Raw genomic sequence first — 112,768 nt, forward strand, 5'->3', positions numbered from 1 at the left:
TCCGATTTCCTCGGTGCTTTCCGGGGTTCCGCTTCCGCGTTTCCCTTTCCGGCGGTTCCGACTCTATCAGATCCTTTCGGGCCTGATTCCCGGTCGGCGGGCCATGTCGTTAAGCCCTGGGCTTTCGCCTGTCGGCCTTTCGACATTCACTACGTTAACCGATTCCCCCGCTCGATTCATAATCGGGCTCCGCGGTTCGGAATTCAGACATGCGGACATGACGAATTCGACCCCGCTGAGGGGTGATCGTAGGTAGTGGGTTGGCCGCTTCCGGCTGCAGGCGATCGCCGTACCCGGTTCAAGCGGCTCGGACTACATTACGCACCTTCCAAGGTCGAGTCAACTTCGACGGCGCCGCGGTACGTGGGCCCGGTAGGGGCTCACCGTCGGGTCGTCGGTGACCCAGTAGCGCCAGGGGTGGACGGCTCCCTCGCCGGAGACTCCGGCGCGCGGGCCGTTGCTCACCTGCCCGGAGGGCACGGGAGTGCCGGTGAGGATCCGCAGCGGGGTGTCGCCGGCGGCGCAGGCGTCCGTACCGTTGAGTGCGCGGTCGACGCCGAAGGCCGTGGCCAGGCGGGCCGGACCTTTGGCGAGTTCCTTGTCGTTACGGGCCGAGAGGCGGCGGCTGCGAGCCGGCTCTGCGCCCTCGATGATCTCGCCGGCGCGGAGGAACCGGCGCTCGCGCGTCCCTCGGGGCCGCACACGAGGTTCATGCAGAACCACATGCCGTCGCTTCAGGCGGTCCGCCCGGGCCGACAAGTCAAGGAGGCTCCGCATGGCACGCGAAGAACTGACTCGACTCACCGGCAACGGCACGTGTGGAGAGGACGACTGCCCGAACGTCTACCGCACCGCTTCCGGCTCCATCGTGGTTCAGGGCGATGTGTCCGACGCCTTCACGCCCCCGCAGGGGGAAGGGTTCGTCGAGATCCCCGAAAGCGTTCTTCGGGAGGCCGTTCGTGCTCTTGGACGGTGACGAGTGGCGGGCGATGCTCCGGGGCTTCCAGTCGGAAGCGTGGCGACTGGAGACCCTGCCCCAGTACCTCGTACCGCAGGAGGCGGAAGAGTTCGAAGCCTTCCGGGCAGGCAACCGCGTCGCCCCGCACGCCTACTCGTCCGCGTACACGGAAGACCTGAAGCGTTTGCGCGGAGAGGGGAAGAGCAAGGGGCGAGTGCACGTCCTGACTCGGCCGCTCTCCGAGTACCTGCGCTTCGAGCTCTCCCGGTACTACACCCCGCACCTGCTCGCCGGGGAGGACATCCGCATCCTTGACGTGACCGAGCGAGAGAACCCGTTGCCGGATGTCGAGGACTTCTGGATGTTCGACTGCTCGACGGTCGTCCTGATGCACTACGAGAGCGACGGCACGCAGATCAGCGTCGCTGCCGTCGCGTAGTTCGAGAACGCGGATCCAGGCGCTTTCGCCTTCGCGGTAGAAGATCCACCGGTAGGCGGTCGGCTCGGCCTCGAACTGGGCGCGGGTCTCTGCTTCCCCGGCGCTGAGCCGGGCCACCGCAGTCAGGAACTCCTCGGGCGCATTGCTGATGTAGGACGCGGTGAGCTCGACCTTCGCCCGGTGATCTTCAACGGAGCAGTCGGCCCACCCGGATCCCGCCAACGTCCAGGTGATGCGCATGCCGGATGTCACGGCTGCTCCCCGGTGAGGAAGTTCCGGACGTCGGCCGCCAGGGTAGCCATCTGCTCGCCGGCCTCCAGCCAGGTGGTCACCGAGGCGCCCCAGACGCCAGCGGCCTGTGGCCACGGCCGCACGGCCCAGGTCAGCCCGACGTAGCCGCCGGATCGGAAGACGGCCGACACCGTCAGGTCTCGGTCGTCGGTCTGCCGGCTTCGTTCGCCGTCCCATCCCCGGTGGTCGGCAGCGAGATCTTCCAGAAACGTGATGAGATCGCTGTCCCAGATCCAGGCGACGACCTCGTTGACGCGAGCAGTCAGGCCCGGGGCCCGTAGCTCGACGGCATAGTGCACGGAGTCCGCATCGAAGCTGAACCGGTCGCAGAACGTCACGCCCACAGAGGAGGTGCCCGGGCAGCGGATGGTCACGCTGGGCTTGTCGTCGTGATAGCCGTCCGGGGATGTCACGCGCGGAACGCTAGGTCAGTCCTGCCTTGATCGTCATCCGGATTCGACGCTGACCAGGTTGGGCAACCGTAGGTGACTGGAGGCAGCGGCGGTTCGGGGGGACCAAGACTGGGCCACCTTCAGCGAGACGCATCATCACCCGTCCGGCCCGAGTCGGCGCGCGTCGGCGGTCACCGGACCGGCAAGGAACGCGTCACACGCCACGCTCGCGAGCGATCACCCGCCGCCTGTCCAACTTTTCCGCGCCGACTCACCGGCGAGCCGTGAGCAAGGCGCACAGCGGCTCAGGCTCCGGTGGACGGTTTGGCTCTGGGGCTCAGCCGGTACGCCGAGACCGTTGGATCACCGGCGAGGTAGAACCGGTGTTGCCAGTCGTGTGCCTTGCTCACGCCTACCCGAGGACCAACCCGGATGAGCGCGGCAGGTACAGGCTCACCCTCGGACAACACGACCGAGGTACCTGTCAGGAGGTCCGCACCGTTGTGCTCCGCCGTGATGCCGAGTGCCTGGCAGAAGTTCCCGGGACCTCGGGCAAGGCGTGGACTCTCGACCTTCTCCCCTCGCCGCTTGCGTGCCAGGTCTTCCCCCTCGATGACCCTGCCTGCCCGGATGAGGACAGCCGAGGCGATGCCGTTCGTCCCGGTGACGACGTTGGCGCACCAGTGGAGACCGTGGGACCGGTAGACATACAGGTGTCCTGCGGGTCCGAACATGACGGCGTTACGGGGTGTCCGGCCTCGGTAGGCATGGGAAGCCGGGTCAGCGGTACCGGAGTACGCCTCGGTCTCCGTGATGGCGATGCTCACGGTCCCCTCGGGGGTCTTGCAGGTGAGGACGCTCCCGAGCAGCCTGGGGGCGACCTCTTCGGCAGGATGGACGAGGACGTCGACGTTCATGCCGACCGCCTTGACATGCCATAGGTGAAGTAGACGTACACATGGCCGGGCGCACCGAACAGCACGTCGTTGCGGGCGGTGCGGCCGCGGTAGGCGTGGGAGCCGGGGTCGTTCTGACCGTCGTAGGCCTCGACCTCGGTGAGGCGGAGGGCGATCGGACCGTCCGGGGTGGTGCGGACCAGGATCCGGCCGAGGAGGTCGGGGGCGACCTCGAGGACGGGGCGGTCGAAGAACTCTCTGGGCAGGGGCGTACGGTCGGGGGTCGCGATCATGCCGTCCGAGCGTACTGGAGACGGACGGCTCCGCGGGGTGGTCAGCGGGCTCCGTGGTTGCCAGGGTGTGGAACACGGAACCGGCCACGGCCGGATCGCGTTGTTAGGGATCAAGGGTCCATACGTACGACTCGACGCAGGACGACGGATCAGGTGTGGCCCACGGGGGTCGCCTGGAGAGGGAGAGACATGGCGTTCAAGAAGCTGCTGGCGAGCCTGGGTGCCGGCGGGGCCTCGGTCGAGACGGTGCTGCACGAGGTCAACGTGGTTCCGGGCGGTGTCGTCCAGGGCGAGGTGCGGATCCAGGGCGGGTCCGTGAACCAGCAGATCGAGGGTCTGTCGGTCGGGCTGCAGGCCAAGGTCGAGGTGGAAAACGGCGACCAGGAGTACAAGCAGGACATCGAGTTCACCAAGTCGAGCCTGGGTGGTGCCTTCGAGCTCCAGGCGGGTGCGGTGCACGCGGTGCAGTTCGGGCTGGAGATCCCGTGGGAGACGCCGATCACGATGATCGACGGGCAGCCGCTGCGCGGGATGAACATCGGGGTGAGCACCGAGCTGGCGATCGCGCGGGCCGTGGACTCCAGTGACCTGGACCCGGTCAACGTGCACCCGCTGCCGGCGCAGAAGGCGATCCTGGACGCGTTCATCCAGCTGGGCTTCCGCTTCAAGAACGCGGACATGGAGCGCGGCCACATCCGGGGCACCCGGCAGAAGCTGCCGTTCTACCAGGAGATCGAGTTCTTCCCGCCGCAGCAGTACCGGGGGCTGCACCAGGTCGAGCTGAGCTTCGTGGCCGACGAGCAGGCCATGGACGTCGTGCTGGAGATGGACAAGAAGCCGGGTCTGTTCAGCGAGGGCAGCGACACGTTCCGCTCCTTCAAGGTGGGGCTGAACGACTACCAGGGGACCGATTGGACGGCATACCTCAACCAGTGGCTGTCGGAGGTCGGTAGCAAGCGCAACTGGTTCTAGGCTCGGTTCTCACTGAACACAATCGATCAGGAGGTACCGAGGTGACCGAGCTCAAGCGGCGGCCGCTCCCCCACGACTTCCATCCGCCCGTGCCGTCGTTCGCGGTGTCGAGCGAGGACGTGCGGGAGGGGGCGACGCTCAAGGACGCTCAGGTCCACGCGGCCGGCAACACCTCGCCGCACCTGCGGTGGGAGGGGTTCCCGCCGGAGACCAAGAGCTTCGCCGTGACCTGCTACGACCCCGATGCCCCGACGGGCAGCGGGTTCTGGCACTGGGTGGTGTTCGACATCCCGGCCACGGTGACCGAGCTGCCGGCCGGTGCGGGGAGCGGCACGTTCGAAGGGTTGCCCGAGGGCGCGGTCCACGCGCGCAACGACTACGGCGGCAAGGACTTCGGCGGTGCCGCGCCGCCGCCCGGGGACGGGCCGCACCGGTATGTGTTCACGGTGTACGCCGTGGACCAGGAGAAGCTCGGTCCGGACGCGGACGCGTCTCCCGCCGTGGTGGGCTTCAACCTGCGGTTCCACACGCTGGCGCGTGCCCAGCTGATCGGTGAGTACGAGGTGCCCGCGGAGTCCTGAGCGGTCTCCCGCGCGGCCTCGAGCGTTCACGGAACGTTTGCCCGCCCCTGGTCTTGGAATTGATCAGGGGCGGGCATTTTTGTTGCCGGGGGTCGCGGGGGTCACCTCCCGCAGGAGCAGCGGATATTGCGTTGTCCATCTCGGCGTGCCCGGCCAGAGTTGATCCCAGCCCGCCGAGGGGTGGGCCGGTGCACACGGGAGGTGGGCTGGTATGCGGGACACGCTGGTACTGAACGCGAGCTTCGAGCCGTTGTCGACGGTGACGCTGAACCGAGCCGTCGTTCTGGTGCTTCAGGACAAGGCCGTCGTCGAGCAGGCCCACCCCGAACTGCGGATGCGGGGAGCCGCGGTCGACATACCGGCGCCCCGGGTGATCAGGCTCTGCCAGTACGTGAGGGTGCCGTTCCGAAGACAAGCGCCGTGGTCGAGGCGGGGTGTCCTGGTGCGGGACCGGCACCGGTGCGCGTACTGCGGGCGGCGGGCGACGACCGTGGACCACGTGGTGCCGCGGTCGCACGGTGGGCAGGACACGTGGCTGAACACGGTGGCGTCGTGCGCGGAGGACAACCACCGGAAGGCGAACCGGACGCCCGAGCAGGCGGGGATGCCGCTGTTGCGGCGGCCGTTCGAGCCCACGCCGGCCGATGCGATGCTGCTGGCGCTGGGCGCCGAGGACTTCGAGGCGTTGCCCGAGTGGCTGACGCTGGATGCGGCGTGAGGACTTCGCCGTAGGGGTGTGGGTCGCTGTGCGGCTGCGGGTGCGCAGGGGCTTGTCGCGCAGTTCCCCGCGCCCCTGAAAGGGTGCGGGGAACGTGTGCTGACAGGGTGGCCCTGGTGTGGCTCCTAGTCGATGGAGGGCTTTTCCCGGCGTTCCTGGGAGGGGACGTTGGCGGTTCCCGAGGGGCTGTTGCCGCCGCCCATCGCGCCGAAGTTGCCCATCGCGCCGGAGAGTCCCTTGAGGGCGTCACCGATCTCGCTGGGGACGATCCAGAGCTTGTTGGCGTCGCCCTCGGCGATCTTGGGGAGCATCTGGAGGTACTGGTAGGAGAGGAGCTTCTGGTCGGGGTCTCCGGCGTGGATGGCCTCGAAGACCGTACGGACCGCCTGGGCCTCACCCTCGGCGCGCAGGGCCGCCGCCTTGGCCTCGCCTTCGGCGCGCAGGATCTGGGACTGCTTCTCGCCCTCGGCGCGCAGGATCTCGGACTGTCGGACACCCTCGGCCTGGAGGATCGCGGCGCGCTTGTCGCGGTCGGCGCGCATCTGCTTCTCCATCGAGTCCTGGATGGAGGTGGGCGGTTCGATGGCTTTGAGCTCGACGCGGTTGACGCGGATGCCCCACTTTCCGGTGGCCTCGTCGAGGACGCCGCGCAGGGCCGCGTTGATCTCCTCCCGGGAGGTGAGGGTGCGCTCCAGGTCCATGCCGCCGATGATGTTGCGGAGCGTGGTGACGGTGAGCTGTTCGATGGCCTGGATGTAGCTGGCGACCTCGTAGGTGGCGGCGCGGGCGTCGGTCACCTGGTAGTAGATGACGGTGTCGATGTTGACGACCAGGTTGTCCTGGGTGATCACCGGCTGCGGCGGGAACGGGACGACCTGTTCGCGCAGGTCGATGCGGTTGCGGATGGTGTCGATGAACGGGACGACGATGTTGAGGCCCGCGTTGAGTGTCCGCGTGTAGCGGCCGAAGCGCTCGACGATGGCGGCGCTGGCCTGTGGGATGACTTGGATCGTCTTGATCAGGGCGATGAAGACCAGCACCACCAGGATGATCAGGACGATGATGATCGGTTGCATCGTCGGTTCCCCGAACCCTTCTTAGCCTCGGCGCCTGCGGCAGCTCTCGTGCCTGCGGAAGATCTCGTTGTTGAAGATCTTGCTGGTCGAGTCTGACAGACCATCGGTGCAACTGGGGGGTTGTTCGCCCCAGTTGTGTCGTGCCCGGTCACATGATGATGGCCGTGGCCCCCTCGATGTCCACGACGTCCACTTCCTGACCTACTTCATAGGCACGACCGGCGTCGAGTGCGCGTGCCGACCAGACCTCGCCGGCCAGCTTGATCCGGCCACCGGATCCGTCGACGCGCTCCAGGACGACGGCCTGTTTCCCTTTCAGGGCGTCCACGCCGGTGGCGAGTCGGGGCCGCCCGGTGCGGTGTCTGTTCGCGATGGGCCGTACGACGGCGATGAGGGCGGTCGAGACGACGGCGAAGACCACGACCTGGGCGACGGCACCGCCGCCGAAGATGCCGGAGACCACTGCCGCGGCGACGGCGCCCACCGCGAGCATGCCGAGTTCGGGCATCGCGGTGACCACGAGCCCGATGCCGAGTACCGCCGCGCCGATGAGCCACCACAGCCATGCGTCGATGTCCACGTGGTCATGGTAGGACCGCACACCCGGTCGCCGACAGGGCGCCGATCAGTTTGAACGCGCCGTGCGGCTCCGGGTCTTGGGCTGCGGGAGGGGTCAGGACATCGGGAGGCCCTGCGCGGTGAAGCGGTCGCCGACCTGTTCGACGACGAGCGGGAGGCCGAAGCAGAGGGAGAGGTTGCGGGAGGTGAGTTCGAGCTCCAGCGGGCCGGCGGCGAGGACCCTGCCCTGGCGGATCATCAGGACGTGGGTGAAGCCCGGGGCGATCTCCTCGACGTGGTGGGTGACCATGATCATGGAGGGGGCGATCGGGTCGCGGGCGAGCCGGCCGAGACGGCGTACCAGGTCCTCGCGGCCGCCGAGGTCGAGTCCGGCGGCGGGCTCGTCGAGGAGCAGCAGTTCGGGGTCGGTCATCAGGGCGCGGGCGATGAGGGTGCGCTTGCGCTCGCCCTCGGAGAGGGTGCCGAACCTGCGGTCCAGGTACTCGGACATGCCGAGGCGGTCGAGGAAGGCGCGGGCGCGCTGCTCGTCGATGTCCTCGTACTGCTCCTGCCAGCCGGCGGTCATGCCGTAGGCGGCGGTGAGCACGGTCTGCAGGACGGTCTGCTTCCTGGGCAGCTTGTCGGCCATGGCGATGCCGGCCACGCCGATGCGGGGGCGCAGCTCGAAGACGTCGGTGCCGGGCCTGCCGAGGGTCTCGCCGAGGATGCTGACGGTGCCCTTGCTGGGGTGGAGGTAGCTGGACGCGATGTTGAGGAGGGTGGTCTTGCCGGCGCCGTTGGGGCCGAGGATGACCCAGCGCTCGCCCTCCTTCACCGACCAGGAGACCTGGTCCACCAGAGCCCGGCCCTCACGGACCACGGATACGTCCTGAAGCTCCAGAACATCGCTCATGAGCGCGTTGTCTCCCCTTGCAGTGTGGCCGGTCTCGGCTGTCGCGTACGCCTGTGGGTCGGTCCGCCGCACCCGTGGGCGCAGCCCATCATGAAATCTACGCCACTGGTCGACCCGGACATTCCTCCGGTCCGGTTCTTGGGCTCTGTCTAGGGTGTACGCATGCTCTCGGAACCTCGCTCTGGACGCCTTGCCGCTTGGGGAAACGCCCTTCTTGCCGGACTTGTCTCGCCGGATGACGCCGTGCTCGCGATCGTCGGGGAGGACGCGGTGCACCGGGTGGAGGGGTTGCCGGGTGAGGCGGCGCCGGTGGGACTCACGCTGGCGCTGGGGCGGCTGCGGGCGCTGGGGGTGAGCGGGCTGCGGGTGGCGCTGCCGGCGCCGGGGCATCCGCTGGGGCTGAGCGGGCCGCCGGAGTTCAACGCGCGGGCGCTGGAGGCGGAGGAGGCGGTGGTCTGTTCCGGGGCCGCGTTCGGGCTGGTGCCGGAGGTGTCCGAGGCCGGGCCCGCGGGTGATGTGCACGTGGAGGTGGTGTGGCACTGCCTGCCGGTGCGGGAGGCGCCGCCGGCGGATGTGCCGTCGCTCGGGGAGGCGGAGCGGGAGTTGGCGGAGGCGCTGCGGGAGGCGACGGAGGTGCTGACGCGGCTGGATGTGGCCGGGTCGGGGCCGGTGGCCGAGGCGGCGATCGACGCGTACCGGGCGCGGGCCTCGGGGTCGCGGGGGCGGGAGGTGCTGGCGCCGGGGTATCCGCCTCGGGCGGTGCGGGTGCTGGAGCTGGCGCAGCGGGTGGGGGCGTTGGTGTCGCTGGCGGGGGCGGGTGGGCACGGGGGTGCGGTGAGCGCGTCGGAGATGGTGGCGCGGGCCGGTGCGTTGCGGCCCGTCGAGCGGACGGCTCGGCGGGCGCAGGTGGCCGCGTACAACTCCGTGGTGGAGGAGCGGGGGGTGGGGTGAGGGCCACCGGGTTGTGCAACCCGGTGCTTTGCAGGTGCCCTACGTTGGTGTGGGGCGGGGGCTGGTCACGCGGCCCGGCGTTTACGGGGTGCCGCTGCGCCCACCCGTGCCGCCCAGCGGCACGACTGCCCGCAGCTACGGCGGTGCGGCTGCCCGCGGCTGCGTAGCGCTGAGCCCCGGTCGTCCGGGTGGGGGGCCGGGCGGCCGGGGCTCGGCGGGTGGCGTCAGTGGTTGACGGCGGTGTTGCCGAAGGCCGGGTTCAGCAGGCCGATGACGTTGACGCTGTTGCCGGACACGTTGACCGGGACGTCGACCGGCACCTGGACGACATTGCCGGAGACGACGCCCGGGGAGCCCACGGCCGTGCCGTCGGCGTGGCTGCCGTCGGTGGCGGAGGCCATCCCCGTACCGGCCGCGAGCAGACCGCCGGCCACCATCGTCACGGCCGCTGCCTTCTTCAGGTTCTTCACTTTCCGAGCCCTCCTTGCGATGACCGCGGCAGGCGCCGCGGCGTGCACTGGAGAACGGCCGGCGCCGACCATGGATACGGCCATCCGAGGGACATTCCCCCTACGGTATGAATCTCGGATCGGAGGGGAACCTTCCGGCCGGTCCGAGGCGTCACGGGTCAGCCGCTCAGACCATGGCGTACGGCCCACAGGGCGGCCTGCGTGCGGTCCGCCAGGTCGAGTTTCATCAGGATGTTCGAGACGTGGGTCTTCACGGTCTTCTCGGACAGCACCAGGGCACGGGCGATCTCCCGGTTGGCGCGGCCGTCCGCTATGAGCCCGAGCACCTCGCGCTCCCGTTCGGTGAGGGAGCCCGCGCGCCCCGTGCCCGGTCCGGTCTCCTCCTGGGACAGCAGCGCGCCGGCCACCTCCGCCTGGAGCAGGACGTGTCCGGCGTGCACGGAGCGGATGGCTCCGGCGAGCGCGTCGGGGTCGACGTCCTTGTACACGTACCCGGCGGCGCCCGCGCGGAGGGCGGGAACGACCGTGCGCTGCTCGGTGAAGCTGGTGACGATCAGCACGCGCGCGGGGTGGTCCAGTTCACGGAGCCGGCGCAGCGCGTCCACGCCGTCCATGCCGGGCATCTTGACGTCCATGAGGATGACGTCGGGCCCCAGCTCCCCCGCCAGGGCGACCCCTTCCGCGCCGTCCGCGGCCTCGCCGACGACCTCGATGTCGTCCTGCACCTCGAGGAAGGTGCGCAGCCCCCGGCGTACCACCTGGTGATCGTCGACCAGCAGCACCTTGATTGCGTCAGCCACCGGGGACCTCCATCTCGATCGTGGTGCCCTTGCCGGGCGCCGATTCCACGGTCAGCCTGCCGCCGACCCCGCTCGCGCGGTCCCGCATGGAGACCAGGCCCAGATGGCGGCCCGCGTGGCGGACGGCCCGCGGGTCGAAGCCGCCGCCGTCGTCGCTGACCCGCAGGACCGCTCCGCCGCCGCGGCGGTCCAGGGTGACGTCGACGTGGTCGCCGCCGGAGTGCCGCAGCGCGTTGTGCAGGGCCTCCTGGGCGACGCGCAGCACCGCCTCCTCCTGGGCTGCGGGCAGGGCGCGTACGCCGTGGCCGGTGAAGGTCACGCGGGCCGTGTGGGCACGGTCGAGGACCTGGATCTGGGTGCGCAGGGTGGCGACGAGGCCGTCCTCGTCGAGGGCCGCGGGGCGCAGTTCGACGACCGCCGCGCGCAGTTCGTCGGCGGCCTCGGCGGCCAGGGCGGCGACCTGCTGGAGTTCGCCCTTGGCGCGGGAGGGGTCGCGGTCGACGAGGCGGGCGGCGGCCTGGGCGGTGAGCCGCAGGGAGAAGAGTTTCTGGCTGACGGCGTCGTGGAGTTCGTGGGCGAGCCGGGAGCGTTCCTCGGCGATGGTCAGTTCGCGGCTGCGTTCGTAGAGCCGGGCGTTGGTGAGGGCGATGGCGGCGTGCTGGGCGAGGATGCCGAGCAGTTCCTCGTCGTCCTCGGTGAAGCCGCAGGTGCCCTCGGGCTTGGGGCACCTCTTGTTGGCCAGGAACAGGGCGCCGAGGACCTCGTCGCCGTCGCGGATGGGCAGGCCGAGGAAGTCGGCCAGTTCGGGGTGGGCGCTGGGCCAGCCCTCGAAGCGGGGGTCCCGGCGCACGTCGGCGAGGCGCTGCGGGGCGGCCTCGTCGAGCATCGCGGCGAGGATGCCGTGCCGGCGCGGGAGGGGGCCGATGGCCTTCCACTGGTCGTCGCTGACACCGTCGACCACGAACTGGGCGAAGCCGCCGTGGTCGTCGGGCACGCCGAGCGCGGCGTACTGCGCGTCGAGGAGTTCGCGGGCCGAGGCGACGATCGTCTTGAGGACGTCGCGCACCTCGAGGTGCCTGCTCATGGCCAGCAACGCGGAGCTCACCGCGGCGAGGCCGGACCGGGGGCCGTGGCTCATGTCCTCACGGTACCGGCGGGCGGTGACAGCGGGATCGGGCGTGTGGCGGCCGTCGGGCGGGCCGCGGGACCTAGGTCGAAGGTCCCCGTCCCGGTCGGGGCGTAGGACCGCGGGACCGGGGTCGGTGGCGTAGGGCGAAGGGCCCCGGGGTGTTGCGTCCCGGGCCCGAGGCGGCGTGGCAGGCCGGTCCCTAGGTTGAGGGCACGCCGGTCGAGTGGCGTGCGAGGACGAGACGAGGGGACGGTTGCCATGCCGGTCGCGATTATCACGGGGGCTTCGAAGGGGCTCGGGGAAGCGCTCGCCCGGGGGCTGGCGGAGCGTGGCTGGGATCTGGTGCTGGACGCGCGGGACCCGGTTCCGCTGGCGGAGGCGGCGGGGCTGGTGTCGGCGCACGGCACGCGCGTGACGGCGCTGCCGGGGGACGTCACGGACGCGGCGCACCGCGCGGAGCTGGTGGCGGCGGCATGGCGGCTGGGCGGGGTGGACCTGGTGGTGCACAACGCGAGCGCGCTGGGCGCCGAGCCGCTGGTCCCGCTGGAGGAGCTGCCGCTGGACGGGCTGCGGCGGGCGCTGGAGGTGAACCTGGTGGCGGCGCTGGGCCTGGTGCAGGAGGCGCTGCCGCTGCTCAGGTCGGCGGCGGCCGGGGCGGTGCTGGTGGTCAGCTCGGACGCCGCCGCGGAGGCGTATCCGACGTGGGGCGGGTACGGGGCGTCCAAGGCGGCCCTGGACCAGCTGGCGGCGGTGCTGGCGGTGGAGGAGCCGGGGCTGCGGGTGTGGTCGGTCGATCCCGGCGACATGGCGACGGACCTGTACGCGGCGGCCGTACCGGACGACGACGATCCGCGTCCTGAGCCGGCCGGTGTGGTGCCCGCCTTCCTGCGGCTGCTGGACGAGCGGCCGGCGAGCGGTCGCTACGGCGCCCCGGCGCTGCTGGAGGAGCGGCGATGACCGTGGCCATAAAGGTGCCGGAGGAGCTGTCCGCGCGGGTGCCGGTGGAGCAGCGGGGACCGGGGCTCGAGCGGGACTCGGTGCGGCTGCTGGTGTCACGGGGCACGGCGGTGTCGCACCACGCCTTCGTGGAGCTGCCGCGGCTGCTGCGGGCCGGGGACCTGCTGGTGGTGAACACCTCGCCGACGCTGGCGGCGGCGGTCGGGGGGTGGATCGGGCGGACGCGCGTGGTGGTGCACTTCTCCACGCGCGGGGACGACGGCCGGTGGGCGGTCGAGCCGCGGGAGCCGGACGGGCGCGGCACCACGCGCCCGCGCGCGGGCGCGCACGCGGGTACAGAGGTGCGGCTGGCCGGGGGTGCGCGGCTGGTGCTGGAGGAACCGCTGAGTGCGGGCGGGGAGCGGCTGTGGTGGGCGCGTGCGTCGCGGGACGTGCTCGAAGTGCTGCGGGAGCACGGGCGGGCCATCCGGTACGCGTACACGGAGCGGGACCAGCCGCTGTCGGCGTACCAGACGGTGTTCGCGCTGCCGTCGCCGGACGGTGCGGGGAGTGCGGAGATGCCGAGCGCGGGGCGTCCGTTCACCGCGCGGATGGTGGCGGAGCTGGTGAGCCGGGGGGTGCAGTTCGCCCCGGTCACGCTGCACACGGGAGTGGCGTCGGCGGAGGCGCACGAGCCGCCGTATCCGGAGCGGTTCGCGGTGCCGGAGGCGTCGGCGCGGCTGATCGGGGCGGTGCGGGCGGGGGGCGGCCGGGTGATCGCGGTGGGGACGACGGCCGTACGGGCGGTGGAGTCGGCGGCCGGTGCGGACGGCGTGGTGCGGGCCCGCGCGGGGTGGACCGACCTGGTGGTGACCCCTGAGCGCGGGGTGCGGGTGGTGGACGGGCTGCTGACCGGGCTGCACGAGCCGGAGGCCTCGCACCTGCTGATGCTGGAGGCGGTCGCGGGGCGGGCGGCGATCGGCCGGGGGTACGAGGAGGCGCTGCGCGGGCGCTATCTGTGGCACGAGTTCGGTGATGTGCACCTGGTTCTGCCGGAGTGACCGGACCTCGTCACACAGAGCATTGCTTCAGCAACCTTTGGTAAGGGTGAGGGGTGGCCGGTGTGAGGCCGGGCATAGGGCGCACGTCACGTACGAAGGGGATTAGGAGAGACATGGCACCCGCATGAGCGGGATGTATGGCCCCTTCTGCCCCGGTTTACCCCTCCCTGATCCACTACCCGGCTTCGTACGTCACACCTTTGCCCCGCCATTTTGCGGCCGCTAAGAATGGCTGCGTCGCTCAGCGCCGTGGGTATCTCCCCGCGGCGTTTGTGCCGAAAGCACCCTGTCCCCGCCGGACATTGAGCGACCTCCGCGCCATTCGAAGAGGTCCATCCCGCATGTCCAAGAACATCCTCACCCGTGGTCATAGTCGTGCCCTGACCCGTCACCACAAGCTCGCCGTCGCCGGTGTCGCGGCCCTCGGCGCCGCCGCCATCGGTTTCTCGGCCGTCCCGAGCAACGCGTCCACGGCCACCACGGCCGAGGTCGTCGCCCCCACGGCGAAGGTCGCGTACAGCACCGAGCCGATCCAGGGCGTCAAGGCGAGCGTCACCGACCAGGTCGCCGGTTCCAGCGTCAAGGTCGAGCAGATCGCGGCGAAGAAGGAGGCCGCGGCCCAGGCCACCGCCGAGAAGAAGGCCGCCGCTGCCGCCGCGGAGGCCAAGGCGGAGAAGGCCCGCCAGGCCGAGGAGGCCGCGAGCCGCGCCGCCGAGCGCGCCGAGCACGCCGAGGTGAAGCAGGCCGCCCCGCGGAAGAGCTACAGCGACAACCTGGACGGCTGGATCCGCGAGTCCCTGGCGATCATGAAGAAGCACGGCATCCCGGGCTCCTACGAAGGCATCCACCGCAACGTCATACGGGAGTCCTCCGGCAACCCGAAGGCGATCAACCTCTGGGACGTCAACGCCCAGAACGGCATCCCGTCCAAGGGCCTGCTGCAGGTGATCCCGCCGACCTTCGAGGCCTACCACGTCCCGGGCACCCCGAAGGACATCTACGACCCGGTCGCCAACATCACCGCCGCCTGCAACTACGCGGCCGACAAGTACGGCACCATGGACAACGTCGACAGCGCGTACTGAGGTCGGCGCGGACCTCTTCTCGCGAACCGAAAGACGCCGAAGGGCGGCACCCTCCTGACGGGGTGCCGCCCTTCGGGTCCGTACGGCGCGGACTACTTGCGCATGACCTCGGGCTCGTGGCGGCGCAGGAAGCGGGCCACGAAGAAGCCGCAGATCACGCCGAGGGCGAGCAGTGCGCCCATGTCCATCGCCCAGGCGCCGACCGTGTGCTCCCACAGCGGGTCGGTGTCGCCGGCCGTCTCCGGCGGGCTGATCCTGTTGAAGTCCAGCGTGGCGCCCGAGGCGGCGACCGCCCAGCGCGACGGCATCAGGAACGAGAACTGGTTGACGCCGATCGAGCCGTGCAGGGTGAACAGGCAGCCGGTGAAGACGACCTGGATGATCGCGAACATCACCAGCAGCGGCATGGTCTTCTCTGCGGTCTTCACCAGCGCGGAGATGATCAGACCGAACATCATCGAGGTGAAGCCGAGCGCCATGATCGGCACGGAGAGCTCCAGCAGTGTGAGGCTCCCGAAGACCAGGCCCTCCTCCGGGATCTCCCGGCTGGAGAAGCCGATCACGCCGACCAGCAGGCCCTGCAGCACGGTGATCATGCCGAGCACGAACACCTTGGACATCAGGTACGCCGAGCGGGACAGGCCGGTGGCGCGCTCCCGCTCGTAGATGACCCGTTCCTTGATCAGCTCACGCACGGAGTTCGCCGCGCCCGCGAAACAGGCACCCACCGCGAGTATCAGCAGGACCGTGGTCGCCGTGCCGTTCGGGATGATCCGGCCGGTCTGCGGGTTGGGCGGGTTGGGCAGCAGGCCCTTGTCCGCGTCGATGAGCAGGCTGACCGCGCCCAGGACGGCCGGCAGGATCACCATCAGGGCGAGGAAGCCCTTGTCGGAGACGATCACCGAGACGTAGCGGCGCACCAGGGTCACGAACTGTGACATCCAGCCCTGTGGCTTCGGTGGCCGCATCGCCTGCATCGGCGGTACCTGTACGGACTGCGGTGCGACCGCGTCGATGTCCGCGGCGTACATCTGGTAGTGCTGCGAGCCCTTCCAGCGGCCTGCCCAGTCGTAGTCGCGGTAGTTCTCGAAGGCGGAGAAGACGTCGGCCCAGGTGTCGTAGCCGAAGAAGTTCAGCGCCTCGTCGGGCGGGCCGAAGTAGGCGACGGAGCCGCCGGGCGCCATCACCAGGAGCTTGTCGCAGATCGCCAGCTCGGCCACCGAGTGCGTGACGACCAGGACGGTGCGGCCGTCGTCGGCGAGGCCGCGCAGGAGCTGCATGACGTCGCGGTCCATGCCCGGGTCGAGGCCGGAGGTGGGCTCGTCCAGGAAGATCAGGGACGGCTTGGTGAGCAGCTCCAGGGCGACGGAGACGCGCTTGCGCTGGCCGCCGGACAGGGACGTGACCTTCTTGTCCTTGTGGATGTCCAGCTTGAGCTCGCGCAGCACCTCGTCGATGCGGGACTCGCGCTCGGCGGCCGTGGTGTCGGCGGGGAAGCGGAGCTTGGCCGCGTACTTGAGGGCCTTCTTGACGGTCAGCTCCTTGTGCAGGATGTCGTCCTGCGGGACCAGACCGATGCGCTGGCGCAGCTCGGCGAACTGCTTGTAGAGGTTCCGGTTGTCGTAGAGGACCTCGCCCTGGTTGGCCGGGCGGTAGCCGGTGAGGGCCTTGAGCAGGGTCGACTTGCCGGAGCCGGACGGGCCGATGACCGCGATCAGCGACTTCTCGGGGACGCCGAAGGAGACGTCCTTGAGGATCTGCTTGCCGCCGTCGACGGTGACCGTCAGGTGGCGGGCGGAGAAGGACACCTCACCGGTGTCGACGAACTCCTCGAGCCGGTCGCCGACGATCCGGAACGTCGAGTGGCCGACGCCCACGATGTCGGTGGGGCCGAGCAGTTGGGCGCCGCCCTTGGCGATCGGCTGGCCGTTGACGTACGTGCCGTTGTGCGAGCCGAGGTCGCGGATCTCCATGCGGCCGTCGGGCGTCGAGTGGAACTCGGCGTGGTTGCGGGAGACCTGGAGGTCGGAGACGACCAGGTCGTTCTCCAGGGCGCGGCCGATGCGCATCACGCGGCCGAGGGAGAACTGGTGGAACGTGGTGGGGCTGCGGTCTCCGTAGACCGGCGGCGCGCCCGCGCCGCCGCCCGGGCCGCCCTGCTGCTGCGGGATGTGCGGCGCGGACTGCTGCGGCGCCGGCTGGTGCGGCTGCTGCCAGCCGGGCTGCTGGGCGGGGGGCTGCTGCTGTTGCGGCGCCTGCTGGGACCAGCCGGCGTTCGCGCCCTGGGCGGCGTACGGCTGCTGCGGCTGGGCCTGGGGCGTGGCGGCCGGGGCCGCGGCGCCCGCACCTGCGCCCGCACCTGCGCCGGACAGCGTCACACGCGGGCCGTCGTTCGCGTTGCCCAGGTTCAGCGCCGTGTCGGAGCTGAACTCCAGGTGGTGGATCCGCTGCCCCTGCACGAACGTGCCGTTGGTGCTGCCGTGGTCCTCGATGACCCAACTGCGCCCGTTGAAGCTGATCGTGGCGTGACGCCAGGAGACCCTGGCGTCGTCCAGCACGACGTCCCCCTGCGGATCGCGTCCGAGGGTGTAAGCCCTGGACGGATCGAGCGTCCAGGTCCGTCCGTTTGATTCCAGTACGAGTTCCGGCACTCCATGCCCCACTGAGTTGTCCCCCGAATTTCCCCCGTCGCAGGGAGTCTAGGGATGGCGAACATCGGGGGGAACTATTTCAGGCCCGGCCCCCTGACCGAAAGTCGGGCCTTGTCACGAGCGCGCACCAAGGTGTTCACCGGCTTTCGTCGGCGGGGTTGAAATCGGCCCGGAGAGTGGTAAACCACGCGAGGGGGACATGTGCGGCCGTCACGCCGCGTCGCGGATCGGGGGGTCTGCCATGAGTGCTGCCACGGGTGTCGGAGCGGCGGAGCACGGTACGCGCGTGCCGTGGGGCGACGTGGTGATGTCCGCGGTCGCCGCGGTGAGCTGGGCGCTGATCGGGATGGCGGGGACGGCGGCGCTCGGGCTGCACCTGCTGGACGCGGACGCGGCCGGTTCGCTGGGGCCGACGACCGCCGCGGTGGTGGCTCTGGGGGCGGGCGGTTCGGTCACGCCGTCCGGTGACGTGTCCGCCTTCGGGCTGTCGGGTGCGGAGGCCGGTACGGCCGTGGAGGTCACGCCGCTGGGCGTGAGTCTGGTGGGTGCGCTGCTGCTGTCGTACTTCTTTCTGCGGTCCCTGCGGGCGGCGGGAGTTGTGGTCTCCGGAACCGAACTCCTCGCGCGTGCGGGCGCGGTGGTCGCGCTGTTCGTGGCGATGACGGGCGGGCTGGTCTGGGCGGGGCACGACGTCGTCACCATCGACGGGGGATCGCTGGGCCTCGACGGCCTGCCGGGGGTGGGTGGCGGCGGGGTCGAGATCCCGGGGCTGGGCGATGTCGGGGGGCTGCTGCCGGACCGGGTGGGTGATCTCGTCGACGCGCAGGCGGCGGTGGGGTTCACCGTCGACACGGCGCCGACGCTGCTCGGGGGGTTCGGCTGGGCGGCCGGCGTCCTGCTCGTCGCGTTGCTGGCGTCCCGCCGCACTCCCCTGCCGCGTGGCTGGGACGCCGTGCACCGTGTCGTACGGCCGGCGGTGTCCGCCCTCGTCACGGTGCTCCTGGTGGCGGTGGCGGCGGGGCTCGCGGCGGCCGGGTACGCGGCGATCGGCGACGACCGTCCCCGGCGGATCGTGGGGGCGGCGTTGCTGGGGGCGCCGAACGGGGTGTGGACCGGGGTACCGCTCGGCCTGTTCGTGCCGTGGGACGGGCGGGCGAGCGGGGCGCTGCTCGGGGTGCTGCCGCACCCCGTGGACGATCTGCTGCGGGCCGGGGCGGACCGGTCCGTCACGCTGGGGCGGCTGGCGGAGCTCGACGGGCGGGTGTGGCTGCTGGCGGTGGCCGCCGCGCTGATGATGCTGCTGGCGGGGGTGCTGGCGGGGGTACGGACGCCGGTGGGGACGGCGCCTGTGGGACCGGCCGGCTTCGCTGGACGGTGCGCGCTGCGGCTGGGGGCCGTCACGGCGCCGACTCTGCCGTTGCTGGCCTGGCTGACGGAGGTGTCGGCGAACGCCTCGCTGTCCGTGCTGGGCTTCGACGCGTTCGGCGCCGGCATCGAACTGCGCGGCCGGCTCGGCACGGCGCTTCTGCTGGGCGCGGTGTGGGGCGCGGGCGCGGGCGCGGTGGGCGCGCTGCTGGCCTGGGCGAGCGGGGCGGCGGGGGTGCGGGCGGCACCGTTGGCACGGGGTGCCATCAAGGCGGCCGGGGAGTGGCGGGCGGCGTCGGCCGTCGGGGGCCCGGGCGGAGGGACGGCCGCCGGGCCCTACGAGCCGGGGACCCCTTACCGCCCACCGAACCCGGACACCAATCCGTATCTGCGGGTGTCACGGGAGACGTGGGCGTCCCGCGCGTCAGGGGAACCGCACGAGTCACGGGAGCGGGGGCCGTGGGGGACGCGCGGAGTGCGGAGCCCCGAAGACACGCCTCGGGGGGCCGGGGGCCCACCGGGCGCCGCTGGACCGGCCGGGCCCGGACCGCAGGAACGACGGGCACCGTGGAGGCAGGGACCCCCGGGATCGCGGGAACGGGGGCCAGAGGAGGCGCACGGAGCGCGGAGGCCTGAGGACGCGCCGGGAGAGGCCCGGGAACCGTCGGCCGGTGGGAGTACCGGGGCGCCCGAGGACGGCGCCGGGAGCGGCGACATCCACGGGGCGCCCACCATGATCCGGCCGCCCGGGCGTGGGCCCCGGCGAGGGGCCGGGGAGCGGGGCGGGAGCGAAGACGGAGGTGGCAGGCGGTCGCTGTGGCCGGACGAGGGGCCTCCGCCTCCGCCGCCTCCCCCGGCCCCGCGGAAGCCGCCGCCACGACAGCCGGACGGGCGGGAGGCCGACGGGCGATGAGCCCGCGCCGCAGGAGGCGGCCACGCCGGTGACCGGGCGGGTAGGAGGCGGCCCCGCGGGACACGGACGGGTGGGAGAAAGGGCGGGTGACCTGCGGGAGGTCTCCGGTGCGCCATGTGCGGGACACCGGTGCGACAGACAGTGTTCGCTGTCCGGCTGGCGGACCTCGGAGGCGCGGGGCACTGGGTGCCGGATACGGTGGAAACACCATGAGCGCATCGCAGACCACCGACGTTCCCACCCTCCTTGTCAAGATCTTCGGCAAGGACCGGCCGGGCATCACGGCCGGCCTCTTCGACACCCTCGCCGCCTACTCGGTCGACGTGGTCGACATCGAGCAGGTCGTCACCCGTGGCCGCATCGTGCTCTGCGCGCTCGTGACCCAGCCGCCCAAGGGGCTGGAAGGGGATCTGCGGGCGACCGTCCACAGCTGGGCGGAGTCGATGAAGATGCAGGCGGAGATCATCTCCGGCAAGGGCGACAACCGTCCGCGCGGACTCGGCCGCTCCCTGGCCACCGTGCTGGGGCACCCCCTCACCTCGGAGGCCACGGCGGCGATCGCCGCGCGGATCACCAAGGCCGGCGGCAACATCGACCGCATCTTCCGGCTCGCCAAGTACCCGGTCACCGCTGTGGAGTTCGCGGTGTCCGGCGTGGAGACGGAACCACTGCGGACCGCGCTGGTGACCGACGCCGCCAGGCTCGGGGTCGACGTCGCCGTGGTCGGGGCGGGGCTGTACCGGCGGGCGCAGCGCCTGGTCGTCATGGACGTGGACTCCACCCTCATCCAGGACGAGGTGATCGAACTCTTCGCCGCGCACGCAGGCTGCGAGGACCAGGTCGCCGAGGTGACGGCCGCCGCGATGCGCGGGGAGCTGGACTTCGAACAGTCACTGCACGCGCGCGTGGCGCTGCTGGAGGGGCTGGACGCCTCCGTGGTGGACAAGGTCCGCAGCGAGGTGCGGCTGACGCCGGGCGCCCGCACCCTGATCCGTACGCTGAAGCGCCTCGGCTACCAAGTCGGTGTGGTCTCGGGCGGGTTCACCCAGGTCACGGATGATCTGAAGGAGCGACTGGGGCTGGACTTCGCCCAGGCCAACACCCTGGAGATCGTCGACGGGAAGCTGACGGGCAAAGTCATCGGCGAGATCGTGGACCGGGCGGGCAAGGCCCGGCTGCTGCGCCGGTTCGCCGCAGAGGCGGGCGTGCCGCTGTCGCAGACGGTGGCGATCGGTGACGGTGCGAACGATCTCGACATGCTGAACGCGGCGGGGCTCGGTGTCGCCTTCAACGCCAAGCCGGTGGTGCGCGAGGCCGCGCACACGGCGGTGAACTTCCCCTTCCTGGACACGGTCCTGTACCTGCTCGGCGTCACCCGCGAAGAGGTCGAGGCGGCGGACACGCTCGACGTGGGCTGAGCCGCCCCGGACCGGACACGGAGACGGGCGGGCCCGGCACCGACGGGCGTCGGGTGCCGGGCCCCTGCCGTGCCGGGTGTCACTCGGTGGGCGCCCAGTAGTCGACCAGCGTGCCGACGCCGGGTTCGAGGGTCTTCCAGGAGCCGGTGAAGGACAGGACTGCGAAGGCGGCGGCCGGGTAGCCGAGCCGGCTCATGCGCTCGCGGGCGTCGCCCTCCGCCGCGCCGGCCAGGATGTCGGCGAGTCCCTGGACGCCCGGGTTGTGGCCGACCAGGAGGACGTTCTGCGCGTCGTCGGGGGTTTCGTTGAGCAGGGCGATCAGCTCGCCGGGCGAGGCATCGTAGATCCGCTCCTCGTAGACGGTCTTCGGCCGCTCGGGAAACTCGTGGACCGCGAGCTTCCAGGTCTCACGGGTCCGGACCGCGGTGGAGCACAGGGCCAGGTCGAAGGCGATGCCGGTGTCGGCGAGCTTGCGCCCGGCGACGGCGGCGTCCATGCGGCCCCGCTCGGCGAGTGGGCGCTCATGGTCGGAGACCGGGGGCCAGTCTGCTTTCGCATGCCGGAAAAGGACAATCCTGCGGGGTTCTGCGACGCTCATGTGACCCAGCTTCGCATGAAACAGGCCATGGGGCGCAGGGAGTTGACCGGCGCTTCCGGGGGTGTTCAGCGGGCTATGAGCTGCTGCGCGCGCTCGACGAGGTGGGTGAGCGCGGGATCGCCGACGGCCGCGTGGGCGTCGGCGGGGTTGAGGACCAGGGTGAGCAGGGCGACGAAGGCGAGGGTGGGCAGGGCCAGGGCCCACCACGGCAGCCGGGTGGCGACGGCGCCCCGGGGAGCCGGGTGGGGCTGGGTGTGCGTGCGCGCCGACATGGGGCCTCCGCTCTTCGAGTGGTCCGTGGCCCGCGTCTCGCGGCCACATCTCGAAGGTACGGATTCCCGGGGGCCCGGCCCATCCGGTGACCCACCCACTTGACCCTGAGCCTGGCCCCCTAAGGGATGGGGGGGCCAGCACCACCATGGGGCGTCACGGGGCGAGGATTGTCGCGATCACGCCGATGACGATGAAGATGGCGAAGAACGCGCCGAAGACGAGCAGCATCTTCTTCTGGCCGTTCTGCGGGTTCGGGTCGAGGACTGGCATACGGCAAGTCTCGCACCTCGGTCGCCTGCGGCGGGCTTCGGGGGCGGGTGGCCTGGCGGCCGTGGCCTCCGGCGTCACGGCTTCGTCGGCCGGTTCGCCGGGGTGGCTTCCGGCCGTGGAGGGGCCGTTCGTTTCGCCCCCTCCGCCCCTTCCCTCCCCGTCCCTGGGGGCTCCGCCCCCAGACCCCCTTTGCGCAGCTCCCCGCGCCCCTGTGGCCCGGCCCCGTGCCTCTAAGGGGCCGTCGCCTCGTCCTCCACCGTGCGGTCGCGGCCTGCCAGGACGCCCACGATCATCTGGGGGATCATCAGGCCGGCCATCAGGGCGATCGGCAGCCCCCAGCCGCCGCTGTGCTGGTAGAGGACGCCCACCAGGAGCGGGCCGGGGATGGAGATCAGATAGCCGGTGCTCTGGGCGAAGGCCGACAGCTGGGCCACGCCCGCGCCGGTCCTGGCGCGCATCCCGACCATGGTGAGCGCCAGCGGGAAGGCGCAGTTCGCTATGCCCAGCAGCACCGCCCAGGCCCAGGCACCGGCGGCCGGCGCGAGGTACAGGCCCGCATAGCCGACGAGGCCGCTGACGCCCAGCGCGAGCACGATCGGGCCCTGGTGGGGCAGCCGGGTGGCGAGGCGCGGGATGACGAAGGCCAGGGGTACGCCCATCACCATGGTGACCGCGAGGAGCAGCCCGGCCGTGCCGGCGGGGACGCCCGCGTCCCGGAAGATCTGCGCCATCCAGCCCATGGTGATGTAGGCGGCGGTGGCCTGGAGCCCGAAGAAGACGGCCAGCGCCCAGGCGGTGCGGCTGCGGGTGATGCGCAGCCGCACCGGCGCCTCGGCGGGCACGTCCCGTCCGGCACGCGCCCCGTCGTGCTCCGGCTCCCGGGCTCGTACGAAGGGGATCCACGGCAGTACGGCGGCTGCCGCCAGGGCCGCCCACAGGGCGAGGCCCGAGCGCCAGTTCCCGCCCAGCGCGTCGGTCAGCGGCACGGTCACGGCCGCCGCCGTGGCGGTGCCCAGGGCGAGGGCCATGGAGTACAGGCCGGTCATGGAGCCGACCCGGTCGGGGAACCAGCGCTTGACGATGACCGGCATCAGGACGTTGCTGACGGCGATGCCCATCAGCGCCAGCGCGCTGGTGGCCAGGAACGCCGCCGTGCCGCCCACGTACGGGCGTATCAGCAGGCCGGCGCCGATGGCGACCATGCCGGCGCAGACCACCGCGCCCGCGCCGAACCGGCGGGCCAGCCGCGGCGCGGTGACGCCGAAGACGGCGAAGCACAGCGGGGGCACGGAGGTGAGCAGTCCGGCCACGCTCCCGCTCATGCCGAGCCCGTCGCGGACCTCCTCCAGCAGCGCGCCCAGGCTGGTGATGGCGGGGCGGAGGTTGAGCGCGGCCAGCACGATGCCGACGACGAGCAGTCGCGTCCGCCATGTGCGCGTGGCCTCTGCCCCGGGGACGGTCCGGGCTCCGGACGCGGCCGGTGTGCGTACGGTCGTGGACGTGATCGTCCGGTTCTCCTCGCTAGCCATGAAGCCCATCATAGAATCATGGGATGATTGGTTGTCCATGCCGAGGCCGCCGTGCGGCGTCCCTGTCGTGCGAAGGTGTGTCATGCCGTTGAGCCATCCCCGTCGTTCGGCCCTGTCCGAGCAGGTCATCGCCGCCCTGCGGGCCCAGATCACCTCGGGCGAGTGGCCGGTCGGCGCGCGCATCCCCACCGAGCCGGAACTGGTGGAGCAGCTGGGGGTGGCCCGCAACACGGTCCGCGAGGCCGTCCGCGCGCTGGCGCACAACGGGCTCCTGGACATCCGGCAGGGCTCGGGCACGTACGTGGTGGCCACGAGCGAGCTGGCGGGCGTGATGCACCGCCGTTTCGCCGACGCCGACCCCCGGCACATCGCCGAGCTGCGTTCGACCCTGGAGTCGGCGGCGGCGCGGCTGGCCGCCGAGCGGCGCACGGAGAAGGACCTCAAGCAGATCGACACCCTGCTGCTGCGCCGGGAGGAGGCCTGGGAGTCGGGTGAGGCGGAGGCGTTCGTGGCGGCGGACGCCACGTTCCACCTGGCGGTCGTGGCCGCCTCGCACAACGACGTGATGACCGCGATGTACGCGGATCTGAGCGAGGTGCTGCGGGACTGGCTGCGCGGCGACGTGGGCGAGGGCATGACCCCGGAGGCGCACATGGACCACGGCCGGCTGGTGGACGCGATCCGCGCGGGGGACGCGGCGACGGCGGCCGAGGAGGCCGCCGCCTACCCGTTCGTGTGCCGTCCGTGGCTGTCCGGTCCGCCCTCCGCCGGCTGACGCGCGCCGGGGGTGACAGCGCGAGGGCCCGCACCCCCGTACGAGATGCGGGCCCTCGCGAGGCGTCCGGTCAGGCGCCGATGGCGTGCAGACCGCCGTCCACGTGGACGATCTCGCCCGTGGTCTTCGGGAACCAGTCGCTCAGCAGGGCGACGACGCCCCGGCCGGCCGGCTCGGGGTCCTTCAGGTCCCACTCCAGCGGGGCGCGGGTGTCCCACACCGAGGCCAGCTCGCCGAAGCCCGGGATGGACTTGGCGGCCATGGAGCCGATCGGGCCCGCGGAGATCAGGTTGCAGCGGATGTTCTGCTTGCCCAGGTCACGGGCCATGTAACGGCTGGTGGCCTCCAGGGCGGCCTTGGCGGGGCCCATCCAGTCGTACTGCGGCCAGGCGTACTGCGCGTCGAAGGTGAGGCCGACGACCGAGCCGCCGTTCTGCATCAGCGGCAGGCAGGCCATGGTCAGCGACTTCAGGGAGTACGCCGAGACGTGCATGGCGGTGGCGACCGACTCGAACGGCGTGTTCAGGAAGTTGCCGCCGAGCGCGTCCTGCGGCGCGAAGCCGATGGAGTGCACGACGCCGTCGAGGCCGCCCAGTTCCTCGCCGACCACGTCGGCCAGCCGGCCCAGGTGCTCGTCGTTGGTGACGTCGAGCTCGATGACCTTGGTGGGCTTGGGGAGCTTCTTGGCGATGCGCTCGGTCAGGGTGGGCCGCGGGAACGCGGTCAGGATGATCTCGGCGCCCTGCTCCTGGGCCAGCTTGGCCGTGTGGAAGGCGATGGAGGACTCCATCAGCACACCGGTGATCAGGACGCGCTTGCCCTCGAGAATTCCGCTCATGTCGTTCAGTGACCCATTCCCAGTCCGCCGTCAACGGGAATGACGGCTCCAGTGATGTACGAGGCGTCGTCCGAGGCGAGGAACCGCACCGCCGCGGCGATCTCCTCCGGCTGCGCGTACCGGCCGAGCGGCACCTGCGACACGATGTTCGCCCGCTGGTCGTCGGTGAGCACCTTGGTCATGTCGGTGTCGACGAAGCCGGGCGCGACGACGTTGAAGGTGATGTTGCGCGACCCCAGCTCACGGGCGAGGGAGCGCGCGAAGCCGACCAGGCCGGCCTTGGAGGCGGCGTAGTTCGCCTGCCCCGCGGAGCCGAGCAGTCCGACCACCGAGGAGATCAGCACGACGCGGCCCTTCTTGGCGCGCAGCATGCCGCGGTTGGCGCGCTTGACGACCCGGAAGGTGCCGGTGAGGTTGGTGTCGACGACCGAGGTGAAGTCCTCCTCGGACATGCGCATCAGGAGCTGGTCCTTGGTGACACCGGCGTTGGCCACGAGCACCTCGACGGGGCCGTGCGCCTCCTCGATCTCCTTGTAGGCCTGCTCCACCTGCTCGGGGTCGGTGATGTCGCACCGGACGGCGAGGAAGCCGGCCGGCGGCTCCCCCGAGCGGTATGTGATGGCGACCTTGTCGCCGGCGTCGGCGAACGCGCGGGCGATGGCGAGGCCGATGCCCCGGTTGCCTCCGGTGACGAGAACCGAGCGGCTCAACGGATCACCCTTTCGATAGCGGTCTGGTGCACCGCCCGGACACCTGGATGACAGGCGGCTACCCCGAAAACCTATCGGTCCCGGTCCCGCCCGGGACATCGGGGCACCGACAGTGGCTCCCGTGGCCTCCTGTCGGGTTCCTACAGTTCGTGGCCCCGGTCAGTCCGTCATACCGGGTGCGTGGGTTGACAGCCCTTCGGCGCGAGCGGTCTCGAGCATCCCGCGGTCGTAGGTCACCAGGGCGGTCAGGTCCTCCCGCAGGGAAAGGCACTCGCCACGTGAAGCGCGTCCAGCGTCCTCAGGCGCCCGGCCGGCGGAGCCGCCGTGGCGAAGACCGCGCTGGGGTTGCAGGAGAACTCGCGGACGGAAATGGTGCTCATACCGCGCTCCCCTCACAGCAGGCAGGTTGTGCGTACATATCCCTGAGAGTACGTACATCTGTCCCGCCGTGGTCGCTTTCACGGGGGTGCCGCCACCACGTGCGGTGTCGACCGACTCGGCCAGTGCCTCGATGTCCGCGGCCAGGTTCCTCCAACCGCGACGAGGAAGCCGGTACTGCCGCCCGTCCTCGCGCTTCGGTTTTTTCGGCGAAGTCCGGGGAGCGGGACATGGTTCACTGCCTCCGACGGTCACGACAGGCAAGCGTCCGAAGGGATCTCCCCAACCGTGCCCCATGAAATCGATCAGTCGTTTCTGGCATTGCCCCTGCGTGCCCTCGCCGACGCCGCGCTCGCACGCGCGCGGGCGCTCGGGGCGGAGCACGCGGACTTCCGCCTGGAGCGGGTGCGCAACGCGTCCTGGCGGTTCCGGGACGCCAAGCCGGCGGGGTCGTCGGACACCACCGACCTCGGCTACGCGGTGCGCGTGGTGCACGGCGGGACCTGGGGGTTCGCGTCCGGGGTGGACCTGACCCTGGACGCCGCCGCCAAGGTCGCCTCGCAGGCGGTGGCGATGGCGAAGCTGTCCGCTCAGGTGATCCGGGCGGCGGGGTCGGACGAGCGGGTGGAGCTGGCCGACGAGCCGGTGCACGCCGAGAAGACCTGGGTGTCGTCGTACGAGCTCGATCCGTTCGCCGTGCCCGACGAGGAGAAGGCCGGGCTGCTGGCCGAGTGGAGCGCGCGGCTGCTGGCGGCGAACGGGGTGGACCACGTCGACGCCTCGCTGCTCACCGTGCACGAGAACAAGTTCTACGCCGACACCGCCGGGACCGTGACCACGCAGCAGCGGGTGCGGCTGCACCCGGTGTTCACGGCCGTGTCCGTCGACGGCTCCAGCGGTGAGTTCGACTCCATGCGGACCCTCGCGCCGCCCGCCGGCCGGGGCTGGGAGTACCTGACGGGCACCGGCTGGGACTGGGACGACGAGCTGGGACGGATTCCGGAGCTGCTCGCCGAGAAGATGCGGGCGCCGAGCGTCGAGGCGGGGCTGTACGACCTGGTGGTGGACCCGTCCAACCTGTGGCTGACCATCCACGAGTCCATCGGGCACGCCACCGAGCTGGACCGGGCGCTCGGCTACGAGGCGGCCTACGCCGGGACCTCGTTCGCCACCTTCGATCTGCTGGGCAAGCTGAGGTACGGCTCCGAGCTGATGAACGTCACCGGTGACCGCACGGCCGAGCACGGGCTCGCCACCATCGGCTACGACGACGAGGGCGTCGAGGCGCAGTCCTGGGACCTGGTGAAGGACGGCACGCTGGTCGGCTACCAGCTCGACCGGCGGATCGCGAGGCTGACCGGGTTCGAGCGGTCCAACGGGTGCGCGTTCGCGGACTCCCCCGGCCATGTGCCGGTGCAGCGCATGGCCAATGTGTCGCTGAAACCTGATCCGGCCGGGATGTCGACGGAGGACCTGATCGGGGGCGTGGACCGGGGCATCTACGTCGTCGGTGACCGGTCGTGGTCGATCGACATGCAGCGGTACAACTTCCAGTTCACCGGGCAGCGCTTCTACCGGATCGAGAACGGACGGCTCGCGGGGCAGTTGCGGGACGTCGCCTACCAGGCCACGACCACCGACTTCTGGGGCTCCATGGCGGCGGTCGGCGGTCCGCAGACGTACGTCCTGGGCGGTGCCTTCAACTGTGGCAAGGCCCAGCCGGGGCAGGTCGCGGCGGTCTCGCACGGCTGCCCGTCCGCCCTCTTCAAGGGAGTCAACATCCTCAACACGACCCAGGAGGCCGGGCGATGAGCGCACGCACCAGTAAGCCGTACGAGATCGTCGAGCGCGCCCTCGAACTGTCCCGGGCCGACGGCTGTGTCGTGATCGCCGACGAGGAGTCCACCGCCAATCTGCGCTGGGCGGGCAACGCGCTCACCACGAACGGTGTCACGCGCGGGCGCACGCTCACCGTGATCGCCACGGTGGACGGGGCGCGGGGCACGGCCTCCGGGGTGGTGTCCCGGTCCGCGGTGACCGTGGACGAGCTGGAGCCGCTGGTGCGGGCCGCCGAGGCCGCCGCGCGGGGCGCGGGTCCGGCCGAGGACGCGCAGCCGCTGGTCACGGGGGTGGCCCCGTCGCCCGAGTTCACCGAGGCGCCCGCCGAGACCTCCTCCGCCGTGTTCGCCGACTTCGCGCCGGCGCTGGGCGAGGCGTTCGCACGCGCGCGTGCCGGCGGCCGGGAGCTGTACGGCTTCGCCAACCACGAGATGGTCTCCAGCTACCTCGGCACGTCGACGGGGCTGCGGCTGCGGCACGACCAGCCGAACGGGACCCTGGAGCTGAACGCCAAGTCGCCGGACCGTACGCGGTCGGCGTGGGCGGGGCGCTCCACGCGGGACTTCAAGGACGTCGACCCCGCGGCGCTCGACGCGGAGCTGGCCGTACGGCTGGGCTGGGCCGAGCGGCGCCTGGAGCTGCCCGCGGGCCGGTACGAGACGCTGCTGCCGCCGACCGCGGTGGCGGACCTGCTGATCTACCAGCTCTGGTCGGCGTCGGGGCGGGACGCGGCCGAGGGGCGCACGGTGTTCTCCAAGCCGGGCGGCGGCACCCGGGTCGGCGAGCGGCTGGCCGAGCTGCCGCTGACCCTGCGCAGCGACCCGGACGAGCCGGGCCTGGAGTCGGCGCCGTTCGTGATCGCGCACTCCTCCGGCGGCGACCAGTCGGTGTTCGACAACGGGCTGCCGCTGTCGGCGACGGAGTGGATCCGCGAGGGCGAGCTGAGGCATCTGACCACCAGCCGGCACGGCGCGGGCCTGACCGGGCTGCCGACGGCGCCCGCGATCGACAACCTGATCCTGGACGGGGGCGACGACCGCTCCCTGGAGGAGATGGTCGCGGCCACCGAGCGGGGGCTGCTGCTGACCTGCCTGTGGTACATCCGCGAGGTCGACCCGGCGACGCTGCTGCTCACCGGGCTGACCCGGGACGGTGTCTACCTCGTCGAGAACGGTGAGGTCACCGGTGAGGTGAACAACTTCCGGTTCAACGAGTCGCCGGTGGACCTGCTGGGCCGGGCGGCGGAGGCGGGGCGTACGGAGAAGACGCTGCCCAGGGAGTGGGGCGACTGGTTCACCAGGGCCGCGATGCCGGCGCTGCGCGTCCCCGATTTCAATATGAGCTCTGTCAGCCAGGGCGTATAACCTCGTAGGCGTTCCCCGGTCGGCCGTCGTCCGACCGGCCGAAGATCATCAAGGAGACACGAGAACCGTGACGGACATCGTCGACGAGCTGAAGTGGCGCGGGCTGTTCGCCCAGTCCACCGACGAGGACGCTTTGCGCAAGGCGCTCGCGGACGGTCCCGTCACGTTCTATTGCGGTTTCGACCCGACCGCGCCGTCGCTGCACGTGGGGCATCTGGTGCAGGTGCTCACCCTGCGCCGGCTCCAGCAGGCCGGTCACCGGCCGCTGGCGCTGGTCGGCGGGGCCACGGGCCAGATCGGCGACCCGCGGCCGACGGCCGAGCGCACGCTGAACTCGCCGGAGACGGTCGCGGGCTGGGTCGAGCGGCTGCGCGGCCAGATCGAGCCGTTCCTGACCTTCGAGGGCGAGAACGCGGCCACGATGGTCAACAACCTCGACTGGACGCAGAACCTCTCCGCGATCGAGTTCCTGCGGGACATCGGCAAGCACTTCCGCGTCAACAAGATGCTGACCAAGGACTCGGTCGCCCGGCGCCTCGAGTCCTCCGAGGGCATCAGCTACACGGAGTTCAGCTACCAGCTGCTCCAGGCGATGGACTTCCTCCAGCTCTACCGGCGCTACGGCTGCACGATGCAGCAGGGCGGCAGCGACCAGTGGGGCAACCTCACGGCCGGTCTCGACCTGCTGCACCGGCTGGAGCCGGAGGCGTCCGTCCACGCCTACGCCACGCCGCTGATGACGAAGGCGGACGGCACCAAGTTCGGCAAGACCGAGGGCGGCGCCGTCTGGCTCGACCCGGAGATGACGACACCGTACGCGTTCTACCAGTTCTGGCTGAACGTGGACGACCGGGACATCTCGGGCTACATGCGGATCCTGTCCTTCAGGTCCCGCGAGGAGCTGGAGGAGCTGGAGCGGCAGACGGAGGAGCGTCCGCAGGCCCGTGCCGCGCAGCGCGCGCTGGCGGAGGAGCTGACGACGCTGGTGCACGGCGCCGACCAGACGGCCGCCGTGATCGCCGCGTCCAGGGCCCTCTTCGGGCAGGGCGAGCTGACCGAGCTGGACGACCGCACGCTGGCGGCGGCGCTCTCCGAGGTGCCGCACGTCAAGGTGGCCGAGCTGGGTCAGGTGGTCGACCTGTTCGCCGAGGTCGGTCTGGTGCCGAGCAAGTCGGCCGCGCGGCGCACGGTGAAGGAGGGCGGCGCCTACGTGAACAACGTCAAGGTCACCGCCGAGGACGCCGTCCCCGCGAAGGAGGACCTGCTGCACGGGCGCTGGCTGGTGCTGCGCCGGGGCAAGAAGAACCTGGCCGCGGTGGAGGTCACGGCCGGCTGAGCCGACGGACTGGTGCGGGGCGGTTTCCGGCGTGTGCCGGAGACCGCCCCTTCGTCGTACGCCGGAAACCGCCTCGTCGTACGCCGTCGTCGCACGCCGTCATCGCCGTACGCCGTCATCGCCGCCGTACGTGCCGGGTCAGACCCGTTGCCGCTGGTGCTTCCTGCGCTGCATCGCGGTGTACAGCATCTCCGCGAGCAGGACGACGACGATCGCCGCGCCCAGCTGGAAGATGTGCCGGCCCCAGTCGATGCCCCGTGTCTCCTCGATCCCGAAGCCCCGCGCGATGGCGTTGCCCACGACGGCGCCGATCATTCCGCAGATGGTGGCCAGCCACAGCGGGATGTGCTGCTTGCCGGGGATCACCGCCTTGGCGATCAGGCCGAGCACGAATCCCACGATGATCGCCCACAACCAGCCCATGGCTGCCTCCTCGTACGGCTTGACGCGAGCATTACGGCCAGTGTCGGCCGAGACGCGGTACGCCGCATGTCGGGCATGCCGTACGCGCTACGGCGCAGACGGTGCGCCACGGGGCGGGGCGACCCGCTCTCGTGACCCGGCCGGGCGCGGCGTAACGTGGACATGTCCGGACCCGGTGTCACGGAACGGGGCGGCGGCCGGTCAGGTACGGGAAGGTCCGATGCGGGCGGATGGTGGAATGTGATGCGGAAGCAGCATGGCGGTGGCAGCGCCCAGGTGTTCCGGATCACCGGTGCCCGGACGGGCCTCCAGGAGGACGTACGGGGGCGGCAGCGCCGGTATGTGATCTCGATGGCCGTCCGTACGGTCTCGGTCATCCTCGCGGCGACGCTGTGGAACGTGGAGCGGCACGTCGCGATCGTGGCGCTGGTGCTCGGGGCGGTCCTGCCGTACATCGCGGTGGTGATCGCCAACGCCGGGCGCGAGAACGCGCCGTCCCTGCCGTCGACCTTCGTGACGATGCCGATGAAGCCGATGATCGCGCCGTCGCGGACGAATGACGGTTCCGCGGAATCCGATGCGGAAGATGTGGCGTCACAGGCGGTGCCGGGCGCACGAACGGAGCGGCCCGAGGGGTCGTGAAGACCGGGGCGTGAGCGCGGACCGCGGCAAGCGGAAGGCGCTTACCCGCCAAGCTCAGGAAAAGCTCAGATCAATCATGTTGTTCCGGTGCCGGGGGCGGGGTGACCCGTGACATACTTCGTACGCGCTCCGCATCCCCCGTCGGAGCGACGGACCGACGCCGGGCAGCTCCCCCCGTGGCTGCTCGGCGTCGCCTTTTCCGGGCGGGTTAGGGTCGGTGGTGTGATGCTCCCCGATCCCGAGACACCGATCTGTTCCGCCAAGGGTTGCCGCGCCGCCGCCGTGTGGGTGCTCGCCTGGAACAACCCCAAGCTGCACACGCCGGAGCGCCGCAAGACCTGGCTCTCCTGCGAGGAGCACCGCGAGCATCTGTCGCAGTTCCTCGGGGTGCGCGGATTCCTGAAGGACGTCGTCCGGTTCGAGGAGTGGGAGGCTCCGGAAGGGGCCTAGCGCTCTCGGCCGCCGATGGTGTCCTCTCAGCCCTCGATGGTGTCCTCTCAGCCCCCGATCGCGGACATGGGGCGGTCCGGCTGGACGAAGGCCGGGTCGTCCAGGCCCGCTCCCGCCTTCTTGCCCCACATCGCCAGCTTCCAGATGCGGGCGATCTCCTCGTCGGGGGCGCCGGAGCGCAGGGCCGCGCGGAGGTCGGTCTCCTCGGTGGCGAACAGGCAGGTGCGTATCTGTCCGTCGGCCGTCAGGCGGGTGCGGTCGCAGGCCGCGCAGAAGGGGCGGGTGACGGAGGCGATGACGCCGACGCGGTGCGGGCCGCCGTCGACCAGCCAGCGCTCGGCCGGTGCGGAACCGCGCGCCTCGTCGCCCTCGGGGGTCAGCTCGAAGCGGGTGCGCAGGGAGGCCAGGATGTCCCCGGCGGTGATCATGCCCTCGCGCTTCCAGCCGTGCTGGGCGTCGAGCGGCATCTGCTCGATGAAGCGCAGCTCGTAGTCGTGCTCCACGGCCCAGGCGAGGAGGTCGGGGGCCTCGTCGTCGTTGAGCCCCGGCATCAGGACCGAATTGACCTTCACCGGGGTCAGGCCGGCCTCGCGGGCCGCGTGGAGGCCGTCGAGGACGTCCTGGTGGCGGTCGCGGCGGGTGAGGGTCTTGAAGACGTCCGGGCGGAGCGTGTCCAGGGAGACGTTGACCCGGTCCAGGCCCGCCTCCTTCAGGGCGGGCGCGATACGGCGGAGCCCGATACCGTTGGTGGTGAGGGACGTCTGCGGGCGGGGTTCCAGGGCGGCGACGCGCTCGACGATGCCGGCCAGGCCGGGGCGGAGCAGCGGCTCACCGCCGGTGAAGCGGACCTCCTCGATGCCGAGGGAGGTGACGGCGATGCCGACGAGGCGGACGATCTCGCCGTCGGTGAGCAGATCGGACTTGGCCAGCCATTGCAGGCCCTCCTCGGGCATGCAGTAGGTGCAGCGCAGATTGCAGCGGTCGGTGAGCGAGACCCTCAGATCAGTGGCCACTCGGCCGTAGGTGTCGATGAGCACGTGGGCCCCCTCCCTCGACGCGGATCACTCGTGCCCGGCTGCCTCCGAGCCTACGTGACGCCACCGACAACCTCGGCGACCGGATGTGACGAGATGCGGGACGGCCGCGTCGTGGGGACCTCCAGGGGTCTCTACGACGCGGCCGCGCGGTGCTGCGGATCAGTGGGCGCCGGTGCCGGTCAGGGACCGGACCTCCAGCTCCGCGTACTTCTTGACGTCGGGCTCCTCCTTCGACAGGACGGTGCCGAGCCAGCCCATCGCGAAACCGAACGGGATGGAGATGATGCCCGGGTTCTTCAGCGGGAACCAGGCGAAGTCGACGTCGGGGAACATCGCCTTGGGGTCGCCGGACACCACGGGCGAGAACAGCACCAGGCCGACGGCGACGATCAGACCGCCGTAGATCGACCACAGTGCGCCCTGGGTGGTGAACCGCTTCCAGAACAGGCTGTAGAGGATGGTCGGCAGGTTGGCGGAGGCGGCGACCGCGAAGGCCAGCGCGACCAGGCCGGCCACGTTCAGGTCGCGGGCGAGGGCGCCGAGCGCGATGGAGACGACGCCGATGGCTACGGTCGCCCAGCGGGCCGCCCGCATCTCCTCCTTCTCGGTGGCCTGCCCCTTGCGGATGACGTTGGCGTAGATGTCGTGCGCGAAGGAGGACGACGAGGCCAGGGTCAGTCCGGCGACCACGGCGAGGATCGTCGCGAAGGCGACCGCCGAGATGGTGGCGAGCAGGATCGCGCCCCAGGCCGAGTCGACGCCGCCCAGGTGCAGCGCGAGCAGCGGGGCCGCCGTGTTGCCGGACGGGTTGGAGGCGATGATCTCGTCCTGGGAGATCAGCGCGGCGGCGCCGAAGCCGAGGGCGATGGTCATCAGGTAGAAACCGCCGATGATGCCGATGGCCCAGTTCACGGACTTCCGGGCGGCCTTGGCGTTGGGCACCGTGTAGAAGCGGATCAGGATGTGCGGCAGACCGGCGGTGCCGAGCACCAGGGCGATGCCGAGGGAGATGAAGTCCAGCTTGGTGGTGCCGTCGGCGCCGTACTGCAGGCCGGGCTCGAGGAAGGCGTCGCCCTTGCCGCTGTTCTCGGCGGCGCTGCCCAGCAGGTCGGAGATGTTGAAGTTGAACTTCAGCAGCACCAGGAACGTGATGAGGAGCGTGCCGCCGATGAGCAGCACGGCCTTGACCATCTGGACCCAGGTGGTGCCCTTCATGCCGCCGATGGAGACGTACACGATCATCAGGAGGCCGACGAGCGCGACGATGAGGATCTTGCCGGCGTCGGAGGTGATGCCGAGCAGCAGCGAGACGAGGACGCCCGCGCCCGCCATCTGGGCCAGCAGGTAGAAGATCGACACGACGATGGTGGAGGTGCCGGCGGCGGTGCGCACCGGGCGCTGGCGCATGCGGTAGGCGAGGACGTCGCCCATGGTGTAGCGGCCGGAGTTGCGCAGCGGCTCGGCGACCAGCAGCAGGGCCACCAGCCAGGCGACCAGGAAGCCGATGGAGTACAGGAAGCCGTCGTAGCCGAAGAGGGCGATGGCGCCCGCGATGCCGAGGAAGGACGCGGCCGACATGTAGTCGCCGGAGACCGCGAGTCCGTTCTGGAAGGCGCTGAACTGGCGTCCGCCCGCGTAGAAGTCGGCGGCGTCCTTGGTCTGCCGACCCGCCCAGACGGTGATGCCGAGGGTGGCGAGGACGAACAGCGCGAACAGGGTGATGATGAGTCCGCGGTGTTCGCTGGCCTCGTTCGCGGCGAGGGTGACATGGGTGATCGCGGGGCTCATGCGCCGCCCTCCATACGGGTCTTGATGGCCTCGGCCTTGGGGTCGAGCTCGGCGGCGGCGTGCCGGGAGTACCACCACGCGATGAGGAACGTGGTGACGAACTGCAGGACGCCGAAGACGAGGGCGACGTTGATGTTGCCGAACAGCTTGGTGCCCATGAAGTCGCCCGCGTAGTTGGAGAGCAGGACGTACAGCAGGTACCAGACGATGAACGCGATGGTCAGCGGGAAGGCGAAGGAGCGGTAGGAGCGGCGCAGTTCACCGAACTCAGCGCTCTCCTGCACCTCGGTGAACTCCTCCGGGGTGGGGAGTTTGTGTTGTTCCTTCGAGGGGGGCGGTGCTTCGGCGGCCACGGGGTCTCCTCGCGGTGCGGTTCGGTTCGGGCGGGGACGAAAGGCGAGTGTCCTCGCGCTTCCTGCCCAAGGGCACGGCGCCACGCGAGGACCGGTTCAACTCTCCGCCGTTCTTTTCCTCTGGCGTTTTCCGAAGACGTTGCCGGCAAAACATTGCTGACCAGCGAGAGCGCGGGATAGCTTCACCCTGCACCACCCCGTCATGTACCTGCCCGAGCACCACCCGTGTCTCGGGCCGGTTTCGTTTCCGGATGATGTGGAGAACCCATGGCTCATCTGCGTTCCAGACGCCGGCTCGCCCTCGCCGTGCCCGTCGTGCTGTCCCTGACCGCCTCGCTCGGTTTCCTGCCGGCGGCGGCCTCGGCGGCCCCCCGGGCGGTTTCGGCCGAGCAGGCGACGGACGCTCCCGCCCTGGCGTACGTCGTCAACACCAAGGCGGACCGCCGCACGATCGCGTCGGTGGAGCGGGCGATCGCCGCGGCCGGCGGAAAGGTCGTGGTCACGTACGACAGGATCGGCGTGATCGTCGTCCACTCGGCGAACCCCGACTTCGGTAAGGAGATCCGCGCGGCGCGCGGGGTCCAGTCGGCCGGCGCCACCCGCACCGCGCCGCTGACCGCGGCCGGGACGACGGACGAGGGCGCCGCCGACTTCGTGACCGCCGCCGAGGCCGCGCGGACGGAGGCCGCCTCCGCGCGGACCCCCGGCAGCGAGCCGCTCGAGGCCGACCAGTGGGACCTGCGGGCGATCGGCGCCGACAAGGCCGCGAAGATCGACGACGGCAGCCGGGGGGTGACCGTCGCCGTGATCGACACCGGCGTCGACGACACCCACCCGGACCTCGCCCCGAACTTCTCCGCCGCCCAGTCGGCCAACTGCGTCGGCGGCAAGGCGGACACCAGCGAGGGCGCCTGGCGGCCGTACACGGCCGACGACTACCACGGCACCCATGTGGCCGGTGAGATCGCCGCGGCCCGCAACGGCGTCGGCGTCGCCGGTGTCGCCCCCGGCGTCAAGGTGGCCGGCATCAAGGTCAGCGACCCGGACAACGGCCTGTTCTACCCGGAGAACGTCGTCTGCGCGTTCGTGTTCGCCGCCGACCACGGCGTGGAGATCACGAACAACAGCTACTACGTCGACCCGTGGCTCTACAACTGCGTGGACGACCCGGACCAGAGGGCGATCGTCGACGCGGTCAACCGCGCCCAGCTGTACGCGCAGAAGAAGGGCACGCTGCACCTCGCCTCGGCCGGCAACTCCAACCACGACCTGGCCTCCGACGCGATCGTCGACGACTCCAGCCCCGACGACTCCACGCCGGTGACGCGCACCATCGACCCGAGCGAGTGCTTCGACGTGCCGACCCAGCTCCCGGGCATCGTCACCGTCAGCGCGACGGGCGTGCAGAACCTCAAGTCGTACTACTCCACGTACGGCAAGGGCGTCGTCGACGTCGCCGCGCCGGGCGGCGACCGCCGCTACCAGCTTCCGGACACGCCGTCGAAGGACGGCCGCATCCTGTCCACCATGCCGAACGGCGAGTACGCCTGGCTGCAGGGCACCTCGATGGCCTCCCCGCACGCCGCCGGTGTCGCCGCGCTGCTGAAGTCCAAGCACCCGTGGGCCTCCCCCGCCCGGCTGCAGGCGCTGCTGAAGGCCCAGGCGAACAACCCGGGCTGCCCCGAGACCTACGACCAGGACGGCGACGGCGCGCAGGACGCGACCTGCGAGGGCGGCCGCCGGGTCAACGGCTTCTACGGCTTCGGCATCGTCGACGCGCTGCGCGCCGTCAAGTGACCCGTTCCTCACCGCGCTTCCCACCTGCCCGTCCGACCGCACCCGTGAACGAACTGGAGACTTCATGACCGCGTCCCACCCGCGTCACCGCCGCGCGCTCGCCATCCCGGCCGGGATGGCCATGGCGACGGCACTCGCCTTCCTGCCGAACACCGCGGCCACGGCCGCCCCGGCCGCCGAGCAGCCGGCCGCGGCCTCCGCCGACGCGACCCCGCTCAGCTACGTGGTCAACGTCAAGGGCGGGCACGGCACGTCGGCGCACGTGAAGAAGGCGATCGGCAAGGCCGGCGGGACGATCGTGACGTCGTACGACACGATCGGCGTCATCGTCGTCCACTCCTCGGACGCCGACTTCGCGAAGACCATCCGCACGGTGCGCGGAGTGCAGTCGGCCGGTGCCACCCGCACCGCGCCGCTGCCGTCGGCGGCCACCACGGACACGGTCACCCCGAAGGCGCTCAGCGCCTCCGAGATCGCCCGGGCCGAGTCGGCGGCGGCCGAGGGCCAGGACCCGCTCCAGGGCCTGCAGTGGGACCTGCCCGCCATCAAGGCGGACCAGGCGCACGAGAAGTCCCTGGGCAGCTCCGAGGTGACCGTCGCCGTCATCGACACCGGTGTGGACGACACCCACCCGGACATCGCGCCCAACTTCGACCGGGCCGCGTCGGTCGACTGCGTGTCGGGCAAGCCGGACACCAGCGACGGCGCCTGGCGGCCGGGCGCGCAGGAGAGCCCGCACGGCACCCATGTCGCCGGTGAGATCGCCGCCGCGAAGAACGGCGTCGGCATGACCGGTGTCGCGCCGGGCGTGAAGGTGTCGGGCATCAAGGTGTCCAACCCGGACGGCTTCTTCTACACCGAGGCCGTGGTCTGCGGCTTCGTGTGGGCGGCCGAGCACGGGGTCGACGTCACCAACAACAGCTATTACACCGACCCCTGGTACTTCAACTGCACGAACGACCCGGACCAGAAGGCGCTCGTCGAGGCCGTCACCCGGGCGTCGAAGTACGCGGAGCGCAAGGGCGCGGTGAACGTGGCCGCGGCCGGCAACGAGAACTACGACCTCGCGGCCGACGAGATCACCGACCCGGTCTCCCCGAACGACTCCACCCCCTCGGAGCGGGTGATCGACCCGGACGAGTGCCTCGACATCCCGACCCAGCTCCCGGGCGTGGTGACGGTCGCGGCGACCGGCGCGAAGGGCCTGAAGTCGTCGTTCTCCAACTACGGCCTGGGTGTCGTCGACATCGCCGCGCCCGGCGGCGACTCGACGAGGTACCAGACGCCGGAGCCGCCCGCCACCAGCGGTCTGATCCTGGGCACGCTGCCCGGCGGGTCGTGGGGCTACATGGCGGGTACGTCGATGGCGTCCCCGCACGTCGCGGGCGTCGCCGCGCTGATCAAGTCGACGCACCCGCACGCCTCGCCGGCGCTGGTCAAGGCCCTGCTGTACGCGGAGGCCGACGCGACCGCGTGCACGGACCCGTACGACATCGACGGTGACGGCAAGGTCGACGCGGTGTGCGAGGGCCCGAAGAACCGCAACGGCTTCTACGGCTGGGGCACGGCCGACGCGCTGGACGCGGTGACGCGGTAGTCGTCACTCCCGCGGGAGCCGTGTGAGGTGAGAGGGGCCGGGCGATCACGCCCGGCCCCTCTCACGGCATAGTGCGGCCATGACTGATCTCGCGTCCGCATGGTCCGCCCTGGGCGGCGATCCCGCCCTCCTCCCGCGCGTGTCGGCCGTCGAACGGCCCGGTGTGCTGGACGCCCGGCTGCCGGTACGGGAACTGGCGCGCGCCTGTGTGGGCGCGTGCGCGCTGGCCGCCGCCGAGCTGGGGGCGCGGCGGGCGGGCGGCGGCGAGGTGCCGGCGGTGCGGGTGGACGACGGGGCGGTGGCCACGGCGTTCGTCAGCGAGCGGCATCTGCGGGTCGACGGGCGGACCCCGGAGACGTTCGCGCCGCTGTCGCGGTTCTGGCGCACGGCCGACGGGTGGGTGCGCACGCACGCCAACTATCCGCACCACCGGGCCCGGCTGTCGGCCGCGCTGGGCGTGCCGGAGGACCCCGAGGCGGTGGCGACGGCACTCGCGGAGCGCTCCGCGCGGGAGGTCGAGGAGGCGGTGTACGCGGCCGGGGGGCTCGCCGTCGCCCTGCGGACGCCCGGGGAGTGGGCGGCGCACGAGCAGGGCGCGGAGGTCGCCGAGCGCCCCCTGGTGGAGCGCGAGCGGCTGGATTCGGCCCCCGCGCGGGTGTTCGCTCCGGTGGGCCGGGACCCGCTGCTGCCCGCGGCGGGGCTGCGGGTCCTGGACCTCACGCGGGTGATCGCGGGGCCGGTCGCCACCCGTACGCTCGCGCTGCTGGGCGCGGACGTGCTGCGCGTGGACGCGCCGGGGCTGCCCGAGATCGCCGACCAGCACGCCGACACGGGGTTCGGGAAGCGGTCGGCGCTGCTGGATCTCTCGGCCGGCCGGGAGGTGTTCGAGGAGTTGCTCGCGTCGGCGGACGTGGTGGTGACGGGGTACCGGCCGGGGGCCCTGGACCGTTTCGGGCTGACACCCCGGGCGCTGGCGGAGCGGCGGCCGGGAGTGGTGGTGGCGCAGTTGTCGGCGTGGGGGGCGTACGGGCCGTGGGGGGACCGGCGGGGGTTCGACAGTCTGGTGCAGGTGGCGACGGGGATCGCGGCGGTCGAAGGGTCCTCGGAGGGGCGGCCGGGGGTGCTGCCGGCGCAGGCGCTCGACCATGGCACGGGGTACTTGTTGGCGGCGGGGGTGCTGCGGGCGCTCAGTGAGCAGGTGGAGGGGGGTGGGAGCAGGGTTGTGCGGGTGGCGTTGGCGCGGACGGCGGGGTGGTTGCTGGAGGGGCCCCGAAGCGGCGGGGCTTCCGTCGATGTGCCTGTGGCTCAGTGGCTCGCGGAGCGGGACGGTCCGCTGGGGAGGCTGCGGTACGCCCTGTCGCCGGTGGTGTTCGAGGGCGGGCCGCGTGACTGGGCGCGGGCGCCGGGGCGTTGGGGAGCCGACTCGGCCCGGTGGGTTTGAGGTACCGCGCGGGGTTTCACTTGTCGGCGTCGGCAGGGTGCCGCCGCGCCCACCCGTGCCGCCCCAGCGGCACGACTGCCCGTAGCTGGGGGGTGGGCGTCGGCCCAGCTGCGCGACTGTCCGCAGTTGGGGAGTGGGCGCCGGCCCAGCGGTACGACTACTCACAGTCGGGGGCGCGGACTTGCCCGCTTCTGTGGGGCCTTGTGAAGATCCTGGGGTGAGTCTGATGAGAACCGGGGCCGGGGTGGACAGTGCGCGAAGGAGCGGGCGGGGGCGGACCGTCGCCGTGCTCGTGCTGGTGGCGCTCGGGGCGGTGATACCGCTGTTCGGGCCCTCGGCCGCGTTGCGGGGAACCGGGGAGGCCGATGTGCCCGGTACCGGGGGGATCGGCCTGCTACGGGCGGTGTTGTTCGCGGCGTTGTCCATATCCGTCGGCGAGTTGTTCGTGCGGCGGCTGGCGCGCTCCGTGCCCGGTGCTCCGCCCGCCGCGCCCCGCGGTTGGTCGACCGCGGCGAACTCCGCCGGCTTCGTGGCCGCCCTCGGACTGGCCTCCGTGGTGGCCACCGGCAACCTGGTGCCCGACGGCCTCGCCGACATCGACGTCGGCGGTCTCTACGACTCCAGAGACGGCAAACTCGCCCTCCTGGAGGTCAACGCCTTCCTCGCGGCGGCCCTGTGCGCGGCGTCCGGCCGTCCCGGCACCCAGGTGTGGCCGCTGGCCGCGGTGATGGTCGCGGAGGCGCTGCGCGCGCATCCGACGACCGAGTACAGCCCGCTCGTCGGCTCCGGGCTGACCCTGGTACACCTGGTCTGCGCGTCGCTCTGGACGGGCGGCCTGCTGCACGCGCTGCGCACCCTGCGGCGGTGGCGGGGAGCGGAGGCGGGCGCCGCGCTGCTGGGGCGCTACGCGCGCGTGGCGGCCGTTCTGCTCGCCGGCACCGCCGCGACGGGCGTGTGCAGTTCGCTGCGCCGGATGCCGCCGGGAACGATCCTGGAGCAGCTGACGGACACGGCGTACGGGCGGGTCCTGCTCGCCAAGGTGATCCTGATGGCCGGGGTCGCCGTCCTCGCCCTGTGGGCCCGGATCCGGCTGGCCCGCGCGGAGGATCCGCTGACCGCCTGCTCCCCCGCGCGGGCGGAGGTGTACGCGCTCGGCGTGGTGATCGCGGTGTCGGGGCTGCTGACGGCGCTTCCGGTGCCGATCCGCTGGTGAACGGGCATGCGCGCCCCGTACGGACATTCCCGTCGACCGGGTGCGCGGGCCGCGCGGAGGGGCCTGACGGACGGCGGTGTCGGTCCCGGCCCGTATCCTCGTGAACCATGCTCGATGACCTCACGACCGCAGCCTCCTCCCCCACCGTGTGGCCGGCCGCGTATCCGCAGGGGTACGCGGTCGTCGACGTGGAGACCACGGGGCTGGCCCGGGACGACCGCATCATCTCCGCGGCCGTCTACCGGCTGGACGCGCGCGGCGAGGTCGAGGACCACTGGTACACGGTGGTCAATCCGGAGCGGGACCCGGGCCCGGTGTGGATACACGGCCTGACGAGCGACGTGCTGGAGGGGGCGCCCCTCTTCCAGGACATCGCCGCGGAGTTCGCGGCCCGGCTGGAGGGACGGGTGCTGGTCGCGCACAACGCGGTCTTCGACTGGCAGATGATCGCCCGGGAGTACGCCCGCGCGCGCAGCGAGGCGCCGGTGAAGCAGCGGCTGTGCACCATCGCCCTCTCCAAGGAGCTGAGGCTTCCGCTGCCCAACCACAAGCTGGAGTCGCTCGCCGCGCACTTCGGTGTCGTACAGGAGCGGGCGCACCACGCGCTGGACGACGCGCGGGTGCTGGCGGAGGCGTTCCGGCCCAGTCTGCGGGCCGCGGCGGCGGGCGGCGTACGGCTGCCGCTGCACGAGTGCCTGCCGCTGACCGAGTGGACGGACCGTCCCCGTACCGGGCAGCAGGCGAGTCCCGGCGGTTACCGGCCGACCGGTTGGCGCCCGTCCCGCAAGCGGCCCGCGTGCCCGTACCCCAACCCTGGGCGGTACGAGCCGGGCGGGCGGCTCAAGCAGGGCATGCGGGTGGCGTTCTCCGGGGACACCTCGGTCGAGCGGGAGCTGCTGGAGGACCGCGCGACGGAGGCGGGCCTGCATGTCGCCGGCAGCCTGTCCCGGCTCACCAGCCTCCTCGTCACCAACGACCCGGACTCGGGCACGTCCAAGGTGGTCAAGGCCCGGCAGTACGGCACCCCGGTCGTCGACGAGGCCGCGTTCGGCCAGCTCCTCGGGGACGTCGAAGCCGCGCCGGAAGGCTGACCGGGGCGCCGGGCACGACCGTACGGACGGGTGATCGGCGGGCGACTCGCCCGCCGCCCGCTCGCCCGCGCCGGGCCGACGGCCCACCCTGTGACCCATGGCGACATGCGAAGTCTGCGGCAACAGTTACGGAATGACCTTCGAGGTGCACGCGCAGGGCGCGGTGCACGTCTTCGACTGCTTCTCCTGTGCGATCCACCGCATGGCCCCGATCTGCGAGCACTGCCGGGTGCAGATCATCGGCCAGGGCGTCGAGGCCGACGGTCACTGGTACTGCGGCGCCCACTGCGCCCGCGCGGAGGGAAAGGCGGGGATCGTCGACCGGGTCTGAATGGACGTACCCGCCTCAAAGCACCCCTCGGCCGAGTTGTACGGTCGTGGGGTGTACCGCTTCTTGTTGTCCCGCCAATGGGTGATCATCACACTGGTCGCCCTGCTCCTCATCCCCACGATGATCTGGCTGGGCTTCTGGCAGATGGACCGCTACGGGGAGCGCGACGCCCGCAACCGGCTGGTCGCCGACGCGCTGGCCGCCGATCCGGTGCCGGTGGAGCGGCTGGCCGCGCCGGGGGACGCCGTGACCCGCGCGGAGCGGTACCGCACCGTGACCGCCAGGGGGCACTTCGACACCGATGACGAGGTCGTCGTCCGCCGGCGTACCAACGCCGACGACCGGGTCGGCTTCCACGTCCTGACCCCCTTCGTCCTCGACGACGGAAAGGTCCTGCTGGTCAACCGGGGCTGGATCCCCTCGGAGGCGGGTCGGACCACGTTCCCCGAGGTTCCCGCGCCGCCGCGCGGCGAGGTCACGATCAAGGGCCGGCTGATGCCCGACGAGACGACCGAGGCGAGCGGCATCAAGGACCTCGAGGGGCTGCCGGACCGGCAGATCATGCTGATCAACAGCGAGCGGGAGGCGGAGCGTCTCGGTGTCCAGGTGCTCGGCGGCTATGTGGCGCAGACGGCGCCCGAGCCGAAGGACGGCACCCCGGAGCGGCTCGGGGACCCCGGCAAGGAGAACTCCGCGCTGAACTACGCGTACGCCATCCAGTGGTGGCTGTTCGCGGCGGCCGTGCCGGTCGGCTGGCTCGTCCTGGTCCGCCGCGAGGCCCGGGAGCGGACCCGCGCGGCGGCCGGTGCGGCGGACGCCGAGGAGACGGAACCGGCGGCGGTGTAGCGGACCCCACCGGGGACACGCGCCGTAGCCGGGAACGATCGGTCCGTGCTGTGACCTGCGCTCCTTTCCCGGTTCGGCGCGGCGGCGGCCGACGGTCCGTCACTCCCCCGGCTTCGGCCCTGATTGCCGCCCCCGATGGCCGGGAACCCGCACCCCGTGCACCGTATCGAGGACTACGCGCTCATCGGCGACGAACAGACCGCTGCCCTGGTGGGCGCGGACGGCTCGGTCGACTGGCTCTGCCTGCCCCGCTTCGACTCGGCGGCCTGCTTCGCGCGGCTGCTCGGGGACGAGGACAACGGGCACTGGCGCATCGCCCCCGCCGGCGCGGACCGGTGCGCCCGCCGCTCGTACCGCGAGGACACGCTCGTCCTGGACACCGAGTGGGAGACCCCCGAGGGGGCGGTGCTGGTCACCGACCTGATGCCGCAGCGCCACCGCGCGCCGGACCTGGTGCGGATCGTGCAGGGCGTACGGGGTGAGGTGACCGTGCGCAGCACGCTGCGGCTGCGCTTCGACTACGGCTCGGTCGTGCCGTGGGTGCGCAAGGAGGACGGCCACCGGGTGGCGGTGGCCGGGCCGGACTCGGCGTGGCTGCGCAGCGTCCCGGAGGTGAAGACCTGGGGCGAGGACCGGTGCACCGTCTCGGAGTTCACGGTGCGGGAGGGCGAGCGGGTCGCGTTCGTGCTCACCTGGCACCCCTCCCACGAGCCGCGGCCCCCACTGGTCGACCCCTACTCCTCGCTGCGGCACAGCGTCAAGGACTGGCGCGCCTGGGCGTCCCGGTGCCGTTACGACGGCCCGCACCGGGACGCGGTCGTCCGGTCGCTGATCACCCTCAAGTCGCTCACCTACCGCCCCACCGGCGGCGTCGTCGCCGCGCCCACCACCTCGCTGCCGGAGGAACCGGGCGGGGTGCGCAACTGGGACTACCGCTTCTGCTGGCTGCGCGACTCCACACTGACCCTGAACGCGCTGCTGGCCGCCGGGTACCAGGACGAGGCGGAGGCCTGGCGCAACTGGCTGCTCCGCGCGGTCGCGGGCGACCCGGCGGACCTGCAGATCATGTACGGGCTCGCGGGCGAGCGGCGGCTGCCGGAGTTCGAACTGCCGTGGCTGTCCGGTTTCGGCGGCGCCGTGCCCGTACGGATCGGCAACGACGCCGTGAACCAGCTCCAGCTGGACGTGTACGGCGAGGTCATGGACTCCCTGGCGCTGGCGCGGAGTTCGGGGCTGTCCCCGCAGCCGGACGTGTGGGCGTTGCAGTCGGTGCTGATGGACTTCCTGCGCACGGCGTGGCGGCAGCCGGACGAGGGGCTGTGGGAGGTGCGCGGCGGCCGGCGCCACTTCGTGCACTCCAAGGTGATGGTGTGGGTGGCCGCCGACCGCGCGGTGCGCACGCTGGAGGAGCACCCGGACTTCCACGGGGACCTGGACGGCTGGCGGGAGCTGCGCGACGAGGTGCACCGGGAGGTGTGCGAGAAGGGGTACGACCCCGCGCGGAACACGTTCACGCAGTCGTACGGCTCGCGCGAACTCGACGCCGCGCTGCTGCTGATCCCCCGGGTGGGTTTCCTGCCGCCCGACGACCCCCGGGTGCTCGGCACCATCGAGGCGGTCCGCGCGGAGCTGGGGCAGGACGGGTTCGTACGCCGCTACACGCCGGACGCGACGGCCGTCGACGGGCTGCCCGGCGGGGAGGGCACGTTCCTGGTCTGTTCGTTCTGGCTCGCGGACGCCCTGCACATGACCGGCAGGACGAAGGAGGCGCGCGCGCTGTTCGAGCGGCTGCTGGGACTCGCCAACGACGTGGGTCTGCTGGCGGAGGAGTACGACCCGGCGGGCGGGCGGCTGCTGGGCAACTTCCCGCAGGCGTTCAGCCACATCGGCCTGGTGAACACCGCCCTCACCCTGTTCGGGGACGAGGGGGCAGGATAGGGCCATGGATCTTGGACTGAAGGACCGGGTGTACGTCGTCACCGGGGCGACCCGCGGACTGGGCAACGCCTCCGCGCGGGAGCTCGTCGCCGACGGCGCGAAGGTGGTCGTCACGGGGCGGGAGGAGGAGTCCGTCGCCGAGGCGGCGTCCGCGCTGGGGCCGGACGCGGTCGGGGTGGCCGTCGACAACGCCGACCCCGAGGCGCCGGCACGGCTGATCGCCACCGCGCGGGAGCGGTTCGGGCGCTTCGACGGCATCCTCGTCAGCGTGGGCGGGCCGCCGCCGGGGTTCGTCGCCGACACCACCGACGAGCAGTGGCGGGCGGCGTTCGAGTCGGTGTTCCTGGGTGCGGTGCGGATGGCGCGGGCGGCCGCGACGGAGCTGGGTGAGGGGGGTGTCATCGGGTTCGTGCTGTCGGGGTCGGTGCACGAGCCGATTCCCGGGCTGACCATTTCCAACGGGCTGCGGCCGGGACTGGCCGGGTTCGCGAAGTCGCTGGCGGACGAGTTGGGGCCGCGGGGGATCCGGGTGGTGGGGCTGCTGCCGGGGCGTATCGACACGGACCGGGTGCGGGAGCTGGACTCGTTGTCGGCAGATCCGGAGGCCACGCGGCGGGCCGCGGAGTCTCGGATTCCGTTGCGGCGGTACGGGACGCCGGGGGAATTCGGCCGTACGGCCGCGTTCCTGCTGTCGCCGGCGGCGTCGTATCTGTCCGGGGTGATGGTGCCGGTGGACGGCGGGGTGCGGCACGGGTTCTGACGGCCGGTTCGGTGGGTGCGGCGACGCTGGTGCGCTGTGCCGGCCGCCTTGCTGGTGCACTGTGCCGGTGCGCTGTGCCGGTGCGCTGTGCCGGTGCGCTGTGCCGGTGCGCTGTGCCGGTGCTGGGCGGGGGTGGGTCGCACTGCCCGGCGTTTGCGGGGTGCCTCCCCCGGAGGGGGTACCCCCAGCCCACCCTCCCCCCGCTCTCGACTCCGCTCGAGCGGGGGGAGGCACGCCTGCCCGCGGCTGTGCGGGGACGCGGTCAGGTCACTCGTTCCGGGGGGTGTTTCACGGCTTGCAGGCGGGCCTCCGTGGGGAGGGTGGGGTGGCCTGTGGAGGTCCGGGCGTGGGTGAGGGGGCCCTTCGCCAGGGCGCGCAGGGCGGTCGCCGGGTCGATGTGGGGGTGCAGGTGGAGGAGTACGCGGGTCCTGGGGGCGTTCCTGTGGCCGGTGAGGAGGACATGGGCCCGGTCCACGCCGTCCAGGTGGCTCGCCTCCTCGGCGAGGGCCTGTTCCAGGGCCCTTCCGCGCAGTGACGCGCCCTCGTCGTCGCCGGTGTCGAGCAGCACCTCGGCCGGTCGCCGCCGGCGCAGCACCGCGAGCAGCCACCACAGGGAGAGCAGCACCAGGACGGCGAGCACGGCGATGACGACCGGCCACCACCAGCCGTCGTCCCGCCACCGGGTCCGCTCGGCCTCGTCGAGCAGCACGTCGTGCCGCCCGTCGTGCGGCCACCAGGAGGGCGCCGGCGCCCCCAGCCCGATCGCCAGCACGGACCCGCCGAGGACGAGCAGCACCAGCCCCGTGATCCCGAGCAGCACCCGGTTGGCGCCCTTGAGCATCCCTACCGCCCCTTCCGGCCGGGCCGCCGTACGCGCAGCGACAGCGAGGGCGGCCGGGCCAGGCCGAGCCCCGCCACGGCGTCGTCGAGCGTCGCGGTCAGGTCGGCCCGTACGTCGTCCAGTTCACGGAAGTGCGACACCGCGCGGACGTCCGCGCGGGCGCGTTTCACCCTGACCCGCACCGACCGTACGCCGGCCACCTCCAGGGCCCGGTCCCGCAGCACCGTCGCGGCGGCGTCCCGGTGCAGTGCCGCGCGGACGTCGGGATCCACGGGGCGCATCGGCAGCAGGGCGCGCAGACCGGGTGTCAGGGCGAGCAGCAGCAGCCAGAGTCCGAGGGCGCCGGCGACCCCGGCGCCGGTCAGCACCCAGATGTCGTCCAGGGGCCGTTCGGCGAGTTGCCGGGCCAGTTCCCGGCGCCAGCCCGGTGCGGCACGGTGGGCCCGCACCGCGACGACGTCGTACAGGAACGCGCCCGTGACCACCAGGGCCGACAGCGCGACCAGGCCCGCGGGGACCCGGCGGGCCGACCAGAAGCGCCGGTGGACGCCGGAGCCGCCGGGTACCTCCGCGGACGGCGGGTCCTTCTCCAGGACCGTGTCCTCGGGTCCGCTCATCACGTCCTCACCCGGTCCGCTTCCGGCACGGCCGTCAGGTGCAGCCGTTCGACCAGGACGACGACCTCCGGTACGTGCATCCCCGCCAGGGCGCGCACCCGGTCGACCACCTGGCGCCGCACCCGCGCGCACCGGCCGCCGATGTCACCGGGGTAGCCGAGTTCGATGTGCACCCGGACCCGGGCGGCCTCGTGGCGCACCACCACCGTGGCGTGCGGCGGGGCGGCGCCCGGCGGCAGGGGGCCGGCCGCCTCGCGGGCCGCCTGTGAGGCGATCTTCGCGACCACCCGGTCGGCGATCCTGGTCGCCCCGCGCTCACCCGGCGCGACGGCGGCCGGGCCCCGGCCGGGCTCGACGACCGTGCTCACCGCCGTCACCGCCGCCGTTCGTCACGGGAGCGGAAGAAGTCACCGAGTTCCAGGTCTCCCTCGAGGAACCGCCCGACGACGAACCCGACGGCGCCCAGGGCCGCCACCAGCAGAAACGCCCCGAATCCGCCGAAGTATCCGGCGAAGCCCAACGCCATGCCGGCGATCATGCCGACCACGGCCATGTTCATGGTGTGCTCCTCCGCTCACCGAGCCTCACTGAAGGCGGGTCTCCGGCTCCTCGTCCTCCTCCTCGGGCAGCTTCACGTCGCTCACCGCGATGTTGACCTCGACCACCTCCAGTCCGGTCATCCGCTCGACCGCCGCGATGACGTTCTCCCGTACGGCCCTGGCGACGTCGGCGATGGACACGCCGTAGTCGACGACGATCTCCAGGTCGAGCGCGGTCTGCAACTCGCCGACCTCGGCCTTCACGCCGCGCGTCGCCGACTTCGAACCGCCGGGCACCCGGTCGCGTACGGCGCCGAAGGTCCGTGACAGGCCGCTGCCCATGGCGTGCACGCCGAGCACGTCCCGCGCGGCCAGCCCCGCGATCTTCTCGACGACACCGTCGGCGATGGTGGTGCGGCCACGGGTCGCCGGGTCACCGCCGCCGCGCCGGGTTCCCTGGCCCTTGCGGGGAGTGGTCTCCAAGAGGTTCTTCTCCGGGTCGGGGGCCCGCACCGACCCTCCCTCGGTCATGTCGGTCATCGCCGCACATCCCTTCGATCGTCCTCCATCGACCACCGTATGCGCGGTTGTCCGATCCCGCGCCTGAGATGCGTCAGGCTGGAGGAATGACGGTGGACCGGTTGACGCAGGTGGTACGGCAACAGGTGGGGCTGGGCAGGATCCTGGTCCTGGGAGGGCCGCGCGACGGCACGTGGATCGCGGAGCGGGCGGCGGAGGCGGTGCTGCGGCGCGCGGTGGTACGGGACGCGCCGGGCGTACGCCTGGACGGTGTACGGATCGGGCTCGCCGATCCGGAGGGGGTGACGGGCGAGCCGGTCGTGCCGCCCCCGCCGGGGGCGGTGCCGCCGGGGCCGCTGCGGCTGACCGTCGAGTTCGCGGCCACTGCGGCGCGGCCGGTGCCGGTGACCGCGTCGCTTCTGCGGGAGGTGTTGGCGGAAGTGGTGGTGGAGCGGGTCGGGTTGGCCGTCGGGGAGGTGGATCTGCGGGTGGTGGAGTTGTTGGATGCGGAGCCCGTGCCGGGGGCTGGGCCGGGGGCTGTGCCGGGGCGGGAGGCGGGGTCCGAGCCGTCGATGGACGACGACTCCGAGGTGGGGCGTGTCGCTGCGGCGGCGCTTGCGGTGGCGGGGGTGAGTCGGCTGACGGGGGTGCTGGGGCGGCCGGTTCACCTGACCGAGCACCGGGGGGACACCGGCCTGTCTCGTCGCCACGCGCGCGTGGACCTTGCGGTCGCGGCGGACGCCCGTCCGCTGGAGGTGGCCCGGAGGGTCCGTTCGGCGGTGACCGAATCGCTGCCGGATCGTCCCACCGTGGCTGTACTGATCACGGCGGTCGACTGACCCTCGGGAGGTCGCGCGGCCCGGCGCCTTGCGGGGTGCCCGGCGCGAGTGTGGGCCGGGGGGTGTTCGCGCGACCCGGCGCTTACGGGGTGCCTCTCCCCCAGAGGGGGTACCCCCAGCCCACCCGTGCCGCTGGGGGCACCTCCCAGGCCCTTGGGGCACTGGGGAGGCACGACTGCCCGCGGGAGCGCGGCATGCGGGTGCCGCGGGAGCGTCGGGGCGGGGTTATTCGCCCAGGCCGGCCAGGTCGCGCAGGCGGCGGGACTGGGCGGCTCGTTCGGCGGCGCGCTGGTCGTCGTAGGTGCGGGTCCGGGCGCCTCGGAGCAGGGCCTTGGTTTCGATGACCGCGTCGCGGGGGGCGGCCAGCAGGGCCGCGGCGAGGTCCTGGACCGCCGCATCCAGGTCGGCCGCGGGGACGGCGAGGTTGGCCAGGCCGGTGTTCACGGACTCCTCTGCGGTGACGAAGCGCCCGGTCGCGCAGATCTCCAGCGCGCGGGCGTAGCCGACGAGGCCGACCAGCGGATGCGTACCGGTCAGGTCGGGGACGAGACCGAGGCTGGTCTCCCGCATGGCGAACTGCACGTCGTCCGCGACGACGCGCAGGTCACAGGCGAGGGCGAGCTGGAACCCGGCCCCGATGGCGTGTCCCTGGACGGCCGCGATCGACACGATGTCGCTGCGCCGCCACCAGGTGAACGCCTCCTGGTACTCGGCGATGGTCGCGTCCAGCGTGGCGTCGTCGCGACGCGCCAGGTCGATGAACGACGGCTCGCCCTCGATCCCCTCGGGCGTGAACATCTGCCGGTCGAGCCCGGCGGAGAAGGACTTGCCCTCCCCGCGCAGCACCACGACCCGGACGGAGCCGGGCAGCAGCCTGCCCGCCTCGGTCAGCGCCCGCCACAGAGCGGGGCTCTGCGCGTTGCGCTTGGCCGGGTTGGTCAGCGTCACCGTGGCGATCGCGTCGTCGACGGTGAGCCGTACGCCGTCCTTGTCGAGTACGGGACCGAGGTCCTGGGCGGACGAAGCCATGGGGCGCCTCCGATGGGTGCGGTCAACCTAAGTGACTGCACAGTAACCACCCGGCCGGTCAGTCGGCCGGCCGGGTGGTCACCATCGGGTTCCCGGGACGCCCGGGGTCAGGCCGAAGGGGCCCTTTTGCCCCGGGTCGCCCCGCCACGCCCTCGCAGCGTGACGCCCGATTCGCTGAGCATGCGGTGCACGAAGCCATACGAGCGGCCGGTCTCCTCGGCCAATGCCCGGATGCTCGCACCGGCGTCGTACTTCTTCTTCAGGTCTGCCGCGAGCTTGTCGCGCGCGGCGCCGGTCACCCGGCTGCCCTTCTTCAGAGTCTCGGCCACCCGTGCCTCCTCATGGGAAGTGCGCTCTGGTCTCCTCATGATCACCCCTCCGGGCCCTCATGGCCACCCATTCGGCAAGGTCGATGAGACAAGGTTGTGACGACGGGAGCGCATCCCCACATACGGAATGAGAGATTCCGGGATGTGCCGGCGGTACCTCCGAACGGGTTCCTCCGTGAAGTGCCAGGTCAGAAAGGTGCGACGGCCGAGCCCCGGTTCACCGGGAGCTCGGCCGCGAAATCCGTGTAGGACACACCTCGGGATGAGGAGATCTCACACGAATGATGGATCACCGATGGGCCGAATGATCCATACTCAGGGGATCACACCTTCGATCAACCCCGGCTGACGTCTCTCAGGCGAGGGCGACCAGATCCGCGTAGTCGGCGCCCCACAGGTCCTCGACGCCGTCCGGCAGCAGGATGATCCGCTCCGGCTGGAGCGCCTCGACGGCACCCTCGTCGTGCGTGACGAGGACGACCGCGCCCTTGTACGTGCGCAGCGCGCCGAGGATCTCCTCGCGGCTGGCCGGGTCGAGGTTGTTGGTCGGCTCGTCGAGGAGCAGCACGTTGGCCGAGGAGACCACGAGCGTCGCCAGCGCGAGACGGGTCTTCTCACCGCCGGAGAGGACACCGGCCGGCTTGTCGACGTCGTCGCCGGAGAACAGGAACGAGCCGAGCGTCTTGCGGACGTCGACGAGGTCGAGGTCGGGGGCGGCGGAGCGCATGTTCTCCAGGACCGTGCGCTCCGGGTCGAGGGTCTCGTGCTCCTGCGCGTAGTAGCCGAGCTTGAGGCCGTGGCCCTCGATGACCCGGCCGGTGTCGGGCTTCTCGGCACCGCCGAGGAGGCGGAGCAGGGTGGTCTTGCCCGCGCCGTTGAGGCCGAGGATGACGACGCGGGAGCCCTTGTCGATGGCCAGGTCGACGTCGGTGAAGATCTCCAGCGAGCCGTAGGACTTCGACAGTCCCTCCGCCATGAGCGGGGTCTTGCCGCACGGGGACGGCTCGGGGAAGCGCAGCTTGGCGACCTTGTCGGACTTCCGCTCGGCCTCCAGGCCGGAGAGCAGCTTGTCCGCCCTGCGGGCCATGTTCTGCGCGGCGACGGTCTTGGTGGCCTTGGCGCGCATCTTGTCGGCCTGCGAGTGCAGCGCCGCGGCCTTCTTCTCGGCGTTCTGCCGCTCGCGCTTGCGGCGCTTCTCGTCGGCCTCGCGCTGCTGCTGGTAGAGCTTCCAGCCCATGTTGTAGACGTCGATCTGGGCACGGTTGGCGTCCAGGTAGAACACCTTGTTGACGACCGTCTCGACCAGGTCGACGTCGTGGGAGATCACGATGAAGCCGCCGCGGTAGGTCTTGAGGTAGTCGCGCAGCCAGACGATCGAGTCGGCGTCGAGGTGGTTGGTCGGCTCGTCGAGGAGCAGGGTGTCCGCGTCGGAGAACAGGATGCGGGCGAGCTCGACGCGGCGGCGCTGACCGCCGGAGAGGGTGTGCAGGGGCTGGCCGAGCACGCGGTCGGGCAGGTTCAGCGCGGCGGCGATGGTGGCGGCCTCGGCCTCGGCGGCGTACCCGCCCTTGGTGAGGAACTCGGTCTCCTGGCGCTCGTACTGCTTGAGCGCCTTCTCGCGGGTGGCGCCCTGGCCATTGGCGATGCGCTGCTCGTTCTCGCGCATCTTGCGGATCAGTACGTCGAGGCCGCGGGCGGAGAGGATGCGGTCGCGGGCGAGGACGTCGAGGTCGCCGGTGCGGGGGTCCTGGGGCAGGTAGCCGACCTCGCCGGAGCGGGTGACGGCACCGCCTGCGGGGATGCCCTCGCCGGCGAGGACCTTGGTGAGGGTGGTCTTGCCCGCACCGTTGCGGCCGACGAGGCCGATGCGGTCGCCCTTGGCGACGCGGAAGGTGGCGTTTTCGATGAGGACGCGGGCACCGGCGCGCAGCTCGATGCCGGAGGCGGAGATCACGGACAGACTCCAGGGCAGGTGTGGGTGGCGGTGGACGGCTGAGGGCGTTCCCGCCGTCTAATGCGCGAGGAGAATGGCCATGCGAGCCATTCTAACGGGGCCGTGCAACCACTTTTCCTGGGCGCGGATGCGCCCTGCGGGGGCCGGTGCCGTTGTGCGCGCACGCGCGGCGGTCCCGCGCGGGGCGACGGCATGGTGATGCCGGGCACAAGGGGGCCCGGCCGGGGTGCACGTCGTCGTGGACGACGGCCGACGCACACCACGGGGCGCGGGGCCTGATGCCCCGGGGGCGGCGGCTGGAGCCTCGGCGCGTACGCGCCCTGGACGGCGGTCCGAAGCCCGGCATCCCGGTCCCGTCACCGGGCGGGCCCTGACGGGTGGCAGGAGCCGGGCGCACGCGTCCGGAGTCCGGATCCGCCGCCGGGCGCACCCGGCCGGGCCGCCGGGCGGCGGGCGCGTGCCCGAGGGCAAGGTCCGGTGCGCGGGGCGGCGGGCCCGGTGTCAGCCGCCCGTGTGGACCTGGAAGGCGGCGCGGCGGACCGCCTTGGCCAGGGCCGGGTCGGGGTGGGCGGCGGCCAGGGCGACCAGGACCTGGACGGTGCGCGGGTGACCGACGGCGCGCACCTCGGTGAGCAGCGCGGGGACGGTCGGCTGGACCGCGGACTCCAGGTGGCGGACCAGCAGCGGGGCCTCGCCGTGGTCGGCGACGGCGGCCGCGGTGTCCACCCACAGCCAGGTGGCCTCCTCGCGGGTGAGGACCTCGTGGGCGTCCTCGGGGTCGGCACCGTCGTGCTCGGCGAGCCACAGCAGGGCGTACGGCCGCAGCGTCGGCTCGTCGAGCACGGTGCGGACCTCGGGCTCGGCGGGGGCGCCGACCACGCGCAGCGCCTCGAAGGCGAGGCCGCGCAGCAGGGCGTCCTCGCCCCGGGCCGCCTCGATCAGCTCCGTGACGGCGCTGCCGACCGGCCGGGCGGCGAGCCAGGCGCGGTATTCGGCGCGGGCCGCGTTGGGACGCAACTGGGCGCAGCCGCGCAGCATGTCCTCGGCGCCCTGCTCGATGTTCCCGGCGGGGCTCTGCGCGGCGACGCAGATCTGCTCCAGTTTGACCCACACCGCCCAGCTCCCGAGCGGGGTGAGCGTGGCCTGCCCGTCGCCGTAGGTGAGGGCGCCGACGGAGGCGAGGGCACGCAGCGCCCAGTCGAGCAGCGGCTCGAGCGGGGCGTCGGCGTCGGCGGGCACGGCGGGCGCGGGCCGGGGCCGCTGGAGCGGCACCCTGGGTCTGAGCCCGGTCCCGGGCCCGGACCGGGCCCCGGCGGCTCCGGAGGTGTGGGCCCGCGGTGCGTCCGGCCGGGCCGCTTCGGTCCGCGACGCCTCGGGAGCGGACGCGTCCGGCCACGGCGCAGGGGACTCCGGCGCGCCGGGACGGTCCGCGTCGGCCCCGGAGGCCTCGGGCTGCGGAACGTAGTCGACCTCGCAGCGTTCCGTGCGGAGTTCCGTCACCCGCTGCTGGAGCAGGTCGAGGAGCTGGGGCACGGGGACCGGGCCGGCGGAGAGCTGGAGGAAGGAGAGGACCTGCGGCATGGCCGTGACGACCTCGGCGACGGCGGCGGCCTCGTACTCCTCGGGTTCCGGGTAGGCGAGCGACCAGGCGTCGCAGAGGGCGACCCAGCCGCGCAGCACGGCGCTGTCGTCGCGGTTCCAGGCGCGCAGCCGCCAGCCGGGGCGGGCGGTGTCGCCGTGCACCTCGATGAGGCCGGCCAGCCTGGCGGTGTCCCAGTCGGCGCGGACCTGATCGGGGGTCAGGTCCAGGTCGCGGGCCGCCCGTTCGGCGGTCGCGTCGGAGAGGGTGGCCTTGCCGTCGGTGGTGGCGCTGTCCCCGCCGGGGCCGAGGGCGGCGTCGGCCCAGCGGGCGACGCGGGCCGCGGCGGCCAGACCGGAGCGTGCCATTCTGGCCAGCTCCGCGGGGGCCGGTGTGCCCTCCGGGGGGCGTGGCGCGGGGCGGCGCGAGCGCCGCTGGTTCATCGCGGTGGGGGCGGCGGCCAGGGGTCGCGGGCGGACGATTCGGAGCCTGGAGTCGCGCGGGATACGGGACGTCACGAGTGCAGTCTTCCTGTTGACGGTCCGAAAACCCAAACGGAATGCCGACGGCGGCGCCGGGAGGGCCGGCTTCCCGTCCCCGGACGCGGTCGGGGGAGGGATTCAGGCCACTGGTACGGCCCTAAACGGAATCTTCGGAACCGGCTGTCCGGCGCTCCCTCCGCGCGGTCACATCAGGGGGGTGAGGAAGCGCCGCAGCGCCTCTTCGTAGGCCTCCGGGTCGGCGTTCCACATCACGCCGTGCGGGGCGCCCCTGACGGTGTGCAGGGTGGTGGTGTCGGGGTGGTCGGCGGCGAGGCGGCGGGAGAACCGCCAGGGCGCCACCGTGTCGTCGGGTCCGTGGAAGATCCGCGTGGGGATCGCGATCCGGTCCAGGTGGAGGGCGCCGGGCCCGCGGTCGCCGTACAGGCCGGTGCGGCCCTGGGCGGCGCGGACCGCGAGCGGCAGCAGCGCGCCCGGGGTGTGCCGGGCCGCGGCGAGGGCCCGCAGGGTCGCCTCCCAGCTGAGCACCGGGGAGTCCAGGACGAGACCGGCGACGCGTGCGCGCACCTCGGAGCGGGCGGCAACGCGCAGCGCCATGGTGGCGCCGGTGGACCAGCCGTACAGGACGACCCGCCGGGCGCCGGAGTCCACGGCGTGGTGGAGCACCGCGTCGAGATCGCGCCACTCGGTCTCGCCGAGGTGGTTGAGGCCGTCCGGGGAGCGCGGCGCGCCGGGGTCGCCCCGGTAGGCGGGGGCGAGCACCGGGAAGCGGTGGCGGTGCAGGAACTCCATGAGGTTCATGGTGTGTTCCCGGGTGGTGCCGAGGCCGTGGACGGCGATCACCCAGGTGTCCCGGGCGCCCGGTACGAACCATGCGGGCAGGGGGCCGAGTTCGCCGGGAACGTCGAGGTCGGTGTGGTCCAGGCCGAGGGCGCCGCCCGGGTCGCCGACGTACAGGTTCGGGGTGAGCCTGGCCCGGTCGCCGGGCTCCGGGGCGCCGTACGTGACGCGTTCGAGGCGGCGCAGGACGGTGTCGGCGGTGTCCGGGGCGTCGGGCAGTACGGGGCCGACGACCGCGTGGAAGCCGTCGCCGGTGAGACCGTGGCGTCCGGGGCGGAGTGCGGCGAAGTCCCTGGTGAGGGTGATCCGGCCGGCGGCGGTGGCGTGGACGGTGAGCCCGGGTTCGGTGGGCAGGGGGCCGCCGGGGGGCATTCTGAGCGCGGCGTCGCTGGCGAGCCGGCCGGCGGCCACCGCGGTGGCTGCGGCCCCTATCACGGCGGTGACGGCCGCGGCCGTCGCTCTGGCAGTGCGCACGTTCTCCAGTGTCATGGGGGGACGGGTACCCGGCCAGCGGGCGCCGCACAGCCGGGTTGCGCCCGTGGCTTCTCCGTCCGTGGGGCGCCGCCATCGCGGGGGTGGGGTTTTTCGCCCCCGCCGCCCCTTCCCTCCCCCACTCTCGGCTTCGCTCGAGCGGGGGACCCCCATCGTCCCCAGGGGCTGCGCCCCCGGACCCCTTGTCCTCAAACGCCGGACGGGCTGGAAGTGCCGGACGGGCTCGATTGCCCGTAGCCCCGCATGCGGTCCCCCGCCTCCGTCAGTTGCTCCGGGGTCAGCAGGTGGGGGGACAGGCCCGGGACCGATGACGCGGTCAGCCAGAGGCGGCACATCCATTCCAGTTGGGCCGTGCGGTCGTAGGCCTGGGTGAGGGTCGTGCCGTAGGTCACGGTGCCGTGGTTCCGGAGGAGGCAGCCGGTGCGGCCGTCGAGGGCGCGGAGCATGTGCCCGGCCAGTTCGTCCGTGCCGTACGTCGCGTAGCGGGCGACCCGGACGGGCCCGCCGAGCGCCGCCGCCATGTAGTGGATCAGCGGCAGCTCGTCGACGAGCGTGGAGACGGCCGTGGCGTGCACGGCGTGCGTGTGCACGACGGCGCGCGCGCCGGTGGTGCGGTAGACGGCCAGGTGCATGGGCAGCTCGCTGGTGGGGACGAGCGTGCCGAGGACCTGCCGGCCGGTGAGGTCGACGCCGGTCACGTCGTCCGGCGTCAGCCGGTCGTACGGCACTCCCGACGGTGTGACGAGGACGGTCTCGCCGACCCGTACCGAGACGTTGCCGGAGGTGCCGACGACGAGTCCGTCGGCGACGGTCCGGCGCGCGGCCCCGACGAGTTCCGCCCAGGCGCGCGCCTCCTCCTCGCGCACGCTCCGGGTGTCTTCCGCTTCCCGTCCCTCCCCTGGCCGCTCAGTCATGCCGCGATCCTGCCAGGCGGCCATCCGGCGGAGGGTCCACCCCCTCTTACGGTCACCGTGATGCCCATTCCAGTTCATCTTCCGTTCACTCTGGTTACCTACGGTCGACCAGCCAATGACCTCGAACGATTGCCTGGGTAAATGGAAAGCTTCTCGCTGATCCTCGCGATTGTGGTGGTGACCGCACTCGCGTTCGATTTCACGAACGGTTTCCACGACACCGCGAACGCGATGGCAACGACCATTTCGACCGGTGCGCTCAAGCCCAAGGTCGCGGTGGCCATGTCCGCCGTGCTGAACCTTGTGGGCGCTTTTCTCTCGGTGGAGGTCGCCAACACGATCTCCAAAGGACTCGTCGACGAGTCCGGCATCCGTCCCGAGGTCATCTTCGCCGCGTTGGTCGGCGCGATCCTCTGGAACCTCCTGACCTGGCTGGTCGGTCTGCCGTCCAGTTCCTCGCACGCCCTCATGGGCGGTCTGATCGGTGCCGCCGTCGCCTCCGCCGGCCTCGACGCGGTCCACGGCGACGTCCTCGTCACCAAGGTCCTGCTCCCGGCGATCGCCGCCCCGCTGGTGGCCGGCGTCGCCGCGATGTTCGCCACCCGGCTGAGCTACCGCCTGGGCGGGAAGACCCCTAGCAAGGCCTCCGAGAAGGGCTACCGCGCCGGGCAGATCGCCTCCGCCGGCCTGGTCTCCCTGGCCCACGGCACCAACGACGCCCAGAAGACGATGGGCATCATCACCCTCGCCCTGGTCGCCGGCGGCGCCGTCTCCCCCGACTCCGACCCGCCGCTGTGGGTCATCCTCTCCGCGGGCATCGCCATCGCGATGGGCACCTACCTCGGCGGCTGGCGCATCATCCGCACCATGGGCAAGGGCCTGACCGACCTCCAGCCGCAGCAGGGCTTCGCCGCCCAGACCAGTGCCGCGACGGTCATCCTGGCCTCCTCGCACCTCGGCTTCTCGCTCTCCACCACGCATTCCGTTTCCGGTTCCGTGATGGGCGCGGGCCTGGGCCGCAAGGGCGGTGTCGTCCGCTGGTCGACGGCCACCCGGATGTTCGTCGCCTGGGGTCTGACCCTGCCGGCGGCGGCCCTGGTCGCTGCGCTCGCCGAGTGGGTCTGCGGCTTCGGCGACTGGGGCACCACCCTCGTGGCCGTCTTCCTGGTCGCCTCCAGCGCCGCCATCTGGAAGATCTCCCGGCGCGAGGTCGTCGACCACACCAACGTCAACGAGCACGACGAGGCGCCGGACGAGGAGCCGTCCGGCGTGGTGACGCAGGCGATGGCCGCGGTGACCCCGCCCCCGGCGGGCATCGTGACCGACGGCCTCTCGGCCACCATCCCGGCGCCGGCCCCCACCGACCCGGCGGCCCAGGCGGCCCCGCCGGCCGCGACCACCGTCTGACCGCGACCCGGTAGCCCCGGCACGAAGGAAGAAGAGCACCATGAAGATCGACTGGGCGGCCCTCGGTTCCGTCTTCGGCGTCAGCCTCGTGGTCACCGTGGCCCTGGTGGGCCTGTTCACCCTCGGCATCAACGGCCTGTCCCGCCGCGAGCGGGCCGCCGCCCAGGGCCAGTCCGCGGCCCTGGCGGTCACCGGCGCCTACGCCTGCTTCGCGGCGTGCGCGGCGGCGGTGGGGTACGGCATCTACCTGATCATGGCTCGATCATCGGCGTCACCCCATCCCGGGGGTTGTGCGGGAGCCTCGGCTCCCGCACCGCCCGCTCGTGCGCGCGCACTTCCGCGCCCCCGTGCGCGGGTTCCCCCACCGGAGCCTCTCTGTGGGCCTCAGCACACTTCAGCCTCGCAGGTCAACGGCAAGTTGACGGCCCTTCCGGGGCCGTGGTGGACTGCCCCAGCCACTACGGCGGCAGGAGAGGAAGCCGGTGCGATTCCGGCGCGGTCCCGCCACTGTCACCGGGGTAGACACCCCGGGAGCCAGGAACTCTCGCCGCCGGTCTCGTCGAACCAGGGCGTGGACACCCTGAGTGAGGACATAACGCCATGCGCGGCTGCCTGCCGAGGTCGACCAGCGACACACCGCCCCGCTCCGGGGCCACTCCCGCCGGATCCGTCACCGGCTGACCCCATGGGTGCCGATCGCGTGTTCGCGTACGGCGCCGCCGCCGGCCTCCTCGGCGACCTGCTGTTCGGCGATCCCCGCCGAGGGCATCCGGTCGCCGCTTTCGGGCGGGCCGCGGCTGCCGTGGAACGGGTGCTGTGGCGGGACGACCGGGGCCGGGGCGCGGTGCACACCGCCGTGTGCGTCGGCGGGACCGTCGCGCTGGGCGCCCTCGCCTCCCGCCGCGTACGCTCCTCCCCCGCCGCCTCCACGGCCCTGACCGCCGTCGCCACCTGGGCCGTCGTCGGCGGGACCTCGCTGGCCCGGGAGGCCCGCGCCATCGGGCGGGCGCTGGAGGCCGGGGACGTCGAGGCGGCCCGGGCGCGGCTGCCCCACCTGTGCGGCCGGGACCCGCAGGCGCTGGACGCCGACGGGATCGCCCGCGCGGTGGTCGAGTCCGTCGCCGAGAACACCTCCGACGCCGTGGTGGGCGCGCTGGTGTGGGGTGCCGTCGCCGGGGTGCCGGGCCTCCTCGGGTTCCGGGCCGTCAACACGCTGGACGCGATGGTCGGCCACAAGTCCCCCCGCCACCTCCGCTACGGCTGGGCCTCCGCCCGCCTCGACGACGTCGCCGGCTGGCCGGGGGCGCGGCTGACCGCCGTACTCGCCGCGCTCGCGGGACCGGACCCGCGCGGGGCCGTACGGGCGTGGCGCGCGGACGCGGCGAAGCACCCGAGCCCCAACGCCGGGCCCGTCGAGGCGTCCTTCGCGGGCGCGCTCGGCGTACGGCTCGGCGGGACCCTCTCCTACGGCGGGCGGGTCGAGCACCGGCCCGTGCTCAACGGCGGCGGGCGTGCCGTGGCCGTGTCCGACATCGACCGGGCGGTACGGCTCTCGCGGCGGGTCGGCTGGCTCGCGCTCGGAGCCGGCGCCGCCGCGCGGAGCGTCATGAAGGGACGTGCATCGTGAGCGGTGGAGGGCTGCTGGTCGCCGGGACCACCTCGGACGCCGGCAAGAGCGTGGTGACCGCCGGGATCTGCCGGTGGCTGGTGCGGCAGGGTGTGAAGGTCGCGCCGTTCAAGGCGCAGAACATGTCGCTGAACTCGTTCGTGACCCGGGAGGGCGCCGAAATCGGGCGGGCGCAGGCCATGCAGGCCCAGGCCTGCCGCATCGAGCCGACCGCGCTGATGAACCCGGTGCTGCTCAAGCCGGGCGGCGAGCGGTCCAGCCAGGTGGTGCTGCTGGGCAGACCGGTCGGGGAGATGAGCGCCCGCGGGTACCACGGCGGGCGGCAGCAGCGACTCCTCGGCACCGTGCTGGACTGTCTGGAGCGGTTGCGGGGCACGTATGACGCGGTGATCTGTGAGGGGGCCGGCAGCCCGGCCGAGATCAATCTGCGGCGCACCGACATCGTGAACATGGGGATCGCCCGGGGTGCGGGGCTTCCGGTCCTCGTGGTGGGCGACATCGACCGGGGCGGCGTCTTCGCATCGTTCTTCGGCACCGTCGCGCTGCTCTCCCCCGAGGACCAGGGGCTGGTCGCCGGGTTCCTGGTGAACAAGTTCCGGGGCGACGTGTCGCTCCTGGAACCCGGTCTGGACATGCTGCACGGTCTGACCGGGCGGCGGACGTACGGCGTGCTGCCCTTCCGGCACGGGCTCGGCATCGACGAGGAGGACGGGCTGCGGGTCTCGCTGCGTGGTGCCGTACGGGAGTCGGCCGTCGCCGCTCCGGTCGGCGAGGACGTGCTGCGGGTCGCCGTGTGCGCGGTGCCGCTGATGTCCAACTTCACCGACGTGGACGCGCTCGCCGCCGAACCGGGCGTCGTGGTGCGGTTCGTGGACCGTCCCGAGGAGCTGGCCGACGCCGACCTCGTGGTGGTGCCGGGGACGCGCGGCACCGTACGGGCGCTGGAGTGGCTGCGGGAGCGCGGGCTGGCGGACGCGCTGAAGCGGCGGGCCGCCGAGGGACGGTCCGTGCTGGGGATCTGCGGCGGCTTCCAGGTGCTCGGGGAGCACATCGAGGACGACGTCGAGAGCCGGCGGGGACGGGTCGACGGGCTCGGCGTGCTGCCCGTACGGGTGCGGTTCGCCCGCGAGAAGACCCTCACCCGGCCCGCGGGGGAAGCCCTCGGGGAGCCCGTCGAGGGGTACGAGATCCATCACGGGGTCGCCGAAGTCCTCGGAGGGGACACCTTCCTGGACGGCTGCCGGGTCGGGCAGACCTGGGGCACGCACTGGCACGGCTCGCTGGAGTCGGACGGTTTCCGGCGGGCCTTCCTGCGCGAGGTGGCCGCCGCCGCGGGCCGCCGCTTCGTGCCGGCCCCCGACACCTCGTTCGCCGCGCTGCGCGAGGAGCAGCTCGACCGGCTCGGCGACCTGATCGAACAGCACGCGGACACGGACGCGCTGTGGCGGCTCATCGAGTCCGGCGCGCCGCAAGGACTGCCTTTCATTCCACCGGGAGCGCCCGCATGAGCACTGTGTTGTTGTTGTCGACCGCCGACACGGACCTGCTGGCGGCCCGTGCCTCCGGCGCCTCCTACCGGATCGGCAACCCGACCCGCGTGGACGTGGCTGACGAGCTGCCCGCGCTGCTGGACGGGGCGGACCTCGCCGTCGTACGGCTGCTGGGCGGCAAGCGCGCCTGGGAGGACGGGCTCGCGGCGCTGAAGGCGTCCGGCGTCCCGACCGTGCTGCTCGGCGGGGAGACCGTGCCGGACGCCGAGCTCATGGCCGAGTCGACGGTGCCGGCCGGCGTGGTCGCGGAGGCACTGCGGTACCTCGTCGAGGGCGGCCCGGACAACCTCACCGAGCTGGCCCGGTTCCTGTCGGACACCGTGCTGCTGACCGGCGAGGGGTTCGAACAGCCGCGCACGATGCCGGAGTACGGCCTCCACGGCTCCCGGGACCTCGTGGACGGCCGCCCGACGGTCGGCGTGCTCTTCTACCGCGCCCACGAACTGAGCGGCAACACCGCCTTCGTGGACACACTGTGCGACGCGATCGAGGCGCGGGGCGCCAACGCCCTCCCCGTCTACTGCGGTTCGCTGCGCGGCGCCGACCCTGAGCTGTACGCCCTGCTGGCGAAGGCCGACACCCTCGTCGCCACCGTGCTCGCGGCGGGCGGCACGCACGCCTCGCAGGCGTCGGCGGGCGGTGACGAGGAGGCCTGGGACATCGGGGCGCTCGCCGACCTGAACGTGCCGGTGCTGCAGGGCCTGTGCCTGACGTCGTCGCGCGCCGCGTGGGAGGAGTCCGACGCCGCCCTGTCCCCCATGGACGCGGCGATGCAGGTCGCCATCCCGGAGTTCGACGGCCGGCTGATCACGGTCCCGTTCTCCTTCAAGGAGCAGGGCCCCGACGACGTCCCGGTGTACGTCGCCGACCCGGAGCGGGCCGCGCGGGTGGCCGGGATCGCCGTACGGCACGCCCGGCTGCGGCACAAGCCGAACGCCGAGAAGAAGCTCGCGCTCGTCTTCACCGCGTACCCGACGAAGCACTCGCGCGTCGGCAACGCGGTGGGGCTCGACACGCCGGCCTCGGCGGTACGGGTGCTGGACGCGCTGCGGGAGGCGGGATACGCGGTCGACGGATACCCCTCCGGCGGCGACGAGTTGATCCACCGGCTCATCGAGGCCGGCGGTCACGACGTCGAGTGGCTGACCGAGGAGCAACTGGCCGCCGCGCCCGCACGGGTGCCGTTGGCGGACTACCGGGCCTGGTTCGAGAAGCTCGATCCGGACCTCAAGGAGGCCATGACGGAGGCGTGGGGCGAGCCGCCGGGGTCGCTGTACGTCGACGGGGAGGACATCGTCCTCGCCTCGCTGCGGTTCGGGAACGTCGTCGTGATGATCCAGCCGCCGCGCGGCTTCGGGGAGAACCCGATCGCGATCTACCACGACCCCGACATGCCGCCCTCCCACCACTACATGGCGGCCTACCGCTGGCTGGAGGCTGCGACATCCGAGGGGGGCTTCGGCGCCGACGCCGTCGTGCACATGGGCAAGCACGGCACGATGGAGTGGCTGCCGGGCAAGGGACTGGGGCTGAGCGCCGGGTGCGCGCCGGACGCGGTGCTGGGCGAGCTGCCGCTGATCTACCCGTTCATCGTCAACGACCCCGGCGAGGGCACCCAGGCCAAGCGGCGCGGGCACGCGACGGTGGTCGACCACCTGGTGCCGCCGATGGCGCGGGCCGACACCTACGGCGACCTGGCGAAGCTGGAGCAGCTCCTCGACGAGTACGCGCTGGTCTCCGACCTGGACCCGACGAAGGCACCGGCGGTCCGCGCGCAGATCTGGACGCTGGTGAAGGCCGCCGAGCTCCACCACGACCTGCACGTGGACGACCAGCCGGACGACGACGACTTCGACGAGTTCGTCATGCACATCGACGGCTATCTGTGCGAGATCAAGGACGTGCAGATCCGCGACGGCCTGCACATCCTCGGCGGCGGCCCGGTCGGCGAGCCGCGCGTGAACCTGGTGCTCGCGGTGCTGCGCGCCTCGCAGGTGTGGGGCGGGCAGGCGAACGCCCTGCCGGGGCTGCGGGCGGCGCTGGCCGCGCACTTCGGGCTGGTGGAGAAGGAGTTGCTGGCCGAGCCGGGAGCTCCGGTGAAGGCGCCGGTGGAGCTGACGGACCTGGTGGACGGCCCGGCGCGTACCGGCGCCGACGCGATCGACCTGCTGGAGCAGCTCTGCCGGCGGATCGCGGAGGGCATGGAGGAGCGCGGCTGGGCGGCCGACGCGGTCCCCGCGCTGGTGCGCGAGGCGCTGGGCACGGAACTGCCCGACGCGGTGGCCGTGGTGCGGTTCGCGTGCGAGGAGGTCGTGCCCCGGCTGGCCCGGACGACGGACGAGATCGGGCACATCCTGCGGGCGCTGGACGGCGGTTACGTCCCGGCGGGGCCCTCGGGATCACCCACGCGCGGGCTGGTCAACGTCCTGCCGACCGGGCGGAACTTCTACTCCGTCGACCCCAAGGCGATTCCGTCCAGGCTGAGTTGGGAGGTCGGACAGTCGCTCGCCGACTCGCTGGTGCAGCGGTATCTGCAGGACACGGGTGAGTATCCGAAGTCCGTCGGTCTGACGGTGTGGGGCACGTCGGCGATGCGCACCCAGGGCGACGACATCGCCGAGATCCTGGCGCTCCTCGGCTGCCGTCCGGTGTGGGACGACGCGTCGCGGCGGGTGACCGGGTTCGAGGTGGTCGGCCTCGAGGAGCTGGGCCGGCCGCGCATCGACGTCACGGTCCGCATCTCCGGGTTCTTCCGGGACGCGTTCCCGCACGTGGTGGGGCTGATCGACGACGCGGTGCGAGCGGTGGCGGAGCTGGACGAACCGGCCGACCGGAACTACGTACGGGCCCACGTGGACGAGGACACCGCCGAGCACGGCGACCGGCGGCGGGCCACGGCCCGCGTCTTCGGCTCGAAGCCGGGGGCGTACGGGGCGGGGCTGCTGCCGCTGATCGACGCGCGGAACTGGCGCTCCGACGCGGACCTCGCCGAGGTGTACGCGGTCTGGGGCGGCTACGCCTACGGGCGCGGGCTCGACGGGCGGGCGGCGCGCGGGGACATGGAGACGGCGTTCCGGCGGATCGCGGTGGCGGCGAAGAACGTCGACACCCGCGAACACGACCTCGTCGACGCGGACGACTACTTCCAGTACCACGGCGGGATGGTCGCCATGGTGCGGCACCTGACGGGGTCGAGTCCGGAGGCGTACGTCGGTGACTCGGCCACCCCGGACCAGGTGAAGACCCGGACGCTGGGCGAGGAGACGCACCGGGTGTTCCGCGCCCGCGTGGTCAACCCGCGCTGGATGGCGGCGATGCGCCGGCACGGCTACAAGGGCGCCTTCGAGATGGCGGCGACCGTCGACTACCTCTTCGGCTACGACGCCACGGCCGGGGTCGTGGACGACTGGATGTACGAGAAGCTCAGCGCGGAGTACGTCTTCGACGCGCAGAACCGGGACTTCATGAAGAAGTCCAACCCCTGGGCGCTGCGCGGCATCACCGAGCGGCTGCTGGAGGCCGCCGACCGCGGACTGTGGGCCGAGCCCGACGCGGACACGCTGGAGCGGCTGCGCGCCACCTACCTGGAACTCGAAGGCGATCTGGAGGGCGACGACCAGTGACCACCCCCTTTCCGTTCACGGCCGTCGTCGGCCAGGACGATCTACGGCTGGCCCTGCTCCTCAACGCGGTGAGTCCCGCGGTCGGTGGAGTACTCGTCCGGGGCGAGAAGGGCACCGCCAAGTCCACAGCCGTCAGGGCGCTTTCGGCACTGCTGCCCGAGGTCGCCGTGGTGCCCGGGTGCCGGTTCTCCTGTGACCCCGCCTCCCCCGACCCCGCCTGCCCGGACGGGCCGCACGAGAGCGGCGGCGGTGCCGCGCGGCCCGCGCGGATGGTCGAACTGCCCGTCGGTGCCTCCGAGGACCGGCTGGTCGGCGCGCTCGACATCGAGCGGGCGCTGAGTGAGGGCGTCAAGGCGTTCGAGCCGGGACTGCTCGCCGACGCGCACCGGGGGATCCTTTACGTCGACGAGGTCAATCTTCTCCACGACCACCTGGTCGACCTGCTGCTGGACGCGGCGGCGATGGGTGCCTCGTACGTCGAGCGCGAGGGTGTCTCCGTACGGCACGCGGCGCGGTTCCTGCTGGTCGGGACCATGAATCCCGAGGAGGGCGAGCTGCGACCGCAGCTCCTCGACCGCTTCGGGCTGACCGTCGAGGTGGCCGCCTCGCGCGAACCCGACCAGCGGGTGGAGGTCGTACGGCGGCGGCTCGCGTACGACGACGACCCCGCCGCCTTCGCCGCGCGGTGGGCCGACGAGGAGGCCGCCGTACGGGCGCGGATCGTGGCGGCGCGGGAGCTGTTGCCGAAGGTGCGGCTCGGGGACGGGGCGCTGCGGCAGATCGCGGCGACGTGCGCCGCTTTCGAAGTCGACGGCATGCGGGCCGACATCGTGATGGCGCGTACGGCGACCGCGCTGGCCGCCTGGGCGGGGCGGACGGACGTGCTCGCCGAGGACGTGCGGCAGGCTGCGCTGCTGGCGCTGCCGCACCGGCGGCGACGGAATCCGTTCGACGCGCCCGGTCTGGACGAGGACAAGCTCGACGAGACGCTGGAGGAGTTCGGGGGCGACGACGATCCCGACACCGATCCGGACGGGCCCGACGGGGGTGGCGGGCAGCCTCCCGCGGAGGGTCCGGAGAGTCCGGAGGGCGGTGGTGACGCGGAGGCGCCGGCCGAGGCCGGGGAAGCCGGGCAGGCCGAGCAGCCCGCGGGGGCCGGCTCCGGTGAGCGGTCCCCGGTGGGTGCCGGCGAGCCGTTCCGTACCAAGGTGCTGAGCGTGCCCGGGATCGGTGAGGGTGCCGCCGGGCGGCGGTCGCGGGCGCGGACCGAGCACGGGCGGACGACGGGGGCGCGACGGCCGAACGGTGCGCTGACCAAGTTGCACCTGGCCGCCACTGTCCAGGCTGCTGCGCCGCATCAGCGGGCACGGGGGCGGTCCGGGCCGGGGCTGGTGGTGCGGCGGGACGATCTGCGGCAGGCCACGCGCGAGGGGCGGGAGTCGAACCTCGTGCTGTTCGTCGTCGACGCCTCCGGGTCCATGGCCGCGCGGCAGCGGATGAGTGCCGTGAAGGGTGCCGTGGTGTCGCTGCTGCTCGACGCCTACCAGCGGCGGGACAAGGTGGGTCTGGTGACCTTCCGGGGGTCGGCGGCCGATGTGGCGCTGCCGCCGACGTCGTCGGTGGACGCGGCTGCGGCGCGGCTGGAGTCGCTGCCGACCGGTGGGCGGACCCCGCTGGCGGCGGGGCTGCTCAAGGCGCACGACGTGCTGCGGGTGGAGCGGTTGCGGGACCCGGCGCGGCGGGCGCTGGTCGTGGTGGTGACCGACGGGCGGGCGACGGGTGGCCCGGAGCCGGTCGCGCTGGCCTCGCGTGCGGCGCGGTTGTTCGCCGCCGACGGGGTCGCCTCCGTGGTCGTGGACTGTGAGTCGGGGCCGGTGCGGCTGGGGCTCGCCGGGCGGCTGGCCGGTGAGCTGGGCGGCAGTGCCGTGACGCTGGACGAGTTGCGGGCCGACTCGATCGCCGGGCTGGTCAGGGATGTGCAGGGGACGTCGAGGAGGGCCGCGTAATGCCGAAGGGACAGCCGAGTGTCGTACCCGATGACGGGCTGACGACGCGGCAGCGGCGTAACCGTCCGCTGGTCGTCGTGCACACGGGTGTGGGGAAGGGCAAGTCCACCGCTGCTTTCGGGCTCGCCCTGCGGGCCTGGAACCAGGGGTGGCCGATCGGGGTGTTCCAGTTCGTCAAGTCGGCGAAGTGGAAGGTCGGCGAGGAGAACGCGCTGCGCGTGCTCGGTGCCTCCGGTGAGGGCGGGACCGTCGACTGGCACAAGATGGGCGAGGGCTGGTCCTGGGTCCAGCGCGACGCGCAGATGGACAACGAGGAGAAGGCCCGCGAGGGCTGGGAGCAGGTCAAGCGGGACCTCGCCGCCGAGACGTACAGGCTGTACGTGCTCGACGAGTTCGCCTACCCGATGCACTGGGGGTGGGTGGACACCGACGAGGTCGTGTCCGTGCTGCGGGAGCGGCCGGGGACGCAGCACGTGGTGATCACGGGGCGGAACGCGCCGGAGAAGCTCGTCGGGTTCGCCGACCTCGTGACCGACATGTCCAAGGTGAAGCACCCCATGGATGCCGGGCAGAAGGGGCAGAGGGGCATCGAGTGGTGAGCTCTGTTCCCCGGTTGGTGATTGCCGCGCCCTCGTCGGGGAGCGGCAAGACCACCGTCGCCACGGGGTTGATGGCCGCGCTGTCCGCGCGGGGGTTCGCCGTGTCTCCGCACAAGGTGGGGCCCGACTACATCGATCCCGGGTACCACTCGCTGGCCACCGGGCGGGTGGGGCGGAACCTCGACGCGTATCTGTGCGGGCCGGAGCTGGTGGCTCCGCTGTTCGCGCATGGTGCGGACGGGTGTGACATCGCCGTCGTCGAGGGGGTGATGGGGCTGTACGACGGGGCCGCGGGGGAAGGGGAGCTGGCGTCCACCGCGCAGGTGGCGAAGCTGCTCCGGGCGCCGGTCGTGCTGGTCGTCGACGCGTCGTCGCAGTCGCGGTCCGTGGCGGCGCTGGTGCACGGGTTCGTGAGCTGGGATCCGGAGGTGCGGGTCGGGGGCGTGATCCTGAACAAGGTGGCCTCGGACCGGCACGAGGGGTTGTTGCGGGAGGCGCTGGACTCCGTCGGGGTGCCGGTGCTGGGGGTTCTGCGGCGGGCCGCTCAGGTGGAGACGCCGTCTCGGCATCTGGGGCTGGTGCCGGTTGCCGAGCGGGGCTCTGTGGCTGTCGAGGCTGTTTCGGCGATGGCCGCGCAGGTGGCCGGCGGGTGTGATCTGTCGGCGTTGGTCGCGTTGGCGCGGAGTGCGGGGCCGTTGGCGGGTGCGGGGTGGGATGCGGGTGAGGTCTTGGTTTCCTCGCCCCCGCCGCCCCTTCCCTCCCCCACTCTCGGCTTCGCTCGAGCGGGGGGACCCCCAGACGGGCTAATCGTGGCTGTTGCCGGTGGGGCTGCGTTCACGTTTTCCTATGCCGAGCATGGCGAGTTGCTCTCCGCCGCCGGGGCCGAGGTCGTCACCTTTGATCCGTTGCGGGACGAGGAGCTGCCCGAGGGGACTGCCGGGCTGGTCATCGGTGGGGGTTTCCCCGAGGTGTACGCCGCCGAGTTGTCCGCCAACGAACAGCTCAGGAAGGCCGTCGCCGCCCTCGCGGAGCGTGGCGCTCCCGTCGCGGCCGAGTGTGCGGGGCTGCTGTATCTGTGCCGGGAGCTGGACGGGCTGCCCATGTGCGGGGTGCTGGACGCCTCCGCGCGGATGTCGGAGCGGCTGACGCTGGGGTACCGGGACGCCGTGGCCGTGAGCGACAGCGCGCTGGTCGGCGCCGGTACGCGGATGCGGGGGCACGAGTTCCACCGGACCGTCGTCGAGCCGGAGGCGGGGGACGCCCCCGCCTGGGGGATGCGGGCGCCCGAGCGGCGTGTCGAGGGTTTTGTACAGCGCGGTGTGCACGCGAGCTATCTGCACACGCACTGGGCGTCCGAGCCCGGTGTCGCCCGTCGGTTCGTGGAGAGGTGCCGCACGTCATGAGCAGCAGGCTGATCGGGGTCGGGGTCGGGCCCGGGGATCCGGAGCTGGTGACCGTCAAGGGGGTCAACGCGCTGCGGGCCGCGGACGTCGTCGTCGTACCGGTGCTGGACAGCGGCGAGCGGGGGCGGGCCGAGGCGACCGTGCTGCACTACGTGCCCGCCGAGAAGGTCGTCCGGGTGGTGTTCGCGCTGAACGAGCGGACCGACCGGGCGCGGCGCGAGGCGGCCTGGGACGCCGCCGGTGAGCGGGTCGCCGGGCTGCTGCGGGAGCACGGGTCCGTCGCCTTCGCGACCATCGGGGACCCCAATGTGTACTCGACGTTCACGTATCTCGCCCAGACCGTCGTGGAGCTGGTGCCGGACACCGCCGTCGAGACCGTTCCGGGGATCACCGCCATGCAGGACCTCGCGGCGCGTTCCGGGGCCGTGCTGACCGAGGGGACCGAGCCGCTCACGCTGGTTCCGGTGACCGCGGGGGCCGCCGTGCTCAAGGACGCGCTGGCCGGGCCCGGGACCGTCGTCGCGTACAAGTTCGGGCGGCAGGCCGGTGAGGTCGCCGAGGCGCTGCGGGAGACCGGGCGGATCGGGGACGCGGTGTGGGGGTCGGCGCTCGGGCTGCCGGAGGAGTCGGTGCGGCCCGCCGCCGAGCTGGACGGGGCGCCGCTGCCGTATCTGTCGACGCTCATCGCGCCGCCGCGGCGGGACGGCGGGCGGGGCGGCAAGCTGTGAGCCGGGCCGGGTCGTCCTCAGTGCGCGGCACCCACCACCAGCCAGACGAACAGCGCGCCCGCGATCGTGCACAGCAGGGTGGAGCGGGCCGGGTGTTCGTGGTGGGCCTCGGGCAGGATCTCGGCCGCCGCGAGGTAGAGCAGGGCGCCGCCGAACAGGCCCAGGTAGCCGCCGAGCAGCGGTTCGGGGATGGTGAGGAACAGCGTGGACGCAGCGCCGACGACCGGTGCCGCCGCGTCCGCGAACAGCATCGTCAGCGCGCGGCGGCGGGCGTTCCCGTAGACGCGCGTGAGGGTGTAGGTGTTGAAGCCGTCCGCGAAGTCGTGGGCGACCACGGCCACCGCGACGGCGGCGCCCATGCCGCCGCCGACCTGGAAGGCCGCGCCGATCGCCACGCCGTCCATGGCGCTGTGGCCGACCATCGCTGTGGCTGCCGTGAGGCCCACCTCGGGCGTGCGGCCGTTCCGCTCCTCGGCGCCGTGCGCGGCCTGCCGGTGGGCCAGCAGGCGTTCCACCAGGTGGGCCAGCAGGAAGCCGGCGACGAAGAGCAGCAGGGCCGCGGGGACGCCGTACACCTCGGTGCCGGCCGCCTCCAGGGACTCCGGGAGGAGTTCGAGGCCGACGACGCCGAGCATCAGGCCGCCGGCCAGGCCCAGCACCAGGTGACGGCGGTCGGTCACGCGGTGTGCCGACCAGCCGCCGGCCAGCGTCATCAGGAACGCGCCGAGCGCGACGAGGACCGCCATGTGTTCTTCGTATCCGATCGGCGCCCGTTCGCGCACGCGTGACAGCCGCTCACCACCCACCGTCTTTGACCATTCGCCAGAGAGGACCGATTTCCATGGCCGACGCCCCCACCGGCAAGGTGACCTTCGTCGGGGCCGGGCCCGGCGCCGCCGATCTGCTGACGTTCCGTGCCGCGCGGGCCATCGCCGAGGCCGATGTCGTGATCTGGGCCGCCAGCCTGGTGCAGGAGGAGGTCCTCCGGCACGCGCGGGAGGGCGCGGAGATCCTCGACTCGGCGACGATGTCCCTGGAGGACGTCGTGGCCGTCTACGAGCGGGCCCGCGCGGACGGGCTGAGGGTCGCGAGGATCCATTCCGGCGACCCGGCGCTGTGGGGCGGCACCCAGGAGCAGGTCGACCGGTGCGCGGAGCTCGGCATCGCGACGGAGATCGTGCCCGGGGTGTCGTCCTTCTCGGCCGTCGCGGCGCTCGCGCAGCGGGAGCTGACCATTCCCGAGGTGGCGCAGTCCGTCGTGCTGACCCGGCTCGGCGGCGGCAAGACGCCGATGCCGCCGGGTGAGGAGGTCCGCGAGTTCGCGCGGCACGGCACCACCATGGCGGTCTTCCTGTCGGCCGCCCGCAGCGGGCAGCTGGTGCGGGAGCTGCTGGAGGGCGGCTATCCGACGTCCACGCCGGTCGTCGTCGCGTACCAGGCGACCTGGCCGGAGGAGCTGGTCGTGAAGTGCACGATCGGCACGCTGGAGGAGACGGTCAAGGAGCACAAGCTGTGGAAGCACACGCTGTTCCTGGTCGGTCCGGCGCTCGCCGCGCACGGCACCCGCTCGCACCTGTACCACCCGGGTCACTTCCACGGTTTCCGCAAGGCCGATCCGGAGGCGCGCCGGGCGTTGCGTTCGCGGGGTGCGAGCACGTGATCACCGTCGTCGGGATGGGGGCCGGGGCGACGGTCGACGCCGAGGTGACGGCGGGGGCGGAACTGGTCGTCGGCGGGCGGCGGCACCTGGACGCCGTACGGCTGCCGGAGGGGGCCGAGCGGGTCGTGCTCGGGCCGCTGGCGCCCGCGCTCGACACCGTGGAGAAGTACCTCGCCGAGGAACGGCCGGTCGTGGTGCTGGCCTCCGGCGACCCCGGGTTCTTCGGGATCGTGCGGGCGCTGGCCGAGCGGTTCGGGCCGGAGCGGCTCGATGTGCGCCCCGGTGTGTCCTCCGTCGCCGCCGCGTTCGCGCGGGCCGGGCTGACGTGGGACGACGCCGTGGTGGTGAGCGCGCACGGGCGGGATCCGCGGACGGCGGTGAATCTGTGCCGGGCGCATCCGAAGGTCGCCGTGCTGACGGGTCCCGGGGCGGGTCCGGCCGAGCTGGGGGCCGCGCTGCGGGACACCGCGCGGGTGCTGGTCGTCGCCTCCGCGCTGGGTTCCGCCGAGGAGCGGGTGGAGCGGGTGACGCCCGCCGAGGCCGCCGTGCGGGACTGGGGTGCGGCGGTGAGCGTGGTGCTGTGCCTGGACGAGGCGCGGGCCCTCGGGCCCGTGCGCACCATCGCGGGCGGGGCGGGGCGGCCCGCCGGCTGGGCGCTGGACGAGGCGGGGTTCGACCACCGCGACTCCATGATCACCAAGTTCGAGGTGCGGGCCCTGGCCCTGGCCCGGCTCGGGCCGCGCCCCGGTGAGCTGGTGTGGGACGTCGGCGCGGGGTCGGGGTCCGTGGCCGTGGAGTGCGCGCGGCTCGGGGCCGCCGTCACCGCCGTCGAGAAGGCGGCGGACGGGGTGGAGCGGGTCCGCGCCAACGCCGCCGCGCACGGGGTCGACGTGCGCGTGGTGCACGGGGCGGCACCGGACGTGCTGGCCGGTCTCGACGAGGACCCCGACGCGGTGTTCGTCGGCGGGGGCGGGCGGGAGCTGCCGGCCGTCGTCACGGCGTGCGCGCGGCGGGCCCGGCGGACCGTGGTGATCGCCATGGCGGCCCTCGACCGGGTTCCGGCGGCCCGTGCGGCGCTGACGGACGCCGGTTTCTCCTGCGACGGCGTGCTGGTGCAGTCGTCGCGGCTCGCGCCGCTGCCCGGGGACGTGACCCGGCTCGCGGCGACCAATCCCGTTTTCCTGCTGTGGGGCGTCAGGCTCCCGGCGCACAAAGAAGGAGTCGACGAGTGATCGGCCTCATCTCCGCCACCGCCGCCGGAGCGGCCGCGCGGGACCGGCTGGCCGCCGTGTGGCCGGACCGTACGCGCGTGTACGAGGGTCCCGTGCCGGACGCCGTACGGGCCGCGTTCGCCGAGTGCGAGCAGCTCGTGTGCTTCCTGGCCACGGGGGCCGTGGTGCGGCTGGTGGCACCGCTGCTGGACGACAAGGCGAGCGACCCGGGTGTGGTCTGTGTCGACGAGGGCGGACGGTTCGCGGTGTCGCTGGTCGGCGGGCACGGCGGCGGGGCGAACGAGCTGGCCCGCGCGGTCGGCGAGGTGCTGGGCGCCGAACCGGTGGTGACGACGGCGACCGACGCGGCCGGTCTGCCGGGCCTGGACACCCTCGGTCTGCCGGTGGAGGGGAACGTCGCCGCCGTGTCGCGGGCCCTGCTGGACGGTGAGGCGGTGGCGTTGCGCGCCGAGGTGGCCTGGCCGCTGCCGCCGTTGCCGGTCGCGGACGAGGGGTCGTACACGATCCGGGTCACGGACCGGCTGGTCGAGCCGGGCGAGCGGGAGGCGGTGCTGCGGCCGCCGACCCTCGTCGTCGGCGTCGGGGCCTCGAAGGGCGCTCCCGTGGACGAGGTGCTCGGCCTGGTCGAGGACGCCCTGCGCGGGGCCGGGCTGTCGGCGGCGTCGCTCGCCGGGCTGGCCACCGTGGACGCCAAGGCCGGCGAGCCCGGCATCGTGGAGGCGGCCCGGCGGCTCGGGGTGCCCCTGGTGACGTACGCGGCCGAGGAGCTGGCGCGGGTCGAGGTGCCCAACCCGTCGGACGCGCCGCTCGCCGCCGTCGGCACACCCTCGGTCGCGGAGGCCGCCGCGCTGGTGGGCGGGGGCGAACTCCTCGTGCCGAAGCGGAAGTCGGCGGCGCGGCCCGCGATGGCGACCTGTGCCGTCGTACGGCGGCCGGGGCGCGGGCGGCTCGCGGTGGTGGGGCTGGGGCCGGGTGCCCGGGACCTGCTCACCCCGCGGGCGAAGGCCGAACTGCGGCGCGCCTCCGTGCTGGTGGGGCTCGACCAGTACGTCGACCAGATCCGCGATCTGCTGCGGCCGGGCACACGGGTGCTGGAGTCGGGGCTCGGGGCGGAGGAGGAGCGGGCCCGCACGGCCGTCGCCGAGGCCCGGCGCGGGCGGGCGGTCGCGCTGATCGGCAGCGGGGACGCCGGGGTGTACGCCATGGCTTCCCCGGCGCTCGCGGAGGCGTCCGACGACATCGACGTGGTCGGGGTGCCCGGTGTGACGGCGGCGCTGGCGGCCGGGGCGGTCCTGGGGGCGCCGCTGGGCCACGACCACGTGTCGATCAGCCTGTCCGACCTGCACACGCCGTGGGAGGTCATCGAGCGGCGGGTGCGGGCGGCGGCCGAGGCGGACCTCGTGGTGACGTTCTACAACCCGCGCAGCCGGGGCCGTGACTGGCAGCTCCCGAAGGCGCTCGCGATCCTCGCGGAGCACCGGGAGCCGGCCACGCCGGTCGGGGTGGTGCGCAACGCGTCCCGCGCGGACGAGTCGAGCCGGCTGACCACGCTGGCCGGACTGGACCCGGCGACGGTCGACATGATGACGGTCGTGACCGTGGGCAACACGGCGACCCGTGAGATCGCGGGGCGCATGGTCACCCCGCGCGGCTACCGCTGGCAGGAGGAGGCACGGTGAACCGCGTGGTGCACCCCATCGAGCAGGAGTCCTTCCGGCGGCTGCGGGCCCGCCTCGACACCTCGCACTTCCCGCCGCTGACCCGGGCGGTGGTGGAGCGGGTCGTCCACTCCGCGGCCGACCTGGAGTACGCGTCCGACCTCGTCATGGACGAGGGCGAGTTGACGAAGGCGCACGCCGCGCTGCACGCCGGGGCACCGGTCGTGACGGACGTGGAGATGGTCGCGGCCGGGATCACCCGGCGGGAGACCGTGTGCCGGCTGAAGGACGCGAGGTCCGGGCCGGGGCTGACGCGTTCGGCGCACGCCGTGCGGCTGGCGTACGAGGAGGTCGGGCCCGGCGCCCTGTGGGTGATCGGCTGTGCGCCGACCGCCCTGGAGGAACTGCTGACCCTGGACGCCTCCCCCGCGCTCGTCATCGGGCTGCCCGTCGGTTTCGTCGGGGCGGCCGAGTCCAAGGCCGCGTTGCGGGAGAGCGGGCTGCCCGCCGTGAGCAACGTGTCCGAGAAGGGCGGGTCGGCGGTCGCCGCCGCCGCGCTCAACGCCCTGCTGTACCACCCGATCTCACCTGAGGAGAACCTGTGACCACCCCGCCGCCCGCCCTGCTCATCGCCGGCCACGGCACCCGGGACGACGCCGGAGCGGAGGCGTTCCGCGACTTCGTGCGGGAGCTGGGGCTCCGCCACCCCGAACTGCCCGTCGCGGGCGGCTTCATCGAGCTGTCCCCGCCGCCGCTGGGCGAGGCCGTCGCCGAGCTGGTGGAGCAGGGGGCGCGGCGGTTCGCCGCCGTGCCGCTGATGCTGGTGTCCGCCGGGCACGCCAAGGGGGACATCCCGGCGGCGCTGGCCCGCGAGAAGGAACGGCACCCCGGGATCTCGTACACCTACGGCCGTCCGCTGGGCCCGCACCCCGCGCTGCTGAGCGTGCTGGAGCGGCGGCTGGCGGAGGCGATCGATCCGTCCTGGGATCCGGCCGAGGTGACGGTGCTGCTGGTGGGGCGCGGGTCGACGGACCCGGACGCCAACGCCGAGGTGTTCAAGGCGGCGCGGCTGCTGTGGGAGGGGCGCGGGTACGCCGGTGTGGAGACGGCGTTCGTGTCGCTGGCGGCGCCGGACGTGCCGGCCGGGCTGGAGCGCTGTGCACGGCTGGGGGCGCGCAGGGTCGTGGTGCTGCCGTACTTCCTGTTCACCGGGATCCTGCCGGACCGGGTGCGGCAGCAGACCGAAGAGTGGGCGGTGGCGCACCCGGGGACGGAGGTGCGGTCGGCGGACGTCATCGGGCCCGAGCCGGAGCTGCTGGATCTGGTGTGGGAGCGGTACGAGGAAGCCGTGCGGGGTGACCTGCGGATGAACTGCGACTCGTGCGTGTACCGGATCGCGCTGCCGGGCTTCGAGGGCAAGGTGGGGCAGCCGCAGCAGCCGCACTTCCACCCGGACGACGACGGCCACCACCATCACGGGCACGGCCACGCGCACTCCCATGCGCACTGAGCCGGCGGCCGGCGGGCACGATCTGCGGCACCACGGGGACGCCGAGGTCCGCGACGACGGCCGTGCGCTGGTCGATCTCGCGGTGAACGTCCGCGCGGACACGCCTCCGGGGTGGCTGCGGGAGCACATCGCCGGGTCGCTGTCGGGGCTGGCCGCCTACCCGGACGGGCGGGCCGCGCGGGCGGCGGTGGCGGCGCGGCACGGGCTGCCGGTGGAGCGGGTGCTGCTGACGGCCGGGGCGGCGGAGGCGTTCGTACTGCTGGCGCGGGCGCTGGAGGTGCGCCGTCCGGTGGTGGTGCATCCGCAGTTCACGGAGCCGGAGGCGGCGCTGCGGGACGCCGGGCACACGGTGGACCGGGTGCTGCTGCGGGAGGCGGACGGGTTCCGGCTGGACCCGGCGGCGGTGCCGGAGGACGCGGACCTGGTGGTGATCGGCAACCCGACGAACCCGACGTCGGTGCTGCACCCGGCCGGGGCGGTCGCCCGGCTCGCCCGGCCGGGGCGGACGCTGGTGGTGGACGAGGCGTTCATGGACGCGGTGCCGGGCGAGCGCGAGGCGCTGGCCGGGCGGACGGACGTGCCCGGTCTCGTCGTCCTGCGCAGTCTCACCAAGACGTGGGGGTTGGCGGGGCTGCGGATCGGTTACGTCCTGGCGGCCCCGGAGACCGTCGCGGAACTGGAGCGGGCGCAGCCGTTGTGGCCGGTGTCCACGCCGGCGCTGGCGGCGGCGGAGGCGTGCGTGGGGGCGCGGGCCCTCGCGGAGGCGGCCGACGCGGCCCGTCGTGTCGCGGTGGACCGTGCTCATCTGGTCGCGGGGCTGCGGGGGTTCGCCGGCCGCGGTCTGCGGGTCGTGGAACCCGCGGAGGGGCCCTTCGTCCTGGTCCGGCTGCCGCATGCGGCGACGGTACGGCGGCGGCTGCGGGCGCTCGGTTACGCGGTGCGGCGCGGGGACACGTTTCCGGGGCTGGATGAGGAGTGGCTGCGGGTGGCGGTGCGGGGGCGGGGGACGGTGGACGGGTTCCTGGGCGCGCTGAGCTGCGCGCTGGGCACAGTTTGATGCGCCCCCGCCGCCCCTTCCCTTCCCGACCTGGGGCTCCGCCCCAGACCCCGCTCCTCGAACGCCGGAGGGGCTGATTTCTGCCGGACGGGCTGAAAAGACAGCCTCTCCGGCGTTCGAGGAGCGGGGGTCCGGGGGCAGCGCCCCGGGGTGGGACGGGTAAGGGCGGCGGGGGCGAGGAAACCCTCGGTTTCCCCGCCGCGCCGTCACCCGACCACGCGCCCGTTCAGGATCACCCGGCGCGGATCCGTCAGCACGCGCAGGTCCGCGCGCGGGTCGGAGGCGTAGACCACCAGGTCGGCCGGGGCACCCTCCTCCAGGCCCGGGCGGCCCAGCCACTCCCGGGCGGCCCAGGTCCCGGCGGCCAGCGCCTCGACGGGCGGAATGCCGGCCTTGGCCAGCTCCGCGACCTCGTCGGCCGCCAGGCCGTGCGGGAGGGTACCGCCGGCGTCCGTACCGACGAACACGGGGATGCCGGCGTCGTACGCGGAGCGCACGGTGTCGTAGCGGCGTGCGTGGAGCCGGCGCATATGGGCCGACCAGCGGGGGAACCGGGACTCGCCGCCGTCGGCGAGCGCGGGGAAGGTGGCGATGTTGACGAGGGTCGGGACGATCGCGACGCCCCGTTCGGCGAAGAGCGGGATGGTGTCGTCGGTCAGGCCCGTCGCGTGCTCGACGCAGTCGATGCCGGCCTCGACCAGGTCCCGCAGGGAGTCCTCGGCGAAGCAGTGCGCGGTGACGCGGGCGCCCAGCCGGTGCGCCTCGGCGATCGCCGCCTCGACCGCGCCGCGCGGCCAGCAGGCCGACAGGTCGCCCAGGTCGCGGTCGATCCAGTCGCCCACCAGCTTCACCCAGCCGTCGCCGCGCCGCGCCTCCTGGGCGACGTACGCGACGAGGTCGTCGGGCTCGACCTCCCAGGCGTAGCCCCGGATGTAGCGGCGGGTGCGGGCGATGTGCCGGCCGGCCCGGATGATCTTCGGGAGGTCGTCGCGGTCGTCGGTCCAGCGGGTGTCGGAGGGTGAGCCCGCGTCGCGCAGCAGCAGGGCGCCGGCGTCGCGGTCGGTGAGCGCCTGCTTCTCGGCGACGTCCTCGGGGACCGCGCCGTGCCGGTCGAGGCCCACGTGGCAGTGGGCGTCGACGAGGCCGGGCAGTACCCAGCCGTCGACGGTGCGGACGTCGCGGGCGCCGGCGGGACGGTCGTAGGAGATCCGCCCGCCGACGACCCACAGTTCGTCGCGGACCTCGTCCGGGCCGACGAGGATCCGCCCCTTCACGTGCAGCACCGCGCGTTCGCTCATGTACCGCACCCTAATGACCCGCTACCCGGACTTGCCCACCTGGTCGGAGGTCTCCTCCTCGACGTCCGCCATGGCGGGGTCGAGGAGGCGGGAGAGGAAGTGGCGGGTGCGTTCGTGGCGGGGGTGTCCGATGACCTGCTCGGGGGTGCCGTCCTCGACGATCACTCCGCCGTCCATGAAGACGACCCGGTCGGCGACCTCGCGGGCGAAGGTCATCTCGTGGGTGACGACCATCATCGTCATGCCCTCGTTCGCGAGCATCCGCATGACCGCGAGGACGTCGCCGACCAGTTCGGGGTCGAGCGCCGAGGTCGGCTCGTCGAACAGCATCACCTCGGGGCCCATGGCCAGCGCGCGGGCGATGGCGACGCGCTGCTGCTGGCCGCCGGAGAGGGAGGACGGGTAGGCGTCCGCCTTCTCGGCGAGGCCCACGCGCCCCAGGTTCTCCGCGGCGACCTTCGCCGCCTCCGCCTTGCCCCTGCGCAGCACCCTGCGCTGCGGCAGCGTGAGGTTCTCCGTCACCGTGAGGTGCGGGAAGAGGTTGAACTGCTGGAAGACCATGCCGATGCGGCGGCGTACGGCGTCGATGTCGACGTCCGGGTCGGTGAGTTCCGTCCCGCCGACGAAGACCTGCCCCTTGCTGGGCTCCTCCAGGAGGTTCACGCACCGCAGCAGGGTCGACTTGCCCGACCCGGACGGGCCGATGACGCAGACGACCTCGCCCTGGCCGATCTCCAGGTCGATGCCGCGCAGCACCTGGTTGTCGCCGAAGGACTTGTGCAGACCGCTGACGCGGATCTCCGGTCGGCTCGGGGTCATTTCACGGCCTCCTGGGCCTTGGCCTCCATACGGCGCACGACGAAGCCGAGCGGGATGGTGATCAGCAGGTAGCACAGGCCGGCCACCAGGATCGGCGTGGAGTTGGCGGTCGTGCTGGCCAGGTCGCGGCCGTACTTGGACAGTTCGCGCTCCTCCAGGGTGACGCCGAGGAACAGCACCAGCGAGGAGTCCTTGAACAGCAGGACGAGTTCGTTGGTGAGCGGCGGGAGGATGATGCGGAAGGCCTGCGGGATGATGATGGAGACCATGGCCCGGGCGGGCGAGAAGCCCAGCGAACGGGCCGCCTCCATCTGCCCCTTGGGCACGGCCTGGATGCCGGCCCGGATCGTCTCCGCCATGTACGCGGCGGCCACCAGGCCGAGTGCGAGGGCGACCTTGCCGTAGGTGCCGCCGATGATCTCCGTGCCGGGGAAGGCGAGCGGCACGGCGACGCCGATGAAGATGAAGATCAGCAGGGCGGGCAGGCCGCGGAAGATCTCGATGTAGACGCCGGCCAGCCAGCGGTACGGGCCGACGGACGACAGTCGCATCAGCGCGATCACCATGCCGAGGGCGAGCCCGACGGCGAAGCCGGTCACCGTGTACAGCACGGTGTTCTTCAGCGCCAGCGTGATGACGTCCGGGAACATCTGCCGCGCGATGTCCTGCTGCGCGAACTGGTTCTGCAGCCGGTCCCAGTCGGCCGCGAACGCGAAGGCGATCACGGCCGCGACGAAGACGACGTACTGGATGCCGCGCGACAGACCGCGCTTCTGGCGTCGCGTCAGGCCCTTCTTCTTCGGCTGGAGTTGCTGCTTCTCCGTGTCGGCCATGGGATCAGGAAGCGGCCGGCGAGGCGGCGGACTCGTCGTACGGGCCGATCCACTGCTCGTACAGCTTCTTGTACGTACCGTCGGCCTTGGCGTCCGCGAGCGCCTTGTTCACGGCCTCGCGCAGCGCGGTGTTGCCCTTCTTCACCGTGAAGCCGTACTCCTCGCCGGTGTCGATCTGCTCGGCGACCGTGAAGGCGTCGGCGTTGGCCTTGTCCTTCAGCCAGCCCTGGACGACGGGGTAGTCGATGACGACGGCCTTGACCTGGCCGGTGCGCAGGCCGTTGAGAACGGCGTCGGAGGACTCGAAGGAGACCGGGTCGAAGCCCTGCCCCTTGACGTAGTCCTCGCCGGTGGTCTGCGCCTGCGCGCCGAGCTTGATGTTCTTCGACTTCACGTCGGCGAGGGAGGTGACCCCGCTGTCCTTGTCGACGAGGACGGCCTGGGTGGCGTTGAAGTACGGGTCGGAGAAGTCGACGTTCTTCTTCCGCTCCTCGGTGATGGTCATGCCGGCCGCGGCCAGGTCGCACTCGCCGGAGTTGAGGAAGGCGCCGGTCTTGAAGTTCTCGAAGGGCGTGTCGAGGATCTCCTGCTTCACGCCCAGGTCCTCGGCGACCAGGTCGATCAGCGCGACGTCGAAGCCCTGCACCTTGCCGTCGATCTCCGACTGGAAGGGCGGGTACGGGAGGTGGGTGCAGGTGGTGAGCTGCCCCGCCTTGACGAGCTCGACCCCGCCGGCGGCGGTCTTCGAGCCGCTGCCTCCGTCGTCGCTGGAGGTGCAGGCGGACAGGAGAACCAGCCCGGCCGTCGCGGTGGTGGCGGCCAGCACACGGGTCCGGCGGCCGAAGAGCGTCTTCACGGGAGCCTCCTGTCAGGGAACTGTGAGTTCCGATTATAAGGAGAGGTTTGAGGGCCTCAAACCAAACCGATGGCCGTGGGGGCGTCCGGCCTGAGAACCCTGTGGCCGGTCCGCACCCCGGGCGAAGGTTTACCCTCGACTTCGTCGTACGTACCCGCACAGTCGTGAAGTGAAGAGAGCACCGCCGTGACCCACCTCCTCCTCGATCTGCCCCTGCTGGGCGCCGCGCGCTTCGCCTCGATCGAGGACCGGGTGGCACGGCTGCTGGGCACCGGGCAGGACGTCGTGATCATGCAGGGTGAGGCCCTGCTGCCGCTGGAGGGCGCGATCCGCGCGACGGCCGGTCCCGGCACGACCGCGCTGAACGTCATCACCGGCCCCTACGGGCAGACCTTCGGCGACTGGCTGCGGGACTGCGGCGCCACCGTGATCGATCTGGCGGTGCCGTTCCACACGGCGGTGACGGCCGAGCAGGTCCGGGCCGCCTTCGCGGAGCACCCGGAGATCGACTTCGTGTCCCTGGTGCACGCGGAGGCGGCGACCGGGAACACCAACCCGGTCGCGGAGATCGGCGAGGTGGTGCGGGCGCACGGGGCGCTGTTCTACCTGGACGCGGTGGCGTCGATCGGGGCGGAGCCGGTGCTGCCGGACGCGTGGGGCGTGGACCTGTGCGTGATCGGGGCGCAGAAGGCGATGGGCGGCCCGGCCGGGGTCTCGGCGGTGTCGGTGAGCGAGCGGGCGTGGGCGCGGATGGCGGCGAACCCGCGGGCGCCGCGCCGCTCGTACCTGTCGCTGCTGGACTGGAAGGAACGCTGGATCGACGGCGGCCGCAAGGCGCTGCTGCACGCTCCGGCGCAGCTGGAGATGCTGGCGCTCGAGGCGTGCGTGGAGCGGATCGAGGCGGCGGGGCTGGACGCGGTGATGGCGCGGCACGCGGCCGCCGCGGCGGCGACGCGGGCGGGCGCGGTCGCGCTGGGCGGAGGTCTTGAGCCGTACGTGCGCGACGCGGCGGAGGCGGCGCCGGTCGCCACGACCCTGCGGGCCCCGTCCGGCACGGTGGCGTCGGAGCTGGTCGCCCGCGCCCTGGCCGCCGACCCGGCCCTTCCGTTGGCCGCCGGCGGGGGCGCGCTCGCCAAGGAGATGATCCGGGTCAACCACTACGGTCCCGAGGCGACGCCGGGTGCGGTGCGGGCGTGTCTGACGGGGCTGGGGAGCGCGCTGGCGGAGGCGGGTGTGGTCGTGGACCTGCCGGCGGCGCTGAGCGCGGCCGAGAAGGCCTGGCGCTGAGCCCGGGGCGGGGGTCCGGTTCCTCGTCCCCGAACGCCGGACGGACTGACGGAGAACACTGATTCCGGAATTATTCAGCGGCATTCTTTCGCTTATTTTTCGGTTATTCCGCGGAGCAACTTCCCGTCTTCTCCTGCCCGCTTTCCTCACCCCTAAACGCCACGATTTCATGAACGGGAAGCAAGGCGTTTCGGACGTCGCACAGGTGTGACCGGTTCCACAGCGCGCACGATTCATCCCTTATCCACCAGGACAAACAGAGTATTTCGACGGGCTTTCGCGCGGACCCACCCGCCCGCGCGATAACACAGATCAAGCGCGCACGTAACCCCGCCGGACGATGCATTTTTGAATTTACCTGGGTAAGTTCAATTCGTATGACTGCCGCACAAGCAGACCTGCAAATCGACCGCCCCACCGTGGCGGACGGAGCCGTGCTGTGGCGGATAGCCAGGGACTCGAAGGTCCTCGACCTGAACTCGTCGTACAGCTATCTGCTGTGGTGCCGTGACTTCGCCGCCACCTCGGCCGTCGCCCGCGACGAGCACGGAGAGCCGATCGGCTTCGTCAGCGGATACCTGCGGCCGGACAGCCCGCGCACCCTGCTCGTCTGGCAGGTCGCGGTCGACGCGTCGTACCGCGGCCGCGGCCTCGCCGCGGCGATGCTCGACGCACTGGCCGCCCGGACCGCCGAAGAGCACGCGGTGGACACCGTGGAGACCACCATCGCCCCGGGGAACACCGCCTCCGAGCGCCTGTTCACCGCGTTCGCGGAGCGTCACGGCGCCCTGCTGGAGCGCGAGGTGCTGTTCGACACCGGCCAGTTCCCCGACGGGCCGCACGACCCCGAGGTGCTGTACCGCATCGGGCCGCTCACGCGCTGACCGCGCGGCCCGGCCCCCCGGCCTTCCGACTTCTTCCGACTCCCTCTGACCTCCCACGCCACCGAGGAGCGATTCGTCGTGACCATCACCCAGCCCGACCTCAGTGTCTTCGAGACCCTCGAGTCCGAGGTACGCAGCTACTGCCGCGGCTGGCCCGCCGTCTTCGACCGTGCGCACGGCAGCCGCATGTACGACGAGGACGGCCACGAGTACCTCGACTTCTTCGCCGGAGCCGGCTCACTCAACTACGGGCACAACAACCCCGTGCTGAAACGGGCCCTGATCGACTACCTGGAGCGGGACGGCGTCACGCACGGCCTCGACATGTCGACGACGGCCAAGCGCGCCTTCCTGGAGTCCTTCCAGAACTACGTCCTGCGCCCGCGCGACCTGCCGTACAAGGTCATGTTCCCGGGCCCGACGGGCACCAACGCCGTGGAGTCCGCGCTGAAGCTGGCCCGGAAGGTGAAGGGGCGCGAGGCGATCGTGTCGTTCACCAACGCCTTCCACGGCATGTCGCTGGGCTCGCTCGCCGTGACCGGCAACGCCTTCAAGCGGGCCGGCGCCGGCATCCCGCTGGTGCACGGCACGCCGATGCCGTTCGACAACTACTTCGACGGCAAGGTCGAGGACTTCCTGTGGTTCGAGCGGCTCCTGGAGGACCAGGGGTCCGGCCTCAACAAGCCCGCCGCCGTGATCGTCGAGACCGTGCAGGGCGAGGGCGGCATCAACGTCGCCCGGCCCGAGTGGCTGCGCGCCCTGGCCGAGCTGTGCGAACGCCAGGACATGCTGCTGATCGTCGACGACATCCAGATGGGCTGCGGCCGTACCGGCGCCTTCTTCTCCTTCGAGGAGGCCGGCATCACGCCCGACATCGTCACCGTGTCCAAGTCGATCAGCGGCTACGGACTGCCCATGGCGCTGACCCTGTTCAAGCCGGAGCTCGACGTCTGGGAGCCGGGCGAGCACAACGGCACCTTCCGCGGCAACAACCCCGCCTTCGTCACGGCCACCGCGACCCTGGAGGCGTACTGGGCCGACGGCTCCGCGATGGAGAAGCAGACCCGTGCGCGCGGCGAGCAGGTCGAGCAGGCGCTGATCGCCGTCACCGAGGAGAACCCCGCCGACGTCAAGGAGTACCGCGGCCGCGGCCTGGTGTGGGGCCTGGAGTTCCACGACAAGGACCGCGCGGGCCGCATCGCCAAGCGGGCCTTCGAACTCGGGCTGCTCATCGAGACGTCCGGCCCCGAGAGCGAGGTCGTCAAGCTGCTCCCCGCGCTGACCATCACCCCGGACGAGCTGGACGAGGGCCTCAGGACCCTCGCCCGCGCCGTCCGGGAAACCGCCTGAAACACCCACCGAGCCGAGGAGGCATCGCAACACCGTGATCGTCCGTTCGTTCAAGGAGCTCGAAGGCACCGACCGGCACGTGAAATCGGCGTCCGGCACCTGGGAGAGCAAGCGCATCGTCCTCGCCAAGGAGAAGGTCGGCTTCTCCCTGCACGAGACGATCCTGTACGCGGGTACGGAGACGTCGATGTGGTACGCGAACCACATCGAGGCCGTCGTCTGCACTCAGGGCGATGCCGAGCTGACCGACCGCGAGACCGGGAAGACGTACCACATCACCCCCGGCACCATGTACCTCCTGAACGGCCACGAGCGGCACACGCTCAAGGTCAAGGAGGACTTCCACTGCATCTGTGTCTTCAACCCGCCCGTGACCGGACGGGAGGACCACGACGAGAACGGCGTCTATCCGCTGCTCACCGAGGAGGTGTGAGTCACCGTGACCACCATGACCAGGAACGTCACCGACCTCTACCCCACCCGCGGCGCCACCGAGGTGGCGACGCCCCGGCAGGACCCGGTGGTGTGGGGCGGCCCGGACACGCCCGGTCCCGTCCCGGCCGGTGACCTGGAGGCCCTGGACCGCGACGGCTTCCTCGCCGTCGACCAGCTCATCGGACCGGACGAGGTCGGCGTCTACCAGCGCGAGCTGGAGCGGCTGATCAGCGACCCGGCGATCCGCGCGGACGAACGCTCCGTCGTCGAGCCGAAGTCCCAGGAGATCCGGTCCGTGTTCGAGGTGCACAGGATCAGCGAGGTGTTCGCGAACCTGGTGCGCGACGAGCGGGTGGTCGGGCGCGCCCGGCAGATCCTCGGTTCGGACGTCTACGTCCACCAGTCGCGGATCAACGTCAAGCCCGGCTTCGGCGCCAGCGGCTTCTACTGGCACTCGGACTTCGAGACCTGGCACGCCGAGGACGGCCTGCCGAACATGCGCACCATCTCGGTCTCGATCGCGCTCACCGAGAACTACGACACCAACGGCGGCCTCATGATCATGCCGGGGTCGCACAAGACGTTCCTCGGATGCGCGGGGGCCACGCCGAAGGACAACTACAAGAAGTCCCTGCAGATGCAGGACGCGGGGACGCCGTCCGACGAGGCGCTGACGAGGATGGCGTCGGAGTACGGCATCAGGCTGTTCACCGGCAAGGCCGGCTCGGCGACCTGGTTCGACTGCAACGCCATGCACGGCTCCGGCGACAACATCACGCCGTTCCCGCGCAGCAACGTGTTCATCGTGTTCAACAGCGTGGAGAACACGGCGGTCGAGCCCTTCGCGGCACCGATCCGGCGGCCGGAGTTCATCGGGGCGCGGGACTTCACTCCGGTCCGGTGAGCCGGATCCGGCCGGGGGTCCGGGGGTCGCCCCCGGATGACACGGCATCGGGGCGCGGGACTTCACTCCGGTGAAGCAGCCGCGCCGCAGGACCGCGGGCCGGGCCCCCTCGTGTGGGACAGGGAGGCACCGGCCCGCTGCCGTGTACCCGGCGCCGGGTCAGCCGGACAGCGCGTCCAGCAGCCGGTCCACGTCGGCGGCCGTGTTGTAGAGGTGGAAGGACGCCCGCAGATGGCCCGCGCGGTTCGACACCGCGATGCCCGCCTCGGCCAACTCCGGTTGGAGGTGCCCGAGTCCGGGCACGGACACGATCGGTGAACCGGGTGAGGGCACGGGTGTGTGGCCCAGGGTGGCGAGTCCCGCGCGGAAGCGGTCGGCGAGGGCCAGGTCGTGGGCGCGGACGGTGTCCACGCCGATCTCCTCGAGCAGTTCGAGGGAGGCGCGCAGTCCCGCGTAGGTGAACAGGGCGGGACTGGAGTCGAACCGCCGTGCGGAGCGGGCCAGTTCGGCGACCGGCCCGTAGCAACTGTCCCAGGGGCTCTCCGCCGCGACCCAGCTCGCCTGCACCGACGGCAGATCGCCGAGGTCCTCGGGCACCACCAGGAAAGCCGCCCCGTGCGGGCCGAGCAGCCACTTGTGGACGATGGCGACGGAGTAGTCGAACGCGTCGGCCTGCGCCGGCAGCCAGCCGGCCGCCTGGGAGAAGTCGACGTAGGTACGGGCCCCGTGGTCCCGGGCGGCCTCGCGCAACGCGGCGAGGTCGGCGATCCGGCCGTCGGCGGACTGCACCGCGCTGACCGCGGCCAGCGCGGTGCCGGGCCGGACGGAGTCGGCGAGCCGCTCCAGCGGCACGGCCCGCACCTTGAGGTCACCACGGGTGTGGAAGGGGTTGAGGACGGAGGCGAAGTCGTCCTCGACGGTGAGGACTTCGGCACCGGGCGGCAGCGAGGCGGCGATCAGCGCGGTGTGCAGAGCGGCCGTGGCCCCGGCCGCCACCCGCTCGACCGGGACGCCGGCCAGCCTGGCGTACGCGGCCCGGCACGCCTCGACGTCGGCGAACAGCGGATCCAGCGCACGGCCCTCCGCGCGCAGCCGTACGGCGTCCTGGAGCGCGGCCACGGTACGGGCGGGCAGGAGGGCGCTGCTCGCGGTGTTCAGGTAGGTGTTCTTCGGGGTGAACTCGGCACGGACGAGGTTCTCGAAGGTCTCCATGGGACCACTGTGCGGCCCCAGGATCTCCCCGTCCATTGCTTAATTCTGCGCGGTATCGCAAAGGAAACCTTATGTGTACGCGCTGACCTGCGCGTTCTACTGCTGCGGCACCGCGCACCCGTCCGGGCCACAGGCCTCCGCGTCGCCGTCGACCAGGGTCAGCGGCGGACGCTCGCCCCAGGCCCGGGTCAGCGCCTGGGTGAACACCTCGGCGGGCTGGGCGCCGGAGACGCCGTACGTGCGGTCCAGCACGAAGAACGGCACGCCGTTCGCGCCGAGCTGCGCGGCCTCGCGCTCGTCGGCGCGCACCTCGTCGGCGTACGCCTCCGGGTCGGCGAGGACCTCGCGCACCGCGCCGGTGTCGAGACCGGCGGCGCCGGCGAGCTCGACGAGCCGTTCGTCGTCGTTGAAGACGGACCGCTCCTCGGCGAAGTTCGCCCGGTACAGCAGGTCGAGCAGCTCCACCTGGCGGCCCCGCTCGCGGGCGAAGTGCAGCAGGCGGTGCATGTCGAAGGTGCTGCCGTGGTCGCGACCCCGGGTGCGGTAGGGCAGGCCCTCGGCGGCGGCCTGGGCACCCAGGTTGTCCTCACCGGCCTCGGCCTGCGCCTCGCTCATGCCGTACTTCCTGGTGAGCATCGAGATCACCGGCTGGACGTCGTCCTTGGCGCGGCCCGGGTCCAGCTCGAAGGAACGGTGCACGACCTCGACCTGCTCCCGGTGCGGGAAGGCGGCCAGCGCCTTCTCGAAGCGGGCTTTTCCGACATAGCACCAGGGGCAGGCGATGTCGGACCAGATTTCGACGCGCATCGTGATCGGCACTCCAGTTCGTGCGGGTACGGAGACTCCCTCCGGCGGCTACGTGAACATTCAACGAGCCGCCTTCATTCCCTTCCCTCAGCTTCCGTCCCGCAGGTCACGCGGCCAGTGGGGCCGGTACGCGATGTGGTCGTACGTCACCACGCATCCCTCCCCCATCGGCGACTGGGTCATGAAGCCGACCAGCGCGGCCCCGGTCTCCTTCTCGTCGCCGAGGGTGAAGAGGCGGACGAAGGTCCAGCGCTCGCCGTCACGGGAGGCGTGGAAGGCGAAGGCACGACCGGTGCGGCTCACCCGGAGCCAGACGGAACTGCCGTCGACGGTGAAGGAGTTGACGTCGTCGGAGTGCCCCCGGGTGACCACCGTGCAGACGGTGGGCACGTCCGGCGAGTACTCCAGACAGAGCTTGGCCCACGCCCGCTCACCGACATGGACGTACAGCACTCCGGCGTCGAAGGCCCCGGCGAACCCGACGGTGACCCGTGCGATCAGCTGGAAGTCGCCCTCGGGCGCGCCCAGCAGGCGCGGCGCGTCGGAGGCGGGGTCCAGGGCCTCGTCGGTGGGCGGCACGAAACGGTCCTGCCGGGGTCCGGCCCATCCGGTGAGGACGCCGTCCTCGTGGGACCAGTGGCCGTCGGGGCCGTAGGTGCGCAGGGGGAAGGGCAGTTCGGGGATGTCCAGGTCCATGGCGGGAGTCTTCCAGGCCGGGCCCGGTACCGGGAGCCCGGGGGTGGGCCCGGTCAGCGGTCCTGGAACGTGTCCAGGGCCACGGCCTGGGCGATGGCCAGGCGCGGGTCCAGACCGGGCGCGATCACGTCCACCACATAGCGGTCGCGCAGTCCGAACTTCTTGTCGACCTTCATCACCGGCTTGCCGTCCGTCTCGAAGTCGAAGTGGTACGGCCAGAGGAACGGCACCAGGTCCACCGGCAGGAAGTCCCAGACGCGGCGGAGCACGGCCACGAACCGGTTGCGCTCCCGTCCGACGGCCGCGGGCGAGCCCGGCTGGTCCAGGACCCACGTCGAGCGCAGCAGGGAGGCGAGGGACTTCTTCTCGAACGTACCGATGGGGTTGCCTTCCGCGTCCCGTACGTCGTAGCCGTCGTCGAGGTCGGAGAGGCTGCGCTCCTTGACGGTGAAGGAGATCCGCGTCCTGGACCCGTCGGCGTAGAAGGTCACCTCCTCCTTGAGCGAGAACCGCTTCAGCTCGGCGAAGGCGAGGATCCCGCCGTCGGAACCGTCCGGCAGCAGCTCGCTCACGGTGTACCGGTCGGTCGTGAGGGCGGTCTCCTGCCGGACGGTGAAACGTCCGCCGGTCCACTGCTTCACGCTGTCCACCGTTCCGCTCCCCAAGCCGCCGGTCCACTGCTTCACGCTGTCCACCGTTCCGCTCCCCATGCCCTCGGTCCCGCGCCGTCGCCCGTGTGCGTCCGGTGGAGCCATCGTCGCCGTGCGCCCCGCCCCGGAGCAGTCTCCGTAAGTCGTCACCGGCAACGACCAAAGAGGACAGGCCCCTTGGCGGCCGGGAGTCCACTTTCGTCGTCCGGGACCGCGCCGAAGGGAGGATGCGGGCGTCCGGGGGCGGCCCTCTATCGTCTGCGCGTGGACGTAGCAGAGACACCCCGCACCGGCCTGCCGCTCCGTTCCCGGCTCGCCGCCGCCTCCCCCTGGCCCCGCAAACGGATCGTCGGGGAGGCCGTACTCGCCGTGACGCTCTCCGGGATCGCGGGCCTCCTCCACACGACGGAGACCGGATCCATGGCGCGGGGCGGTGCCCTGGCCCTGCTCGTCGCCGTACTGTCCCTGGCCCGCCGCGCCCTGCCGGCGACGGTGCTGATGGTCTCGTCGGCGCTGGCCGGAGCGGTCGTCGGTACGTTCCCGCTGCTGATCTGCGCCGGCTGGTCGGCGGGCGGCCGCATCGAGCGCCCGGCGCGCGCACTGGGCGCGTACGCGGCCGGGCTCGCGCTCCACCTCGTCCTCGGCGTCATCACCGCGGGCGACGACGGGCTCGGGCTGTCGCCGCTGATGACGGCCGTGCTGGGCGGGAGCCCGTTCCTGGTGCTGGCGGTCATGCCGGGGCTCGCCTCCCGCTACCGCGCCCAGCGCCACGCCCTGCTCGACGCCCTGCGGCGGCACAACGCCCAACTGGTGCGCGAGCAGGCGATGGTGGCGCGACAGGCCCGGCTGCTGGAACGGCAGCGCATCGCCCAGGACATGCACGACAGCCTCGGCCACCAGCTCGCCCTGATCGCCGTGCACACCGGGGCGCTGGAGGTGGACCCGGAGCTGAACGGCCGCCAGCGGGAAGGGGTGGGCATCCTCCGGGAGGCCTCCAGGTCGGCGATGCGGGAGCTGCGCGAGGCGGTGGGCATCCTGCGGGACGGCGTGGAGGCGTCCGTGCCCGGCCCGGAGGAGGCCGGGCCTTCGGCGGACCGCACGGCGGCCTCCGTCGACAAGCTCGTCGCGTCGTCACGGGCCGCGGGCGCGACGGTGGAACTGCACCGGTCCGGCACCGAACGGGCCCTCGCGCCCGCCGCCGACCGCGCGGCGTACCGCATCGCCCAGGAGGGCCTGACCAACGCGCACAAGCACGCGCCGGGCGCCCCGATCACCGTGGCGCTGCGCTACGAACCGGACAGCCTGGTGGTCGAGGTGGCCAACGGGCCGGTGCCGGCCGGGGCGCCGGCCGGGCCGCCCGCGATCAGCGGCGGCCAGGGGCTGACGGGCCTGCGGGAGCGGGCCCGGCTGGTCGGCGGCATGGTGCACACCGGCCCCACTCCCGACGGGGGTTTCCGGCTCGCCGGTGTGCTGCCGTACGGCGACGGCGAGCGGCGGTCCCGTCCGAACGGCGCGACTTCGGTCGTCGCGGACGACGACTTCCGGGGGCAGATCGGCGGGGGCTCCGCGGGCGACGGTGGTGACGACTTCGAACGCACCGATCCGCAGAAGGAGTTCACCACCATCATGAGCAGCAAGAAGAACGCCGCCCTGGGATGCGCCCTCACCGCCGTGGTCCTCGTCGTGGGCGCCGGCGCCCTCCTGGTGTGGGGGGTGTGGAAACTGATGGACGAGGTGGAGAAGGGCCTCATCCCGGCGAGCGTGTACGAGTCGGCCCGGGTCGGCGACGACGAGGCGGACCTCCGGAAGAAGTTTCCGGAAGGCGGCTCGCTGCTCACCGACGGCGTGGAGAAGGACGGCCCGCCGCTGCCCGAGGACGCCGTCTGCGAGCACTTCGTGGACGACGAGGAGGACATCGTCTACCGGTTCTGCTTCCGCGACGGGAAGCTGTCCTCCAAGGAGTCCTACGCGCACAAGGTGTGACCGGCCGTCCGTGGCCGCGCCCGCGGCCGGATCGGGCATGATGGGCGGGCCCCACCATCCGCCCGTCCCACCGACACCGCGCAGGAGGCCGCGTGATCCGGGTCCTCGTCGCCGACGACGAGCCGCTCATCAGGGCCGGCATCAGGATGATCCTCACCTCGGCCGACGACATCGACGTCGTCGCCGAGGCGCGGGACGGCCGGGAGGCGGTGGAGACCGCCCGGAGCACCGCGGTCGACGTGGCCCTGCTGGACATCCAGATGCCCGTGATGGACGGGCTGACCGCGCTGGCCGAGCTGGGCCGCGCCGCGCCGGGGGTGCGCGTGCTGATCCTGACCACGTTCGGGGAACGCGACAACGTCCTGCGGGCGCTCGGCCACGGCAGCGCGGGCTTCCTGCTGAAGGACTCCGCGCCGCAGGAGCTGATCCACGCGGTCCGCGCGGCGGCGGCCGGCGACGCCTATCTGTCCCCGGCCGCCACCCGGCACGTGGTGGACTCCCTCGCCTCGCCCGCCGCCACCGTGCGCGGCGAGGAGGCGCGCCGCCGCCTGGCCGGGCTGACGGCGCGCGAACGCGAGGTGCTGGCCCTGCTCGGCGAGGGCCTGTCCAACGCGGACGCCGGCGCCCGCCTGCACATGAGTGAGGCCACGGTGAAGACCTACGTCAGCCGCATCCTGACCAAGCTCGACTGCGACAACAGGGTGCAGGCGGCGCTCCTGGCCCGCGACGCGGGCCTGGAGCCGAGCGCGGGGTGAGCCTCAGCGCTCCAGCCTGCCGTTGAACCTCCGGGGCAGTCCCAGCGGGTTGTCGTCCTTGAGTTCCGCGGGCAGCAGCGCCTCGGGCGTCCCCTGGTAGACGACCGGCCGCAGCCACCGCTCGATGGCCGTGCCGCCCACCGACGTGGAGGTGGAGGTCGTCGCCGGGTACGGCCCTCCGTGGTGCTGGGCCGGGGCGACCGCGACGCCCGTCGGCCAGCCGTTGACCAGGACCCGCCCGGCCAGCGGCGTCAGTTCCCGCACCAGCTCCGCCCCGCGGCCTTCCCCGGCCGCCTCCCCGGCGGACAGCTGCACGGTCGCCGTGAGGTTGCCCGGCAGCCGCGACAGCACGCTCCGCACCTCGGCGTCGTCCTCGTAGCGGGCGACGACGGTGACCGGCCCGAAGCACTCCTCGAGCAGCAGGTCGTGCTCGCCCTCCTGGGCCAGCCGGCTCGCCGGGACGGTGAGGAAGCCCGCGCTGACCGTGTGCTCGCCGCCCGCGCCCGGGGTCACCGGGGACTCCACGTCGGGCAGTTGGGCGCGCTCGGCGACCCCGGCGACGAAGTTGTCGCGCATGCGGTGGTCGAGCAGGACGCCGGCGTCGGTGTCGCTGACGGCGTCCGTCAGGGACTTGACCAGCGCGTCACCGGCCGCGCCGGCCGGCGCGAGGACGAGGCCCGGCTTCACGCAGAACTGGCCGACGCCCAGCGTCATCGAACCGGCCAGCCCGGCACCGATGGCCTCGCCGCGCTCGGCGGCGGCGGCCTCGGTGACGACGACCGGGTTCAGGGAGCCCAGCTCACCGTGGAACGGGATCGGGACGGGACGGGCGGCGGCCGCGTCGAAGAGGGCTCGGCCCCCGCGGATCGATCCGGTGAAACCGGCCGCCGAGACCAGCGGGTGCTTGACGAGCTCGACGCCGGCCTCGAAGCCGTGCACCAGGCCGAGCACGCCCTCGGGGACGTCGTGCCGGGCGGCGGCGCGGCGCAGCACCCTGGCGACCAGTTCGGACAGTCCGGGGTGGTCGGGGTGGGCCTTGACGACGACCGGGCATCCGGCCGCGAGGGCGCTGGCGGTGTCGCCGCCCGCCACGGAGAAGGCGAAGGGGAAGTTGGACGCCGAGTAGACGGCGACGACGCCCAGCGGGATCTTGTAGCGGCGCAGGTCCGGGACGGGCGGGGTCGCGGTGTCGTCGGGGTGGTTGATGACGACGTCGAGGAAGGCGCCCTCCTCGACGATGCCGGCGAAGGCCCGCAGCTGGTAGCAGGTGCGGGCGAGTTCCCCGGTGAGCCGGACCGGGCCGAGCGCGGTCTCCGCGTCGGCGGCCTCGACGAGCTGCTCCTTGGCCGCTTCGAGCTCGTCGGCGGCCGTGCGCAGGAAGGCCGCGCGGACGGTGCGGTCCGTCAGCGCGCCGCGCGCGTCGTGCGCGGCGCGGACGGCGGCGTCGACCTCCTGGGCTGTGGCCTCCACCGCAACCTGTTCACGCTGCTTCCCGGTTCGGGGGTCGACACTCCAGACTGGTGCTGCTGCCACCGCGGGTCCCTCCACTTGATTGCCGCATGCAATGCCGCAGTATGTACGTCACCTCACAGGGTTGTTCGATATACTGAACACCGTCTCTGTGGGTGAATGTGCTTCGGAGACTATTTCCCGGCGAACGAAGGGGTCAAGGGCGATGTCGGCTGGCGAGACGGGCGGCGGCGCGCAGGTCAAGTCCGCGGTGCGGACCGTTGAACTGCTCGAATACTTCGCCGGGCGCCCCGGCATGCACTCCCTGGCGGCGGTCCAGGAGGCCGTCGGCTACCCCAAGTCGAGCCTCTACATGCTGCTGCGCACCCTCGTGGACCTCGGCTGGGTGGAGACGGACGCGACGGGCACGCGGTACGGCATCGGCGTGCGGGCGCTGCTGGTGGGCACGTCGTACATCGACGGCGACGAGGTCGTCGCGGCGGCCCGCCCCACCCTGGACCGGCTCTCCGACGACACCACGGAGACCATCCACCTCGCCCGGCTCGACGGCACCAACGTGGTCTACCTCGCCACCCGCCAGTCGCAGCACTACCTGCGCCCGTTCACCCGGGTCGGCCGCCGGCTGCCCGCGCACTCGACGTCGCTGGGCAAGGCGCTGCTGAGCACGTACCCGGACGAGCAGGTGCGCAAGATGCTCCCGGAGACACTGCCCGCGCTGACCGAGCACACCATCACGGACCGGGAGAAGCTCATCGAGGAGCTGCACCTGGTGCGGGAGCAGGGTTTCGCCGTGGACCGCGAGGAGAACACGCTGGGGCTGCGCTGCTTCGGTGTGGCGATCCCGTACCGCACCCCCGCGCGGGACGCGATCAGCTGCTCGGTGCCGGTGGCGCGGCTCACGCCCGCACACGAGCAGATGGTCAAGGACGCCCTGTTCGACGCACGCGACCGGCTGACCCTCGCCACCCGGAGGCTCTGACCCCATGGACATCGCCCTGCGGCCGGTGCACGACAGCGACCTGCCGGTCTTCTACCGGCAGCTCAACGACCCGGAGGCACTGCGCATGGCGGCCTTCACCCCCGAGGACCCGGCCGACCAGGACCGCTTCGACGCCCACTGGGCGAAGATCCGCAGCTCGCCGGAGGTCGTGGTGCGCACGGTGCTGTACGACGGCGACGTGGTGGGCCACGCGGCGGTGTACGGGGAGCCGGGCGAGCGCGAGGTGACGTACTGGGTGGACCGCGCCTACTGGGGCAAGGGCATCGCCACGGCCGCGCTGCGCGGCCTGCTGGCGGAGGTGGCCGAGCGCCCGCTGTACGCGCGCACGGCCGCGGACAACGCCGCTTCGCGGCGGGTGCTGGAGCACTGCGGCTTCACGGTCTCCGCACGGGAGAGGGGATACGCGCCCGCGCGGGGCGAGGAGATCGACGAGCTGGTGCTCACCCTGGACCACTGACCGCCCGGCCGGCCCGACCGTCCGATGAACATCCGATGAGAAACGGGACGGGAGGGAACGATCCGTCCCCTCCCGTTCGTCTGTCCGAACGGAATGAACAAGACGATCAGGCGTGCCTCTGTCTTCATCCTGCTCCTGGTGTTCGCCCTGCTGGTCAGGGCGACCTGGGTGCAGTTCTACGAGGGCCGGGCACTCGCGGACGACCATGACAACCGGCGCAACGCGATCGAGACGTACGCGGAGCCGCTCGGGAACATCGTCGTGGCCGGTGAGTCGATCACCGGCTCGGCGCGGACGGAGGGAGGCGACCTCGCGTACAAGCGCACGTACGAGAACGGCCCGCTGTACGCGGCGGTGACGGGCTACGCCTCGCAGGCGTACGCGCCGACCCAGCTCGAGGGCATCTACCAGGACCTGCTCAACGGCACGGACCCCCGGCTGAAGACGGTGACGGACACCGTCACCGGCCGGCGCGCCGAGCCGGGCACCGTAGTGACGACCATCGACCCGGCGGTGCAGCGGGCGGCGTACGAGGCGCTCGGCGACAAGAAGGGCGCGGCCGTCGCGATCGACCCGAGGACGGGCCGGATCCTCGCGGCGGTGTCGACCCCGTCGTACGACCCGGCGTCGCTGACCGACGCCAACACCGCCGGCGAGGCGTGGAAGGAGCTCACCGCGGATCCGGACAAGCCGCTCACCAACCGGGCGCTGCGGCAGCCGCTGCCGCCGGGCTCGACGTTCAAGCTGGTCGTCGCGGCGGCGGCACTGGAGGACGGGCTGTACGGATCGGTGGACGAGGAGACCGACAGCCCCGACCCGTACACGCTGCCGGGCACGGTCACGGACCTCACCAACGAGAACCCGGACGCGCCCTGTGCGGACGCCTCGATCCGGGTCGCGCTGCAGTACTCCTGCAACAACGTCTTCGCGAAGATGGCCGTCGCCCTGGGCCAGGACAAGGTGCGGGCGATGGCGGAGAAGTTCGGCTTCAACGACGAGACGCAGGACGTGCCGGTGCGCGCCTACCCCAGCGTGTACCCCTCGGACATGGTGCCGTCGCAGACCGCGCTCACCGGGATCGGCCAGTTCGACGTGACCGCGACGCCGCTGCAGATGGCGATGGTGTCGGCGGCGCTGGCCAACGGCGGGGAGCTGGTGTCGCCGCACATGGTCAGCCGTGTCACCGACAGCGGCGGCGACGTGCTGGAGGAGTACGAGGACGGGGCCGGGACGGAGCGGATCGTCAGCGCCTCGACCGCCGAGCAGCTCCGGTCGGCGATGGAGACGGTCGTCGAGGAGGGCACGGGGTCGAACGCGCGGATCCCCGGCGCCACCGTGGGCGGCAAGACGGGCACCGCGCAGCACGGCGAGAACAACAGCGAGACCCCGTACGCCTGGTTCACCTCGTACGCCAAGTCGGACTCCTCGGACCAGGAGGTCGCCGTGGCGGTCGTGGTGGAGCAGTCCGACGCGGCCCGCTCGGAGGTCAGCGGCAACGGTCTGGCGGCCCCGGTCGCCAAGGCGGCGATGGAAGCGGCGCTGCGGGACTGAAGACCCACCGGCCGGCAGGCCGTCCGTACCACGGGCCGTCCCCTTCCCCTCGGGGGCGGCCCGTGGTACGGATGCGGTTACCGACCGGCCAGACACCGTTCGACCCTCCGTACGAGCCCGTGCATGATCACTGCTACGCTCCGGAACTCACGCCGGTCACTCCGGATGTTCACGTGTCATCTACATGACACACACACTGTCACCGGTGCCCGTCGGGCGCCCGACGCCGCTGTGAGGGGAGGGCGCCCGTGGGCACCGTCGTCGACGACGCCGCCTCCGTGGAGTTCCACGCGTTCTTCGAACGCCACTACGCCGAACTGTCCCGGCTGGCCCATCTGCTGACGGGTGAGGCGGACACCGCCGACGATCTGGCGGCGGACGCGCTGCTGGCGCTGTGGCACCGCTGGGACCGGGTGCGCGCCGCCGACCATCCGGCGGCGTACGCCCGGGGTGTGGTGGCCAATCTGGCCCGGACCCGGATCCGCAGCGCGGTGCGCGAACGGCGGCGGATCGCGCTGTTCTGGTCGCCGCGCGAGGAACGGACCGAGAACCCCGACGTGCCGGGGGTGGTGGACGTGCAGGAGGCGCTGCGCCGGCTGCCGTTCCGCAAGCGGGCGTGTGTGGTGCTGCGGCACGCCTTCGACCTGTCGGAGAAGGACACCGCGCTGGCGCTGGGCATCTCGGTGGGTACGGTGAAGAGCCAGACCTCGAAGGGGATGGCCGAACTGCAGCGGCTGCTGGGCACGCGGGAGGTACCGCGCCAGGTGCACGCGGCGGTGGCGGCCGCCGCGGGCGGGAAGACGGCCGGGAGCGTGCGGAAACGTCCTGGCGGGGCCACGGGAAGGAACCGATGACGATGCGGCGGGACGTGCACGAGGAGCTGCGCGCCCGGCTGCACGAGGCGGCCGGGGCGCACGAGCCCGACCGGGAGCGGATGCTGGCCCGGGTGGAGCAGGGCATGGCCGGACCGGCCCGCCCCGAGCACCGGGCCGCGCGCCGGCCGGTGTCCGGCTGGTTCCGGGTGGCGGGCGCGACGGCCGCGGTGGCCGGGGTGCTGGCGGTGGGCGGCTACGCGGTCGCGTCCTCGGTGGGGGGTGAGGAGGCACCGCCGCAGCGGCAGGTGGCCGTCTCGCCGACGCCCACGCCGTCCCCGGAGGCGACGAGCCGGCCGCCCGGGCCGTCGGCGGACCCCGCGCCGGACACCTCGGAGCAGCCCCGGAACACGGCCACCCCGCCCGCGGCGACGCCGAGTTCGTCCGGCGGCCCCGAGAAGCCTCCGGCCGGGGTCGAGGACGGGCCGCTGTGGTCGGACGGCTCGGTGGACCCGCACAGCAACGAGTTCTGGGCGCAGAGCAACGTCACCCTGAAGACCACCGAGCGCCTGACCTCGCTCACCGTGGAACTGCGGATCGCGCAGACCGGCGGGGTGACCTCCACGGGCGCCTGGCGCTCGCTGCCCGAGGACGACTTCGCGCTCTCGGTGGACGAGCGGGACGGCTTCCTCGTCTACGTCTGGACGCTCAAGGACGGCCGCACCGTCGAGCCCGGCGAGTGGGTCTTCGCCGGGCAGTACGACCACGAACGCGGCGGCCGGGACGCCGGGGAGGACACCTACACGGCACGGGCCGGCACCGGCTCCGAACAGCGCGCGGTCGGTGGCGATTTCGCGGCGCAGGACGACAAGGACGCGGCGGACGACGAGGGCTCGTAAAAAAGATCGTCCGAGGCGGCAACCCTTTCCGGAGCGGCGGCGACCAGAAGACGCAAAGACCCTCTCCATGCAAGGACATCGCGCATGACTGCACGACCCGAACGGCCCGTCTCCCACCGCCGCCGGACCACCAGGCGGCGGGCCGTGATCGCCGGAGTCTCCGCGCTCGGCATCACGGGGGCGGCGATCGTCACCACGACGATGCTGTCCACCGCGGGCGCCGCCTCGGCCTGGCCCTCCGACACCGGAAGCAAGCCGGTGTCGAAGACCATCCCGGTCTCCGGGACGTACGACGGCGGCATGAAGAAGTTCTACGGCGCCGGCGCCCTCGGCGGCGACGGCCAGGACGAGGGCCAGGACCCGGTCTTCGAACTGGCCGACGGCGCCACGCTGAAGAACGTGATCATCGGCACCCCGGCCGCCGACGGCGTGCACTGCAAGGGCAGTTGCACCCTGCAGAACGTGTGGTGGCTGGACGTCGGCGAGGACGCCGCCAGCTTCAAGGGGAAGTCCTCGTCGGCCCAGTACAAGGTGATCGGCGGCGGCGCGAAGAAGGCCGACGACAAGGTGCTGCAGTTCAACGGCGCGGGCACGCTGACCGTGAGCGGCTTCCGGGTCGAGGACTTCGGCAAGCTGGTGCGCTCCTGCGGCAACTGCAAGACGCAGTACAAGCGCACGATCGTGCTGAAGGACATCGACGTCGTCGCGCCGGGCAAGTCGCTCGTCGGCATCAACACCAACTACGGTGACACCGCCACGCTGTCGCAGATCCGCATCCAGGGCGACAGCAAGAAGAAGATCAAGACGTGCACCCGTTACCAGGGCAACAACACGGGCAAGGAGCCGAAGGACCTCGGCTCCGGCGCCGACGGGAAGTACTGCAAGTTCTCCTCCTCGGACATCACCTACAAGTGATCCCTCCGGGCCCATGACCCCGGGCCGCCGTCCCGACGTCCGGCGGCCCGGTGACCGGTACCGTCCGAGCCCCCCTCGGACGGCCGGTGCCCCGGCGGTCCGGACCCCCATCCGGACGGCCACCAGGACGCCCCGCCGGCTCACCTCCGGCGGGGCGTCCGTCGTTCGTCCGGGGCCGGACATGTCCCGGGCCGGCGGGAACACGCCGGCGCCCGCGCTCGCGGAACGCGACGGCACGGTCGAGCCGGTGGCGCCGGCCCCGGAGTCGGTCAGGCCGGTGCGGCGGCGGTGACCGACTCCAGCCAGGCGTAGGCCTCGTCCTGCATCGCGGCGTCGAAGACGTGGCCGCGCCCCGGCCACGTCTTCAGCCGCAGCCGCTCCCCGGCACCGCGCGAACGCCAGACGGCCCGCAGCTTGTCGTACGCGACGCGCACCCCGTCGGCGGGGAACAGGGTGTCGAGCCCGCCGTGGAAGAACAGCATCGGCTTCGGCGCGGCGACGCTCGCCACGTCGGGGATGTCGAGGTGCCGGGCGAGCCCCGGGTGGAGCATGTGGAACGCGGACTGCCCGCGCAGGGTGTTGTTGCCGGGCACCATCATCTCCTTGAGTCCCGTCATCCAGCACACGCTGACCGCGGCCGCGATGTCGTCGCTGAGCGCGGCGGCCTGCCAGGCGCGGTAGCCGCCCATGGAGAAGCCGACGGCGGCGACCCGGCGGGCGTCCACCCGGTCCAGGCCGGCCAGGAAGGCCGCGGCCCGCTGGTCCTCGCGGGCGTGCAGTCCGGCGAGGGAGGAACCGAGGTGGTGGAGGGTGCTCGCCAGCGCCTGCTGCCGCTCGTAGGCGAGCGGCTCGCGGTCGCCCCAGCCGAGGGCGTCCGCGCAGAACACCACGTACCCCCGCCGGGCCAGTTCGTCCCCGACGAAGCGCCCGCCGAAGTACCGGCCGGCCCACTCCTCGGCGGAGGCGAGGCGGATGTCGTCGTACCAGGGCCGGACGCCCTTCTCCTTGCCGATGTCGAACCGGGACCCGTGGTCGTGCAACAGCAGGACCGCCGGGAACGGGCCGGCGCCCCGCGGGGTGAGCAGGGCGCCGCGGACCCGTTCGTAGCGGGTGAGGGAGAGAGTGACCAGCTCCCGCGTGTACCCGTCGCCGTCCGAGCGGGCGGTGAACTCCGGGGCGTACGGCGTCCCGTCCTGCCGGTCGACGAGGAGGTGCTCCTCGACCACCGCGCGGGCCGTGTGCCGCCACGCGTCGAAGTCCCGGACCGGTGAGGCGCCCCAGGCGAGCGGGAAGGTCAGCTCGTCCTTGAGCGCCGTGTGGAAGCCGGGCAGGTCACCGGTGGCGGGCATAAGGCCGCCAGTCGCCGAGGTACGCCTCCCGGGTGTGCGAGGCGGCCTCCGCGCGGGTGAGCCGGGGCCGGTTCCCGGGCACGGTGATCACCGCGCCGGGGCCGGTGTTGCGGTACTCGGCGAACCGCTGGTCCTGCCAGGGGTACGCGTCCCGCATGGTGGCGTAGGGCGCGACGGCGTCGATGCCCGCGCCGAGGTGGGTCTCGCGCACGGTGAGCATGGGGCGGGCGGTGGGGTCGGAGCTGGGCACCCAGGGGCGGGCCAGCTTGTAGTAGCCGTCGGGGGCCTCGCTGCTGATCCTGCTCCGGGTGACCAGGTAGCCGCGCGGGTTGGCGCCGGCGGTGGAGGGCGCGAAGACGAAGCCGTACGGCGGGGCCGTGAGGTCGGGGCGGACCAGGGTGCGGAAGTGGCAGTGCTCGAAGACGGCGGTGGCCCGGCCGAAGACGAAGTCGACGTCGCCCTCGGCGTAACAGTGCGAGAAGTACTGGCGGGCGAAGGTGTCGAGGGAGAGGGTGTCGGCGTACAGGGTGTCCTGGTGGCCGAGGAACCGGCAGTGGGTGAAGGCGCTGCGGTCGCCCTGCACCTTGAGGGCGACGGCCTGGGTGCCGCTGGTGCCGGGGAGGTCGGTGCGCAGCCAGTCGTTGGCGAAGGTGATCCAGCGGGCGGTGAAGCCGTCGGGGCGCACGGTGGTGGTGGCCGAGCCGGAGGTGCCGTGGGTGCCGGAGCCGTCGGGCTTGGGGGTGCCGGCCGCGTTGTCGTGGACGATCACCACGTCGCGGGGGTCCTCGGAGGCGCCGAGCCAGGTCATGCCGGTGCGGTCGGCGTCGACGGAGACCGTCTCGCGGTAGGTGCCCGGGGCGATGACGAGGGTGCGTCCGGTGCCGGTGGCGGCGGTGACGGCGGCCTGGACGGAGGTGAGGTCACCGGCGCCGCGCGGGTGGACGTACAGGGTGCCGGGGGTGAGGCGGGCGGACGGTGAGCCGTACCGGCCGAACGGGCGGCGGGGCCGGTGGCCCGCGTGGGCCGGGGCGGCGGAGAGGGTGAGCGCGGCGGAGGCCGTGGCGCCGGCGAGCAGGACGTTCCTTCTGGACAGGGGTGAGGTCATGCGGGTGCTCCTTGGGGGACGGGACCGGGCCGGTGCGGGCCGCAGTGGGGGCGGGCCGCACCGGCCCGGTCGTCGGGAGGGAGGTGTCAGCGGATGCGGCCGGCGCCCGCGCCGTGCCCGACCAGGAACGGGACGGCGCGGGCCGGGTGGACGGCGGTGCGCAGGGTGGGCGTCCAGCCGGCGCCGGACCGGAGGGTCTCGGCCGGGATCTCCGCGTTGTGCACGGCGATCAGGTCGACCCGCTCGCCGTTGACCCGGTTGTGCGCGGCGGTGACCGGCGAGTCGTTCCACCGCTTGAGGATCTTCGCCGGGCTGATGCCCTTCGCCAGGGTGAACGCGTTGTGCTCGGCGACGAGCTGGGACTCCTTGCCGATGCCGAAGCTGTAGGAGTAGCCCTCGGTGGCCACGAAGTGGTTGTTGTAGACGTCGACCTGGCCGAAGCGGACACGGGGCGCGCGCTCGACCAGGCCCGAGAACAGGTTGTGGTGGAAGGTCGCCTTCAGCTTGCCCCGGTCGCCGACGGCGGTGGACTCGCTGTCGCTGTTGCCGATGAGGATCGTCTTGTCGTGCTCGGTGAAGACGTTCCAGGAGGCGGTGACGTGGTTCGCGCCCTTGACGATGTCCAGCTCGCCGTCGTGCTGCTGGTACAGCATCCCGAAGTGGACCGGGGCCTCGCTGTCGGGGTGCTCGCCGTCGGTGAAGGTGTTGTGGTCCAGCCAGACGTGGGTGGAGCCGTGGACGACGGCGGTGTCGTACTCGGAGTTCCAGTTGCCCCGGTCGCCGTCGGTCGGGTCCCACTGGGGGAAGCAGTCGACCGGGCTCTCGAGGGTGAGGTTGCGGACGATGACGTTGTCCACGTCCTTGATCTGGAGGCTGGCGCCCTTGATGCCGGCGTTCCGGCCGACCCCGATGATCGTGGTGTCGGAGGGGACGTTCACCTTGATCGCCGTGTCCTGGGCGGCGGCGGAGGCCCTGCGCAGTCCCTCCGGGCTGTCGTCGGGCTCGGCGCTCAGGTCCTGCTCCAGGCCCCAGGTCTCCGGCGCGTACGCCTCCAGGTAGGCGTCGAAGTCGTAGCCGGGCGCGGCGAACGCCTCGCAGCCCTCGGAGACCGCGTCGATGGTCCCCTTCACCTTGATGATCCTCGGGGCGTCCCCGCCGTCCGCCAGGGCCGCCTTGAACTCGGCCCAGGTGCGCACGGTGTGGACGTGCTCGCGGTCGGCGTCGGCGCCTCCGGTGGTGCCGGTGCCGTGGGAGGCCCAGCCGTCGCCCGCGCCCAGCGTCTGCCGGGCGGGGTCACGGTGGTGGTGCGACGGGGAGTGGGCCTGGGCGCCGGTGCCGGTCAGGGCCAGCACGAGGGCGGTGCAGCCGGCCAGCGACGCGGCTCTCGACATGGCATGCCCATGCCATCCAGATGTGCTCATGGTGCGGCTCTCCTTCTTCATGGTCCAGGGGGTGTTACGCGACGGCCTCCGGCCAGGTGATCCACTCCTGGGGGATCTCCGCGTCCAGCCGGCGCACGTCACGCGGCGCGAGCACCCGGGTGCGCAGCAGCTCCCGGGCGACCAGCCGTGCCACGGCGATCGCGCCCGGCGGGTTGAAGTGCGTGTTGTCCTGTTCGGCCGCCGTCCAGTTGAAGTACCTCTTGGTCTCCTCGGCCCCGAGCTCCTGCCACAGCGCCAGCGACAGGGCCTGGACGTCGAGCAGCGCGACCCGTTCCTCGGCGGCCAGCGCCCGCATCGCCGCCGGGTACTCCCCGTGGCTCGGCACGGCACGCCCGTCCGCGTCGAACCGCCGCCGCTCCACGGCGGTGGCCAGCACGGGCCGCGCCCCGCGGGCCCGCGCCCCCTCGACGTACCTCCGCAGGTACTCCTGGTACGTCGACCAGGGCTCGGTGTAACGGGTGGGATCGGCGGACTTCTCGTCGTTGTGCGCGAACTGGACGAGGAGGAGGTCACCGGGCCGGATCGAGGAAAGGATCACCTCGAGCCGCCCCTCGTCGGCGAAGCTCTTGGAACTCCGCCCGTTCACGGCGTGGTTGGCGACCGTGAGATGCCGGTGCAGCAGGAACGGCAGCGCCATCCCCCACCCGGTCTCGGGCGCGGCGTCGGCGTACTTCTGGGCGGCGGTGGAGTCACCGGCGATGTAGAGGGTGCGGTGACGGCGTCCGCCGGCATGAGCGGTGCCGGTCGCGGCGAACGCCAGGGGAACGGAAGCGACGGCGGCGGAAGTGACCTGTCTGCGGCTGAGTGACACGCCGGTGACCCTTTCGGCTGGGAACGGACGAACTCACCTGGTACGCGGCCCGGTTCGCTTCGGGCCGCGGCCGGCCGGGGACGGCCCGCGGCCCGAAGCGGACCGGGCCGCCCCACGGCGAGAAGGACCTGGCGTCAGCCCCGCTGCTCCTGCCACTCGGCCTGCGCCTCGTCGAGCTGCTCGGCCATCGTGTCCAGGAAGTCCTTCGCGCTCATGTCCCCGAGCAGGACCTTCTGGAAGTTCGGCTCGTTGTCGGCCTTGGAGATCGTGTTCCAGTCCGGCAGGTAGTACGGCAGCTGGACAATGGTGGTGGAACCGTCGTTCAGCGCCTCGGCAGCCAGCTTCGTGGGCTCCGCCTTGCTGATCCACTCGTCCTTGGCCGCGTCCGTGTGCGCCGGCACCTGACCGGCCGACTCGTTGAACTTCGAGTTGGACTGCGCCGACGTGGCGAACTCGATGAACTTCCAGGCGGCCTCCTTGTTCTTGGAGGTCTTGAACATGCCGACGCCGTCGACCGGGTTGGAGACCTGGACCCGCTTGCCGCCGGGCCCGGTCGGCTGCGGGATGCCCCGGAACTTCTCGGCGGTGAGCGCCTTGACGTGGTCCTGGTACGAACCGAGGTTGTGGTTCAGCATGCCGATCGTGCCGGAGTCCCACTGCGCGACCATCTTGGTGAAGTCGTTGTTCAGGTCGGCCGCGGGGGTGACCTTCTTGAACAGGCCCGCGTACTTCTCCAGGGCCTCGACGTTCTTCGGGTCGTTGACCGTGGTCTTCTTGCCGGAGGCGTCCCAGAACGAGGTGATGCCGGACTGCCCGTACATCGCGTCCAGGGCCTGGGCGATGGAGCCGGCGCCGCCGCGGATGGTGTAGCCGAACTCGTTCCTGCCCTTGTCCGTCAGCTTCTCGGCGGCCTCGTAGAACCGGTCCCAGGTGGCCGGCTCCTCCAGCCCCGCCTTCTCGAACAGGTCGGTTCGGTAGTACAGCACGCCGTTGTTCGCCGAGGTCGGGATCGAGTACAGCTTGTCGTCACCGCCGCCGGCGGCCCGCAGCGACTCGATCATGTCCTTGTTGAGCTTGCCGTTCAGCGGCGACTTGGCCAGCCGGAAGTCCAGCGTGTCGAGCGCGCCCTGGGCGGCGAAGCCCGCGAGCATCGAGGCGCTGATGCCGCCGACGTCCGGCAGGCCGCCGCCCTGGATGGCGGTGTCGACCTTGGACTGGTACTCGGTGGAGGCGATACCGACGTACTGGACGTCGATGTCCGGGTTCGCCTTCTCGAAGTCGGCGATGATCTCCTTCCAGATCTCGGTGCGGACACCGCCGTTGTTGTCCCAGAAGACGATCTTGCCCTTGCCGTCGCCCTCGGCCCCGCCCCCGCCGCCGCTGCCGTCGTCGCCGCAGGCGGTGGCGGTCAGGGCGAGCACGGCCCCCAGGGCGACGGCGGTGGAGGTCCGGCGCCTGCCGGTGCTGTCTCCGAGAATGCTGATCTTCATTGGTCGGCTCTCTTCTTCTGGATCCAACGGACTGTGAAGGTGTGGGGGGACGGTCGGGGCGTACGGCGGTGTTCAGCCGTACGCCGGGGTGCTGATCCGGAACCGCGTGAAGGTGGCGGTACCGGCGTGTCCCTGGCCGGTGGGTGCCACGGCGACCAGGCCGAGCAGGGCTCCGACCCAGCGCCAGGGGGTGGCGGCGAAGACCTGGCCGGAGGGGCGGAAGCCGTCCCCGGTGTCGCAGGAGAAGCGGCAGCGCGCCCCGGCGCCGATCTCGACCCGGAGGCGGGCCCGGCCGCCGGGAGCGGGCCTCGGGTGGTCGGCGTCGCGTTCCTGGTCGGCGACCGTCTCGGCGAACCGGTGCACCACGTGCACCGTGCCGTCCGCGCCACGCTGGAGCCCGATCCAGCGGTAGGCGTCCCCGAGGACCGCGAGCCCGGCGCGTGCCCCGGGTTCCTCGCCGTCCAGCCGTAGCTCCACCTCGACGGTGCACGGGTCGCCGGGCAGCCGCTGGGTCAGGACGTGGGGCAGTCTGCGCAGGTCGTGCGCGTCGGCGGAGCGGACACAGGTCAGCCGCAGCCCGTCGGCGGAGTGCTGGGTGGCCCAGCCCTCCTTCGGGTTGGCGGTCCACGTCCACTGGCGGCCGAACCGTCCGCCGGGGAAGTCGTCGTCGGTGGCCGGCGCGGCGGGCGGCTGCGGCGGCAGGTCCGGGCGGCGGTGTCCGGCGACGGGGGCGCCGTCGTCCCCGAGCACCGGCCAGCCTTCCGGACTCCAGCTCATCGGCTGGAGGTGCACGACACGGCCGTACGGGCCGCGCTGCTGGAAGTGCAGGAACCAGTCCTCGCCGGACGGGGTGCGCACCCAGCCGCCCTGGTGGGGGCCGTTGACGTCGGTGTCCTTCTGTTCGAGGACGACCTTCTCCTCGTACGGGCCGAAGAACGCCCGGGAGCGGAAGGCGCCCTGCCAGCCGGTCTCCACTCCCCCGGCGGGTGCGAGGATCCAGAACCAGCCGTCGTGCCGGTAGAGCTTGGGCCCTTCCAGGGTGAACCAGCCGGGGATGCGGTCGCCGTCGACGATCACCTTGCCCTCGTCGAGGAGTTCGGTGCCGTGGGGGTGCATCCGGTGGCCGGTGAGGCGGTTCTTGACGCCGGAGCGGGACTTGGCCCAGGCGTGCACGAGGTAGGCCTCGCCGGTCTCGTCGTCCCACAGGGGGCACGGGTCGATCAGGCCCTTGCCGGCCTTCACCAGCAGCGGCCGGGTCCAGGGGCCGCGGATCTCGGGGGCGTTGACCTGGAAGACGCCCTGGTCGGGGTCGCCCCAGAAGATCCAGAACCGGCCGTCGTGGTGACGCAGGGAGGGGGCCCAGACCCCGCAGTCGTGCCGGGGTGTCGTGAACTCCGCTTCGGGTTCCAGGCGTTCGAGGGCGTGGCCGACGAGGGTCCAGTTGACCAGGTCGCGGGAGTGCAGCAGGGGCAGTCCGGGGGCGCGGCCGAAGCTGGAGGCGGTCAGGTAGAAGTCGTCGCCGACTCGGATCACGTCCGGGTCGGACCAGTCGGCGTTCAGGACCGGATTGCGGTAGGTGAGGTCGGTCCGCTCGGCGGTCACGGGCTCACCGCCTTGCGGACCAGGGCGGCGGCCGCGCCGCGGTCGAGGCGGCCGTCGGCGACGACGGTGACGATCCGGCGGACCACGGTCTCGCCGGGCGGCAGCGGCAGCCGGTCGGTGTGGGCGAGGGAGGACCCGACGCCCGGGTACTCGGCGGTGCGCACGAACCAGGGGTCCCGCCGGGTCTGTTCGGTGGCCCCCGCGAAGACGAGCGTCCAGGTGGATCCGGCGAGCGCGATCCAGTCGGCCGGCCGGCCGTGCGCCTCGCCCTCCCCCTCGGCGGAGGCGGTGAAGACGTCCGGTGCCGTCTCCTCCTTGCGGGCCCGCCAGAAGAAGCCGCCGTACGCGGCTCCGGGGCGGCCGTTGGTGGCGGGGCTGCCGACGGAGAGCGGGGCGCTTGTGACGTTGGTGAGGGAGAAGGTGAAGTCCAGTGCCCAGGCGGCACCGGTGAGTTCGGTGGCGGCGACCGTGCGGCGCTCGCGCAGCAGCTCGCCCGGCGCGGCCATCCAGCGCAGCTCCTCGACGAACCCGTCGGGATCGCGCAGCTGGTAGGCGGTGTGCCGCTGGGAGCCGTGGTTGTCGAGCTCGGTCGGCCCCCGGTCGCGGACGTAGGTGCGTCCGCCCCAGAAGTTGAACCCCTCGACGTCGGGAACGGCGACACCGACGCCGAGGTGGTGGGTGTGGTCGGCGGGGCTCAGTTCGGTGACCGCCGTGCCGGCCAGGGTGGTGACGGGGTGCAGGTACGGCCGCGGGGAGAGCCGGGCCGGCAGTTCGGGCCGGGTGACGTACCGGCCGACGGGCCGGCCCGCGACGCGCAGCACCACGGAGTCGTTGCCGGTCATCGGGTGCTCACCTCTTTCGGCAGGTGGTGGGCGGGCGGGGCCCAGGGGGCGCCCAGCTCGGAGTAGAGGGACAGGGTGTCGGCGGCGGCCGCGACGAGACCGTCGACGCCGGGCACGACCCGCCGGTTCTCGCCGGGGACGCGGTGCCAGGCTCCGTCGGGCAGCGGGGCCGGGTCGGGGGCCTTGCGGATCGCCTCGACGACCTGCATGAAGGCGCCGGTCTCGTCCGGGGTGACCAGCAGGGGGGTGCCGTCGGTGAGGTGGGCGACGAGGTTCTCCAGCAGGTCGGTCCGGTCGAACCGCGTCTCCTCGGGGCCGTGGTCGGCGCGCTGGAGCAGGACGCGGTCCTGCTTGTACCAGAAGGTGATCCGGCCGGTGGTGCCGTGCACCAGGACGTACGGCTCGTCGGCCCGCTCGGCGCACAGGGTCGCGGCGACGGTGACCGAGCCGCCCCGCGTGGTGGTGATCCGTACGCAGGAGGTGTCGTCGGACTCGATGTCGTTGGCGCGCAGCAGCTCGGTCTCGATGCCGGCGACGTCCTCGGCGCGGGTGCTGCCGGCGAGCGCGAGGGCGGTGGCGACGGCGTGGGCGAGCGGGTTGGTGAGCGCGCCGTCGACGACGTCGACGCCGTTCAGCCGGCGCCGACCCGCCCAGGGCGCCCGCCGGAAGTACTCCTCGGGCCGCACCCAGGCACCGGCTCCGCCGATCCCCGTCACCCGGCCGACGGCGCCCCCGTCGACCAGGTCGCGGATCGCGGGCACGGCGTGCGAGCCCAGCGACTGGAAGCCGATCTGGCAGGCCACCTTGGCCGCGGCGACCCCGTCGGCCATCCGGCGGTACTCGGCGTACGACGGCGCCGGCGGCTTCTCCAGCAGGATGTGCACGCCCCGCTCGGCCGCCGTGAGGGCGAGGCCGGTGTGGGTCGGGATCGGGGTGCAGATCACCGCGATCCGGGCACCGGTGGACTCCAGCAGCGCGCCGAAGTCGGCTGACTGCTCGGGGAGTCCACCGCCGAACTCGTCCTCGGTGAGCGGGGTGAGCTCGCAGATCCCGGCGAGCCGCAGAAGCCCCTCCGCCTCGAGGCGGCGGATGTTCGCCACGTGCCAGCGGCCGTGGCCGCGGGCGCCGGCGAGGACGACGGGCAGCGGGGTGCCGGGCGCGGTCCGGGGGGCGGTCCGAGGTGTGGTCATCCCTTTACCGCCCCCGCGCTGAACCCGGTGATCAGCCACTTCTGGATGAAGGCGAAGACGATCACGACGGGGACGGCCGCGATGATGCCGCCCGCGGCGAGCGCGCCGAGGTCGACGCTGTCCGCGCTCATCAGGGTGTTGAGGCCGACCGGGATGGTCTGCTTCTCCTGGTTGTTGAGGAACATCAGGGCGAACAGGAAGTGGTTCCAGGAGTGGACGAAGGCGAAGGAGCCGACGGCGATCAGACCGGGCCGCAGCAGCGGCAGGACGACCACCCGGAAGGCCTTGAACCGGTTGCAGCCGTCGACCCAGGCGGCCTCCTCCAGGGAGTACGGCACGTTCTTGATGAAGTTGCTGATCAGGATGATCGACAGGGGGAGCTGGAAGACGGTCTCGGCGATGATGACGCTGCCGAGCGAGTTGATCATCTGCAGTTCGGCGAAGATCTCGAACAGCGGGACGAGGAGCAGCGCGCCGGGCACGAACTGGGAGCACAGAAGGGCGAGCATGAAGCCCCGCTTGATCCTGAAGTCGAACCGGGCGAGGGCGTAGCCGCCGGCCAGGGCGACCAGCGTCGTCATGATCAGGGTGGCGACGCCGACCAGCACGCTGTTGTAGAAGAAGGTGCCGAAGCTGCGGTCCGTCCAGACCTTCTCGAAGTGGACGAAGGTCATCGGCCAGGGCACCAGCGAGGTGGAGCCGGCCGGGCGGAGCGCGAAGAGCAGGATCCAGTAGAAGGGGATGAGGGTGAAGACGAGGTAGATGCCCAGCGGCAGGTATATCTGCCAGCGGGGGGCCTCGTCCCAGGCCCGGCGCCTCTTGTTCGGCCGCGGCGGCTCGGGGGCGGTGCGCGCGGGGGCGGGGGCGGCCACGGTGGCCTCCTTGGTGATCACTTCTCGCCTCCGAACTTGCTCAGCCGCAGGTAGACCATCGAGCAGAAGAGCAGGATGAGGAACGCGACCGTGGTCAGGGCCGACGCGTAGCCGAAGTTGTGGGCGTCCACCGAGGTGTTGGCGATGTACAGCGGCAGTGTCGTGGTCTCGCCCGCGGGTCCGCCGCCGGTCAGCGTGTAGAGCAGGTCGACGTTGTTGAACTCCCACACCGCGCGCAGCAGCGTGGACAGGATGATGGCGTCCTTCAGGTGCGGCAGCGTGATGTGCCAGAACTGCTTGACGCGGCTGGCCCCGTCGACCTCGGCGGCCTCGTAGAGGTCCTTCGAGACGGACTGGAGGTCGGCGAGGATGAGGATCGCGAAGAAGGGGACACCGCGCCACAGGTCGGCGACGACCACCGCCGGGAAGACGGTGGAGGTGTCCGACAGCCAGCTCACGCCGTAGTCGCCGATGCCCATGTCCGCGAGGTAACGGGTGATGCCCGTCTGGGAGTTGTAGAGCAGCACCCAGATCGCGGAGGTCAGCACGCCGGAGACGGCCCACGGCGAGAAGACCATGGCGCGGCCCAGGGCGCGGCCGACGAAGGTCTGGTTGACGATGAGGGCGAGGGCCAGGCCGAACAGCAGTTGCAGTCCGACCTCGACGAAGACCCACTTGGCGCTGAAGACGAGGGTGTCCCAGAACAGCGGGTCATCGGTGAAGATGCGGGTGAAGTTGTCGAAGCCCGCGTAGCCGTTCCGCCAGGGCTTGGTGGGGTTGTAGTTCTGCAGGCTGTAGTAGAAGACGCTGATGACCGGGTAGGCGATGAAACCCAGCATGAGCAGGGCGGCCGGCGCGATCAGCAGGTACGGGAGCCTGCGGGGCGTGGCGGAGGCACGGCGCCGCCGGGGTGGCCTGGGCGGTTTCGCCACGGCTGCGGCATGGGCCATGACTGTTCTCCGTTTCTCGGTACGTCGTACGGTGTGGCGCGTGTGCGGGGGAAGCGCTTTCTTCGTAGGTGTGCGGGGGCCTGGACCCGCGGCCGGTCAGCCGGCGTACGGGTCCTGGACCGTGCCCGGGCGGGCGAGGAACTCGAAGTCGCAGCCGGTGTCGGCCTGCGTGATCTGCTCGTTGTAGAGCGCGCCGTAGCCGCGTTCGTAGCGCACGGGCGGCGGCGTCCACCGCTCCCGGCGGCGCTGAAGCTCCTCGTCGTCGACGTCGAGCTGGAGGACGCGCTTCTCGACGTCGAGGGTGATCGAGTCCCCGGTGCGCACCAGGGCGAGCGGTCCGCCGACGTACGACTCGGGGGCGACATGCAGGACGCACGTGCCGTAACTCGTCCCGCTCATCCGGGCGTCGGAGATCCGCACCATGTCCCGCACGCCCTGCTTGAGCAGGTGGTCGGGCAGGGGCAGCATCCCGTACTCGGGCATGCCCGGGCCGCCCTTGGGGCCGGCGTTGCGCAGGACCAGCACGCTGTCGGCGGTGATGTTCAGCGCCGGGTCGTTGATGGTCCGCTGCATCTGCCGGTAGTCGTCGAAGACGACGGCGGTGCCGGTGTGCTTCAGCAGGTGCGGTTCGGCGGCGATGTGCTTGATGACGGCACCGTCCGGGCAGAGGTTGCCGCGCAGTACGGCGACCCCGCCCTCGTCCGCGACCGGGTTGTCGCGGGGCCGGATGACGTCGTCGTCGTGCACCCGCGCGCCGGCGATCTGCTCGCGCAGGGTGTCGTGACAGACGGTGGGACGGTCCAGGTGGAGCAGGTCCGGGATCCGGGAGAGGAACCCGGGCAGTCCGCCCGCGAAGTGGAAGTCCTCCATCAGGTACGTCTGTCCGCCGGGCCGCACGTTGGCCAGCACCGGGACGGTGCGGGCGATGCGGTCGAAGTCGTCGAGGGTGAGCCTGACGCCCGCGCGTCCTGCCATGGCGATCAGGTGGATGACGGCGTTGGTGGAGCCGCCGAGTCCGAGGACGGTCGTGACCGCGTCCTCGAACGCCTCCGCGGTGAGGATGTCGCTCAGCTTCCGGTCCTTGTGGACCAGGTCGACGATGGTCAGGCCCGCCTTCGCGGCCATCCGGTCGTGCCCGGAGTCGACGGCCGGGATGCTGGACGCGCCCGGGACCGTGACGCCGAGGGCCTCGGCGGCGGCGGTCAGCGTGGACGCCGTACCCATGGTCATGCAGTGGCCGGGCGAGCGGGCCAGGCCGCTCTCCAGCTCCTGCATCTCGCAGTCGCCGATGACACCGGCGCGCTTGTCGTCCCAGTACTTCCACATGTCGGTACCGGAACCGAGGACCTCGTTGCGCCAGTGCCCGGGCAGCATGGGCCCGGCCGGCACGAACACGGTGGGCAGGTCGGCGCTGGCGGCGCCCATCAGCAGGGCGGGCGTGGACTTGTCGCAGCCGCCCATCAGCACGGCCCCGTCGACCGGGTACGACCGCAGCAGCTCCTCGGTCTCCATGGCGAGGAGGTTGCGGTAGAGCATGGGGGTCGGCTTCTGGAAGGTCTCGCTGAGGGTGGAGACCGGGAACTCGAGGGGGAAGCCGCCCGCCTGCCACACCCCCCGCTTGACGGCCTGCGCGCGGTCGCGCAGGTGGACGTGGCAGGGGTTGATGTCGGACCAGGTGTTGAGGATCGCGATGACGGGCTTGCCCAG

The 112,768-nt window shown here is 72.3% G+C and carries 105 protein-coding genes, 3 pseudogenes and 1 riboswitch (1 of these 109 cut by a window edge); of the genes and pseudogenes, 54 read left to right on the plus strand and 54 right to left on the minus strand.

Annotated features, from left to right (window positions below):
* Nucleotides 1-339: 339 nt before the first annotated feature.
* Nucleotides 340-728 (minus strand): annotated as a pseudogene (locus ACF1DX_RS22490) (DNA-3-methyladenine glycosylase); the annotation flags it as partial.
* A gap of 47 nt (nt 729-775) precedes the next feature.
* On the opposite strand from ACF1DX_RS22490, the gene ACF1DX_RS22495 reads away from it, so the two are divergent.
* Entirely contained in the window at nt 776-976 is a 201-nt protein-coding gene (locus ACF1DX_RS22495) for a hypothetical protein (protein ID WP_391792919.1), read from the plus strand.
* Nucleotides 960-1,379: pseudogene (locus ACF1DX_RS22500) on the plus strand (DUF6879 family protein); the annotation flags it as partial. The gene ACF1DX_RS22495 and the pseudogene ACF1DX_RS22500, both read left to right, overlap by 17 nt.
* A 266-nt stretch (nt 1,380-1,645) precedes the next feature.
* On the opposite strand, the gene ACF1DX_RS22505 reads toward ACF1DX_RS22500, so the two are convergent.
* The 3 genes and pseudogenes from ACF1DX_RS22505 to ACF1DX_RS22515 all read right to left on the minus strand — a co-directional run.
* Nucleotides 1,646-2,101, minus strand: coding sequence for a DUF6228 family protein (locus tag ACF1DX_RS22505; protein ID WP_391792920.1), 456 nt, complete (start codon nt 2,099-2,101; stop codon nt 1,646-1,648).
* A gap of 284 nt (nt 2,102-2,385) precedes the next feature.
* On the minus strand, nt 2,386-2,997 hold the full coding sequence (locus ACF1DX_RS22510; RefSeq protein WP_391793246.1) for a DNA-3-methyladenine glycosylase: 612 nt from the start codon (nt 2,995-2,997) through the stop codon (nt 2,386-2,388).
* A 12-nt stretch (nt 2,998-3,009) separates the two neighbouring features.
* A pseudogene (locus tag ACF1DX_RS22515) lies at nt 3,010-3,269 on the minus strand (DNA-3-methyladenine glycosylase); the annotation flags it as partial.
* A 189-nt stretch (nt 3,270-3,458) separates the two neighbouring features.
* Here ACF1DX_RS22515 and ACF1DX_RS22520 point away from each other — a divergent pair.
* From ACF1DX_RS22520 to ACF1DX_RS22530, 3 genes are all read left to right on the plus strand, one after another.
* Entirely contained in the window at nt 3,459-4,241 is a 783-nt protein-coding gene (locus ACF1DX_RS22520; protein WP_391792921.1) for a sporulation protein, read from the plus strand.
* A 41-nt stretch (nt 4,242-4,282) separates the two neighbouring features.
* Complete coding sequence (locus tag ACF1DX_RS22525) at nt 4,283-4,822, plus strand: YbhB/YbcL family Raf kinase inhibitor-like protein (protein ID WP_391792922.1); 540 nt, start codon at nt 4,283-4,285, stop codon at nt 4,820-4,822.
* Nucleotides 4,823-5,033: 211 nt separating this feature from the next.
* Nucleotides 5,034-5,540, plus strand: coding sequence for an HNH endonuclease (locus tag ACF1DX_RS22530; RefSeq protein WP_030858391.1), 507 nt, complete (start codon nt 5,034-5,036; stop codon nt 5,538-5,540).
* A 125-nt stretch (nt 5,541-5,665) separates the two neighbouring features.
* On the opposite strand, the gene ACF1DX_RS22535 is transcribed toward ACF1DX_RS22530, so the two are convergent.
* The 3 genes from ACF1DX_RS22535 to ACF1DX_RS22545 all read right to left on the minus strand — a co-directional run bounded on the left by ACF1DX_RS22535 (nt 5,666) and on the right by ACF1DX_RS22545 (nt 8,087).
* Nucleotides 5,666-6,616, minus strand: a complete 951-nt coding sequence (locus tag ACF1DX_RS22535) for an SPFH domain-containing protein (RefSeq protein ID WP_030858393.1) — start codon at nt 6,614-6,616, stop codon at nt 5,666-5,668.
* 148 nt (nt 6,617-6,764) lie between these two features.
* Entirely contained in the window at nt 6,765-7,196 is a 432-nt protein-coding gene (locus ACF1DX_RS22540; RefSeq protein WP_391792923.1) for an NfeD family protein, read from the minus strand.
* A 93-nt stretch (nt 7,197-7,289) separates the two neighbouring features.
* A complete protein-coding gene (locus ACF1DX_RS22545) occupies nt 7,290-8,087 on the minus strand; it encodes an ABC transporter ATP-binding protein (protein ID WP_391792924.1) in 798 nt (265 codons plus the stop codon).
* Between the two features lie 162 nt (nt 8,088-8,249).
* Between ACF1DX_RS22545 and ACF1DX_RS22550 the strand changes: the two genes are divergently transcribed.
* On the plus strand, nt 8,250-9,038 hold the full coding sequence (locus tag ACF1DX_RS22550) for a hypothetical protein (RefSeq protein WP_391792925.1): 789 nt from the start codon (nt 8,250-8,252) through the stop codon (nt 9,036-9,038).
* A 224-nt stretch (nt 9,039-9,262) separates the two neighbouring features.
* Here the strand turns inward: ACF1DX_RS22550 and ACF1DX_RS22555 are convergent, their stop codons facing one another.
* The 3 genes from ACF1DX_RS22555 to ACF1DX_RS22565 all read right to left on the minus strand — a co-directional run bounded on the left by ACF1DX_RS22555 (nt 9,263) and on the right by ACF1DX_RS22565 (nt 11,446).
* Nucleotides 9,263-9,508, minus strand: a complete 246-nt coding sequence (locus tag ACF1DX_RS22555; protein WP_030833995.1) for a chaplin — start codon at nt 9,506-9,508, stop codon at nt 9,263-9,265.
* 158 nt (nt 9,509-9,666) lie between these two features.
* Nucleotides 9,667-10,308 (minus strand): response regulator, encoded by a 642-nt coding sequence (locus ACF1DX_RS22560; protein WP_391792926.1) that lies wholly within the window; start codon nt 10,306-10,308, stop codon nt 9,667-9,669.
* Complete coding sequence (locus ACF1DX_RS22565) at nt 10,301-11,446, minus strand: GAF domain-containing sensor histidine kinase (protein WP_391792927.1); 1,146 nt, start codon at nt 11,444-11,446, stop codon at nt 10,301-10,303. The genes ACF1DX_RS22560 and ACF1DX_RS22565 overlap by 8 nt, the downstream gene beginning before the upstream one ends.
* Nucleotides 11,447-11,695: 249 nt before the next feature.
* On the opposite strand from ACF1DX_RS22565, the gene ACF1DX_RS22570 reads away from it, so the two are divergent.
* The 3 genes from ACF1DX_RS22570 to ACF1DX_RS22580 all read left to right on the plus strand — a co-directional run bounded on the left by ACF1DX_RS22570 (nt 11,696) and on the right by ACF1DX_RS22580 (nt 14,519).
* Nucleotides 11,696-12,394 carry an SDR family NAD(P)-dependent oxidoreductase gene (locus ACF1DX_RS22570; RefSeq protein ID WP_391792928.1) on the plus strand — a complete coding sequence of 233 codons (699 nt, stop codon included), beginning with the start codon at nt 11,696-11,698 and terminating at the stop codon, nt 12,392-12,394.
* Complete coding sequence (locus ACF1DX_RS22575) at nt 12,391-13,434, plus strand: S-adenosylmethionine:tRNA ribosyltransferase-isomerase (RefSeq protein WP_391792929.1); 1,044 nt, start codon at nt 12,391-12,393, stop codon at nt 13,432-13,434. The genes ACF1DX_RS22570 and ACF1DX_RS22575 overlap by 4 nt, the downstream gene beginning before the upstream one ends.
* A gap of 341 nt (nt 13,435-13,775) precedes the next feature.
* Nucleotides 13,776-14,519, plus strand: a complete 744-nt coding sequence (locus tag ACF1DX_RS22580; RefSeq protein WP_391792930.1) for a transglycosylase SLT domain-containing protein — start codon at nt 13,776-13,778, stop codon at nt 14,517-14,519.
* 92 nt (nt 14,520-14,611) lie between these two features.
* Here the strand turns inward: ACF1DX_RS22580 and ACF1DX_RS22585 are convergent, their stop codons facing one another.
* Nucleotides 14,612-17,170: an FHA domain-containing protein gene (locus ACF1DX_RS22585; protein ID WP_391792931.1), complete on the minus strand. Its 2,559-nt coding sequence runs from the start codon at nt 17,168-17,170 to the stop codon at nt 14,612-14,614.
* 241 nt (nt 17,171-17,411) lie between these two features.
* Here ACF1DX_RS22585 and ACF1DX_RS22590 point away from each other — a divergent pair, with 241 nt between their 5' ends.
* Complete coding sequence (locus ACF1DX_RS22590; RefSeq protein WP_391792932.1) at nt 17,412-19,448, plus strand: streptophobe family protein; 2,037 nt, start codon at nt 17,412-17,414, stop codon at nt 19,446-19,448.
* A gap of 209 nt (nt 19,449-19,657) precedes the next feature.
* Nucleotides 19,658-20,866 carry a phosphoserine phosphatase SerB gene (gene serB / locus ACF1DX_RS22595; protein WP_391792933.1) on the plus strand — a complete coding sequence of 403 codons (1,209 nt, stop codon included), beginning with the start codon at nt 19,658-19,660 and terminating at the stop codon, nt 20,864-20,866.
* Nucleotides 20,867-20,945: 79 nt separating this feature from the next.
* Here the strand turns inward: serB and ACF1DX_RS22600 are convergent, their stop codons facing one another.
* The 4 genes from ACF1DX_RS22600 to ACF1DX_RS22615 form a co-directional block, all read right to left on the minus strand.
* Nucleotides 20,946-21,464, minus strand: a complete 519-nt coding sequence (locus tag ACF1DX_RS22600; protein ID WP_030858418.1) for a histidine phosphatase family protein — start codon at nt 21,462-21,464, stop codon at nt 20,946-20,948.
* Nucleotides 21,465-21,529: 65 nt separating this feature from the next.
* The gene (locus ACF1DX_RS22605; RefSeq protein ID WP_391792934.1) at nt 21,530-21,736 is read right to left on the minus strand and encodes a hypothetical protein; all 207 of its coding nucleotides are present in this window, start codon (nt 21,734-21,736) and stop codon (nt 21,530-21,532) included.
* A 154-nt stretch (nt 21,737-21,890) separates the two neighbouring features.
* Nucleotides 21,891-22,007: an SGM_5486 family transporter-associated protein gene (locus ACF1DX_RS22610; RefSeq protein WP_107061254.1), complete on the minus strand. Its 117-nt coding sequence runs from the start codon at nt 22,005-22,007 to the stop codon at nt 21,891-21,893.
* Between the two features lie 230 nt (nt 22,008-22,237).
* Nucleotides 22,238-23,548: a CynX/NimT family MFS transporter gene (locus tag ACF1DX_RS22615; protein ID WP_391792935.1), complete on the minus strand. Its 1,311-nt coding sequence runs from the start codon at nt 23,546-23,548 to the stop codon at nt 22,238-22,240.
* Between the two features lie 70 nt (nt 23,549-23,618).
* Here ACF1DX_RS22615 and ACF1DX_RS22620 point away from each other — a divergent pair, with 70 nt between their 5' ends.
* Nucleotides 23,619-24,311: a FadR/GntR family transcriptional regulator gene (locus ACF1DX_RS22620; RefSeq protein ID WP_391792936.1), complete on the plus strand. Its 693-nt coding sequence runs from the start codon at nt 23,619-23,621 to the stop codon at nt 24,309-24,311.
* A gap of 70 nt (nt 24,312-24,381) precedes the next feature.
* On the opposite strand, the gene fabI is transcribed toward ACF1DX_RS22620, so the two are convergent.
* The 3 genes from fabI to ACF1DX_RS22635 form a co-directional block, all read right to left on the minus strand.
* Nucleotides 24,382-25,149, minus strand: a complete 768-nt coding sequence (fabI, locus tag ACF1DX_RS22625; protein ID WP_085572619.1) for an enoyl-ACP reductase FabI — start codon at nt 25,147-25,149, stop codon at nt 24,382-24,384.
* A 5-nt stretch (nt 25,150-25,154) separates the two neighbouring features.
* Nucleotides 25,155-25,859: a 3-oxoacyl-[acyl-carrier-protein] reductase gene (gene fabG, locus ACF1DX_RS22630; RefSeq protein ID WP_391792937.1), complete on the minus strand. Its 705-nt coding sequence runs from the start codon at nt 25,857-25,859 to the stop codon at nt 25,155-25,157.
* Between the two features lie 245 nt (nt 25,860-26,104).
* Nucleotides 26,105-26,239: a hypothetical protein gene (locus tag ACF1DX_RS22635; protein WP_391792938.1), complete on the minus strand. Its 135-nt coding sequence runs from the start codon at nt 26,237-26,239 to the stop codon at nt 26,105-26,107.
* Nucleotides 26,240-26,525: 286 nt separating this feature from the next.
* On the opposite strand from ACF1DX_RS22635, the gene ACF1DX_RS22640 reads away from it, so the two are divergent.
* The 3 genes from ACF1DX_RS22640 to tyrS all read left to right on the plus strand — a co-directional run bounded on the left by ACF1DX_RS22640 (nt 26,526) and on the right by tyrS (nt 30,776).
* Entirely contained in the window at nt 26,526-28,049 is a 1,524-nt protein-coding gene (locus ACF1DX_RS22640; RefSeq protein ID WP_391792939.1) for a TldD/PmbA family protein, read from the plus strand.
* Entirely contained in the window at nt 28,046-29,440 is a 1,395-nt protein-coding gene (locus tag ACF1DX_RS22645; RefSeq protein ID WP_391792940.1) for a metallopeptidase TldD-related protein, read from the plus strand. The genes ACF1DX_RS22640 and ACF1DX_RS22645 overlap by 4 nt, the downstream gene beginning before the upstream one ends.
* A 67-nt stretch (nt 29,441-29,507) precedes the next feature.
* The gene (gene tyrS / locus ACF1DX_RS22650) at nt 29,508-30,776 is read left to right on the plus strand and encodes a tyrosine--tRNA ligase (RefSeq protein WP_391792941.1); all 1,269 of its coding nucleotides are present in this window, start codon (nt 29,508-29,510) and stop codon (nt 30,774-30,776) included.
* Nucleotides 30,777-30,914: 138 nt separating this feature from the next.
* Here the strand turns inward: tyrS and ACF1DX_RS22655 are convergent, their stop codons facing one another.
* A complete protein-coding gene (locus ACF1DX_RS22655; protein ID WP_391792942.1) occupies nt 30,915-31,199 on the minus strand; it encodes a GlsB/YeaQ/YmgE family stress response membrane protein in 285 nt (94 codons plus the stop codon).
* A 243-nt stretch (nt 31,200-31,442) separates the two neighbouring features.
* On the opposite strand from ACF1DX_RS22655, the gene ACF1DX_RS22660 reads away from it, so the two are divergent.
* Together ACF1DX_RS22660 and ACF1DX_RS22665 are read left to right on the plus strand one after the other, a co-directional pair.
* Entirely contained in the window at nt 31,443-31,841 is a 399-nt protein-coding gene (locus ACF1DX_RS22660) for a DUF3099 domain-containing protein (protein ID WP_391792943.1), read from the plus strand.
* Nucleotides 31,842-32,066: 225 nt separating this feature from the next.
* Nucleotides 32,067-32,291: a hypothetical protein gene (locus ACF1DX_RS22665; protein ID WP_391793247.1), complete on the plus strand. Its 225-nt coding sequence runs from the start codon at nt 32,067-32,069 to the stop codon at nt 32,289-32,291.
* 47 nt (nt 32,292-32,338) lie between these two features.
* Here ACF1DX_RS22665 and moaA read toward each other — a convergent pair whose 3' ends face one another.
* From moaA to ACF1DX_RS22680, 3 genes are all read right to left on the minus strand, one after another.
* Nucleotides 32,339-33,328 carry a GTP 3',8-cyclase MoaA gene (gene moaA, locus ACF1DX_RS22670; protein WP_391792944.1) on the minus strand — a complete coding sequence of 330 codons (990 nt, stop codon included), beginning with the start codon at nt 33,326-33,328 and terminating at the stop codon, nt 32,339-32,341.
* A 159-nt stretch (nt 33,329-33,487) separates the two neighbouring features.
* Complete coding sequence (locus ACF1DX_RS22675) at nt 33,488-35,116, minus strand: cation acetate symporter (protein WP_391792945.1); 1,629 nt, start codon at nt 35,114-35,116, stop codon at nt 33,488-33,490.
* Nucleotides 35,113-35,469 (minus strand): DUF485 domain-containing protein, encoded by a 357-nt coding sequence (locus ACF1DX_RS22680; protein WP_391792946.1) that lies wholly within the window; start codon nt 35,467-35,469, stop codon nt 35,113-35,115. The genes ACF1DX_RS22675 and ACF1DX_RS22680 overlap by 4 nt, the downstream gene beginning before the upstream one ends.
* A gap of 267 nt (nt 35,470-35,736) precedes the next feature.
* Between ACF1DX_RS22680 and ACF1DX_RS22685 the strand changes: the two genes are divergently transcribed.
* The 9 genes from ACF1DX_RS22685 to ACF1DX_RS22725 all read left to right on the plus strand — a co-directional run bounded on the left by ACF1DX_RS22685 (nt 35,737) and on the right by ACF1DX_RS22725 (nt 46,483).
* Nucleotides 35,737-37,266, plus strand: a complete 1,530-nt coding sequence (locus tag ACF1DX_RS22685; protein WP_391792947.1) for a S8 family serine peptidase — start codon at nt 35,737-35,739, stop codon at nt 37,264-37,266.
* 64 nt (nt 37,267-37,330) lie between these two features.
* Nucleotides 37,331-38,863, plus strand: coding sequence for a S8 family serine peptidase (locus tag ACF1DX_RS22690; protein ID WP_391792948.1), 1,533 nt, complete (start codon nt 37,331-37,333; stop codon nt 38,861-38,863).
* 79 nt (nt 38,864-38,942) lie between these two features.
* Nucleotides 38,943-40,304, plus strand: a complete 1,362-nt coding sequence (locus ACF1DX_RS22695) for a CoA transferase (RefSeq protein ID WP_391792949.1) — start codon at nt 38,943-38,945, stop codon at nt 40,302-40,304.
* A 226-nt stretch (nt 40,305-40,530) separates the two neighbouring features.
* Entirely contained in the window at nt 40,531-41,517 is a 987-nt protein-coding gene (locus ACF1DX_RS22700; RefSeq protein ID WP_391793248.1) for a CopD family protein, read from the plus strand.
* Between the two features lie 107 nt (nt 41,518-41,624).
* Nucleotides 41,625-42,608: a DEDDh family exonuclease gene (locus ACF1DX_RS22705; RefSeq protein WP_391792950.1), complete on the plus strand. Its 984-nt coding sequence runs from the start codon at nt 41,625-41,627 to the stop codon at nt 42,606-42,608.
* A gap of 97 nt (nt 42,609-42,705) precedes the next feature.
* Nucleotides 42,706-42,939 (plus strand): hypothetical protein, encoded by a 234-nt coding sequence (locus ACF1DX_RS22710; protein ID WP_142196184.1) that lies wholly within the window; start codon nt 42,706-42,708, stop codon nt 42,937-42,939.
* A 51-nt stretch (nt 42,940-42,990) separates the two neighbouring features.
* A complete protein-coding gene (locus ACF1DX_RS22715) occupies nt 42,991-43,785 on the plus strand; it encodes an SURF1 family protein (protein WP_391792951.1) in 795 nt (264 codons plus the stop codon).
* A gap of 135 nt (nt 43,786-43,920) precedes the next feature.
* Nucleotides 43,921-45,723, plus strand: a complete 1,803-nt coding sequence (locus ACF1DX_RS22720; RefSeq protein WP_391792952.1) for a glycoside hydrolase family 15 protein — start codon at nt 43,921-43,923, stop codon at nt 45,721-45,723.
* Nucleotides 45,724-45,727: 4 nt separating this feature from the next.
* Nucleotides 45,728-46,483 (plus strand): SDR family oxidoreductase, encoded by a 756-nt coding sequence (locus tag ACF1DX_RS22725; protein ID WP_391792953.1) that lies wholly within the window; start codon nt 45,728-45,730, stop codon nt 46,481-46,483.
* A gap of 262 nt (nt 46,484-46,745) precedes the next feature.
* On the opposite strand, the gene amaP is transcribed toward ACF1DX_RS22725, so the two are convergent.
* From amaP to ACF1DX_RS22750, 5 genes are read right to left on the minus strand one after another with little or no spacing between them, the layout of a single operon-like run.
* Nucleotides 46,746-47,324: an alkaline shock response membrane anchor protein AmaP gene (amaP, locus tag ACF1DX_RS22730; RefSeq protein WP_391792954.1), complete on the minus strand. Its 579-nt coding sequence runs from the start codon at nt 47,322-47,324 to the stop codon at nt 46,746-46,748.
* 2 nt (nt 47,325-47,326) lie between these two features.
* Nucleotides 47,327-47,941, minus strand: coding sequence for a DUF6286 domain-containing protein (locus ACF1DX_RS22735; RefSeq protein WP_391792955.1), 615 nt, complete (start codon nt 47,939-47,941; stop codon nt 47,327-47,329).
* Complete coding sequence (locus tag ACF1DX_RS22740) at nt 47,941-48,318, minus strand: hypothetical protein (RefSeq protein WP_391792956.1); 378 nt, start codon at nt 48,316-48,318, stop codon at nt 47,941-47,943. The genes ACF1DX_RS22735 and ACF1DX_RS22740 overlap by 1 nt, the downstream gene beginning before the upstream one ends.
* Nucleotides 48,315-48,500 carry a hypothetical protein gene (locus ACF1DX_RS22745; RefSeq protein WP_073937463.1) on the minus strand — a complete coding sequence of 62 codons (186 nt, stop codon included), beginning with the start codon at nt 48,498-48,500 and terminating at the stop codon, nt 48,315-48,317. The genes ACF1DX_RS22740 and ACF1DX_RS22745 overlap by 4 nt, the downstream gene beginning before the upstream one ends.
* A 25-nt stretch (nt 48,501-48,525) precedes the next feature.
* Entirely contained in the window at nt 48,526-49,020 is a 495-nt protein-coding gene (locus tag ACF1DX_RS22750) for an Asp23/Gls24 family envelope stress response protein (RefSeq protein WP_391792957.1), read from the minus strand.
* Between the two features lie 86 nt (nt 49,021-49,106).
* On the opposite strand from ACF1DX_RS22750, the gene ACF1DX_RS22755 reads away from it, so the two are divergent.
* Nucleotides 49,107-49,838 (plus strand): nucleopolyhedrovirus P10 family protein, encoded by a 732-nt coding sequence (locus ACF1DX_RS22755; RefSeq protein ID WP_391792958.1) that lies wholly within the window; start codon nt 49,107-49,109, stop codon nt 49,836-49,838.
* A 225-nt stretch (nt 49,839-50,063) separates the two neighbouring features.
* Here the strand turns inward: ACF1DX_RS22755 and ACF1DX_RS22760 are convergent, their stop codons facing one another.
* From ACF1DX_RS22760 to ACF1DX_RS22785, 6 genes are all read right to left on the minus strand, one after another.
* Nucleotides 50,064-50,867, minus strand: a complete 804-nt coding sequence (locus tag ACF1DX_RS22760; protein WP_391792959.1) for an enoyl-CoA hydratase/isomerase family protein — start codon at nt 50,865-50,867, stop codon at nt 50,064-50,066.
* A gap of 107 nt (nt 50,868-50,974) precedes the next feature.
* Nucleotides 50,975-51,196, minus strand: coding sequence for a helix-turn-helix domain-containing protein (locus tag ACF1DX_RS22765; RefSeq protein WP_030858495.1), 222 nt, complete (start codon nt 51,194-51,196; stop codon nt 50,975-50,977).
* A gap of 355 nt (nt 51,197-51,551) precedes the next feature.
* The gene (locus ACF1DX_RS22770) at nt 51,552-53,150 is read right to left on the minus strand and encodes an ABC-F family ATP-binding cassette domain-containing protein (RefSeq protein WP_391792960.1); all 1,599 of its coding nucleotides are present in this window, start codon (nt 53,148-53,150) and stop codon (nt 51,552-51,554) included.
* A gap of 501 nt (nt 53,151-53,651) precedes the next feature.
* Nucleotides 53,652-55,172 (minus strand): hypothetical protein, encoded by a 1,521-nt coding sequence (locus ACF1DX_RS22775; protein WP_391793249.1) that lies wholly within the window; start codon nt 55,170-55,172, stop codon nt 53,652-53,654.
* A 243-nt stretch (nt 55,173-55,415) separates the two neighbouring features.
* Complete coding sequence (locus tag ACF1DX_RS22780) at nt 55,416-56,543, minus strand: alpha/beta hydrolase (protein WP_391792961.1); 1,128 nt, start codon at nt 56,541-56,543, stop codon at nt 55,416-55,418.
* Nucleotides 56,544-56,749: 206 nt separating this feature from the next.
* The gene (locus ACF1DX_RS22785; protein WP_391792962.1) at nt 56,750-57,475 is read right to left on the minus strand and encodes a class II aldolase/adducin family protein; all 726 of its coding nucleotides are present in this window, start codon (nt 57,473-57,475) and stop codon (nt 56,750-56,752) included.
* Between the two features lie 141 nt (nt 57,476-57,616).
* Here ACF1DX_RS22785 and ACF1DX_RS22790 point away from each other — a divergent pair, with 141 nt between their 5' ends.
* From ACF1DX_RS22790 to cobI, 8 genes are all read left to right on the plus strand, one after another.
* Complete coding sequence (locus ACF1DX_RS22790; protein ID WP_391792963.1) at nt 57,617-58,882, plus strand: anion permease; 1,266 nt, start codon at nt 57,617-57,619, stop codon at nt 58,880-58,882.
* Between the two features lie 471 nt (nt 58,883-59,353).
* A riboswitch (cobalamin riboswitch) is annotated at nt 59,354-59,426 on the plus strand.
* A 141-nt stretch (nt 59,427-59,567) separates the two neighbouring features.
* Nucleotides 59,568-60,509: a cobalamin biosynthesis protein gene (locus ACF1DX_RS22795; protein ID WP_391792964.1), complete on the plus strand. Its 942-nt coding sequence runs from the start codon at nt 59,568-59,570 to the stop codon at nt 60,507-60,509.
* On the plus strand, nt 60,506-62,017 hold the full coding sequence (locus ACF1DX_RS22800; protein WP_391792965.1) for a cobyric acid synthase: 1,512 nt from the start codon (nt 60,506-60,508) through the stop codon (nt 62,015-62,017). Before ACF1DX_RS22795 ends, ACF1DX_RS22800 begins: the two co-directional genes overlap by 4 nt.
* Nucleotides 62,014-65,682 carry a cobaltochelatase subunit CobN gene (gene cobN, locus ACF1DX_RS22805; RefSeq protein WP_391792966.1) on the plus strand — a complete coding sequence of 1,223 codons (3,669 nt, stop codon included), beginning with the start codon at nt 62,014-62,016 and terminating at the stop codon, nt 65,680-65,682. Before ACF1DX_RS22800 ends, cobN begins: the two co-directional genes overlap by 4 nt.
* Nucleotides 65,679-67,688, plus strand: a complete 2,010-nt coding sequence (locus ACF1DX_RS22810; RefSeq protein ID WP_391792967.1) for a putative cobaltochelatase — start codon at nt 65,679-65,681, stop codon at nt 67,686-67,688. The genes cobN and ACF1DX_RS22810 overlap by 4 nt, the downstream gene beginning before the upstream one ends.
* Nucleotides 67,688-68,287, plus strand: coding sequence for a cob(I)yrinic acid a,c-diamide adenosyltransferase (gene cobO / locus ACF1DX_RS22815; RefSeq protein WP_391792968.1), 600 nt, complete (start codon nt 67,688-67,690; stop codon nt 68,285-68,287). The genes ACF1DX_RS22810 and cobO overlap by 1 nt, the downstream gene beginning before the upstream one ends.
* Complete coding sequence (locus tag ACF1DX_RS22820; protein WP_391792969.1) at nt 68,281-69,690, plus strand: cobyrinate a,c-diamide synthase; 1,410 nt, start codon at nt 68,281-68,283, stop codon at nt 69,688-69,690. The genes cobO and ACF1DX_RS22820 overlap by 7 nt, the downstream gene beginning before the upstream one ends.
* The gene (cobI, locus tag ACF1DX_RS22825; RefSeq protein WP_391792970.1) at nt 69,687-70,418 is read left to right on the plus strand and encodes a precorrin-2 C(20)-methyltransferase; all 732 of its coding nucleotides are present in this window, start codon (nt 69,687-69,689) and stop codon (nt 70,416-70,418) included. The genes ACF1DX_RS22820 and cobI overlap by 4 nt, the downstream gene beginning before the upstream one ends.
* Before the next feature lie 17 nt (nt 70,419-70,435).
* On the opposite strand, the gene ACF1DX_RS22830 is transcribed toward cobI, so the two are convergent.
* Nucleotides 70,436-71,164, minus strand: coding sequence for a ZIP family metal transporter (locus ACF1DX_RS22830; RefSeq protein WP_391792971.1), 729 nt, complete (start codon nt 71,162-71,164; stop codon nt 70,436-70,438).
* 95 nt (nt 71,165-71,259) lie between these two features.
* Between ACF1DX_RS22830 and cobM the strand changes: the two genes are divergently transcribed.
* Genes cobM through cobC form a run of 6 tightly spaced genes read left to right on the plus strand, consistent with a single transcriptional unit; the run spans nt 71,260 to nt 77,535 of the window.
* Nucleotides 71,260-72,078 (plus strand): precorrin-4 C(11)-methyltransferase, encoded by an 819-nt coding sequence (cobM, locus tag ACF1DX_RS22835; RefSeq protein WP_391792972.1) that lies wholly within the window; start codon nt 71,260-71,262, stop codon nt 72,076-72,078.
* Entirely contained in the window at nt 72,075-73,310 is a 1,236-nt protein-coding gene (gene cbiE, locus ACF1DX_RS22840; protein ID WP_391792973.1) for a precorrin-6y C5,15-methyltransferase (decarboxylating) subunit CbiE, read from the plus strand. The genes cobM and cbiE overlap by 4 nt, the downstream gene beginning before the upstream one ends.
* Nucleotides 73,307-74,989, plus strand: coding sequence for a precorrin-3B C(17)-methyltransferase (cobJ, locus tag ACF1DX_RS22845; protein ID WP_391792974.1), 1,683 nt, complete (start codon nt 73,307-73,309; stop codon nt 74,987-74,989). Before cbiE ends, cobJ begins: the two co-directional genes overlap by 4 nt.
* A complete protein-coding gene (locus ACF1DX_RS22850; protein WP_391792975.1) occupies nt 74,986-75,573 on the plus strand; it encodes a precorrin-8X methylmutase in 588 nt (195 codons plus the stop codon). Before cobJ ends, ACF1DX_RS22850 begins: the two co-directional genes overlap by 4 nt.
* Nucleotides 75,570-76,478 (plus strand): sirohydrochlorin chelatase, encoded by a 909-nt coding sequence (locus ACF1DX_RS22855; RefSeq protein WP_391792976.1) that lies wholly within the window; start codon nt 75,570-75,572, stop codon nt 76,476-76,478. The genes ACF1DX_RS22850 and ACF1DX_RS22855 overlap by 4 nt, the downstream gene beginning before the upstream one ends.
* Nucleotides 76,468-77,535 carry an Rv2231c family pyridoxal phosphate-dependent protein CobC gene (gene cobC / locus ACF1DX_RS22860; RefSeq protein ID WP_391792977.1) on the plus strand — a complete coding sequence of 356 codons (1,068 nt, stop codon included), beginning with the start codon at nt 76,468-76,470 and terminating at the stop codon, nt 77,533-77,535. Before ACF1DX_RS22855 ends, cobC begins: the two co-directional genes overlap by 11 nt.
* A 206-nt stretch (nt 77,536-77,741) precedes the next feature.
* On the opposite strand, the gene ACF1DX_RS22865 is transcribed toward cobC, so the two are convergent.
* The 4 genes from ACF1DX_RS22865 to ACF1DX_RS22880 are packed head-to-tail and all read right to left on the minus strand — an operon-like array spanning nt 77,742 to nt 81,341.
* Complete coding sequence (locus ACF1DX_RS22865; RefSeq protein ID WP_391792978.1) at nt 77,742-78,833, minus strand: amidohydrolase family protein; 1,092 nt, start codon at nt 78,831-78,833, stop codon at nt 77,742-77,744.
* Between the two features lie 21 nt (nt 78,834-78,854).
* On the minus strand, nt 78,855-79,652 hold the full coding sequence (locus tag ACF1DX_RS22870) for an amino acid ABC transporter ATP-binding protein (RefSeq protein WP_391792979.1): 798 nt from the start codon (nt 79,650-79,652) through the stop codon (nt 78,855-78,857).
* Nucleotides 79,649-80,485: an amino acid ABC transporter permease gene (locus tag ACF1DX_RS22875; protein WP_391792980.1), complete on the minus strand. Its 837-nt coding sequence runs from the start codon at nt 80,483-80,485 to the stop codon at nt 79,649-79,651. Before ACF1DX_RS22875 ends, ACF1DX_RS22870 begins: the two co-directional genes overlap by 4 nt.
* A gap of 4 nt (nt 80,486-80,489) precedes the next feature.
* Complete coding sequence (locus ACF1DX_RS22880; RefSeq protein WP_391792981.1) at nt 80,490-81,341, minus strand: transporter substrate-binding domain-containing protein; 852 nt, start codon at nt 81,339-81,341, stop codon at nt 80,490-80,492.
* Nucleotides 81,342-81,527: 186 nt separating this feature from the next.
* Between ACF1DX_RS22880 and ACF1DX_RS22885 the strand changes: the two genes are divergently transcribed.
* From ACF1DX_RS22885 to thpD, 5 genes are all read left to right on the plus strand, one after another.
* Nucleotides 81,528-82,628: a pyridoxal-phosphate-dependent aminotransferase family protein gene (locus tag ACF1DX_RS22885; RefSeq protein ID WP_391792982.1), complete on the plus strand. Its 1,101-nt coding sequence runs from the start codon at nt 81,528-81,530 to the stop codon at nt 82,626-82,628.
* Nucleotides 82,629-83,005: 377 nt separating this feature from the next.
* Nucleotides 83,006-83,512 carry a diaminobutyrate acetyltransferase gene (gene ectA, locus ACF1DX_RS22890; RefSeq protein ID WP_391792983.1) on the plus strand — a complete coding sequence of 169 codons (507 nt, stop codon included), beginning with the start codon at nt 83,006-83,008 and terminating at the stop codon, nt 83,510-83,512.
* A 78-nt stretch (nt 83,513-83,590) separates the two neighbouring features.
* Entirely contained in the window at nt 83,591-84,862 is a 1,272-nt protein-coding gene (gene ectB, locus ACF1DX_RS22895) for a diaminobutyrate--2-oxoglutarate transaminase (protein WP_391792984.1), read from the plus strand.
* A gap of 34 nt (nt 84,863-84,896) precedes the next feature.
* Nucleotides 84,897-85,295, plus strand: coding sequence for an ectoine synthase (locus ACF1DX_RS22900; protein WP_030858547.1), 399 nt, complete (start codon nt 84,897-84,899; stop codon nt 85,293-85,295).
* A 6-nt stretch (nt 85,296-85,301) separates the two neighbouring features.
* Nucleotides 85,302-86,201, plus strand: coding sequence for an ectoine hydroxylase (gene thpD, locus ACF1DX_RS22905; RefSeq protein WP_391792985.1), 900 nt, complete (start codon nt 85,302-85,304; stop codon nt 86,199-86,201).
* Nucleotides 86,202-86,360: 159 nt separating this feature from the next.
* Here thpD and ACF1DX_RS22910 read toward each other — a convergent pair whose 3' ends face one another.
* From ACF1DX_RS22910 to ACF1DX_RS22925, 4 genes are all read right to left on the minus strand, one after another.
* On the minus strand, nt 86,361-87,413 hold the full coding sequence (locus ACF1DX_RS22910) for an aminotransferase class V-fold PLP-dependent enzyme (RefSeq protein WP_391793250.1): 1,053 nt from the start codon (nt 87,411-87,413) through the stop codon (nt 86,361-86,363).
* Between the two features lie 96 nt (nt 87,414-87,509).
* Nucleotides 87,510-88,220, minus strand: a complete 711-nt coding sequence (locus ACF1DX_RS22915; RefSeq protein ID WP_391792986.1) for a DsbA family oxidoreductase — start codon at nt 88,218-88,220, stop codon at nt 87,510-87,512.
* An 87-nt stretch (nt 88,221-88,307) separates the two neighbouring features.
* Entirely contained in the window at nt 88,308-88,916 is a 609-nt protein-coding gene (locus ACF1DX_RS22920) for a DUF1349 domain-containing protein (protein WP_391792987.1), read from the minus strand.
* A gap of 53 nt (nt 88,917-88,969) precedes the next feature.
* Entirely contained in the window at nt 88,970-89,566 is a 597-nt protein-coding gene (locus ACF1DX_RS22925) for a hypothetical protein (RefSeq protein ID WP_391793251.1), read from the minus strand.
* A gap of 264 nt (nt 89,567-89,830) precedes the next feature.
* On the opposite strand from ACF1DX_RS22925, the gene ACF1DX_RS22930 reads away from it, so the two are divergent.
* The gene (locus tag ACF1DX_RS22930) at nt 89,831-91,549 is read left to right on the plus strand and encodes a sensor histidine kinase (RefSeq protein WP_391792988.1); all 1,719 of its coding nucleotides are present in this window, start codon (nt 89,831-89,833) and stop codon (nt 91,547-91,549) included.
* A gap of 92 nt (nt 91,550-91,641) precedes the next feature.
* On the plus strand, nt 91,642-92,304 hold the full coding sequence (locus ACF1DX_RS22935; RefSeq protein ID WP_030858561.1) for a response regulator transcription factor: 663 nt from the start codon (nt 91,642-91,644) through the stop codon (nt 92,302-92,304).
* A gap of 3 nt (nt 92,305-92,307) precedes the next feature.
* Here the strand turns inward: ACF1DX_RS22935 and ACF1DX_RS22940 are convergent, their stop codons facing one another.
* Complete coding sequence (locus ACF1DX_RS22940) at nt 92,308-93,837, minus strand: aldehyde dehydrogenase (NADP(+)) (protein WP_391792989.1); 1,530 nt, start codon at nt 93,835-93,837, stop codon at nt 92,308-92,310.
* 142 nt (nt 93,838-93,979) lie between these two features.
* Between ACF1DX_RS22940 and ACF1DX_RS22945 the strand changes: the two genes are divergently transcribed.
* The 6 genes from ACF1DX_RS22945 to ACF1DX_RS22970 all read left to right on the plus strand — a co-directional run bounded on the left by ACF1DX_RS22945 (nt 93,980) and on the right by ACF1DX_RS22970 (nt 99,408).
* Entirely contained in the window at nt 93,980-94,753 is a 774-nt protein-coding gene (locus tag ACF1DX_RS22945; RefSeq protein WP_030224445.1) for an IclR family transcriptional regulator, read from the plus strand.
* Nucleotides 94,754-94,757: 4 nt separating this feature from the next.
* The gene (locus ACF1DX_RS22950) at nt 94,758-95,231 is read left to right on the plus strand and encodes a GNAT family N-acetyltransferase (protein ID WP_391792990.1); all 474 of its coding nucleotides are present in this window, start codon (nt 94,758-94,760) and stop codon (nt 95,229-95,231) included.
* Nucleotides 95,232-95,324: 93 nt separating this feature from the next.
* Nucleotides 95,325-96,782: a peptidoglycan D,D-transpeptidase FtsI family protein gene (locus tag ACF1DX_RS22955; protein ID WP_391792991.1), complete on the plus strand. Its 1,458-nt coding sequence runs from the start codon at nt 95,325-95,327 to the stop codon at nt 96,780-96,782.
* A 248-nt stretch (nt 96,783-97,030) separates the two neighbouring features.
* Nucleotides 97,031-97,636, plus strand: coding sequence for a SigE family RNA polymerase sigma factor (locus ACF1DX_RS22960; RefSeq protein ID WP_391792992.1), 606 nt, complete (start codon nt 97,031-97,033; stop codon nt 97,634-97,636).
* Nucleotides 97,633-98,493 (plus strand): hypothetical protein, encoded by an 861-nt coding sequence (locus tag ACF1DX_RS22965; RefSeq protein ID WP_391792993.1) that lies wholly within the window; start codon nt 97,633-97,635, stop codon nt 98,491-98,493. The genes ACF1DX_RS22960 and ACF1DX_RS22965 overlap by 4 nt, the downstream gene beginning before the upstream one ends.
* An 84-nt stretch (nt 98,494-98,577) precedes the next feature.
* On the plus strand, nt 98,578-99,408 hold the full coding sequence (locus ACF1DX_RS22970; protein ID WP_391792994.1) for a pectate lyase: 831 nt from the start codon (nt 98,578-98,580) through the stop codon (nt 99,406-99,408).
* 269 nt (nt 99,409-99,677) lie between these two features.
* Here the strand turns inward: ACF1DX_RS22970 and ACF1DX_RS22975 are convergent, their stop codons facing one another.
* From ACF1DX_RS22975 to araD, 11 genes are all read right to left on the minus strand, one after another.
* Complete coding sequence (locus ACF1DX_RS22975; RefSeq protein WP_391792995.1) at nt 99,678-100,757, minus strand: dienelactone hydrolase family protein; 1,080 nt, start codon at nt 100,755-100,757, stop codon at nt 99,678-99,680.
* Nucleotides 100,741-101,862 (minus strand): pectinesterase family protein, encoded by a 1,122-nt coding sequence (locus tag ACF1DX_RS22980; RefSeq protein WP_391792996.1) that lies wholly within the window; start codon nt 101,860-101,862, stop codon nt 100,741-100,743. Before ACF1DX_RS22980 ends, ACF1DX_RS22975 begins: the two co-directional genes overlap by 17 nt.
* Nucleotides 101,863-101,948: 86 nt before the next feature.
* Complete coding sequence (locus ACF1DX_RS22985; protein WP_391792997.1) at nt 101,949-103,283, minus strand: polysaccharide lyase family 1 protein; 1,335 nt, start codon at nt 103,281-103,283, stop codon at nt 101,949-101,951.
* 34 nt (nt 103,284-103,317) lie between these two features.
* Nucleotides 103,318-104,115 carry a rhamnogalacturonan acetylesterase gene (locus ACF1DX_RS22990; protein WP_391792998.1) on the minus strand — a complete coding sequence of 266 codons (798 nt, stop codon included), beginning with the start codon at nt 104,113-104,115 and terminating at the stop codon, nt 103,318-103,320.
* A 134-nt stretch (nt 104,116-104,249) separates the two neighbouring features.
* A complete protein-coding gene (locus ACF1DX_RS22995; RefSeq protein WP_391792999.1) occupies nt 104,250-105,605 on the minus strand; it encodes an ABC transporter substrate-binding protein in 1,356 nt (451 codons plus the stop codon).
* A gap of 72 nt (nt 105,606-105,677) precedes the next feature.
* A complete protein-coding gene (locus ACF1DX_RS23000; RefSeq protein WP_391793000.1) occupies nt 105,678-107,207 on the minus strand; it encodes a family 43 glycosylhydrolase in 1,530 nt (509 codons plus the stop codon).
* Entirely contained in the window at nt 107,204-108,049 is an 846-nt protein-coding gene (locus ACF1DX_RS23005) for a PmoA family protein (protein ID WP_391793001.1), read from the minus strand. The genes ACF1DX_RS23000 and ACF1DX_RS23005 overlap by 4 nt, the downstream gene beginning before the upstream one ends.
* Complete coding sequence (locus ACF1DX_RS23010; RefSeq protein ID WP_391793002.1) at nt 108,046-109,239, minus strand: Gfo/Idh/MocA family protein; 1,194 nt, start codon at nt 109,237-109,239, stop codon at nt 108,046-108,048. Before ACF1DX_RS23010 ends, ACF1DX_RS23005 begins: the two co-directional genes overlap by 4 nt.
* Nucleotides 109,236-110,132: a carbohydrate ABC transporter permease gene (locus tag ACF1DX_RS23015; protein WP_391793003.1), complete on the minus strand. Its 897-nt coding sequence runs from the start codon at nt 110,130-110,132 to the stop codon at nt 109,236-109,238. The genes ACF1DX_RS23010 and ACF1DX_RS23015 overlap by 4 nt, the downstream gene beginning before the upstream one ends.
* Nucleotides 110,129-111,061: a carbohydrate ABC transporter permease gene (locus ACF1DX_RS23020; protein ID WP_391793004.1), complete on the minus strand. Its 933-nt coding sequence runs from the start codon at nt 111,059-111,061 to the stop codon at nt 110,129-110,131. The genes ACF1DX_RS23015 and ACF1DX_RS23020 overlap by 4 nt, the downstream gene beginning before the upstream one ends.
* A gap of 96 nt (nt 111,062-111,157) precedes the next feature.
* On the minus strand, nt 111,158-112,768 hold the 3' portion of the coding sequence (araD, locus tag ACF1DX_RS23025) for an L-arabinonate dehydratase (RefSeq protein WP_391793005.1). Its footprint extends 120 nt past the window's final position; only the last 1,611 of its 1,731 coding nucleotides appear in the window; its start codon lies beyond the right edge, outside the window; the stop codon is at nt 111,158-111,160.

Source organism: Streptomyces sp. NPDC014676 (genome assembly GCF_043084105.1).
Classification (GTDB): Bacteria; Actinomycetota; Actinomycetes; order Streptomycetales; family Streptomycetaceae; genus Streptomyces.

Bases quoted from the DNA above. Each gene is read 5' to 3' on its own strand.
- ACF1DX_RS22675 (WP_391792945.1), bottom strand. From the start codon at position 35,116: ATGAGCCCCGCGATCACCCATGTCACCCTCGCCGCGAACGAGGCCAGC.
- cobC (WP_391792977.1), top strand. From the start codon at position 76,468: ATGCGCACTGAGCCGGCGGCCGGCGGGCACGATCTGCGGCACCACGGG.
- ACF1DX_RS22590 (WP_391792932.1), top strand. From the start codon at position 17,412: ATGAGTGCTGCCACGGGTGTCGGAGCGGCGGAGCACGGTACGCGCGTG.
- ACF1DX_RS22790 (WP_391792963.1), top strand. From the start codon at position 57,617: ATGGAAAGCTTCTCGCTGATCCTCGCGATTGTGGTGGTGACCGCACTC.
- ACF1DX_RS22550 (WP_391792925.1), top strand. From the start codon at position 8,250: ATGCTCTCGGAACCTCGCTCTGGACGCCTTGCCGCTTGGGGAAACGCC.
- amaP (WP_391792954.1), bottom strand. From the start codon at position 47,324: ATGCTCAAGGGCGCCAACCGGGTGCTGCTCGGGATCACGGGGCTGGTG.
- ACF1DX_RS22600 (WP_030858418.1), bottom strand. From the start codon at position 21,464: ATGAGCGTCGCAGAACCCCGCAGGATTGTCCTTTTCCGGCATGCGAAA.
- ACF1DX_RS22655 (WP_391792942.1), bottom strand. From the start codon at position 31,199: ATGGGCTGGTTGTGGGCGATCATCGTGGGATTCGTGCTCGGCCTGATC.
- ACF1DX_RS22865 (WP_391792978.1), bottom strand. From the start codon at position 78,833: ATGAGCGAACGCGCGGTGCTGCACGTGAAGGGGCGGATCCTCGTCGGC.
- cobI (WP_391792970.1), top strand. From the start codon at position 69,687: ATGAGCAGCAGGCTGATCGGGGTCGGGGTCGGGCCCGGGGATCCGGAG.
- cobM (WP_391792972.1), top strand. From the start codon at position 71,260: ATGGCCGACGCCCCCACCGGCAAGGTGACCTTCGTCGGGGCCGGGCCC.
- ACF1DX_RS22785 (WP_391792962.1), bottom strand. From the start codon at position 57,475: ATGACTGAGCGGCCAGGGGAGGGACGGGAAGCGGAAGACACCCGGAGC.
- ACF1DX_RS22945 (WP_030224445.1), top strand. From the start codon at position 93,980: ATGTCGGCTGGCGAGACGGGCGGCGGCGCGCAGGTCAAGTCCGCGGTG.
- ACF1DX_RS22635 (WP_391792938.1), bottom strand. From the start codon at position 26,239: ATGAGCACCATTTCCGTCCGCGAGTTCTCCTGCAACCCCAGCGCGGTC.
- fabI (WP_085572619.1), bottom strand. From the start codon at position 25,149: ATGAGCGGAATTCTCGAGGGCAAGCGCGTCCTGATCACCGGTGTGCTG.
- ACF1DX_RS22775 (WP_391793249.1), bottom strand. From the start codon at position 55,172: ATGAACCAGCGGCGCTCGCGCCGCCCCGCGCCACGCCCCCCGGAGGGC.
- ACF1DX_RS22520 (WP_391792921.1), top strand. From the start codon at position 3,459: ATGGCGTTCAAGAAGCTGCTGGCGAGCCTGGGTGCCGGCGGGGCCTCG.
- ACF1DX_RS22710 (WP_142196184.1), top strand. From the start codon at position 42,706: ATGGCGACATGCGAAGTCTGCGGCAACAGTTACGGAATGACCTTCGAG.
- ACF1DX_RS22970 (WP_391792994.1), top strand. From the start codon at position 98,578: ATGACTGCACGACCCGAACGGCCCGTCTCCCACCGCCGCCGGACCACC.
- ACF1DX_RS22700 (WP_391793248.1), top strand. From the start codon at position 40,531: ATGAGAACCGGGGCCGGGGTGGACAGTGCGCGAAGGAGCGGGCGGGGG.
- ACF1DX_RS22580 (WP_391792930.1), top strand. From the start codon at position 13,776: ATGTCCAAGAACATCCTCACCCGTGGTCATAGTCGTGCCCTGACCCGT.
- ACF1DX_RS22665 (WP_391793247.1), top strand. From the start codon at position 32,067: ATGCTCCCCGATCCCGAGACACCGATCTGTTCCGCCAAGGGTTGCCGC.
- ACF1DX_RS22795 (WP_391792964.1), top strand. From the start codon at position 59,568: ATGGGTGCCGATCGCGTGTTCGCGTACGGCGCCGCCGCCGGCCTCCTC.
- ACF1DX_RS22995 (WP_391792999.1), bottom strand. From the start codon at position 105,605: ATGAAGATCAGCATTCTCGGAGACAGCACCGGCAGGCGCCGGACCTCC.
- ACF1DX_RS22725 (WP_391792953.1), top strand. From the start codon at position 45,728: ATGGATCTTGGACTGAAGGACCGGGTGTACGTCGTCACCGGGGCGACC.
- ACF1DX_RS22980 (WP_391792996.1), bottom strand. From the start codon at position 101,862: ATGACCTCACCCCTGTCCAGAAGGAACGTCCTGCTCGCCGGCGCCACG.
- ACF1DX_RS22920 (WP_391792987.1), bottom strand. From the start codon at position 88,916: ATGGACCTGGACATCCCCGAACTGCCCTTCCCCCTGCGCACCTACGGC.
- cobO (WP_391792968.1), top strand. From the start codon at position 67,688: ATGCCGAAGGGACAGCCGAGTGTCGTACCCGATGACGGGCTGACGACG.
- ACF1DX_RS22690 (WP_391792948.1), top strand. From the start codon at position 37,331: ATGACCGCGTCCCACCCGCGTCACCGCCGCGCGCTCGCCATCCCGGCC.
- ACF1DX_RS23020 (WP_391793004.1), bottom strand. From the start codon at position 111,061: ATGGCCCATGCCGCAGCCGTGGCGAAACCGCCCAGGCCACCCCGGCGG.
- ACF1DX_RS23005 (WP_391793001.1), bottom strand. From the start codon at position 108,049: ATGACCGGCAACGACTCCGTGGTGCTGCGCGTCGCGGGCCGGCCCGTC.
- ACF1DX_RS22830 (WP_391792971.1), bottom strand. From the start codon at position 71,164: ATGGCGGTCCTCGTCGCGCTCGGCGCGTTCCTGATGACGCTGGCCGGC.
- ACF1DX_RS22685 (WP_391792947.1), top strand. From the start codon at position 35,737: ATGGCTCATCTGCGTTCCAGACGCCGGCTCGCCCTCGCCGTGCCCGTC.
- ACF1DX_RS22910 (WP_391793250.1), bottom strand. From the start codon at position 87,413: ATGGAGACCTTCGAGAACCTCGTCCGTGCCGAGTTCACCCCGAAGAAC.
- ectA (WP_391792983.1), top strand. From the start codon at position 83,006: ATGACTGCCGCACAAGCAGACCTGCAAATCGACCGCCCCACCGTGGCG.
- ACF1DX_RS22620 (WP_391792936.1), top strand. From the start codon at position 23,619: ATGCCGTTGAGCCATCCCCGTCGTTCGGCCCTGTCCGAGCAGGTCATC.
- ACF1DX_RS22985 (WP_391792997.1), bottom strand. From the start codon at position 103,283: ATGAGCACATCTGGATGGCATGGGCATGCCATGTCGAGAGCCGCGTCG.
- ACF1DX_RS22760 (WP_391792959.1), bottom strand. From the start codon at position 50,867: ATGGCTTCGTCCGCCCAGGACCTCGGTCCCGTACTCGACAAGGACGGC.
- serB (WP_391792933.1), top strand. From the start codon at position 19,658: ATGAGCGCATCGCAGACCACCGACGTTCCCACCCTCCTTGTCAAGATC.
- ACF1DX_RS22545 (WP_391792924.1), bottom strand. From the start codon at position 8,087: ATGAGCGATGTTCTGGAGCTTCAGGACGTATCCGTGGTCCGTGAGGGC.
- ACF1DX_RS22570 (WP_391792928.1), top strand. From the start codon at position 11,696: ATGCCGGTCGCGATTATCACGGGGGCTTCGAAGGGGCTCGGGGAAGCG.
- ACF1DX_RS22660 (WP_391792943.1), top strand. From the start codon at position 31,443: ATGCGGAAGCAGCATGGCGGTGGCAGCGCCCAGGTGTTCCGGATCACC.
- ACF1DX_RS22530 (WP_030858391.1), top strand. From the start codon at position 5,034: ATGCGGGACACGCTGGTACTGAACGCGAGCTTCGAGCCGTTGTCGACG.
- ACF1DX_RS22495 (WP_391792919.1), top strand. From the start codon at position 776: ATGGCACGCGAAGAACTGACTCGACTCACCGGCAACGGCACGTGTGGA.
- ACF1DX_RS22870 (WP_391792979.1), bottom strand. From the start codon at position 79,652: ATGACCCCGAGCCGACCGGAGATCCGCGTCAGCGGTCTGCACAAGTCC.
- ACF1DX_RS22720 (WP_391792952.1), top strand. From the start codon at position 43,921: ATGGCCGGGAACCCGCACCCCGTGCACCGTATCGAGGACTACGCGCTC.
- ACF1DX_RS22735 (WP_391792955.1), bottom strand. From the start codon at position 47,941: ATGAGCGGACCCGAGGACACGGTCCTGGAGAAGGACCCGCCGTCCGCG.
- ACF1DX_RS22695 (WP_391792949.1), top strand. From the start codon at position 38,943: ATGACTGATCTCGCGTCCGCATGGTCCGCCCTGGGCGGCGATCCCGCC.
- ACF1DX_RS22510 (WP_391793246.1), bottom strand. From the start codon at position 2,997: ATGAACGTCGACGTCCTCGTCCATCCTGCCGAAGAGGTCGCCCCCAGG.
- ACF1DX_RS22745 (WP_073937463.1), bottom strand. From the start codon at position 48,500: ATGAACATGGCCGTGGTCGGCATGATCGCCGGCATGGCGTTGGGCTTC.
- ACF1DX_RS22610 (WP_107061254.1), bottom strand. From the start codon at position 22,007: ATGCCAGTCCTCGACCCGAACCCGCAGAACGGCCAGAAGAAGATGCTG.
- ACF1DX_RS22875 (WP_391792980.1), bottom strand. From the start codon at position 80,485: ATGGCCGACACGGAGAAGCAGCAACTCCAGCCGAAGAAGAAGGGCCTG.
- ACF1DX_RS22950 (WP_391792990.1), top strand. From the start codon at position 94,758: ATGGACATCGCCCTGCGGCCGGTGCACGACAGCGACCTGCCGGTCTTC.
- ACF1DX_RS22965 (WP_391792993.1), top strand. From the start codon at position 97,633: ATGACGATGCGGCGGGACGTGCACGAGGAGCTGCGCGCCCGGCTGCAC.
- ACF1DX_RS22535 (WP_030858393.1), bottom strand. From the start codon at position 6,616: ATGCAACCGATCATCATCGTCCTGATCATCCTGGTGGTGCTGGTCTTC.
- ACF1DX_RS22645 (WP_391792940.1), top strand. From the start codon at position 28,046: ATGAGCGCACGCACCAGTAAGCCGTACGAGATCGTCGAGCGCGCCCTC.
- ACF1DX_RS22605 (WP_391792934.1), bottom strand. From the start codon at position 21,736: ATGTCGGCGCGCACGCACACCCAGCCCCACCCGGCTCCCCGGGGCGCC.
- ACF1DX_RS22565 (WP_391792927.1), bottom strand. From the start codon at position 11,446: ATGAGCCACGGCCCCCGGTCCGGCCTCGCCGCGGTGAGCTCCGCGTTG.
- ACF1DX_RS23010 (WP_391793002.1), bottom strand. From the start codon at position 109,239: ATGACCACACCTCGGACCGCCCCCCGGACCGCGCCCGGCACCCCGCTG.
- ACF1DX_RS22705 (WP_391792950.1), top strand. From the start codon at position 41,625: ATGCTCGATGACCTCACGACCGCAGCCTCCTCCCCCACCGTGTGGCCG.
- ACF1DX_RS22915 (WP_391792986.1), bottom strand. From the start codon at position 88,220: ATGCGCGTCGAAATCTGGTCCGACATCGCCTGCCCCTGGTGCTATGTC.
- ACF1DX_RS22975 (WP_391792995.1), bottom strand. From the start codon at position 100,757: ATGCCCGCCACCGGTGACCTGCCCGGCTTCCACACGGCGCTCAAGGAC.
- ACF1DX_RS22955 (WP_391792991.1), top strand. From the start codon at position 95,325: ATGAACAAGACGATCAGGCGTGCCTCTGTCTTCATCCTGCTCCTGGTG.
- ACF1DX_RS22615 (WP_391792935.1), bottom strand. From the start codon at position 23,548: ATGATGGGCTTCATGGCTAGCGAGGAGAACCGGACGATCACGTCCACG.
- ACF1DX_RS22755 (WP_391792958.1), top strand. From the start codon at position 49,107: ATGACGGTGGACCGGTTGACGCAGGTGGTACGGCAACAGGTGGGGCTG.
- cobN (WP_391792966.1), top strand. From the start codon at position 62,014: ATGAGCACTGTGTTGTTGTTGTCGACCGCCGACACGGACCTGCTGGCG.
- ACF1DX_RS22575 (WP_391792929.1), top strand. From the start codon at position 12,391: ATGACCGTGGCCATAAAGGTGCCGGAGGAGCTGTCCGCGCGGGTGCCG.
- ACF1DX_RS22750 (WP_391792957.1), bottom strand. From the start codon at position 49,020: ATGACCGACATGACCGAGGGAGGGTCGGTGCGGGCCCCCGACCCGGAG.